Source organism: Vibrio crassostreae (assembly GCF_024347415.1).
Taxonomy (GTDB): Bacteria; Pseudomonadota; Gammaproteobacteria; order Enterobacterales; family Vibrionaceae; genus Vibrio; species Vibrio crassostreae.
In genome coordinates this window covers 2,824,234-2,939,576 of record NZ_AP025476.1, presented here as the reverse complement: position 1 = coordinate 2,939,576, position 115,343 = coordinate 2,824,234, and the positions used below count along the sequence as shown (strand labels likewise).

The 115,343-nt window shown below is 45.1% G+C and carries 89 protein-coding genes and 2 tRNA genes (2 of these 91 only partly in view); 53 read left to right on the top strand and 38 right to left on the bottom strand.

From position 1 onward, the window contains the following. The 7 genes from zapD to nadC form a co-directional block, all read right to left on the bottom strand. Positions 1 to 705 carry the 5' portion of a cell division protein ZapD gene (gene zapD, locus OC193_RS12995; protein ID WP_017063237.1) on the bottom strand. The gene continues 36 nt to the left of window position 1, outside the view, so only the first 705 of its 741 coding nucleotides appear in the window; the start codon lies at positions 703 to 705; its stop codon lies off the left edge, out of view. 26 nt (positions 706 to 731) lie between these two features. Continuing rightward, the gene (coaE, locus tag OC193_RS12990; protein ID WP_019823817.1) at positions 732 to 1,346 is read right to left on the bottom strand and encodes a dephospho-CoA kinase; all 615 of its coding nucleotides are present in this window, start codon (positions 1,344 to 1,346) and stop codon (positions 732 to 734) included. A gap of 2 nt (positions 1,347 to 1,348) precedes the next feature. After that, entirely contained in the window at positions 1,349 to 2,218 is an 870-nt protein-coding gene (locus OC193_RS12985) for a prepilin peptidase (protein WP_048664503.1), read from the bottom strand. Positions 2,219 to 2,284: 66 nt separating this feature from the next. Next, the gene (locus OC193_RS12980; RefSeq protein WP_048664504.1) at positions 2,285 to 3,514 is read right to left on the bottom strand and encodes a type II secretion system F family protein; all 1,230 of its coding nucleotides are present in this window, start codon (positions 3,512 to 3,514) and stop codon (positions 2,285 to 2,287) included. 15 nt (positions 3,515 to 3,529) lie between these two features. Then, a complete protein-coding gene (gene pilB / locus OC193_RS12975; RefSeq protein ID WP_048664505.1) occupies positions 3,530 to 5,215 on the bottom strand; it encodes a type IV-A pilus assembly ATPase PilB in 1,686 nt (561 codons plus the stop codon). A gap of 4 nt (positions 5,216 to 5,219) precedes the next feature. Continuing rightward, positions 5,220 to 5,672, bottom strand: coding sequence for a pilin (locus OC193_RS12970; protein ID WP_048664506.1), 453 nt, complete (start codon positions 5,670 to 5,672; stop codon positions 5,220 to 5,222). A 254-nt stretch (positions 5,673 to 5,926) separates the two neighbouring features. Beyond that, positions 5,927 to 6,817 (bottom strand): carboxylating nicotinate-nucleotide diphosphorylase, encoded by an 891-nt coding sequence (nadC, locus tag OC193_RS12965; RefSeq protein WP_016790034.1) that lies wholly within the window; start codon positions 6,815 to 6,817, stop codon positions 5,927 to 5,929. 83 nt (positions 6,818 to 6,900) lie between these two features. Between nadC and ampD the strand changes: the two genes are divergently transcribed. The 5 genes from ampD to lpdA all read left to right on the top strand — a co-directional run bounded on the left by ampD (position 6,901) and on the right by lpdA (position 15,063). Then, positions 6,901 to 7,500, top strand: coding sequence for a 1,6-anhydro-N-acetylmuramyl-L-alanine amidase AmpD (ampD, locus tag OC193_RS12960; protein ID WP_048664507.1), 600 nt, complete (start codon positions 6,901 to 6,903; stop codon positions 7,498 to 7,500). Between the two features lie 483 nt (positions 7,501 to 7,983). Further along, on the top strand, positions 7,984 to 8,745 hold the full coding sequence (pdhR, locus tag OC193_RS12955; RefSeq protein ID WP_029225519.1) for a pyruvate dehydrogenase complex transcriptional repressor PdhR: 762 nt from the start codon (positions 7,984 to 7,986) through the stop codon (positions 8,743 to 8,745). 62 nt (positions 8,746 to 8,807) lie between these two features. After that, positions 8,808 to 11,471 (top strand): pyruvate dehydrogenase (acetyl-transferring), homodimeric type, encoded by a 2,664-nt coding sequence (aceE, locus tag OC193_RS12950; RefSeq protein ID WP_017063244.1) that lies wholly within the window; start codon positions 8,808 to 8,810, stop codon positions 11,469 to 11,471. Positions 11,472 to 11,497: 26 nt separating this feature from the next. Then, the gene (gene aceF, locus OC193_RS12945; RefSeq protein WP_048659366.1) at positions 11,498 to 13,390 is read left to right on the top strand and encodes a pyruvate dehydrogenase complex dihydrolipoyllysine-residue acetyltransferase; all 1,893 of its coding nucleotides are present in this window, start codon (positions 11,498 to 11,500) and stop codon (positions 13,388 to 13,390) included. A gap of 242 nt (positions 13,391 to 13,632) precedes the next feature. After that, the gene (gene lpdA / locus OC193_RS12940) at positions 13,633 to 15,063 is read left to right on the top strand and encodes a dihydrolipoyl dehydrogenase (RefSeq protein WP_048659365.1); all 1,431 of its coding nucleotides are present in this window, start codon (positions 13,633 to 13,635) and stop codon (positions 15,061 to 15,063) included. 198 nt (positions 15,064 to 15,261) lie between these two features. Here lpdA and OC193_RS12935 read toward each other — a convergent pair whose 3' ends face one another. Continuing rightward, positions 15,262 to 15,867, bottom strand: coding sequence for a LuxR/HapR/OpaR family quorum-sensing transcriptional regulator (locus tag OC193_RS12935; RefSeq protein ID WP_048664508.1), 606 nt, complete (start codon positions 15,865 to 15,867; stop codon positions 15,262 to 15,264). 337 nt (positions 15,868 to 16,204) lie between these two features. Here OC193_RS12935 and hpt point away from each other — a divergent pair, with 337 nt between their 5' ends. Beyond that, on the top strand, positions 16,205 to 16,735 hold the full coding sequence (gene hpt / locus OC193_RS12930; RefSeq protein ID WP_017633235.1) for a hypoxanthine phosphoribosyltransferase: 531 nt from the start codon (positions 16,205 to 16,207) through the stop codon (positions 16,733 to 16,735). Between the two features lie 75 nt (positions 16,736 to 16,810). Here the strand turns inward: hpt and can are convergent, their stop codons facing one another. Continuing rightward, the gene (gene can / locus OC193_RS12925; protein WP_048658190.1) at positions 16,811 to 17,479 is read right to left on the bottom strand and encodes a carbonate dehydratase; all 669 of its coding nucleotides are present in this window, start codon (positions 17,477 to 17,479) and stop codon (positions 16,811 to 16,813) included. A gap of 286 nt (positions 17,480 to 17,765) precedes the next feature. Here can and OC193_RS12920 point away from each other — a divergent pair, with 286 nt between their 5' ends. From OC193_RS12920 to OC193_RS12910, 3 genes are all read left to right on the top strand, one after another. Then, a complete protein-coding gene (locus OC193_RS12920) occupies positions 17,766 to 19,397 on the top strand; it encodes a SulP family inorganic anion transporter (protein WP_184957558.1) in 1,632 nt (543 codons plus the stop codon). Positions 19,398 to 19,713: 316 nt separating this feature from the next. Next, entirely contained in the window at positions 19,714 to 20,631 is a 918-nt protein-coding gene (locus tag OC193_RS12915) for an ABC transporter ATP-binding protein (RefSeq protein ID WP_048664510.1), read from the top strand. A 1-nt stretch (position 20,632) separates the two neighbouring features. Beyond that, on the top strand, positions 20,633 to 21,403 hold the full coding sequence (locus OC193_RS12910) for an ABC transporter permease (protein WP_010435987.1): 771 nt from the start codon (positions 20,633 to 20,635) through the stop codon (positions 21,401 to 21,403). A 119-nt stretch (positions 21,404 to 21,522) separates the two neighbouring features. Here OC193_RS12910 and panC read toward each other — a convergent pair whose 3' ends face one another. The 7 genes from panC to sfsA all read right to left on the bottom strand — a co-directional run bounded on the left by panC (position 21,523) and on the right by sfsA (position 27,589). Continuing rightward, entirely contained in the window at positions 21,523 to 22,413 is an 891-nt protein-coding gene (panC, locus tag OC193_RS12905; protein WP_048658188.1) for a pantoate--beta-alanine ligase, read from the bottom strand. Between the two features lie 8 nt (positions 22,414 to 22,421). After that, a complete protein-coding gene (gene panB, locus OC193_RS12900; protein WP_048664511.1) occupies positions 22,422 to 23,216 on the bottom strand; it encodes a 3-methyl-2-oxobutanoate hydroxymethyltransferase in 795 nt (264 codons plus the stop codon). Between the two features lie 22 nt (positions 23,217 to 23,238). Further along, positions 23,239 to 23,724, bottom strand: a complete 486-nt coding sequence (folK, locus tag OC193_RS12895) for a 2-amino-4-hydroxy-6-hydroxymethyldihydropteridine diphosphokinase (protein ID WP_048664512.1) — start codon at positions 23,722 to 23,724, stop codon at positions 23,239 to 23,241. Then, complete coding sequence (gene pcnB, locus OC193_RS12890; RefSeq protein ID WP_048664513.1) at positions 23,721 to 25,076, bottom strand: polynucleotide adenylyltransferase PcnB; 1,356 nt, start codon at positions 25,074 to 25,076, stop codon at positions 23,721 to 23,723. Before pcnB ends, folK begins: the two co-directional genes overlap by 4 nt. Positions 25,077 to 25,259: 183 nt before the next feature. Next, positions 25,260 to 26,135 carry a tRNA glutamyl-Q(34) synthetase GluQRS gene (gene gluQRS, locus OC193_RS12885; protein ID WP_048658186.1) on the bottom strand — a complete coding sequence of 292 codons (876 nt, stop codon included), beginning with the start codon at positions 26,133 to 26,135 and terminating at the stop codon, positions 25,260 to 25,262. 146 nt (positions 26,136 to 26,281) lie between these two features. Continuing rightward, the gene (gene dksA, locus OC193_RS12880) at positions 26,282 to 26,728 is read right to left on the bottom strand and encodes an RNA polymerase-binding protein DksA (protein ID WP_004738189.1); all 447 of its coding nucleotides are present in this window, start codon (positions 26,726 to 26,728) and stop codon (positions 26,282 to 26,284) included. A 135-nt stretch (positions 26,729 to 26,863) separates the two neighbouring features. After that, a complete protein-coding gene (gene sfsA / locus OC193_RS12875) occupies positions 26,864 to 27,589 on the bottom strand; it encodes a DNA/RNA nuclease SfsA (RefSeq protein WP_048605721.1) in 726 nt (241 codons plus the stop codon). Positions 27,590 to 27,683: 94 nt separating this feature from the next. On the opposite strand from sfsA, the gene hrpB reads away from it, so the two are divergent. The 10 genes from hrpB to OC193_RS12825 all read left to right on the top strand — a co-directional run bounded on the left by hrpB (position 27,684) and on the right by OC193_RS12825 (position 44,444). After that, positions 27,684 to 30,122 carry an ATP-dependent helicase HrpB gene (gene hrpB, locus OC193_RS12870; protein ID WP_048664514.1) on the top strand — a complete coding sequence of 813 codons (2,439 nt, stop codon included), beginning with the start codon at positions 27,684 to 27,686 and terminating at the stop codon, positions 30,120 to 30,122. Beyond that, on the top strand, positions 30,119 to 32,518 hold the full coding sequence (mrcB, locus tag OC193_RS12865; protein ID WP_048664515.1) for a penicillin-binding protein 1B: 2,400 nt from the start codon (positions 30,119 to 30,121) through the stop codon (positions 32,516 to 32,518). The genes hrpB and mrcB overlap by 4 nt, the downstream gene beginning before the upstream one ends. 38 nt (positions 32,519 to 32,556) lie before the next feature. Continuing rightward, positions 32,557 to 34,890, top strand: a complete 2,334-nt coding sequence (locus OC193_RS12860) for a patatin-like phospholipase family protein (RefSeq protein WP_048664516.1) — start codon at positions 32,557 to 32,559, stop codon at positions 34,888 to 34,890. Between the two features lie 272 nt (positions 34,891 to 35,162). Next, a complete protein-coding gene (gene acnB, locus OC193_RS12855; RefSeq protein WP_048664517.1) occupies positions 35,163 to 37,751 on the top strand; it encodes a bifunctional aconitate hydratase 2/2-methylisocitrate dehydratase in 2,589 nt (862 codons plus the stop codon). Positions 37,752 to 38,033: 282 nt separating this feature from the next. Beyond that, positions 38,034 to 38,402, top strand: a complete 369-nt coding sequence (locus OC193_RS12850; RefSeq protein ID WP_019824378.1) for a YacL family protein — start codon at positions 38,034 to 38,036, stop codon at positions 38,400 to 38,402. 239 nt (positions 38,403 to 38,641) lie between these two features. Further along, on the top strand, positions 38,642 to 38,980 hold the full coding sequence (gene glnK, locus OC193_RS12845; protein WP_004738200.1) for a P-II family nitrogen regulator: 339 nt from the start codon (positions 38,642 to 38,644) through the stop codon (positions 38,978 to 38,980). Between the two features lie 27 nt (positions 38,981 to 39,007). Then, the gene (locus OC193_RS12840) at positions 39,008 to 40,237 is read left to right on the top strand and encodes an ammonium transporter (protein ID WP_048658181.1); all 1,230 of its coding nucleotides are present in this window, start codon (positions 39,008 to 39,010) and stop codon (positions 40,235 to 40,237) included. 295 nt (positions 40,238 to 40,532) lie between these two features. Next, positions 40,533 to 41,546: a Fe(3+) ABC transporter substrate-binding protein gene (locus tag OC193_RS12835; protein WP_048658180.1), complete on the top strand. Its 1,014-nt coding sequence runs from the start codon at positions 40,533 to 40,535 to the stop codon at positions 41,544 to 41,546. 244 nt (positions 41,547 to 41,790) lie between these two features. After that, entirely contained in the window at positions 41,791 to 43,416 is a 1,626-nt protein-coding gene (locus OC193_RS12830) for an ABC transporter permease (protein ID WP_048658179.1), read from the top strand. Then, positions 43,416 to 44,444 carry an ABC transporter ATP-binding protein gene (locus tag OC193_RS12825; RefSeq protein ID WP_048664518.1) on the top strand — a complete coding sequence of 343 codons (1,029 nt, stop codon included), beginning with the start codon at positions 43,416 to 43,418 and terminating at the stop codon, positions 44,442 to 44,444. The genes OC193_RS12830 and OC193_RS12825 overlap by 1 nt, the downstream gene beginning before the upstream one ends. A 173-nt stretch (positions 44,445 to 44,617) precedes the next feature. Here the strand turns inward: OC193_RS12825 and OC193_RS12820 are convergent, their stop codons facing one another. The 14 genes from OC193_RS12820 to hemL form a co-directional block, all read right to left on the bottom strand. Continuing rightward, complete coding sequence (locus tag OC193_RS12820; protein ID WP_048664519.1) at positions 44,618 to 46,030, bottom strand: phosphoglucomutase/phosphomannomutase family protein; 1,413 nt, start codon at positions 46,028 to 46,030, stop codon at positions 44,618 to 44,620. Between the two features lie 74 nt (positions 46,031 to 46,104). Then, positions 46,105 to 48,510, bottom strand: coding sequence for a GH36-type glycosyl hydrolase domain-containing protein (locus OC193_RS12815; protein ID WP_048664520.1), 2,406 nt, complete (start codon positions 48,508 to 48,510; stop codon positions 46,105 to 46,107). A 128-nt stretch (positions 48,511 to 48,638) separates the two neighbouring features. Beyond that, positions 48,639 to 50,573 carry a beta-N-acetylhexosaminidase gene (locus OC193_RS12810; RefSeq protein ID WP_048664521.1) on the bottom strand — a complete coding sequence of 645 codons (1,935 nt, stop codon included), beginning with the start codon at positions 50,571 to 50,573 and terminating at the stop codon, positions 48,639 to 48,641. 12 nt (positions 50,574 to 50,585) lie between these two features. After that, positions 50,586 to 51,470, bottom strand: coding sequence for an N-acetylglucosamine kinase (locus OC193_RS12805; protein ID WP_048664522.1), 885 nt, complete (start codon positions 51,468 to 51,470; stop codon positions 50,586 to 50,588). A gap of 2 nt (positions 51,471 to 51,472) precedes the next feature. Next, entirely contained in the window at positions 51,473 to 53,194 is a 1,722-nt protein-coding gene (locus OC193_RS12800; protein WP_048664523.1) for a glycoside hydrolase family 9 protein, read from the bottom strand. Positions 53,195 to 53,292: 98 nt separating this feature from the next. Then, the gene (locus OC193_RS12795; protein ID WP_017063264.1) at positions 53,293 to 54,288 is read right to left on the bottom strand and encodes an ABC transporter ATP-binding protein; all 996 of its coding nucleotides are present in this window, start codon (positions 54,286 to 54,288) and stop codon (positions 53,293 to 53,295) included. An 86-nt stretch (positions 54,289 to 54,374) separates the two neighbouring features. Beyond that, positions 54,375 to 55,358, bottom strand: coding sequence for an ABC transporter ATP-binding protein (locus OC193_RS12790; RefSeq protein ID WP_048664524.1), 984 nt, complete (start codon positions 55,356 to 55,358; stop codon positions 54,375 to 54,377). Between the two features lie 2 nt (positions 55,359 to 55,360). Beyond that, positions 55,361 to 56,386, bottom strand: a complete 1,026-nt coding sequence (locus OC193_RS12785; RefSeq protein WP_017056648.1) for an ABC transporter permease — start codon at positions 56,384 to 56,386, stop codon at positions 55,361 to 55,363. A 2-nt stretch (positions 56,387 to 56,388) separates the two neighbouring features. Continuing rightward, positions 56,389 to 57,375, bottom strand: coding sequence for an ABC transporter permease (locus OC193_RS12780; RefSeq protein WP_017633262.1), 987 nt, complete (start codon positions 57,373 to 57,375; stop codon positions 56,389 to 56,391). A 169-nt stretch (positions 57,376 to 57,544) separates the two neighbouring features. Further along, complete coding sequence (locus tag OC193_RS12775) at positions 57,545 to 59,227, bottom strand: ABC transporter substrate-binding protein (RefSeq protein ID WP_017056650.1); 1,683 nt, start codon at positions 59,225 to 59,227, stop codon at positions 57,545 to 57,547. Between the two features lie 711 nt (positions 59,228 to 59,938). Next, the gene (locus OC193_RS12770; protein ID WP_048664525.1) at positions 59,939 to 63,328 is read right to left on the bottom strand and encodes a response regulator; all 3,390 of its coding nucleotides are present in this window, start codon (positions 63,326 to 63,328) and stop codon (positions 59,939 to 59,941) included. A gap of 216 nt (positions 63,329 to 63,544) precedes the next feature. Then, on the bottom strand, positions 63,545 to 64,567 hold the full coding sequence (rsmC, locus tag OC193_RS12765; protein ID WP_048658170.1) for a 16S rRNA (guanine(1207)-N(2))-methyltransferase RsmC: 1,023 nt from the start codon (positions 64,565 to 64,567) through the stop codon (positions 63,545 to 63,547). A 110-nt stretch (positions 64,568 to 64,677) separates the two neighbouring features. After that, the gene (locus tag OC193_RS12760; RefSeq protein WP_048658169.1) at positions 64,678 to 65,763 is read right to left on the bottom strand and encodes an AI-2E family transporter; all 1,086 of its coding nucleotides are present in this window, start codon (positions 65,761 to 65,763) and stop codon (positions 64,678 to 64,680) included. A 343-nt stretch (positions 65,764 to 66,106) separates the two neighbouring features. Then, positions 66,107 to 67,402 carry a glutamate-1-semialdehyde 2,1-aminomutase gene (hemL, locus tag OC193_RS12755; protein WP_048605689.1) on the bottom strand — a complete coding sequence of 432 codons (1,296 nt, stop codon included), beginning with the start codon at positions 67,400 to 67,402 and terminating at the stop codon, positions 66,107 to 66,109. Between the two features lie 296 nt (positions 67,403 to 67,698). Between hemL and erpA the strand changes: the two genes are divergently transcribed. The 3 genes from erpA to OC193_RS12740 all read left to right on the top strand — a co-directional run bounded on the left by erpA (position 67,699) and on the right by OC193_RS12740 (position 72,640). Further along, on the top strand, positions 67,699 to 68,040 hold the full coding sequence (gene erpA, locus OC193_RS12750) for an iron-sulfur cluster insertion protein ErpA (RefSeq protein WP_004734539.1): 342 nt from the start codon (positions 67,699 to 67,701) through the stop codon (positions 68,038 to 68,040). A 375-nt stretch (positions 68,041 to 68,415) separates the two neighbouring features. Next, positions 68,416 to 69,540 carry an efflux RND transporter periplasmic adaptor subunit gene (locus OC193_RS12745; RefSeq protein ID WP_048664526.1) on the top strand — a complete coding sequence of 375 codons (1,125 nt, stop codon included), beginning with the start codon at positions 68,416 to 68,418 and terminating at the stop codon, positions 69,538 to 69,540. Positions 69,541 to 69,550: 10 nt separating this feature from the next. Further along, positions 69,551 to 72,640 carry an efflux RND transporter permease subunit gene (locus OC193_RS12740; protein WP_048664527.1) on the top strand — a complete coding sequence of 1,030 codons (3,090 nt, stop codon included), beginning with the start codon at positions 69,551 to 69,553 and terminating at the stop codon, positions 72,638 to 72,640. 96 nt (positions 72,641 to 72,736) lie between these two features. On the opposite strand, the gene OC193_RS12735 is transcribed toward OC193_RS12740, so the two are convergent. Beyond that, complete coding sequence (locus tag OC193_RS12735; protein WP_048664528.1) at positions 72,737 to 74,026, bottom strand: peptidoglycan DD-metalloendopeptidase family protein; 1,290 nt, start codon at positions 74,024 to 74,026, stop codon at positions 72,737 to 72,739. Between the two features lie 129 nt (positions 74,027 to 74,155). On the opposite strand from OC193_RS12735, the gene tyrS reads away from it, so the two are divergent. After that, positions 74,156 to 75,343: a tyrosine--tRNA ligase gene (gene tyrS / locus OC193_RS12730; protein WP_048664529.1), complete on the top strand. Its 1,188-nt coding sequence runs from the start codon at positions 74,156 to 74,158 to the stop codon at positions 75,341 to 75,343. Positions 75,344 to 75,711: 368 nt separating this feature from the next. Then, entirely contained in the window at positions 75,712 to 76,557 is an 846-nt protein-coding gene (locus OC193_RS12725; protein ID WP_017068902.1) for a magnesium transporter, read from the top strand. Positions 76,558 to 76,667: 110 nt separating this feature from the next. Here the strand turns inward: OC193_RS12725 and dacB are convergent, their stop codons facing one another. Together dacB and OC193_RS12715 are read right to left on the bottom strand one after the other, a co-directional pair. Beyond that, entirely contained in the window at positions 76,668 to 78,101 is a 1,434-nt protein-coding gene (gene dacB / locus OC193_RS12720) for a serine-type D-Ala-D-Ala carboxypeptidase (RefSeq protein WP_048664530.1), read from the bottom strand. A 112-nt stretch (positions 78,102 to 78,213) separates the two neighbouring features. Further along, positions 78,214 to 79,266 (bottom strand): porin, encoded by a 1,053-nt coding sequence (locus OC193_RS12715; RefSeq protein ID WP_048658162.1) that lies wholly within the window; start codon positions 79,264 to 79,266, stop codon positions 78,214 to 78,216. Positions 79,267 to 79,779: 513 nt separating this feature from the next. On the opposite strand from OC193_RS12715, the gene greA reads away from it, so the two are divergent. Then, positions 79,780 to 80,253: a transcription elongation factor GreA gene (gene greA, locus OC193_RS12710; RefSeq protein ID WP_017059397.1), complete on the top strand. Its 474-nt coding sequence runs from the start codon at positions 79,780 to 79,782 to the stop codon at positions 80,251 to 80,253. 125 nt (positions 80,254 to 80,378) lie between these two features. Here the strand turns inward: greA and yhbY are convergent, their stop codons facing one another. Then, positions 80,379 to 80,675 carry a ribosome assembly RNA-binding protein YhbY gene (yhbY, locus tag OC193_RS12705; RefSeq protein WP_004738252.1) on the bottom strand — a complete coding sequence of 99 codons (297 nt, stop codon included), beginning with the start codon at positions 80,673 to 80,675 and terminating at the stop codon, positions 80,379 to 80,381. A gap of 114 nt (positions 80,676 to 80,789) precedes the next feature. Here yhbY and rlmE point away from each other — a divergent pair, with 114 nt between their 5' ends. The 17 genes from rlmE (at position 80,790) to OC193_RS12620 (ending at position 99,081) form a co-directional block, all read left to right on the top strand. Then, entirely contained in the window at positions 80,790 to 81,419 is a 630-nt protein-coding gene (gene rlmE, locus OC193_RS12700; protein ID WP_048658161.1) for a 23S rRNA (uridine(2552)-2'-O)-methyltransferase RlmE, read from the top strand. 107 nt (positions 81,420 to 81,526) lie between these two features. Further along, complete coding sequence (gene ftsH, locus OC193_RS12695; RefSeq protein ID WP_048658160.1) at positions 81,527 to 83,494, top strand: ATP-dependent zinc metalloprotease FtsH; 1,968 nt, start codon at positions 81,527 to 81,529, stop codon at positions 83,492 to 83,494. 88 nt (positions 83,495 to 83,582) lie between these two features. Further along, entirely contained in the window at positions 83,583 to 84,413 is an 831-nt protein-coding gene (folP, locus tag OC193_RS12690) for a dihydropteroate synthase (protein ID WP_048664531.1), read from the top strand. A 21-nt stretch (positions 84,414 to 84,434) separates the two neighbouring features. Then, positions 84,435 to 85,775 (top strand): phosphoglucosamine mutase, encoded by a 1,341-nt coding sequence (gene glmM, locus OC193_RS12685; RefSeq protein WP_017059393.1) that lies wholly within the window; start codon positions 84,435 to 84,437, stop codon positions 85,773 to 85,775. 292 nt (positions 85,776 to 86,067) lie between these two features. Continuing rightward, on the top strand, positions 86,068 to 86,400 hold the full coding sequence (gene secG / locus OC193_RS12680) for a preprotein translocase subunit SecG (protein ID WP_017059392.1): 333 nt from the start codon (positions 86,068 to 86,070) through the stop codon (positions 86,398 to 86,400). Between the two features lie 16 nt (positions 86,401 to 86,416). After that, a tRNA-Leu gene (locus tag OC193_RS12675) sits at positions 86,417 to 86,501 on the top strand. A gap of 53 nt (positions 86,502 to 86,554) precedes the next feature. Beyond that, a tRNA-Met gene (locus OC193_RS12670) sits at positions 86,555 to 86,631 on the top strand. Between the two features lie 234 nt (positions 86,632 to 86,865). Further along, positions 86,866 to 87,321 carry a ribosome maturation factor RimP gene (gene rimP / locus OC193_RS12665; RefSeq protein ID WP_004738265.1) on the top strand — a complete coding sequence of 152 codons (456 nt, stop codon included), beginning with the start codon at positions 86,866 to 86,868 and terminating at the stop codon, positions 87,319 to 87,321. Positions 87,322 to 87,356: 35 nt separating this feature from the next. After that, positions 87,357 to 88,844: a transcription termination factor NusA gene (gene nusA, locus OC193_RS12660; RefSeq protein ID WP_017059230.1), complete on the top strand. Its 1,488-nt coding sequence runs from the start codon at positions 87,357 to 87,359 to the stop codon at positions 88,842 to 88,844. Positions 88,845 to 88,866: 22 nt separating this feature from the next. Then, complete coding sequence (gene infB / locus OC193_RS12655; RefSeq protein ID WP_048658157.1) at positions 88,867 to 91,557, top strand: translation initiation factor IF-2; 2,691 nt, start codon at positions 88,867 to 88,869, stop codon at positions 91,555 to 91,557. A gap of 134 nt (positions 91,558 to 91,691) precedes the next feature. After that, positions 91,692 to 92,105, top strand: a complete 414-nt coding sequence (rbfA, locus tag OC193_RS12650) for a 30S ribosome-binding factor RbfA (protein ID WP_017065964.1) — start codon at positions 91,692 to 91,694, stop codon at positions 92,103 to 92,105. Continuing rightward, positions 92,105 to 93,058 carry a tRNA pseudouridine(55) synthase TruB gene (gene truB / locus OC193_RS12645; RefSeq protein WP_017059233.1) on the top strand — a complete coding sequence of 318 codons (954 nt, stop codon included), beginning with the start codon at positions 92,105 to 92,107 and terminating at the stop codon, positions 93,056 to 93,058. The genes rbfA and truB overlap by 1 nt, the downstream gene beginning before the upstream one ends. A gap of 218 nt (positions 93,059 to 93,276) precedes the next feature. Next, complete coding sequence (gene rpsO / locus OC193_RS12640; protein ID WP_010436144.1) at positions 93,277 to 93,546, top strand: 30S ribosomal protein S15; 270 nt, start codon at positions 93,277 to 93,279, stop codon at positions 93,544 to 93,546. A gap of 378 nt (positions 93,547 to 93,924) precedes the next feature. Further along, entirely contained in the window at positions 93,925 to 96,045 is a 2,121-nt protein-coding gene (gene pnp / locus OC193_RS12635; protein ID WP_019819855.1) for a polyribonucleotide nucleotidyltransferase, read from the top strand. Between the two features lie 124 nt (positions 96,046 to 96,169). Next, entirely contained in the window at positions 96,170 to 97,093 is a 924-nt protein-coding gene (gene nlpI / locus OC193_RS12630) for a lipoprotein NlpI (protein WP_048658156.1), read from the top strand. A 153-nt stretch (positions 97,094 to 97,246) separates the two neighbouring features. After that, positions 97,247 to 97,654, top strand: a complete 408-nt coding sequence (locus OC193_RS12625; protein WP_009847536.1) for a MarR family winged helix-turn-helix transcriptional regulator — start codon at positions 97,247 to 97,249, stop codon at positions 97,652 to 97,654. A gap of 89 nt (positions 97,655 to 97,743) precedes the next feature. Then, the gene (locus OC193_RS12620) at positions 97,744 to 99,081 is read left to right on the top strand and encodes an MATE family efflux transporter (protein WP_048664532.1); all 1,338 of its coding nucleotides are present in this window, start codon (positions 97,744 to 97,746) and stop codon (positions 99,079 to 99,081) included. Between the two features lie 86 nt (positions 99,082 to 99,167). Here the strand turns inward: OC193_RS12620 and OC193_RS12615 are convergent, their stop codons facing one another. The 3 genes from OC193_RS12615 to OC193_RS12605 all read right to left on the bottom strand — a co-directional run bounded on the left by OC193_RS12615 (position 99,168) and on the right by OC193_RS12605 (position 103,282). Continuing rightward, a complete protein-coding gene (locus OC193_RS12615; protein WP_048664533.1) occupies positions 99,168 to 100,046 on the bottom strand; it encodes a U32 family peptidase in 879 nt (292 codons plus the stop codon). 18 nt (positions 100,047 to 100,064) lie between these two features. After that, positions 100,065 to 101,078 carry a ubiquinone anaerobic biosynthesis protein UbiU gene (gene ubiU, locus OC193_RS12610; protein WP_017068227.1) on the bottom strand — a complete coding sequence of 338 codons (1,014 nt, stop codon included), beginning with the start codon at positions 101,076 to 101,078 and terminating at the stop codon, positions 100,065 to 100,067. Between the two features lie 164 nt (positions 101,079 to 101,242). After that, positions 101,243 to 103,282, bottom strand: coding sequence for a bifunctional diguanylate cyclase/phosphodiesterase (locus OC193_RS12605; RefSeq protein WP_048658152.1), 2,040 nt, complete (start codon positions 103,280 to 103,282; stop codon positions 101,243 to 101,245). Between the two features lie 258 nt (positions 103,283 to 103,540). Between OC193_RS12605 and ubiT the strand changes: the two genes are divergently transcribed. The 11 genes from ubiT (at position 103,541) to deoD (ending at position 114,659) form a co-directional block, all read left to right on the top strand. Beyond that, complete coding sequence (ubiT, locus tag OC193_RS12600) at positions 103,541 to 104,068, top strand: ubiquinone anaerobic biosynthesis accessory factor UbiT (protein ID WP_032545250.1); 528 nt, start codon at positions 103,541 to 103,543, stop codon at positions 104,066 to 104,068. Beyond that, entirely contained in the window at positions 104,052 to 104,555 is a 504-nt protein-coding gene (locus tag OC193_RS12595) for a GNAT family N-acetyltransferase (protein ID WP_017059241.1), read from the top strand. The genes ubiT and OC193_RS12595 overlap by 17 nt, the downstream gene beginning before the upstream one ends. A gap of 159 nt (positions 104,556 to 104,714) precedes the next feature. After that, positions 104,715 to 105,113, top strand: coding sequence for a DNA polymerase III subunit psi (locus OC193_RS12590; protein ID WP_048658151.1), 399 nt, complete (start codon positions 104,715 to 104,717; stop codon positions 105,111 to 105,113). Continuing rightward, positions 105,106 to 105,561: a ribosomal protein S18-alanine N-acetyltransferase gene (gene rimI / locus OC193_RS12585; protein WP_048664534.1), complete on the top strand. Its 456-nt coding sequence runs from the start codon at positions 105,106 to 105,108 to the stop codon at positions 105,559 to 105,561. Before OC193_RS12590 ends, rimI begins: the two co-directional genes overlap by 8 nt. 160 nt (positions 105,562 to 105,721) lie before the next feature. After that, positions 105,722 to 107,302: a peptide chain release factor 3 gene (prfC, locus tag OC193_RS12580; protein ID WP_048658149.1), complete on the top strand. Its 1,581-nt coding sequence runs from the start codon at positions 105,722 to 105,724 to the stop codon at positions 107,300 to 107,302. 240 nt (positions 107,303 to 107,542) lie between these two features. Further along, entirely contained in the window at positions 107,543 to 108,373 is an 831-nt protein-coding gene (locus OC193_RS12575; RefSeq protein ID WP_048658148.1) for a TatD family hydrolase, read from the top strand. A 204-nt stretch (positions 108,374 to 108,577) separates the two neighbouring features. After that, the gene (locus OC193_RS12570; protein ID WP_048658147.1) at positions 108,578 to 109,840 is read left to right on the top strand and encodes a NupC/NupG family nucleoside CNT transporter; all 1,263 of its coding nucleotides are present in this window, start codon (positions 108,578 to 108,580) and stop codon (positions 109,838 to 109,840) included. Between the two features lie 521 nt (positions 109,841 to 110,361). After that, positions 110,362 to 111,138, top strand: a complete 777-nt coding sequence (deoC, locus tag OC193_RS12565; protein ID WP_010436196.1) for a deoxyribose-phosphate aldolase — start codon at positions 110,362 to 110,364, stop codon at positions 111,136 to 111,138. Between the two features lie 110 nt (positions 111,139 to 111,248). Beyond that, entirely contained in the window at positions 111,249 to 112,577 is a 1,329-nt protein-coding gene (deoA, locus tag OC193_RS12560) for a thymidine phosphorylase (RefSeq protein WP_048658146.1), read from the top strand. Between the two features lie 76 nt (positions 112,578 to 112,653). Beyond that, the gene (locus OC193_RS12555; protein WP_048664535.1) at positions 112,654 to 113,874 is read left to right on the top strand and encodes a phosphopentomutase; all 1,221 of its coding nucleotides are present in this window, start codon (positions 112,654 to 112,656) and stop codon (positions 113,872 to 113,874) included. 65 nt (positions 113,875 to 113,939) lie between these two features. Further along, positions 113,940 to 114,659: a purine-nucleoside phosphorylase gene (gene deoD / locus OC193_RS12550; protein WP_004734474.1), complete on the top strand. Its 720-nt coding sequence runs from the start codon at positions 113,940 to 113,942 to the stop codon at positions 114,657 to 114,659. 97 nt (positions 114,660 to 114,756) lie between these two features. Here deoD and OC193_RS12545 read toward each other — a convergent pair whose 3' ends face one another. After that, positions 114,757 to 115,343 carry the 3' portion of a YtjB family periplasmic protein gene (locus OC193_RS12545; RefSeq protein ID WP_076655999.1) on the bottom strand. It continues 25 nt past the right edge of the window, so 587 of the gene's 612 nt are visible here — the last part of the coding sequence; its start codon lies beyond the right edge, outside the window; it ends in the stop codon at positions 114,757 to 114,759.

Here is a 115,343-nt window from a genome sequence, read left to right as displayed (position 1 = left end):
AGTACAGGCTTGCCCAGTTTCAAAGCTCATGAACTTAACAGCAAAACGGTTTTTGTGACCCGAGATCATCGGGTAGGCACCGTATTGCATTGGAATAGAAAGGCGAAGGATATTCGCTTCATCGGCATCGCTCTGGAAGAAGCCAGCACGAGCGATTTGCTCTTTAAAGTGGCCAGTCTCTCTGGTGAGCTTCAACCACAGTGTTAGCGCTTCATACAGAGGTTGTAAGCTATCCATCCAAGCTTTAGCATCTCTCATTCTTTTATCGAGAGGAAGGTGCAGCCAATAATGCAGTGCCGGTAAATCAAAGCAGCATGAGCCACCTGGAAGATTAAAGCGTTGGCGAATCGCACTCAGGAAGCGGTCTTCTTTAAGTGATTGCCCAAAACGCTCTGCCTGCATCAGATCACGATAGATATTACCAATGTCATTGAGCAGCGATGTCAGCATTTCTTGATCGACACCTTCAACATCTAACCAGCTTTTGTAGGTTACACGTTGTTTCTCAATATCTTTTGCGAGTTCGCTCTTGAGTTGGATCTGTTCGAAGATTTCAATCAGATCAAAGATGGAACGGAAAAAGAGTTGATACTGTTGAGCATCGGAAAATGTAGAAGACAAGTGTAGTTGCCTCAAGAGCGATTCGACTCTTAAGTAGATGCGTGTTTTCTCATTTAGAGGATGTTCAAATTTATGGGTGATCATCGAGCAAACCTTCATTCAACATTGTTCTATTCTGACCCATCTACAGCACTGATTGCCAGATACTTTTGATGTAAATCTGTGATTTGAGGCAAAAGTTCTTGGTTTTTAGTATGGTTTTTAATCACGTCATCTGCAACTGCTAAGCGTTGTTCTCTTGAAGCCTGTGATTTTAAAATTGATGCAACTTGTTCCCTAGAAACATTATCACGACTCATCGTTCGTTCTATTTGCACTTCTGCTGGCACATCAACGATTAATACGCGATCGGTCATGCCTTGCATTTGGTTTTCAACCAATAGCGGTGCGACTAATAAACCATACGGGGATGTGATTTTAGACAGGTCACTGTCAATTTTCTCACGGATCATGGGATGAAGAAGATCATTGAGCCATTGCTTCTCTTTTGGATTCGAGAAGATCAGCTCACGTAGCCTACTTCTGTTGAGTGTTCCATCTTCAAGCAAGATAGACTCACCAAAGTGTTCTGTAATCTGTTTTAAACCATCACTGCCCAGTGCGACCACTTCACGTGCCACGATATCAGCATCAACAATATCAATATTAAAATGCTCATTGAACAGGTTAGCGACGGTGGTTTTGCCACTGGCGATACCACCGCTTAATCCGATAATGATTGCCATGGTTAAATTCCTAGTACAGAAGTGAAATACCAACCCATGATGTCGTTACCCCAAATCAAGCTTACCCAACCCGCAATCGCAAGGTAGGGGCCAAATGGAAAGGCTTTATCTATGCCTTGCTGTTTCAAGCGAAGTTGAATCAAACCAAACACAAGTCCAACAAGCGAAGATAAAAGGATGATCATCGGTAGGTGCTGCCAACCAAGCCATGCGCCAAGCGCAGCCAGGAGTTTGAAGTCACCGTAACCCATGCCTTCTTTGCCTGTCAGTAGTTTGAACAACCAATAAACAGACCACAGCGCTAGGTAGCCAGCCATTGCTCCTACAACTGAGTCTTGAAGTGATACAGGGCTGATATTAAACAGTGCGAAAGTGATACCAGACCAAACCAAAGGCAAGGTGATTTGATCAGGCAACAACATAGTATCGAGATCGATAAAGGTCGCGGTAATCAGTGCGAAGGTGAAAAAAATCAAAGTAATGGCGTAGTAACTGAAACCAAAGTGGCTAGCAACCATTGTGCAAAGTATTGCGGTAAGCAGTTCGACCAAAGGGTAGCGAGCACTGATTGGATTCGCACAGCTGTGGCACTTCCCCTTTAAGAACAACCAGCTTAAGACTGGAATATTGTCGACGATTCTTAATTGGGTTTTGCATTTAGGGCAGGTTGAACGAGGAATGCTGAGATTAAACTTTCCTTCTGGTGCTGGAATTTTATATTGAGAGAAATATTCCGAGCACTCTTGTTGCCACTCTCGTTCCATCATTATCGGTAAACGGTGTATGACTACGTTGAGGAAACTGCCGATAAGAAGGCTAAAAATGAAAGCTAATACGGGGAATAGCCAAGGATAGTAGTGAAATACTTCCATAGTGTCCTTTACCACTTAATCAAGGTGAGCAGAGATTGCTGCTCATGGGTGTTTAGTTGCTTTTAACTATCCTAACACACTCATAAGATTAAAGATCGGTAAGTACATCGCAACCACAAGTCCACCAACCACTGTGCCTAAAAACACGATGATCAGTGGCTCTAGAATCTTGCCTAAATTGTCGACGGTGTTGTCTACTTCAAACTCGTAAATCGAGGCTACTTTATTGAGCATATCATCAAGGTTGCCAGACTCTTCGCCAATCATCACCATCTGTAACACCATTTCGGGGAAGGCATTGGTATTGCGCATTGCGATATACATCGGCATGCCAGCAGCCGTTTCTCGGTGAACTTCAATGATCGCCGACTCATAATGCAGGTTGCCTGCGGTTTTGGCTGTGGTTTTTAGGCTCATTAAAATCGGAATGCCAGAACTAAAGCTTGTCGATAAGGTTCGGCTAAATTTCGCAATAGAGGCTTTGGCTAATACGCCACCAAGAACAGGGAAACGTAATCCTAGCCGACTGACAGACAGTTTGATCGAGTGGGAACGCTGACACAGTTGGTACATAATCAGGACAACAAGCCCGATGCCTACAGCCGTATAAAAACTGTAAGCCTGCATCCAATGGGAAAGGTAGAGTACTTGTTGGGTGAACCAAGGCAGGTCGGCGCCAAAGCCGGAAAACATCGACTCAAACTCTGGAATCACCATAGTCAGCATTAAATAAGAAACGGTCAGTGCAACGGTGACCACCATCGCGGGGTAGATCAGTGCTTTGACGACTTTGGACTTTAACTGCTCGCTTTTTTCTCTATAGGTCGCTAAGCGTTCGAACACTTGTGCGAGGTTGCCTGACAGTTCACCTGTGGCGACTAAATCAGTATAGAGGTCATCAAAGTGGCGGCTTGCAGTTCGCATCGCTTTTGATATTGGCGTTCCGGCTTCTACACCTTTGCAGATATGCGATAAAATTGATTTCATTTCAGCTTTTCGGTGATTGTCCGACACTAACTTGATGGCTTGTACGATAGGCACGCCAGTGGCGAGCATAGTAGCAAGCTGCCTAGTCAAAATAGTGATGTCTTTGGCTTTGACTCTATGGGTTAAACGAGTGACGGCTGAAATACTTTTCTTTTTGATTTTCTTGATCTGAATGTGCTGCTCTTTGAGCTTTTCTCGTACTTCCAATTCGGTGAGCGCTAAGGTCTGCCCAGACACTTTCTTGCCGGAACTATTAATGCCTTTCCAGTGATAGCTTTTTAGTTGTGATTGTTTGGACTTGCTACTCATTGGTGCTCCATTGGGTTATAGGTACAGAACACGTTGCAGTTCTTGGTAGCTGGTGGTGCCTTCAATCAGTTTATCCAGACCTGACTCTTGCAATGTTCGCATGCCTTCTCGGCGCGCGAGATCTTCAATCGCCAGCGCATTGGGGTGACTGATAAGACTTGTCTTGAGTTTGTCGGTAAAAGGCATTACTTCGTAGATACCAACGCGACCTGAGTATCCTTGATTACACTCATTACAACCTTGAGTGTTAGCTTTGTAGATGGTTTGGCTGTTAGGAATCGAGTGACGCAGAAATATGTCCGGTGAATCGTCAGTTTCTTTGCAGTGGTCACATAAGCGTCTCGCAAGACGTTGAGCAATGATCAAGCTTAAGGACGAAGCAAGATTAAAGGGTTCAATCCCCATGTGAGCGAGTCGCGTCACGGTTTCAGCTGCAGAGTTTGTGTGCAGTGTCGAAAGCACTAAGTGACCAGTTTGCGATGCTTTGATCGCGATCTCTGCGGTTTCCAAGTCGCGGATCTCACCAACCATTACGACATCGGGATCTTGTCGTAAAAATGATCGCAGCGCCTCAGCAAACCCAAAGCCGATCTTAGGCGTCACTTGTACCTGATTGATACCACATAGGTTAATTTCCACTGGGTCTTCAGCTGTCGAGATATTGCGTTCAGTGGTGTTGAGCACTCGAAGGCCAGTATATAGGGAGACGGTTTTTCCGCTGCCAGTGGGCCCTGTCATTAAGATCATCCCTTGTGGGCGTTTCAGTGCATTGAGGTAGAGGGCTTTTTGATCTTCGCTATAACCTAATTTATCGATATCTAAATTAGCAGCGCTGCTATCAAGCAGTCGAAGTACAATCTTCTCACCCCACAAGGTAGGCAATGTTGAGACGCGCATATCAATCGCGAGCTCATCATTCAGGCGCAGTTTTATTCGTCCATCTTGAGGTAAGCGACGTTCGGCAATATCAAGCTTGGCGAGGATCTTTAAGCGAGCTGATAGACGACGACTTAAGTGAGAGGCAGGTTGCTGTATTTCAACAAGGATGCCATCACAACGAAGGCGTACACGGTAGTGTTCTTCGTAGGGCTCAAAATGGATATCTGATGCACCTTTACGTACTGCATCGACCAATATCTGATTGATAAAACGGCTAACGGGGGAGTCGTCTTGGCTGAGGTCTTCAATCGAAGTCATCTCATCGTCGGAGACTTCAACTAGGTTAGCGAGTTCGTCTTGGGTGATCTCTTTGCGTTTAGAGTCTTGCCCTGAAATAGAACGGCCATACAACTTTCGTATTGCGCCTTCTAATTCAGAATAGTTAGCAACAACGAGTTCTATCTGTAATCCAGTCGCGAATCGGAAATCATCTTCTGCTTGTAAATCGGTTGGGTCGGCAGAGGCGAGAGTAAGTGTCGAGCTAGAGACTGAAATTGGGATCGCGTGATATTTGGTAATCAGTTCACGAAGCCCTAATTGGTCGCACAAGACTTCATAGTCAGTATTGGCGAGTTGCACTGGTGGCAGACCAAAGATGGCTTGAATATTATGTGCGAGACTCTCGCTAGTGAATAAATCAAGAACGAGCAAAGCTTCAGGCGTAGAAACACCTGAAGCATGTATATGTTCCGCAACGGTTTGTTCCTGAGTCAGGCTAAGTAAATCAGCCTGACGGAGAACTGTTGGGAGGTTGGTTAGCATTTGTTTAAGGTCTACAGCTTTTTGGTAACAAATCGCTTGATACTGCTTGAGCACCGGAAGCTACACATGACCATGAACCATCGCTATCTCTGTCTAGTTGAAATTCACTAGCAATTAAAAGAGAGCTAACGTCCGAAGATGAAAACGTAAAATCAATACTGCCAGCAGATGATTGCGCTGGTGCAAAGGCAATTGTTCCTTGAGGAATGTTAGCTGGGACACCTAAAGCTGCTGATTGAGCTGCTGAAGGGAAAGCTCCATACTCGACAGCATAAGCTTCAACATTTGTTTTTACACCTGTCATGGTTGCGAGAGCTGCTGCAACTTCAGCCTTAGCTACATATTTTTGATATTGAGGAATCGCAATGGCTGAAAGTACCCCTATTACCGCCACTACAATCATCAATTCAATCAGCGTAAAACCTTTCTGGTTCGTTCTTTTGTTCTTGTTATTCATGTCTAATTCCATTCTTTAGTTTGTTTCAGCGCAAGCACTGGTTGATTGAGAGAATAGAAGTCGAGATGGGGAAGTGGAATGGTGTTCAGGTGTGGTCGCGAGTGGTTTTGTATTTATTAGTGTGGTGTTTCATATAGTGCGCAAATTTATGCGATCAACTTAAATAACTGCTTGAAATACTGACAATTAAGGCAATAAAAAAGGCACTGTCATTAACAGTGCCTTTAGCGATAACTTATTTATTATTCAGTAAATTACGCTTTGAATCTCATTGATAGATCCATTGCTTTTAGGTGCTTAGTTAATGCACCTACCGAGATGTAATCAACACCCGTTTCAGCAAATTCTGCAATCGTATCTAGCGTCACGTTGCCTGAGTTCTCTAGTGCAGCACGACCCGCGTTAATTTTAACGGCTTCACGCATCATGTCTGTGGTGAAGTTGTCTAGCATGATGATGTCTGCACCCGCGTTGATTGCTTGCTCTAGCTCTTCTAGGCTCTCTGTTTCAACTTCTACAGGCTTACCTGGGTTCAGCTCTTTTGCCGTAGAGATAGCTTTCTCAATACCACCACATGCGATGATGTGGTTTTCTTTGATTAGGTACGCATCGAAAACGCCAATACGGTGATTGAAGCCACCACCACAAGCGACTGCGTATTTTAGTGCGCTGCGCAGGCCAGGAATCGTTTTACGAGTGTCTAATAGGCGGCACTCTGTATGTTTGATTTTGTCTGCGTAGATAGCCGTAGTCGTCGCACAGCCAGATAGCGTTTGAATGAAGTTCATTGCGTTACGCTCACCCGTTAATAGCGCGCGTGCTGGGCCTGTTAGCGTGCAAAGCGTTTGGTTTGGTTCAACTTTGTCGCCATCTTCTACATTCCACTCGATAGTCACTTCACCGCCCAGTTGCTTAAACACTTCATCAGCCCACGCTTTACCACAGAACACACCGTGCTCACGGGTAATGATGGTTGCGCTGTTGATTGCGTCTGCAGGGATTAGACTTGCTGTGATGTCAGCCGCTGGATCTAACGTGCCACCTAGATCTTCTTTGATGGTCTCAGCGACTGCACGAGTGATCTCTAGAGGCAGTTGCTCTTTTAAGTAGTCAAGGCGTTGGTGGCTGTTATGTGTGTTTTTCATCGCAAATCTAATCTTGAAAGGGAGTGGGAATGGAATGATACTCTTGCTTAACTTCAAATTAAAGAGGCTAGCGCGACTGCTCTATGGGCAAGGTCACATCTTATTGTGCTAGCAGAAAAGAAAGTGAGACCAAGATGACGATCAGCTCCAACGGATGGTACGACAACGCTCGGCATGTTCCTTCCCCGTATTTTGATGCTAGACCTAGTGTCGAGGATATCTCTCTGCTGGTGGTCCACAACATTAGTTTGCCTCCGGGGCAATTTGGTGGGCCTTACATCGAACAGTTTTTTACAGGCAAGCTAGACCCGTCGGAACACCCATTTTTTAAGGTGATTCACCAAATGGGCGTATCGGCGCACTGCTTGATTCGTCGTGATGGCGAAGTGGTGCAGTTCGTTTCGTTCTTAGACCGAGCTTGGCATGCCGGCCATTCGAGCTTTGCAGGGCGTGACAGGTGTAATGATTATTCGATTGGTATTGAACTAGAAGGCAGTGACTTTGTGGCGTATAGCGAGCAGCAGTATCAAGCGCTTGCCCAATTAACAGAAACGATTGTATCCACTTTTCCTCAAATCACCACCGAACGCATTACGGGTCATCAATATATAGCGCCTCTGCGTAAAACTGACCCTGGCTTGGTGTTCGATTGGAAGAAGTTTAAAGGAAAGCTAAAAGCTTAAGTCTTATTTTTTGGTTATGACCTTACCGCTTTTGGGCGTTGAATAGTCAACGCCTAGCATAATGACTTGTGAATTTTTGTTGTTGCGATGTAAAGAAAGTGGTGGAGAGAAGAGCATCAATAAATAGAGAGTGTGACGAGCTTATCAAACACTCATTTATTAAAACTTATTAACAGAAATTCGACCCTAAATGTGCGCTTGGTTCGATTTTTAAACAAGTGGCACTAATCTTTCTGAAACAATTCATTTTTATCCTGAAACTTTCTAGCACGAAACCTCCCCAAAAGTATTACCCCTGTAAATGGTAAGACCAATTTGGTTGCTGTTTTAAATTTCATTTGTTAAATCATGGTTAATTCACACTGCGTTCTATGATGCAGGTCAATTTTACACTGGACAGTGGCGTTTTAATTATGTTAATTTCTGCCCAACTTAAAATTGGTATTACCAATTGTCAGCGAAGAAAAAGAAGAACAACAAACTATGGCTTATCAAAGGATTCGTCAGCCAAAACTCTCCGATGTTATCGAGCAAGAGTTAGAAAGGTTGATAGTGGAAGGAACACTGGCTCCAGGGCAGCAGCTGCCGCCTGAGCGTGAACTGGCGAAACAGTTCGATGTGTCTCGTCCTTCAATCCGAGAAGCGATACAACGTTTAGAAGCAAAACGCCTGCTTACTCGCCGTCAAGGTGGAGGTACGTTTGTTAGTGAAAATATCTGGAAAAGCTTTTCAGATCCTTTGCTTAATTTGTTGTCCTCCCATTCTGAAACCCAACTAGACTTGTTGGAATCGCGTCATGCGATGGAAGGGATTTCGGCTTACTTCGCGGCATTGCGTGGCACTGATGAAGACTTTGCTCGAATTCAAGCATGCCAAGAGAAAATTCGTGGTGCGCAAGATAAGGGTGATATTGAAGCCGAATCTGCAGCGGTGATGGCTTTTCTTATTGCTTTAACAGAGGCAGCGCACAATGTGGTGTTATTGCACATAGTTCGTAGCTTGGCTCCGTTACTTGAACAAAACGTCTTAGAAAATTTAAAGCTGTTGCATCGTCGTAAAGACGTTGTGGAGAAAGTGAGTATACATCGAGCTAACATTGTAGATGCGATCGTTTCAGGACAGCCAGAACAGGCACGTGAAATGTCACACTCTCATTTAGCTTACATCGAAGAAACATTGCTGGATTTGACCAAAGAAGAATCGCGTCGCGAACGTTCTTTACGTCGAATTCAACAGGGTAAATAGCCGTAATACTTCGGCTTTTTACGTGTTTAGTAGAATCCAACTAACAAAAAGGATAGATCGCCATGTCTGACATGAAGCATGACGTTGATGCTCTGGAAACTCAAGATTGGTTAGAAGCTCTTGAGTCAGTAGTACGTGAAGAAGGTGTAGAACGTGCACAGTTTTTACTAGAACAAGTTCTAGATAAAGCGCGTTTAGATGGTGTTGATATGGCTACAGGCATCAACACAAACTACATCAACACAATTCCAGCAGCACAAGAGCCAGCTTACCCTGGTGACGTAACTCTTGAGCGTCGTATTCGTTCGATTATTCGCTGGAACGCAATCATGATTGTATTGCGTGCTTCTAAGAAAGACCTAGACCTTGGTGGTCACATGGCTTCTTACCAGTCAGCAGCAGCGTTCTACGAAGTATGTTTCAACCACTTCTTCCGTGCTCCAAACGAGACGGACGGTGGCGATCTAGTTTATTACCAAGGTCACATCTCTCCAGGTATCTACTCTCGTGCATTCGTTGAAGGTCGTCTAACTGAAGAGCAGCTAGATAACTTCCGTCAAGAAGTTGATGGTAAAGGTATTCCTTCTTACCCGCACCCTAAACTGATGCCTGAGTTCTGGCAGTTCCCTACAGTATCTATGGGTCTAGGTCCGATCTCTGCGATCTACCAAGCGCGCTTCCTTAAGTACCTTGACGGCCGTGGTCTTAAAGATACTTCTGCTCAACGTGTATACGCTTTCCTAGGTGACGGTGAGATGGATGAGCCAGAATCACGTGGTGCTATCTCTTTCGCTGCGCGTGAGAAGCTAGACAACCTATGTTTCCTAATCAACTGTAACCTACAGCGTCTAGACGGCCCTGTAATGGGTAACGGTAGCATCATCCAAGAACTTGAAGGCCTATTCAAAGGTGCAGGTTGGAACGTTGTTAAAGTTATCTGGGGTAGCAACTGGGATTCTCTACTAGCTAAAGACACTACTGGTAAGCTTCTTCAACTAATGAACGAAACTATCGATGGTGACTACCAGACATTCAAATCTAAAGATGGCGCATACGTACGTGAGCACTTCTTTGGTAAGTACCCAGAAACAGCTGCACTAGTTGCAGACATGACTGACGACCAAATCTTCGAACTGAAGCGTGGTGGTCACGACTCTTCTAAACTGTTCGCTGCATTCAACAATGCAAAAGAGACAGGTGGCAAGCCAACAGTAATCCTAGCTAAGACAGTTAAAGGTTACGGCATGGGTGAAGCTGCAGAAGGTAAGAACATCGCTCACGGTGTTAAGAAGATGGATATGACTCACGTACAATACCTACGTGACCGTCTAGGCCTACAAGACATCCTTTCTGATGAGAAAGTGTCTGAGCTTCCTTACCTGACTCTTGAAGAAGGTTCTGCTGAGTACGAATACCTGCATGCTCGTCGTAAAGCCCTACAAGGTTACACGCCAGCACGTCTGCCTAAATTTACTCAAGAATTCAAAGTTCCTGAGCTAGACGCATTCGCACCTCTACTAGGTGAACAGAAGCGTGATATCTCTACAACTATGGCTTATGTACGTACGCTAAACATCCTTCTTAAAGATAAGAACATTGGTAAGAACATCGTTCCTATCATCTGTGATGAAGCTCGTACATTCGGTATGGAAGGTCTATTCCGTCAGGTTGGTATCTACAACCCACACGGTCAAGAATACACACCTGAAGATAAAGGCATCGTTTCTTACTACAAAGAAGCAACGTCTGGTCAAGTACTTCAAGAAGGTATCAACGAACTAGGTTCTATGGCTTCATGGGTTGCTGCTGCAACTTCATACAGCACAAACGATCTACCGATGATCCCGTTCTACATCTACTACTCAATGTTCGGTTTCCAACGTATTGGTGACATGGCATGGCTAGCAGGCGACCAACAAGCTCGTGGCTTCCTACTAGGTGCTACTGCAGGTCGTACAACACTGAACGGTGAAGGTCTACAGCACGAAGATGGTCACTCGCACATCCAAGCGAACACTATCCCGAACTGTATCTCTTACGACCCAACGTTTGCTTACGAGCTAGCGGTAATCATGCAAGACGGTATCCGTCGCATGTACGGTCCTGAGCAAGAGAACGTTTACTACTACCTAACAGTAATGAACGAGAACTACGCAATGCCAGCAATGCCAGAAGGCGCTGAAGAAGGCATCCGTAAGGGTATCTACAAGCTTGAATCTCACGCTGGTGCTAAGGGCAAAGTTCAACTAATGAGCTCTGGTACTATCATGAACGAAGCGCGTAAAGCAGCTGAAATTCTAAGCGAAGAGTACGGCGTAGCATCTGACGTATTCTCTGTAACGTCGTTCAACGAACTAACTCGTGACGGCCAAGCGGTAGAGCGTGACAACATGCTTCACCCAGAAGCTGAAGAGAAAGTACCGTACATCACGACTGTTCTTGGTAAGGAACCTGCAATCGCAGTGACTGACTACATGAAGAACTACGCTGAGCAAGTACGTGCGTACATGCCAACTGAGTCTTACAAAGTACTTGGTACAGATGGTTTCGGCCGCTCTGACAGCCGTGCAAACCTACGTCGTCACTTCGAAGTTAACGCTGGCTACATCGTAGTTGCAGCTCTAACTGAACTGGCTAAACGTGGTGACATCGAGAAATCAGTAGTTGTTGAAGCAATTGCTAAGTTCGATATCGACACTGAAAAAACTAACCCGCAATACGCATAAGACTGGCATTAAGGTAGGTAAATACAATGACAATCGAAATTAATGTACCAGACATCGGTGCTGACGAGGTTGAAGTAACTGAGATTCTTGTAAACGTTGGTGACAAGGTTGAAGAAGAGCAGTCACTGATCACTGTTGAAGGCGACAAAGCTTCAATGGAAGTTCCAGCGTCTCAAGCGGGTATCGTTAAAGAAATCAAAGTAGCTGAAGGCGATTCAGTTTCTACTGGTTCTCTTATCATGATCTTCGAAGCGGAAGGTGCTGCTGCAGCACCGGCTGCGCCAGCAGTTGAAGCGGCGGCACCAGTTGCTGCAGCTCCTGCAGCGGCGGCTGAGCTTAAAGAAGTTCACGTACCAGACATCGGCGGTGATGAAGTTGAAGTAACTGAAATCATGGTTGCAATCGGTGATGCAGTAGAAGAAGAGCAATCTCTTCTTACTGTTGAAGGCGACAAGGCTTCTATGGAAGTTCCTGCACCATTCGCTGGTATCGTTAAAGAAATCAAGATCGCTTCTGGTGATTCAGTTTCTACTGGTTCTCTAGTAATGGTATTCGAAGTGGCTGGTTCAGCACCTGCAGCAGCTCCGGCTCCTGCGGCGGCGGCACCAGTTGCAGCGGCTCCAGCAGCATCTGCTGAGAAAGAAGTAAACGTTCCTGATATCGGTGGTGACGAAGTAGAAGTTACTGAAATCATGGTAGCGGTTGGCGATACAGTAGAAGAAGAGCAATCTCTAATTACTGTTGAAGGCGACAAAGCTTCAATGGAAGTTCCTGCACCATTCGCTGGTACAGTAAAAGAAATCAAGATTGTAGCTGGCGACAAAGTGTCAACTGGCTCTCTAATTATGACTTTCGTAGTTGAAGGCGCAGCTCCTGCTCCTGTTGCAGCACCTGCACAAGCAGCAGCTCCAGCGGCGGCACCTGCTCCTAAAGCAGAAGCACCTGCAGCGGCTCCAGCAGCAGCTGGCGACTTCCAAGAGAACGGTGACTACGCGCACGCTTCTCCAGTAGTTCGTCGTCTAGCTCGTGAATTTGGCGTTAACCTTTCTAAGGTTAAAGGTACTGGTCGTAAGAGCCGTATCCTTAAAGAAGACGTTCAGTCTTACGTTAAAGATGCACTTAAGCGTCTTGAGTCTGGTGCAGCTGCAGCTGGCAAAGGCGGCGACGGTTCTGCTCTTGGTCTACTACCATGGCCAAAAGTTGACTTCAGCAAGTTCGGCGAAACTGAAGTTCAGAAGCTTTCTAAGATTAAGAAGATCTCTGGCGCTAACCTGCACCGTAACTGGGTAATGATCCCTCACGTTACACAGTGGGACAACGCAGACATCACTGAGCTAGAAGCATTCCGTAAAGAACAGAACGCAATCGAAGCGAAGAAAGACACTGGCATGAAGATCACTCCACTTGTGTTCATCATGAAAGCTGTCGCTAAAGCGCTAGAAGCATTCCCAGCGTTTAACTCTTCTCTTTCTGAAGATGGCGAAAGCATCATTCTTAAGAAGTACGTAAACGTGGGTATCGCTGTTGATACACCAAACGGTCTAGTTGTTCCTGTCTTCAAAGACGTGAACAAGAAAGGTATTTACGAGCTATCAGAAGAGCTAATGGCTGTTTCTAAGAAAGCACGTTCTGGTAAGCTAACAGCGGCAGACATGCAAGGCGGTTGTTTCACAATCTCTAGCCTTGGTGGTATTGGCGGTACTGCATTTACTCCAATCGTAAATGCTCCAGAAGTAGGTATCCTAGGTGTATCTAAGTCTGAAATTAAGCCAGTTTGGAATGGTAAAGAGTTCCAACCACGTCTACAGCTTCCACTGTCTCTATCATACGACCACCGTGTGATCGATGGTGCTGAAGGTGCACGCTTCATTACTTTCCTAAACAGCGCACTATCTGACATTCGTCGTCTAGTACTGTAATTGAGAAAGTAATTATTAAGGTGACTTTCGGGTCACCTTAATTCTTTATATAAAGACTATTTTTAGAGAACAGTTTCCTGCATTTCTCATAATCTGATAGGGAATTGTTGTCTAGCTCACAGGCTAACTTAAAGCTACTTTCACACTGTTAACATCTCTGTAAAATGTTTCCTGTTTGAAAGCCCAATAATTTTAAGAACATCTACTCAGCCTGTTAGGGATAATGACTACAAGAGGTCACAATGAGCAAAGAAATTAAAGCCCAAGTTGTTGTACTTGGTTCAGGTCCTGCTGGTTACTCAGCGGCATTCCGTTGTGCGGATTTAGGTCTAGAAACAGTACTAGTTGAACGTTACAGCACTCTTGGTGGTGTATGTCTAAACGTTGGTTGTATTCCATCAAAAGCACTTCTTCACGTTTCTAAAGTAATTGAAGAAGCTAAAGCGATGGCAGAGCACGGCGTTGTATTCGGCGAGCCACAAACGGACATCAACAAGATCCGTATTTGGAAAGAAAAAGTAGTTGATCAACTAACTGGCGGTCTTGGCGGTATGGCTAAGATGCGTAACGTTACTGTTGTTAACGGTTTCGGTAAGTTCACTGGTCCTAACAGCATTCTTGTTGAAGGCGAAGGCGAAGCAACAACTGTTAACTTCGACAACGCAATCATTGCTGCGGGTTCTCGCCCAATCAAACTTCCTTTCATCCCACATGAAGACCCACGTATTTGGGATTCTACGGATGCACTAGAACTAAACGAAGTACCTGAAAAACTGCTTATCATGGGCGGCGGTATCATCGGTCTTGAGATGGGTACGGTTTACCACTCTCTAGGTTCTAAAGTTGAAGTTGTAGAGATGTTCGATCAAGTTATCCCTGCTGCGGATAAAGACATCGTTAAAGTCTTCACAAAACGTATTAAGAACAAGTTCAAGCTAATGCTTGAAACTAAAGTAACAGCAGTTGAAGCGAAAGAAGATGGTATCTACGTTTCAATGGAAGGCAAAAAAGCACCAGCTGAAGCTGAGCGCTACGATGCTGTTCTTGTTGCTATCGGTCGTGTTCCAAACGGTGCACTTATCGACGCTGAAAAAGCGGGTATCGAAGTTGATGAGCGTGGTTTCATCAATGTTGATAAGCAAATGCGTACAAACGTTCCTCACATCCATGCGATCGGTGACGTTGTTGGTCAACCAATGCTTGCTCACAAAGGTGTGCATGAAGGTCACGTAGCTGCTGAAGTTATCTCTGGTAAGAAGCACTACTTCGATCCTAAAGTAATCCCATCAATTGCGTACACTGAGCCAGAAGTTGCTTGGGTAGGTAAGACTGAGAAAGAAGCGAAAGCTGAAGGCATCAACTACGAAGTTGCTACTTTCCCTTGGGCTGCTTCTGGTCGTGCAATCGCTTCTGACTGTGCAGACGGTATGACTAAGATGATCTTTGATAAAGAGACTCATCGTGTAATCGGTGGTGCTGTTGTTGGTACTAACGGTGGTGAACTTCTTGGCGAAATCGGCCTAGCAATCGAAATGGGTTGTGATGCAGAAGATATCGCTCTTACTATCCACGCTCACCCAACTCTACACGAGTCTGTTGGTCTAGCTGCGGAAGTATTCGAAGGTTCAATCACTGACCTTCCAAACAAAAAAGCAGTAAAAAAGAAGAAGTAATTCTTTCTTAGCCACTCGCTAATGTTTTTAAAAACCGCTGATTCGTCAGCGGTTTTTTTATGTCTGAAGTAAGGCGCAGGAACGTTTCACTCCGAGATGCGAGTACGCTGCGCTTCGGGATGCGAAGAGCCATTCCATTCTACAAAAAAGGGTTGACCGCTTAGGCCAACCCTTAAATTATTTACTCGAATCTCGAATCTATTTATAAATGCACAGCATGTTTAAGTAGCTATCTGTCAAGCTTGAAAGCTCTTCTGGCGTTTCTACACGTTTCGCTTGAATGAATAGCGAGTAGCAGATGCCGTGGAATAGGTTCGCTAGATGTTTAGGGTCGTGATCGTCGCAAACTTCGCCGCGTTCAATCGCTTTGCTAAACATGTTCTGAACTAACATTTGGTTAGTGCGGTTAGTGGTTACGAATAGAGGCCATACTTCATCACGAGTTGATGCGCTCCATTCGAACCATACGTTCAACCAATGGCTGTCTTGAGCTACTAACGTCACCATTTCAGTCGCAATATTATGTAGGTTTTCTTTTGCGTGAATATCTAAGTCGATATTGTCTGAAAGGAAGTTAGAGAATTGGCGTACAACGTGATTTAGTACTTCATCAACCAGATCTTCACGGGTAGGGAAGTAATTAAATACAGTTGCGACAGACACCTGAGCGATGTCTGCAATATCAGCGTGTCCACCACGACCGATACCGCGGCGAGAGAATACCTCAAGAGCGATTTCCATCAATTGAAGTTTTCTTTTTAAAGGTGAAAGCCTAGTTCTAGGTCTCTTAGATATTGAGTCCATTTTGTTTTCCTTGCCAACGAAATTTTTATATTAATGATTTTATTATTATTTAAGCCAAGATGAGTGTAATGGTGCATATGCGAATGGTCAATCCTTTCAGCTTGTTTTATAGACAGTTACATCAAACTTGATACATAAAGCGTGATCAGCATTGATGTGAAAGGAGACGAGTATTGGATAAGGCACCAGCGCACATTTCGTTGAGAATCTGACAGTAAATTCGAGCCATAAGGTGGTGTGGGTATTTGAGCAGTGCTAGACTTACGCACAAAATTGAGCGACACAACTGACGAAACTGTCAACATTCGTCGCAATCACCAAATAGAATGAGAGCAGTATGAAGCATACAGTTGAAGTCATGATCTCTGAGCAAGAAGTTCAGGATCGAGTGAACGAACTAGGCAAACAGATCACGGAACACTACAAAGGTAGTGAAGATCTAGTTTTAGTTGGCTTATTGCGTGGATCTTTTGTCTTTATGGCAGATCTTGCTCGTGCTATCGATTTAACGCACCAAGTTGATTTCATGACCGCGTCTAGCTACGGCAACGGCATGGAAAGCTCACGTGATGTTCGTATTTTGAAAGACCTTGATGATGATATTCAAGGTAAAGACGTTCTACTCGTAGAAGATATTATCGATACGGGTAACACGCTGACTAAAGTGAAAGAGATTCTAAGCCTACGTGGCCCTAAGTCTATCGAAATTTGCACGCTACTAGACAAGCCTTCTCGCCGTGAAGTGACTGTAGATACAAAGTGGATTGGTTTTGAAATCCCAGATGAGTTCGTTGTTGGTGTTGGTATCGACTACGCACAAAAATATCGTCACCTACCGTACATCGGTAAGGTAGTACCTCAAGAGTAATCATTGCGCTTGTGGTTTAGAAGTCATTAAAAAGCCCGCTTGATGCGGGCTTTTTGTATTTATTACAGAAGGGGGTTAGCTTTGTTGACTAAGAAGAGGCGTCGTTAAGATCTTGTTTAATGCATCTAAGTGACTGTTCTCTAGGGTATCGTTACTTGAGCAACGTACGCCAAGGTCTTGCAGCTTGCCATCGCCAATACCATAAACCACACCGTGGATTTCAACTTCTTGGCCACGCTCCCACGCATTCTGCATAATGGTTGAGTTGCCTAGGTTATAAACCTGTTCTGCGACGTTAATTTCGCACAACTTGTCACCCCATTGCTCACGAGGTAGCCCTTCGATTTGCTTACGGTATTTTAGGTAGTTATCACGGATATGAAGTAACCAGTTGTTGATAAGGCCAAGTTTAGGGTTATCAATCGCCGCATTAACACCGCCACAACCGTAGTGACCGCAGACAATGATGTGTTTAACTTTGAGTACATCGACGGCGTACTGCACAACTGAGAGGCAGTTTAAGTCGGTATGAACCACTTGGTTCGCCACATTTCGGTGAACAAACAGTTCGCCAGAATATAAACCAGTGAGACGCTCGGCCGGAACACGGCTATCTGAGCAGCCAATCCATAGAAAACCAGGGCTTTGACCCTCTTCAAGCGTTGTAAAATACTCAGGTCGTTGAGAGCGAATTTCTTCTGACCATTTAGAGTTGTTTTCAAAAAGCTGTTTAATCTCTGGCATTTTGCGTCTTACATCCCTTAATTAAGAATCTCAACTATACACAATGTTACAAATTCAATCTCGTAAAAACTGTGTCAAATAGTACTCATCTGACGTGTACTCGTCGTTAAAATCATTAACTTAGCGTAGAAGCTATGATCCGGTTATAAGACATGAATAATGTGATTGAATTAACACTTTCTGAACACTTGATACATTTGTTAAAGTGATAAGGTTTGTCATTTCATCATCAGGAAGGTGTGTTTTGTTTGGAAGTCGTTTTACGGATATCAATCTCAAAGGGGATATGTTTGGCGGTGTGACTACAGCCATCATCTCATTGCCTTTAGCGTTGGCATTTGGTGTTGCTTCTGGGGCGGGTGCTGAAGCAGGCCTCTGGGGCGCCATCATGGTCGGCTTGTTTGCCGCTTTGTTTGGCGGTTCAAGCAGTTTGATATCTGAGCCAACCGGCCCGATGACAGTGATCATGACAGCAGTAATGACGAGCATGGTCGCTAAATATCCTGAAACCGGAATGGCAATGACCTTTACCGTCGTGATGATGGCGGGTGCGTTTCAAATATTACTTGGCACGTTAAAGCTCGGAAAATACGTCACTTTGATGCCATATAGCGTGATCTCCGGCTTTATGTCGGGTATTGGCGTTATTCTGATTATCTTACAGCTCTCACCCCTATTAGGACACGCCGCCCCTTCTGGTGGAGTGATGGGCACGCTCTCTGCGCTTCCTGATACGCTAACAAATTTGAAAGTGAGCGAACTGTTTTTGGGTGCACTGACGCTCGGTATTCTCTTTGGCTTCCCAGCTAAGTACCGTAAGTATGTGCCCGCACAACTGGTCGCGTTAGTGGCTGTAACTCTGCTGTCTGTTATCTTCTTCGATACCGACTCTATTCGCCGCATTGGTGAAATCCCTGCAGGCCTACCTTCTCTTGTTATTCCGACTATCAGCGCTGAGCAGTTTACTACCATGGTTATCGATGCCTTAGTGCTTGGTACGTTGGGTTGTATTGATACGCTTTTGACTGCGGTTATTGGTGACTCACTGACTCGTAAAGAGCATGATTCTGATAAAGAGCTTCGAGGGCAGGGCATCGCCAATATGCTTTCAGGCCTGTTCGGCGCACTGCCTGGTGCGGGCGCGACTATGGGCACCGTAACCAATATTCAGGTTGGTGCGCGCTCTCCACTCTCTGGTGTAATTCGTGCCTTAGTATTAGCGTTAGTCGTTTTGGTTGCTGGTGGTTTAACCGAGCCCATTCCTATGGCGGTGTTGGCAGGTATCGCCATGTATGTGGGCTTCAACATTCTTGATTGGAGTTTCATTCAGCGCGCACACAAGGTGAGTTATGCAGGCATGGGCGTTATGTATGGCGTAATGCTACTAACCGTGTTCGTTGACCTGATTATTGCTGTTGGGCTTGGTGTCTTTATCTCGAACATCCTCATCATTGAAAGATTGAGTCGAGAGCACGCGAGGCAAGTTAAGGCGATCAGTGATGGTGATGATGAAGACGATATTCCACTCACTGATAGTGAACGTCAGCTACTCGATAGCGCGAATGGTAAGGTTCTTTTCTTCTATCTTTCAGGGCCGATGATATTCAGTGTTTCTAAGGCGATTTCTCGTCAGCACTCGAGTATCTCTGACTATGAAGCGATGATTCTAGATTTAACGGACGTTCCGATGATCGATGTAACCGTTGGTCTAGCGCTGGAGAATGCCATCAAGGATGCGCTAGATGCGCAATGTGAGGTGTACTTGTTGTGTCCTAACGAGAATACACGTCAGCAGCTTGAGAAATTCCATGTGATTGACTTGGTTCCTGAATCCAATACTTACCGATTCAGATACGAAGCGCTGACAGCTGCAACCAGCTATGTTGAGAGAGATGAGCACCAATTTGAGTCAGTCTAAGCTTCAACGATGAACTTATTTGATTAATCGGTCCTTCATTTAACTCTGACAAAAATGCAGTTAAGCGAATGACTTGGCGGCATTTTTTTGTTTACCAAACATGTTTCTTCTCTTTAGTTCGCGGAGATCTTCCACTGTTTTAAAAAGAAAGCACGAATCGACATTTGTATTCATCGTCAATCAACGATAAACTTGTTCGCAAAATGGCCGAGTAAACAAATCTTGGGTTAGCTTTCAGCTAGTTCGTTTTACGTTTCACTCTCTTCCTCATGCTCGGTCATCAACATCTATCTATAGCAAATGGCAGTCCATCTCTATGTATGCATTAGAAATTGAGCAATTAAGAAAAACTTATGCTGGGGGCTTTGAAGCTCTTAAAGGCATTAGTTTACAAGTAGAAAAAGGCGATTTTTACGCACTACTTGGTCCAAATGGCGCGGGTAAGTCGACCACCATCGGTGTTATCTCTTCACTGGTTAACAAGACTTCAGGCAAGGTTAAGGTGTTCGGCTACGACATTGATACCGATCTAGAACTGGCGAAACAAAACCTAGGCTTAGTGCCTCAAGAGTTTAACTTCAACCCGTTTGAAACTGTTGAGCAGATCGTTTTGCAGCAGGCTGGTTACTACGGTGTGCCAAAAGCACTGGCGAAAGAGCGTGCGAAAAAGTACCTATCTCAACTCGATTTATGGGAAAAACGTAGCGAACGTGCACGTAACTTGTCTGGTGGTATGAAGCGTCGTTTGATGATCGCGCGTGCATTGATGCATGAACCTCATTTGTTGATCCTTGATGAACCAACGGCGGGTGTTGATATTGAACTGCGTCGTTCAATGTGGGAATTCCTAAAAGAGATCAATGAGAAGCAGGGCATTACCATTATCTTGACCACGCACTACCTAGAAGAAGCGGAAATGTTGTGTCGCAACATCGGCATCATTAATCGCGGTGAGTTGATTGAGAACACAACCATGAAAGCGCTGTTGGGCAAATTGAGTGCTGAGACCTTTATTCTGGATCTGGAAGAAGGCACGACAGAACCTAAGCTTGAAGGTGTGAATAGCCAAGTCATGCTCAATGGCTCGCTAGAAATCGAAATCGATAAAAACCTAGGTTTGAATACCATCTTCGCTCAGTTGAGCGAGCAACAGGTGAAAGTCCTCTCTATGCGTAACAAAGCAAACCGTTTAGAAGAGCTATTCGTGAGTATTGTCCGTGAGGGGAGTAAATAATATGTACAGCCTATATTGGACAGCTTTCTGCAGTTTGTTGACCAAAGAGATCAATCGCTTCACGCGTATCTGGGTGCAAACTCTGGTGCCGCCAGCGATTACCATGACGCTTTATTTCATTATTTTCGGTAACCTGATTGGTGCTCGTATTGGTGAAATGAACGGCTTCAGTTATATGGAATACATTGTTCCTGGCCTGATCATGATGTCGGTGATCACTAACTCGTATTCCAACGTTGCTTCTTCATTCTTTAGTGCTAAGTTCCAAAAGAACATTGAAGAGTTGCTTGTAGCTCCGGTTCCTAACTACGTGATTATCGCCGGTTTTGTAATGGGTGGTGTGGTGCGTGGCTTGTTAGTGGGCACTATCGTAACCTTCGTATCCTTGTTCTTTGTCGACTTACAAGTTGACCATTGGGGTGTGATCATTGCGACAGTATTTTTAACGTCGGTAGTGTTCGCTCTGGGTGGCTTGATTAACGCGGTATTCGCACGCACGTTTGATGATATATCTATTATCCCAACCTTCATCTTAACGCCGCTGACGTATCTGGGTGGTGTGTTCTACTCAATTAGCCTGTTGCCTGAGTTTTGGCAGGGTGTGTCGAAGCTGAACCCGATTGTCTACATGGTAAACGCGTTCAGATATGGCTTTCTGGGTGTGTCTGATGTGGGTATCGTGACGTCGTTTGGCGTACTAGGCGTGTTTATCGTGCTGTTGTATGGCATTGCACACTACCTAGTGACAAAGGGTATTGGCTTACGTAGCTAACTCCGACGTCCCTGAATCGAGGCAAAGAAAAGGTCGATATTACATCGACCTTTTTTGTGTTCTGCGTTTGTGCTTTTGCTTTGCGTTAGGAGCTTGTTTACGCAAAGAGAAGAAAGCGATTACTCAGCGGTTTCTTCTTTCACTTCTTCTTTGGTTTCCGTTACCAAGTCGAGAACTTGGTTGTCGATAAGACGAGTCTTACCTAGGAAAGCTGACATAAGAATCACAGCTTGAGTGGATTCTGGAGTGATCGCTTGTAGCGTTTTTGCATCACAAATGAATATCTCATCAGGTTGAAGGTCTGCAGCGCGTAGCTGGTCGGTTGCATCTTCAATTACTGATGCGTAGTCATCGCGACCACCACGAATAGCACTGCTGATCCAGCGCATGGTACGCGCTAGAACTGGTGCTCGTTGGCGTTCGTCAATCGTTAGATTGCTATTGCGAGAGCTCATTGCCAAGCCGTCCATTTCACGAACGGTCGCAACGCCCACAACTTTAATGTCTAACGCTAAGTCAGTGGTCATCTGGCGAATAACAGCAAGCTGCTGGAAGTCTTTTTTGCCGAAGCATGCAAAGTCTGGCTGAACAATGTTAAACAGCTTGGTGACAATCGTCGCTACGCCACGGAAATGACCTGGACGAGATGCACCTTCAAGCATGTGAGATATGCCAGGGACCTCAACAAACGTCTGTTTGTCTAATCCATCTGGATACATCACCTCTGGCGTTGGTGTAAATACCAGCTCAACGCCTTCGCCAGTTAGTTTGCTTAAATCTGCTTCTAACGTGCGAGGGTAGTTGTTTAGGTCGTCGGCGCGGTCAAACTGCATTGGGTTTACAAAGATGCTTACCACAACGATGTCTGCCAGTTCTCGAGCTTTCTTTACTAGAGTTAGGTGGCCTTCATGTAGGTTTCCCATTGTCGGTACAAAAGCAACCGTACGTCCATCACGCTTAAACTGTTTAATCTGCTCACGAAGAGCCGCTATTTCAGCAAAAGTTTGCATACTTACTCCTAAGCGATTGTATGAGCTTCATCAGGGAAGCGCGCGCTCTCTACTTCTTCTTTGTATAGAGCTACTGCCTTACGCATATCACCGGTTTCTGCTAGGAAATTCTTAGAGAACTTCGGCATGTAGTTCGCAGAAATACCGAACATGTCATGCATAACCAAGATCTGACCATCGGTAACATTGCCGGCGCCGATACCGATAACCGGTACGTCACAAGCTTCTGTAATTCGTTTTGCCAATGAAGCTGGCACACATTCAAGTAGAACGATTTGAGCGCCTGCGTTTTGCAGAGCTAGCGCGTCAGCAACCATTTTGTCGGCTTGCTCGCCATCACGACCTTGAATTTTGTAACCACCAAAAATGTTTACAGACTGAGGTGTTAAGCCTAAGTGTGCGCATACTGGTACTGCACGTTCTGTTAGCATCTTTACAGTATCAACCAACCAGCTTCCGCCTTCGATTTTTACCATATTCGCGCCAGCACGCATCAAGGTAGCTGCGCTTTCACAAGCTTGCTCTGGAGTCGCGTAGCTCATGAAAGGCATGTCAGCCATAAGAAGGCAATTAGGGCTACCAGCACGCACTGAGCGAGTATGGTAAGCAATGTCTTCAACGGTGACAGGTAATGTATCGTTATGGCCTTGTAGAACCATACCTAGTGAATCACCGACAAGCAGTACAGGCATCTCTTGGCTTTCGAATAATTGAGCAAAGCTCGCATCATAAGCTGTCGACGTCGCGAATTTACGGCCTTCACGTTTGCATTTGATCAGGTCGTTAATGGTTACTTTTTTCATTGGTTTTCCTTAATGCGTTTGGCTATTGCTGCCAAACATTGAGCCCGTTCTTATCTACTATTTTGAGTAGTTCTGTCAGCTCAGTCCCATCAGGGAGTTGTAAACTTGGTGCGATTTCAGCAAGCGGGTAGAGTACAAACTCTCGTTCTTTCATTCCGTAATGAGGAACGATTAAGCGCTCTGAATCGATCACCTCATTGCCGTATAACACAATGTCGAGATCCAAGGTTCTTGGACCCCAACGCTCGTCTTTACGGACGCGCCCTTGCTCTAGCTCGATTTTTTGAGTGCAATCAAGCAGTTCAATTGGCGTTAATTCGGTTTGGATTGCCACTACCGCGTTGATGTAGTCTGGTTGATTTTGTGGCCCCATAGGAGTGCTACTATATAGCTGTGAGGTCGCAACAAACGTTGATCGCGGTAGGTTTTTTAGCGTTTCGATAGCCAAATTTGCTTGGCTAACTGGGTCGGCAAGGTTGCTGCCGACCGCAATGTAAGCAGTGATCATTCTGATTGCTTACTCTTTTTGTTTCGGTAAGTCTTACGGCGACGATTACCCGACTTTGCTGGTGCTGCTACATCATTCGCCATGGCTTGGCGCATATTGCGACCGGCTGTTTGATAACGCTCCCACCATTTCGCAAGATCTTTAGTTTCGCCACCCTCAATCTCACCACGCATTTCTAGGAAATCGTAGCCTGCTCGGAACTTGTTGAGCTCCATAAGACGAACCGCGCGTTTACCGTTACGACGAGGCAGTCGAAGTTGCAGTTGCCAAACTTCGCGAATGGTTGCGGTGTGACGACGAGGAATCGCAATAGACTTTACTTGCTGATCAAGAATGATGTTACTCGCTTCCATGATCGCGTCGTAGTGCGCCATACCCTGTTCAGCGACAAGTTTGTCTGCCAGCTTGTTCATTGGGTACCAAAGCATCGCTGCGAACATGAATGCTGGGTTTACTCGCTTACCATCTTCGATGCGAAGATCGGTTGAATCGAGAACCAAATCAAGCATCTGCTCTGTGTGAGAGTCGTAATCTTCTGTGAAGTATTCCGCTACAGCTGGGAACATCTGTTGAAAGAGGTTGTACTCGCGCATTAGGTGGTAGGTTTCTAAACCGTGACCTGATTGCAGCAATTTCAGAGACTCTTCGTAAAGACGCGCTGCTGGGATATCTCTTAGAAGGTGCGCTAACTCTTCAATCGGGTCAGCTGTGTCTTCTTCAATATCGAAATCCAGTTTAGCGGCGAAGCGCATTGCACGTAGCATACGTACTGGGTCTTCACGATAACGCGTTTCTGGATCGCCAATCAGGCGGATCAGTTTATCTTCTAAATCTTCTACACCACCCGCGTAATCGTGGATGCTGTAGTCAGCAATGTTGTAGTACATCGCATTGATTGTGAAATCACGACGCTCTGCATCTTCATCAACACTGCCATACACGTTATCGCGCAATAGCATGCCTTCTTTCGATTGTGCAGACACGTTTTTCGATGGTTCTTGGTGGTGGCCACGGAAAGTTGCCACTTCAATGATGTCACGACCAAACATGATATGTGCCAAGCGGAAACGGCGACCGATAAGGCGACAGTTTCTGAAGAGGTGTTTGATTTGCTCTGGCGTTGCGTTGGTCGCAATATCAAAATCTTTTGGCTGAGAGCCTAATAAGATATCGCGTACACCACCACCGACTAGAAATGCGTCAAAACCCGCACCATTCAGGCGATATAGCACTTTTAGTGCGTTGTCGCTGATCTGCTTGCGTGAAATATTGTGCTCTTGACGAGTATAAATATTCAGAGCTAATTCGTGGAATCCGCGTTGTTCGCTTGGGGTATTGTCGTTTGTATTCATTAGTTTAGAACAAAGTAGGTATCGCCAACTTTGTTTTTCTCTTAGTCCAAAGTGGTAGTGCAGAGTTTAATTGCGGCTAATAATAGCTTAGCGCGAGCCATTTGAGAACATCGTCTGCTTAACCACAGTGGTTGGTTATGGCATTTTTATGTGTCGTTTTTGCTATTTGCCGTGAGTTTCGAGCTAATTACAGTGCTCTTTTTGTAAACTATCAGGTAACTGACTGACGTTCCATTGTTGGCAGCCCCACAATAAAATCTCATCCATTGAAGCCTCACAAAGGGCTGTCGGGATATCAAAACCTAAGAATCGCATCGCGTTGAGTAACGTTGGTTTTGGATTGTCGAGATTGATTGCGGTGGCATGGTTCTGTTTTGACAGTTTATTCCCCAAGTCATCGGTTGCCAATGGTAAGTGCAAGTAGCTCACTGTTTTTTGCTTGAGCGTCTTGTACAAACTGATTTGTCGACCTGTTGGTTCTATCAGGTCTGCGCCTCTTACGACTTCCGTTACTCCTTGTTCGATGTCATCAAGGACAACGGCCAAGTTATAGGCAAACAATCCATCTCTGCGTTTAATAATAAAATCTTCTTCAGCTAATGCTTTAGGGATTTGAATCGTGCCGTGGCGCACATCATCAAAGGACTCTACAGGAAAATCCATGCGTAAGCGCACCGCTTGTTCACCTGAATCGATTAAGCCTGCATCTCGACAGTGACCATTGTAAAAGCCACCCAAAGCCTTTATCTGCTTACGAGTACATTGGCAGTAGTAGGCTTGTTTATCAGCGACCCATTGATCAATTTGAGCTTGATACATGTCGTGACGCTGGCTTTGATAAACGACTTCACCATCCCAAAATAGATGGTAAGCCTCAAGCGTCTTAAGAATCAGGTCTGCAGCGCCGGCCATTTCTCTTGGTGGATCTAAGTCTTCCATACGAACCAACCATTTTCCTTGGTTAGATTTTGCTTGGAAGTAACTACCAAGAGCAGCAACAAGTGAGCCAAAATGAAGAGGACCTGACGGTGATGGTGCAAAGCGCCCGATATAATTCATGTGTGAACAACCTAATCTGGATGGTACCGCAGTAGCCGATTCTTAAGACGTTTAACTGTCGTATTATTGTTTCTAACTCGCGCTTTAACGCTGAGTTCACCAACAAAAAAGGGAGCCAAGGCTCCCTTTCTTTACATCTGCAAGAATTAACCTTGCATCTGTTTCTCTTTGATTTCTGCAAGTGTTTTACAGTCAATACAAAGGTCAGCAGTTGGACGAGCTTCAAGGCGACGAATGCCAATCTCGATACCGCAAGAATCACAGAAGCCGAAATCGTCTTCTTCGATCTTGTCTAATGTCTTCTCAATTTTTTTGATAAGACGACGCTCACGGTCACGGTTACGTAACTCTAGGCTGAATTCTTCTTCTTGAGAAGCACGGTCAACTGGGTCTGGGAAATTCGCTGCTTCGTCCTGCATGTGGTGCACAGTACGATCAACTTCTTCCCTGAGCTGGTTGCGCCAAGCTGCTAAAATTTTTGTAAAATGTTCCGTTTGCTCAGGTGACATGTACTCTTCACCTGGCTTTTCTTGGTACGGTTCAACACCTGCGATGGCTAGGATGCCTAGCGCTTTTTTCTTAGATTCTGGCATACAGCATCTCCTATTTACACCTAGTCAACTGCAAAGCAGCTAATTTTAAGGCGGGTATCTATAGCAGAAAGAACGAATGGTGGCAAATACTCTTATTCAAACTTGCAATCAATGTGATTAGTTCAGCATCTTTGCTTAGCTATTGATAAATTCAACAGCTTGTTTTAGTTGTATTTGAGTATTGCTGAGCTCTGCTTTATAGCAAAGCACTTCAACTCCAGCGTCTTGTGCTTGTTTTAGTAATAACGAATATTTGGCGTCTATATGGTGTGCCGCAGACACTTTTTCAATACCTGAATGTAAAACAGTGAATAAAAGTACGGCTCTATTTCCAGATTCGACCATTTCTGTGAGTTCACGCAGATGTTTTTGGCCTCTGGTGGTGACCGCATCAGGGAAAAAGCCTTGCCCTTTAGTTGACGTTTCTTGCTCGTCGAGCAAAGTGACGCTTTTTACTTCGATATAACAAGGCGGCTTTTCGTTATCTTCAAGCAGAATATCAATGCGACTATTCTCACTGCCATATTTCACTTCGGTTCGTAACGCGTTATAGCCTAAGAGTTCAACTATAGTATTATTTTCAATTGCTTCCACTGCCAACTGGTTTGCTCGCGCAGTATTTACACAAATACGATGACCTTTGTCTGTTTCTGAGATCTCCCAGCTGTTTGGGTACTTTCTTTTTGCATTATCGGAGGTTGAGTACCACACCGTATTGCCAGGAGTCGCACATCCTGTCATCGCTCCAGTGTTAGCACAGTGGATAGTACGCTCGCTGCCGTCGGGAAGTTGGATATCAGTGAGAAAGCGTTTATAGCGTTTAATAAGAGTCGCTGGCTCTAATGGGGGATTGAACTGCATATTACTTATTTAGACAGGTAGGTTTTTATGTACAATGTTGCCAACATTACACCACAAGGTTCTCCCATTGCCACAACTGCCCATAGAAGCTGTGATGCCAGATCTGCTCGCTGGCGTAGAAACACACACTCAACTTATTCTAAAGGCCGCTCCCGGTGCGGGTAAGTCAACATTCTTCCCTTTACAACTGGTTAAGATCAATGCCGTTCAAGGCAAAATTATCATGCTTGAACCTAGGCGTTTGGCGGCAAGAAATATTGCGACTTACTTGGCGAGCCAATTGGGAGAGAAGGTCGGGGAGAGCATTGGCTTTAGAGTTCGTGGTGAATCTAAAACCAGCAGTTCAACTCGCTTGGAAATCGTCACTGAAGGGATCATGACAAGAATGATCCAAACCGACCCTGAATTGACTGGGGTTGATATGGTGATCTTCGATGAATTTCATGAGCGCAGCATTCACGCCGATACCGCATTGGCGTTTAGCTTAGAGATCCAAGAGGCATTGCGTGACGATCTAAAGGTGGTTGTGATGTCGGCAACCTTAGATCAACACGCGCTGCAGTCTTTATTGCCTAATGCCAAATACGTAGAATCACAAGGTCGCACCTTTCCGGTCGATTTCCGTTATCAGCCTCTTAGCGCAAATGAATATCTAGCCCCTAAAATGGCTAGCGTGATTCGCTCTCTGATGGAGAAAGAGTCAGGCTCACTTCTAGCTTTTTTACCAGGCGTTTCTGCGATTAAGCAGGTGGAATCTCAACTTGAACAGCTTGCTGGTGATATCGATGTGTGTCCTCTTTATGGGCAACTTAGCTTTCCTCAACAACAGAAAGCGATCGCGTCATCAGAGAAAGGGCGTCGAAAGGTGGTATTGGCCACCAATATCGCGGAAACCTCTTTGACTATCGAAGGTATTCGATTAGTGGTGGATTCCGGGCTTGAAAGAGTTGCTAAGTTTGATTTGAAAACTGGTATCACCAAGCTCGAGCAAGTGAAAATCTCACAATCTTCTGCTGAACAACGAGCGGGTCGTGCAGGACGAATTGAAGAGGGCTTGTGCGTTCGTTTGTACAGCGAAACGCAACTAATGCAGCAACCTGCTGTACCAGAGCCTGAGATTCTTCATTCTGATTTGTCTTCGTTGGTGTCTGAATTGACGCAATGGGGCGCTGCGAGTGCAGACGAGTTGCAATGGTTAGACATTCCGCCCCAAGCTTCAGTGGAGCAAGCCAAGCAACTGCTGCAAAGCCTTGATATATTAGACAGCAATGGTCAATTTACGGCGTTAGGTAAACTGGCTCAACGTTTAGGCCTTGAACCACGTATCGCCAGCATGCTGATAAAAGCGCAACAGAACGGCCAAGCATTGCTGAATGCTGCGATTGTCGCAGCCGCTTTACTTGAAGAGCCTGAACGCAACGTCACAGATATTCAGCATTCGTTGCACCGACTTAAGCAAAGAAAACATTCGAAAAATAACGTGGTGATGCAGCGAGCGAAAAGTCTCGCCAGCAAACTCAATCATCACTTAGATTTGTCACAAGCTGACGAGTCATTGCTACCATTAGTGCTTTGTTTTGCCTTCCCGGACCGGATTGCACAAGTGAGAAGCGCGACCAGCAGTGCTTTCCGTCTTGCTAATGGCCACGGCGCCGAGGTTCGTGACGATGATCCATTGGCGAACAATGACTATATCGTAGTGATTGATTTGATGCGCAGCACAGGGCGAGCCAGTCAGATTTTCTTGGCCACCGCGGTTGATATTGCGCTGCTAGAAGAAGCGTTTCCAAATCTCTTTGTCTGTTCAGATTATGCGGATTGGGATGAAAAGCGTGGCCGTTTAGTTGCCGAGCAGCGAGTGTCTCTGGGCAAACTGATTATCAGCACCAAAGCTTTACCTGAGCCCGATTCGAATCAGGCGAGCCAAGCGCTGCTCAACTATGTCGCTCGATGCGGGCTGGATCGATTACATTGGACACCTTCGGCTAAACAGCTGGTTGAGCGTGTGCGCTGTGCTGGTCTTTGGATGCCTGAACATGATTGGCCAGCGATGGATAACGCGAGTTTGGTCGAACATATTGATGAGTGGCTATCTCCATATTTGAATGGCGTTAAGTCGGCAAAAGGGCTCGCTAGTGTTTCGGTTGAACAGGCATTGTCTGCTTATCTTGGTTGGCCTTTGAATCAAGAGATAGACCAATGGTTACCAACGCACTATGTGATGCCGACAGGCAGCAAGAAGACCATTCGTTATCAATATCAGTCTGAACCCGTGATCTCAGTGCGAATGCAGGAAGTCTTTGGTGAACAAGACTCGCCATTGATCGCGCAAGGGGGTAAAAAAGTCGTGCTTGAGCTACTTTCTCCAGCACAGCGACCACTGCAAATTACTCAAGATTTAGCTGGCTTTTGGGCTGGCGCGTACAAAGAAGTACAAAAAGAGATGAAAGGCCGTTACCCAAAACATCCTTGGCCGGATGACCCTGCTAACCATGTAGCAACCACTAAAACCAAACGACAGTTGAATCGATGATGACCAAAATGTTAACGCCAAAAAAGGCACCACCTAAAAAAGCGCCAACAAAGAAGTCACCCGCGACCAAAGCCAAGCCAAGAAAACCAAGAGCGGCTGCGAAAAAGACCAAACCTAAGGCTAAGAAGTCAGGTCAAAGAGGTTGGTTGAAGATCTTGTGGGGTATTTCTTGGAAAGCGGGCATAGCGCTCGCGGCATTGCTGTTGTTTGTCGGTATTTATCTTGATTCTGTGGTCAAGCAGCGTTTTGAAGGTCAGCTGTTTGATTTGCCAACCGTGGTTTATGCGCGAGTACTAGACCTGTCTCCTGGAACTCCAGTGAGTTTGGTGCAGGTTAAGAATGAGCTCGATGTGCTTAATTATCGTAAGGTGAACGCGCCTCGTCACCCGGGCGAATACTCCTCTTCTTCAACCAAGATTGAAATGATTCGTCGTCCGTTCGAGTTTGTCGATGGACCCGAAGCGGATCGTCATGTGATGCTGCATTTCAACGGTAACGAGTTAACTCGAATTCAGTCGTTAGAGAAGAAAGGCGACATGGGGTATTTGCGTGTTGAGCCGAAAATGCTGGGCATGCTTGAGAAAAGTAACGATGAACAGCGATTGTTCTTAAAACGTAATCAGTTCCCAGAAGTGATGGTTGATGCCTTACTGGCAACCGAAGACAGAAATTTCTATCAACATGACGGTGTGTCGCCACTGGCTATCGCTCGTGCAATGGTCGTTAACGTCAAAGCCGGGCGAACGGTACAAGGTGGTAGTACGCTGACGCAACAGTTGGCAAAAAACCTGTTCTTGTCCAGTGAACGTACATTGTGGCGTAAGGTTCGTGAAGCCTACATTGCGCTTATCTTAGACCATCGTTACAGCAAAGATCGTATTCTAGAGGCTTACTTAAACGAGGTTTACCTTGGGCAAAATGGCGGGCAAGCGATTCATGGTTTCGGTTTGGCGTCTCGCTTGTACTTCGGTCAACCTATTCAAGAGCTCCGTATTGATCAGCTAGCACTGCTTGTCGGTATGGTAAAGGGACCTTCGTATTACAATCCGGTTCGTTATCCTGAGCGTGCTAAGACTCGACGCGATCTGGTGCTTCGCTTGTTGATGCAGCAAGACATATTAACTCCGCGACAATACGAAGAAGCGGCGGGTCGTGATTTGGATATTCAAGACAACCCACGTATTGCTAGCCGTCAGCCCGCTTACTTCCAGCAAGTCAATATTGAGCTTAAGAAGTATGTCGGCGATCGATTTGAAGCGAAAAAAGGCATTCGAGTTTTTACCTCTTTGGATCCGGTTTCCCAAGACAAGTTAGAGAAGTCGATTGCACGTAAGGTGCCTGATTTATCGAAAACCGCAGGTAACAAACTGGAAGCTGCAGCTATTGCCGTGGATAGAAATACCGGTGAAATCCGAGCTATGGTCGGTGGTAAACGTACTGGCTACGATGGTTTTAACCGTGCCTTGAATGCGAGTCGTCCTATTGGTTCTTTGGTTAAGCCTGCAATCTACTTAACCGCCTTAGAACAACCCCAAAAGTACACGTTGGCGACGACCTTGATGGATACACCTCTCAGTCTGAAAGGCAGTAAAGGCAGCGTCTGGAGCCCGAGAAACTTCGATCGTAAGTTCCGTGGAGAGGTGCCCTTGTATGTAGCGCTTTCTAAGTCTTACAACGTACCTACCGTTCGTTTGGGCATGCAGTTAGGCATTGATAGCGTCTCGGATACGATTGAAAAGCTGGGTGTCGATAAAAATGAGATACGCCCAGTGCCGTCGATGTTTTTGGGTTCGTTCTCACTGACTCCGTTCCAAGTAGCGCAGATGTACCAAACCATTACCAACTCTGGTCGTATCGCACCTTTGTCTGCTCTTCGTTCTGTGGTTGATAATGATGGCGAGGTTTTATATCAATCAATCCCTCGCGTATCGCAAAGTGTTGATCAGCAAGCTGCTTGGTTAACAACTTATGCGATGAAGCGTGGTGTATCGGAAGGTACGGGTCGTTTCCTACAAGGTCAGTTTGCTTGGGCAGGGTTAGCCGGTAAAACGGGCACCAGTAATGACAGTCGAGACAGTTGGTTCGTGGGTGTTGATGGCCGTGAAGTCACCACTATCTGGCTAGGGCGCGATGATAATAAGCCAACTAAACTAACGGGCTCAAGTGGTGCGTTACGTGTCTATGCCGATTATCTTAAACATAGAACTCCGGAGCAATTATTACTGCCTTGGCCGAATGGGATTACGACGGCCAGTTTTACTCGAACTTCTGAAGGGGCTTTAGAGTTTGACTGTGATGGTGCGGTGAAACTGCCTGTTTGGGATGAGAATGGAAACATTAAAAAGGGCTGTGAAAGTCAACCAAAACAGTGGCTAAAGAAGCTTTTTCAGTGGTAAAGTCATAACAGAAAAGAATGACAAGGATAGTTTAAAGAATGATTTCTCGTTGGATAGTGAGCGGCTTAGGTATTGTGGGCACTGTAATCAGTTTTCAGCTGTTTGCATCTACCGCGACACAGGTTGATCAATCTCAGCAAGCTGAACAAGCTCATAAAAGGCCAACCGTTGCTGTCGTTCTTGCTGGTGGTGGTGCCAAAGGTGCAGCTCACATTGGTGTACTTAAAGCCTTAGAAGAGATGCAAATCCCGGTGGATTATATTACCGGTACCAGTATGGGCGCCTACGTTGGTGGTCTTTATGCGACAGGGATGAGTGCTGACGAGATTGAAAGTTTTATTTACACGGTGGATTGGAATCGCGGCTATCGCGACCGCGTTAACCGTAGTGATCGCCGTGTGCGTGATAAAGAGTATGAAGATCGTTATCAATTGAACACCGACCTCGGTTTAGGCTGGGGTGAAATCAAAGCGAGAAAAGGTGTGGTTCAAGGTCAGAATATGTTGCGTATCCTGCGTGAGACCACCGGCAATCTATCTTCATTCGACTCTTTCGACAACCTTGCTATCCCATACCGTTCAGTAGCTACTGATATCATTGAACTCGAAGAAGTGGTCATTGACCACGGTCACCTCGTTGATGCCATGATGGCGAGTATGTCAGTACCCGGAGCGCTTCCACCTTATGAAGTCGATGGGCGAATGCTAGTCGATGGTGGCGTCACCAATAACATGCCTGTGGATGTTGCCCGGGCGATGGGGGCAGACATCGTTATTGCTGTTGATATCAGTACAAATTACAAAAGCAAAGAAGATTTCACTAACTTTCTTGCTGCCGCAGACCAACTCTCTAATTACCTAGTTCAACGCAGTACCCAAGAGCAAGCCGCTACATTAACAGACCATGATTTTTTCCTACGCCCTGATGTTGGGGAAATGGAAACCACAGAGTTCGATAAAATGCCGACGGCTTATCATGCTGGGTATGAAGCGACTAGGCAGTACACAGAGCAGCTTTCTAAGTTGTCGCTCTCGAATGCAGACTACCAACACTATATTGATGACAAGCAGAAGGCTCGCAGACAGCTGAAGCACGGTGATAAAACCAAGATCGACAAGGTGGTTATCAATAACAACACCCACTATTCAGACAAGCTGCTTGAAAACCGCTTAAATCTCGATGCTGGTGAGGTTCTGAAAACCAGTGAAATCGAATCTAAAGTGCAAGATCTTTATGCATTAGATAGATTTGAACTCGTGACTTATGAATTTGATACGGTTGATGGTGAAGAGCAACTTCATGTGGATGTAGATGAGAAGTCGTGGGGCCCGAATTACCTCAATTTCCGATTCTTTCTTGAAGACGATTTTTCTACCACAAGCCAATACTCGATCGGTCTTTCGGCTAACTTCACCGATATTAACTCGCACGGTGCGGAGTTAAGAACCAATATCGAGATGGGTACCGACAAGCGAATTGAGGCGGAACTCTTCTCGCCTTTCTTCTCTAGTCAAAAGTTGTTCACTTCAGCTTCGATTGTTTACAGTAAGCAGAACAGAAACCTCCCGGTCGATATTGACGAAATTGAAGAGCCAACACTAGACGTAACGAACGACTACTTTCCAATGACTTATAGCGAGTATGTCGGAGAGTTAGCATTAGGCTATCAACCTACCTTGTGGCAAGAGCTGAAATTCGGCCTTCGCTATACTGATGGGGATGTTGAGGTGGCTTCTTTACCTTCATTGGGCAGTGGTGGCTATAAACGTATTGGTGGCTTTATGGGCTATCGACTGGATACTTTGGATAACTTCAGCTTGCCGACTAAGGGCTTCTTTGTCGATTTGGAGTACCTTGTCTCCCATGATGATTTTGATAATGACAGCTCTGTTGGTGAATCGGATTTAACGTCTGAGAGTGATACGGTTTATGAGTTTTCAGCCAATTTCATGGCTGCACAAAGTATTGAGAAGCATACTTTAGTCGCAAAGCTCGATTACGGCATTGTAGAAAGTAAAAATTCAGTCTTTCCAATTGATCCGAAAGAGCTAGGAGGGTTCCTCAATCTATCCGGTATTCCAAGGAATAGCTTGATCGGTCAAAACTTAGCATACACCAGTTTGATTTATCGCTATAAGTGGTTTGAAAATGACTTCGGTCTCTTTAAATCACCATTCTACGTGGGGGCATCCATTGAACATGGTGGTGTCTGGTCGAACAATGATTTAAGGCTTGATGAAGCACCAATGTACACGGCAGGGTCTGTGTTCGCGGGTGTGGATTCGCCAATTGGACCAATCATATTAGCTTATGGACGAACTGAAGATAACTTCGACTCGGTTTACTTGATTGTAGGAACCTCTTACAAATAATCATGCGCAGAGTCGTCATTTAAGTGCGTAAATAGGCAAAAATAGTGGGACTTTCGTCTTAACTTGCTATGTTGGTCAAAATGATAAGATTTTAATTTAACGTTAAATTTGCTATTCTACCGCCCACAGTTTGGCCTCTATGACGCCGCTCATCAATACAAATTGAATGACAAAAATGGCAATGGAGAGCCAAGTTTCCAAGGATGTTCACTTCTTTATTTTACTAACAATTATGAAGGGAAGAAGTGAACCGCAATGAGAGGAAAAAAGTCGTGCTTGAAGCCTACCGTAAACACGTCGAAGAACGTGCTGCCGAAGGAGTTGTTCCAAAACCACTAGATGCTGAGCAGGTAGCTGGCCTAGTTGAACTTCTGAAGAATCCACCTCAAGGTGAAGAAGAAATCATTCTTGACCTACTAGAAAACCGCATTCCACCGGGTGTAGATGAAGCTGCTTATGTAAAAGCTGGCTTCCTTACGGCTATCACTAAAGGTGAAGTATCATCTCCGCTAGTAAGCAAAGCAAAAGCTGCAGAATTGCTTGGTACTATGCAAGGTGGTTACAACATCGAATCTCTAGTATCTCTACTTGATGATGCTGAGCTTGCTCCTATCGCTGTTAAAGCACTGTCTCACACTCTCCTAATGTTCGATGCATTCTACGACGTAGAAGAGAAAGCGAAAGCTGGCAATGCTGCTGCACAACAAGTACTTCAATCTTGGGCTGATGCTGAATGGTTTACAGCGAAAGATAAAGTAGCAGAAAAAATCACAGTAAAAGTATTCAAAGTCACTGGTGAAACGAACACCGATGACCTATCTCCAGCGCCAGATGCATGGTCACGTCCTGATATCCCAGTACACGCAAAAGCGATGCTGAAAATGGAACGTGAAGGCATTACTCCTGATGAGCAGGGTAGCGTTGGTCCAATCAATCAAATTGAAGAAATGCAAAAAGATGGCATTCCACTGGCTTACGTTGGTGATGTTGTTGGTACAGGTTCTTCACGTAAATCGGCAACAAACTCAGTACTTTGGTTCATGGGTGAAGATATCCCATTCGTACCAAACAAGCGTACTGGCGGTGTTTGTCTTGGTGGTAAAATTGCACCAATCTTCTACAACACAATGGAAGATTCAGGCGCACTACCAATTGAACTGAACGTACAAGACATGAACATGGGCGATATCATTGATATCTACCCGTACGAAGGTGTTGTTCACAAGAACGGTTCTGTGATTTCAAACTTTGAGCTAAGTAAAGTTCTTCTCGATGAAGTGCGTGCTGGTGGCCGTATTCCACTGATCATTGGTCGTGGCCTAACAGGTCGTGCTCGTGACTCTTTAGGTCTAGCTGAAACTGATCTGTTTGCTAAACCAATCGATCCATCTGCATCTGATAAAGGCTACACGCTAGCTCAGAAGATGGTAGGTAAAGCATGTGGTGTTGAAGGTGTGCGTGCTGGTCAGTACTGTGAACCTAAAATGACGACAGTCGGTTCTCAAGATACGACCGGTCCTATGACTCGTGATGAGCTTAAAGATCTGGCGTGTCTTGGTTTCTCAGCAGACCTTGTAATGCAGTCTTTCTGTCACACATCTGCATACCCGAAACCTGTTGATGTAAACACTCACCATACGCTACCTGATTTCATCATGAACCGTGCGGGTGTTTCACTTCGTCCGGGTGATGGCGTTATCCACTCATGGCTAAACCGTATGCTTCTTCCTGATACTGTAGGTACAGGTGGTGACTCGCATACTCGTTTCCCTCTAGGTATTTCATTCCCTGCGGGTTCTGGCTTGGTAGCATTTGCTGCCGCAACAGGCGTTATGCCTCTTGATATGCCTGAATCTATCTTGGTTCGCTTTAAAGGCGAAATGCAACCGGGTATCACGCTACGTGACCTAGTACATGCCATTCCTCTTTATGGTATCAAGCAAGGCCTACTAACCGTAGAGAAAGCAGGTAAGATCAACGAATTCTCTGGTCGTGTACTAGAAATTGAAGGTGTTGAGCACCTATCTGTTGAGCAAGCATTTGAGCTTTCTGATGCATCTGCTGAGCGTTCTGCTGCAGGTTGTACGGTTAAGCTATCTCAAGAGTCGATCGATGAGTACCTGAACTCGAATATCGTTATGCTTAAGTGGATGATCGCGGAAGGTTACGGTGATGTTCGTACGATTGAGCGTCGTATCACTGCAATGGAAGAGTGGTTAGCGAACCCTGAGTTGCTATCTGCTGATTCAGATGCGGAATACGCGCACGTTATCGAGATTGATCTTGCTGACATCGATCAACCAATCCTTTGTGCACCAAACGATCCAGATGATGCTCGTCTTCTTTCTGACGTTCAAGGTACTGAGATTCAAGAAGTGTTTATCGGTTCTTGTATGACGAACATCGGTCACTTCCGTGCTGCTGGTAAGATGCTAGAAGAGTTTAACGGCTCGCTAAATACTCGCCTATGGGTGGCTCCGCCAACCAAGATGGATAAAGATCAGCTGACAGAAGAAGGCTACTACGGCATCTTCGGTCGTGCTGGGGTTCGTATTGAAACTCCGGGTTGTTCACTGTGTATGGGTAACCAAGCTCGTGTTGCTGATGCTGCGACGGTAATGTCTACCTCTACTCGTAACTTCCCGAACCGTTTGGGTACAGGCGCGAATGTTTACCTAGCGTCAGCTGAACTTTCTGCGGTTGGTGCGATTCTAGGTCGTATTCCAACGAAAGAAGAGTACCTAGAGTACGCTGATAAGATCAATGCAACGGCTGCTGATACATACCGTTACCTGAACTTCCATAAAATGGGTCAGTACACGGAAAAAGCGGACACGGTTATTTTCCAAGAACCAGCCTAGTTCCTCGTCATATTTGTAGCGGCAGCGTTGTTGACTGCGTACGTTCACCGGAGCGCCGGCCGCCCTAGTCACATAGAGCTTCTATGCTCATAGGGATGAACGTACTTGTCGCCTAGCTGCCACTCCAACTATTTAGAGGAACCCAAATGATAGAGCGTCTACTTCGGTAGGCGTTTTTTTATGTCTGAATGTTAGAAGACGAGCGACTCGATCTCTTGATGACTTCGCTATATACTCTCGCCTCATTTTTAACCCTATCTGTCATTAGTGCGCGGAGCCTTTATGGAATTTGAATTTACAAGAAACACTTTAATGGGCGAGTACTATGTAAAGTGCAGTATGGGGCACGAGATCGTTGGCCGCTGGTTACAAGAAGAGATCGGCAAAGATAAGCAGAAACTAGATCATGTGATGGCGCTTATTGAGCAATCTCGACAAGACCTGAGCAATGAAGTGACGCTACTTGGCAAAGAGATTAGCCTTGCCATCAATGAAGATGAAGTCACGATTCAAGAAAACGTGTTAGCGCATGAGCAAGAAATGGAAGAGGGCAGTGAGTTCGACTTCTATAACTGTGAAAGCCAAGCAAGCTGTGGAATCGATGATTTTGAACTACTCATCGAACGCTGGATGGATTTTTTAGGTTACTAGTTTCTAACACCTATTTGTTGGTCATTCAGAGCTTTGAAGGCTCCGTTGCCCAAATCTGGAGCAATAAGAGCAATACGCATTAAGATAGTGAAAAGGCCGCACCATATTGGTGCGGCCTTTTTTGTTTTTATAGTCCTATCATGTGTATTTGATTGAAAATCAAACACTTAACTTTTTGGCACGCTACTTGGATTGTTATAAGAGAATTAACGGATTAAGTAAGAATTTAAGGAACGAATATGAAATTAATAAATGCCATTGTTAAGCCATTCAAATTAGACGATGTACGCGAAGCGCTCTCTGATGTGGGTATTGAAGGTATGACGGTCTCTGAAGTGAAGGGCTTTGGTCGTCAGAAAGGACACACAGAATTGTACCGTGGTGCAGAGTACCAAGTCGACTTCCTACCAAAAGTGAAGCTAGAGATTGCTACTCAAGCTGAAAACGTTGACCGAGTTGTTGAAGCAATCAGTCAAGCGGCACACACAGGTAAAATCGGTGACGGTAAGATTTTTGTGTATGACCTAAGCCAAGCCGTACGAATCCGTACTGGTGAAATGGATGCTGAAGCACTTTAAAGAATTACAAGGACTGGAGACTTTAATATGGAACTTACAACAACAGTAACGGAACTACGTTACGCACTAGACACTTTTTTCTTCCTCATTTCAGGTGCGTTGGTAATGTGGATGGCAGCAGGCTTCGCGATGCTTGAAGCTGGCCTAGTTCGTTCAAAGAACACCACAGAAATTTTAACTAAGAACATCTGCTTGTACGCGATTGCTTGTACAGCGTTCTTAGTGGTTGGTTACAACATTATGTATGTCGACAACGGCGAAGGCGGTTGGTTGCCATCATTCGGTACTCTGATTGGTACTCAAGGTGAAGGCGCAGACCACTCTCTAGAATCAGACTTCTTCTTTCAGGTAGTATTCGTTGCAACTGCAATGTCTGTGGTATCTGGTGCAGTTGCTGAGCGTATGAAACTTTGGTCGTTCCTTATCTTCTCGGTAGTACTAACAGCATTCATTTACCCAGTTGAAGGTTACTGGACTTGGGGCGGTGGTTTCCTATCAGAAGCGGGTTTCAGTGACTTTGCAGGTTCGGGTATCGTACATATGGCCGGTGCAGCAGCTGCATTAGCAGGTGTTCTACTACTTGGTGCTCGTAAAGGTAAATACGGTAAGAACGGTGAAATCTACCCGATTCCTGGTTCAAACATGCCGCTTGCAACACTAGGTACATTTATTCTTTGGTTTGGTTGGTTCGGTTTCAACGGCGGTTCTCAATTGATGGTTTCAGATTTCGAGAACGCGACAGCAGTTGGTCAAATCTTCCTTAACACCAACGCAGCAGCGGCAGCTGGCGCAATCGCAGCACTACTAGTATGTAAAACGACTTGGGGTAAAGCAGACCTAACAATGATTCTTAACGGTGCGTTAGCTGGCCTAGTAGCAATCACTGCGGACCCTCTATCACCATCACCTCTATTTGCTGTAGCGATTGGTTCGGTATCTGGTGCATTGGTTGTATTCAGCATCATCGCTCTAGATAAAGCTAAGATTGATGATCCAGTAGGTGCAATCTCTGTACACGGTGTGTGTGGTTTCTTCGGTCTAATGGCTGTGCCACTAAGCAATGCTGACGCAACGTTTGGTGCTCAACTAATGGGTGCAGCAGTAATCTTTGCATGGGTATTCGGTGCTAGCCTAGCGGTATGGGCAGTGCTTAAAGCAACAATCGGTATTCGTGTTAGTGAAGATGAAGAGCTAGAAGGTATGGACATGCACGATTGTGGTGTCGGCGCTTACCCAGAGTTTGTATCAGTAAAATAATCGATAGTATTTGTTTAATCTGAATGGGTTAGGCAGGACAAAGAAAACCCCATAGCCATTGGTTGTGGGGTTTTGTTATTAATGGTCGAGTAGTTTTGATTGATGTAGATAAACCGAGCTAGCCGGCAACGCTTCGCAAGCATAAGTGGTCGCTTTGAAATGAATTGTTACAAAAGTGCGAGACTGATGGCGCAGAGCGAACAATTTTTTTGTCGGACATCATTGTAATTGTGTTACTGATGAATATAATAACACAACTGATATAGATTATCATTTCGATATAAAGGATTTTACCATGAAAAAACTGCTAACACTTTCAGCTCTAGCGTGTAGTGTCATTGCCCCTGCTGCAATGGCTGCGGAAGAAGTGAACGTATACTCTTACCGTCAACCTTTCCTAGTTGAACCAATGTTCAAGGAATTCACAAAAGAGACTGGCATTAAAGTAAACGTTAAGTTTGCTAAAAAAGGTTTAGCAGAAAAGTTAGCTCAAGAAGGCGAATACAGCCCTGCAGACGTAGTGTTAACTGTAGACATCAGTCGTCTATCTGAGCTAACTAAACAAGGTTTAGTTCAGTCTGTTGAAAGCGAAGTTCTTGAAAAGAATATTCCTGCTCAATACCAAGATACAAACAATGAGTGGTTCGCTCTAACAACACGTACACGTAGCGTTTACTCTTCTCGTGACCGTGTTGGTCGTCTAGGTGAGGAGTTTACTTACGAAGATCTAACTAAGCCTGAATTTAAAGGCAAGATCTGTACGCGTAGCGGTAAGCACCCATACAATGTTTCTCTAGTATCTTCAATGATCGCTCACAAAGGTGAAGCTGAAACGAAAGAGTGGCTAGAAGGCGTAAAAGCTAACCTAGCACGCAAGCCTCAAGGTAACGATCGCGCACAAGTTAAAGCGATTAAAGAAGGCCTATGTGATGTTGCTCTTGGTAACAGCTACTACCTAGGCAAGATGGTTAACGATAAAGAGCAAAAAGCTTGGGCTGACGCTGTTTACATTAACTTCCCTAACCAAGAGACAACGGGTACTCACGTGAATATCTCTGGTATGGCAATGGCTAAATACTCTCCAAACGAAGAGAATGCCGTTAAGCTAATGGAATTCCTATCGGGTAACACAGCACAAAGCATGTATGCAGAAGTGAACTATGAATACCCAGTGAAAGCTGATGTTAAACCTTCTGAGCTTGTTGCTTCATGGGGTGAATTCAAAGCAGATACAATTTCTCTAGACCAAATTGCTGACCACCACGCAGCAGCAATTAAACTATTAGACGAAGTTAAGTTCGATCTTTAATTTATTACTGTAGGCTTCGGCCCCAGTAAAATGACAACCTCAAGTCGCCATTTTCGGTCACTTGGGGTTGTTTGTTTTGGAAAATCACTTTTTGATACAAAGCTCGCCGTTGATCCCTTGAGTTATTAGCATCTCACCTTGAAGTCATTACAGTATATGGGTATAAATAACCCCACCATTAAAAGGACATGAGATGTATTTGCAAATTCATTTGTGTTTCATTAAGCCTCTTTGTAGTTAGGCGATGAAAGAAAAGAATTATTTATGGAACACCAGTAGCGGCATTATTGCTGTATTACTGGTTTTACCGATCTTAGCGATTTTTACGACGGCTGTTGGAGAAACAGATGAGCTATTTTCTCATCTGATGTCCACAGTAATGCCCACCTATGCTTACAATACGGTGGTTTTAGTCATGGGAACCTTATTCCTGTCTTTGGTTTTTGGTATTCCGTCTGCTTGGATTATGGCAATGTGCCGTGTTCCGGGAGAGCGGGTTTTGCAATGGGCGCTAGTACTGCCATTAGCAATGCCAGGCTATATTGTTGGGTATATATTCACCGATTGGTTCGACTTTGCTGGGCCTGTTCAAGTTCTACTGCGAGATCTTACTGGGTGGGGACCCGGTGAGTATTGGTTCCCGGATATTAGAACCTTATCTGGTGCTATTATTGTTCTGTCTCTCGTTCTCTATCCTTATGTTTACTTGCTGTGCCGCGCCGCATTTATGGAGCAAAACGTCTCCTTACTGCAATCCGCTCGGTTGCTAAAATGCTCACCTTGGGAAAGCTTTCGTCGTATCTCGTTGCCACTTGTTCGCCCATCAATGGCGGTAGGTCTATCGCTTGTTGCGATGGAAACTATCGGTGATTTTGGTACCGTGAGTTACTTTGCAGTCAACACTTTAACGACAGCGGTTTACGATACCTGGTTAGGTTATTCAAGTTTAACGGCTGCTGCGAAAATATCGGCAATTATGCTGGTTATCGTGATCCTGCTGTTGAGTTCAGAGCGCTACAGTCGTCGTAAACAGAAATTGTTCCAGAATCAATTCAGCAGCCGTGAAGACTTTCGTTACGACCTATCCGGTTGGAAGAAGTGGTTGGCACTGTTTTGGTGCTGGGGATTAGTGTGCGTTGCATTCTTATTCCCTCTGGGTCAGTTGATGATCTATGCCTACAAATACTTTGCACAAAGTTGGACGCCTGAATTCAGAGAGTATGCTGTTAACAGTCTTTATGTGTCAGTAGTCGCGGCGATTATTGGCGTTATCATTGCGATGATTGTGAACTTTAATCAACGTGTCAGCCCGAGTAAGAAAAATCAGGCTTACATGCGTATTGCTTCGATGGGCTATGCTGTTCCAGGCACTGTGTTGGCGATTGGTGTGATGGTGCCTGTGCTGTTTATGGATCACTTAGTCAATGATATTGCCAAAGTGATGGAGTGGGGACGCCCGGGGCTGATTTTCTCTGGTTCCATGTTTGCGCTGATCTTTGCAATGGTGGTGCGTTTTTCTGCAGTGGCGATTGGCAGTATTGAAAGTAGCTTGAGTAAAGTATCTCCTTCATTGGATATGGCTTCTAAAACCATGGGTTGCAATACCAACCAGATGTTACGTCGTGTTCATTTACCTTTGATTAAACGCGGCGCGCTGATCGCCGGTTTACTGGTGTTTATCGAATCAATGAAAGAGCTAAATGCGGCATTGCTGCTGCGTCCTTTCAACTTCGAAACATTAGCGACCTATGTTTATAACTATGCCTCAGATGAGCACCTCGAATTGGCGGCGATGCCTGCTGTATTACTGGTGTTAGTAGGTTTAATTCCTCTGATCATCGTAAACCGTTCTTTGGAGCAGAAACACTAATGAGTTGTGCATTATCAATTAAAGATCTGACTTGTAAGTATGAGTCGCAAACCATCTTGGAAGCGCTCTCGTTAGAAGTTGAGCATGGTGAAATTGTTTGTCTTCTTGGTGCAAGTGGTTGCGGGAAAACCACCTTACTTAAGGCGATTGCTGGCCTGCTTCCATTGAGTAGTGGCGTAATGAGTTTAAACTGCCAAACCATCGATGATGGCGATAATTGGTTGCCACCGGAGCAACGAAATATCGGTATGATTTTCCAAGACTACGCTCTGTTCCCGCACCTGACGGTCAACCAGAATGTTGGCTTTGGACTAAAAGAACTCTCAGAGCAGCAAAAGAAAGAGAAAGTTCAAGAGATGTTAGAGTTGGTTCACTTAGATGAGTATGGTGACCGATACCCGCATCAACTTTCTGGTGGTCAACAGCAGCGTGTTGCGATTGCCCGATCTTTGGCATACAAGCCTGACTTACTGCTGTTAGATGAACCATTCTCGAACATTGACACTCAGGTTCGTCATGAGCTGATTTCTCAAATTCGTAAGATCTTTAAGAAGCAGGGTGTGACCGCTATTTTTGTGACTCACAGTCGCGAAGAGGCATTTGCTTTCGCAGATAAGATGGCTGTAATGAACCATGGTGTGATTGAACAGTATGGTTCGGCATCTGAGTTGTATTTCCACCCTTCGAGTAAGTTCGTTGCTGATTTCTTGGGTGGCGGTAGCTACTTAAAGGCACAGCGTATTTCAGACAATGAGTTTGAAACCAGCCTAGGTCTGATTGAAGCGAAAGCACAAACAGAGATTGAAGTGGGTGCGGATTGCGCGTTGTTGTTAAGACCTCAACATATTGTGGCAAGCCATGATGTCGACAGTAATCTGTCTGTATTGGAGCAGCAATTTATGGGCGATCACTGTCGCTATGTGATTGAAGCCAATGGTCAGAAGTTATTATCGACCTCTTCTGAAGCGCTTGAAGTCGGTATGCCAGTAACGGTGAAAGTAGACACCAAAGGCGTGCTTGCGTTCTGACTCAGTTTAGTCGCTAGCTAAACTCAGTAAATCCTACTCGGCTAAGCAATAGAAGTTCGCCATAAAAAAGCCCAGCACTTTAATCAAAGTACTGGGCAAGAGTTCTTCATCTATAGGCTTTAACAAGGCAGTGATTTGTTAAGTCCCATCCAAAACTGCTGCACTCTATAAGCCTATAGAGAGAGGAAGTCTTTCATTTTTTGAAGAACACGTTCTGCAGTGTCTTTGTCTTCCATTTCTGCGAAGATTCGTAGTAACGGCTCTGTTCCTGAGAAGCGAGCAATCACCCAGCCGCCATTCTTGAAGTACACCTTAGCACCATCTTCATAGCTGACTTTTTCAATTTCGTACTCAAATTCAGGCAGTTGTTTCTCTACGTAGATCTTAGTGTAGAGTGCCTCTTTCTCCGAAGGCTTAAACTTACAATCGCCTTCAGCGGTGTAGGCGTAGCCATACTTAGAGTAGATTTCATCAAGCAGTTCAGACAATTTCTTACCTGTCACACTGATCATCTCAACCAATAGGCTTGATGCGAATACGCCATCTTTACCTTTGATGTGACCACGAATGGTTAAACCACCTGAGCTTTCGCCACCAATCAGTGAGTCATCGGCTTCCATTTGCGAGCTAATATGTTTAAAGCCTACCGGAACCTCAAAGCTCTTCTCGCCGTGATCCGCCGCCACTTTGTCGAGTAGGTGTGTGGTTGCGATGTTGCGTACGACAGAACCTTTCCAGCCTTTGTATTCCAATAAATAGTAGTAAAGCAGCAATAGCACTTCGTTAGGGTGGATGAAGTGACCCTTCTCATCGATGATACCCAAACGGTCAGCATCACCATCAGTACCAATACCAATGTCATAACCTTCAGCGGCTACTAAGTGCTTTAAGCGATACAGCGTTGCGGCATTTGGTGATGGCATTAATCCACCAAAATCTGGGTTTTTGCCATCGTTGATCACGTCGACATCACAACGACCATTGATAAGAACAGTTTGCAGAGCGTTCTTTGCTACACCAAACATAGGGTCAATCAGTACGCGCAGATTCGCTTTCTTGATCGACTCGATATCGATAAAGTTGATGATTGAATCAACAAAGTCGTTCATCGGGTTGATGATCTCGATTTCTTTGTCATTCAACGCTTGTTCGAAATCAACTCGGATAACGTCTTCGTTGGTTAGTGTTGCGATTTGCTGTTCGATCTTCTCTGTGATGATCTCGTCAGCATCACGACCACCTTCAATGAACACCTTGATACCGTTGTAATCCGCAGGGTTGTGAGATGCGGTAATACATGCCGAGTAGGTGCAGCCCATCTCTTTTGCTTGGAACATCACGATAGGTGTCGGAACGAATTTATCAATGAAGCTTACTTTGATGTTGTTCGCTGCAAGTACTTCTGCAAACCAGCATGCCGCTTTATCTGAAAGGAAGCGACGGTCATAGCCGATCACAAATCCGTTCTTTGCAGCATCTTCGTTGTTGATGATGTTAGCGAGCGCTTGCGCTACCAAACGTACGTTTTCTCTAGTGAACTCTTCACCAATGAAAGCGCGCCAGCCACCTGTACCAAATTTAATCATTAGAAAATCCTTTTAGTCTCATTGTCTCAAGCCTGTAAAGACTTGAGACAAGAGCTGTTCGTTAAATTGAGTGGCTAGCCTAGAACAACGACAACATCGTTCACGCTGCCTTCTGCTTGTACTGGGATTGCACCTTCAACTGACTCACCATTGATAGTGATAGAAGCAACGCCTTTGCTTACTGCATTCGGGTTCTGTACAGTGATGTTGTATGTCGCACCACGCCATTGACGAGTCACTTCAAACTCTGGCCAATCTGTTGGGATACAAGGATCAACCGTTAAGCCTTCAAAGCCGGTACGAACACCAAGAATGAAGTTAGTTACCGCAAAGTAAGCCCAACCAGAGGTACCCGTTAACCAAGGGTGGTTTGCGCGGCCGTGGTCTTGGTGGTCTTTACCCATGATGAACTGCACGTACGAGTATGGTTCTGCGTAACGTGTTTCAATCATGTCGTTTTGGTTATACGGGTTAAGTGCGTCGTAGAACTTCATCGCACGGTCACCACGGCCAAGTTTTGCTTCTGCTACCCAAGCCCATGGATTCGGGTGAGAGAATATTGCGCCATTCTCTTTTACGCCTTGGTAAACGCGAGTGACGAAGCCGATATCATCATTTGGTGTCGCGAACGATGGAGAGTTTAGGTGCAAGCCGTATTCAGAGAATAGGTTCTCATCCACTGCGTCCATCGCTTTCTCACCGCGCTCTTGAGAAACGGCACCAGACAGAACTGCGAGCGTGTTTGACTCAAGGTGTACACGGCCTTCAGCTTGTTGTGCAGTACCGATCTTGTCGCCATTTTTAGTCAGGCCACGGATGTACCAACCACCCTCGTCATCCCAAAGGTGAGTTTCACACGCTTCGCGTACGTTCGCTGCCATTTCTGTGTATTTCGCAACATCAGCGTTGTTATTACGGAACTTAGCTAAGTCTAAGAATTCTTGCAGAGCCCAGAAGTGTAGGAATGACACCATTGAAGATTCACCGCCACCTAGGTTCAAACAGTCATTCCAGTCAGCACGTAGACCTTTACAAATACCAGTTTGACCCACGTATTCAGCAGAGAAGTTCAGTGCCGCTTTCATGTGTTCGTAGACAGTCGCTTCACCGCCGTCTGCGTATGGAATTACTTCATCAAAGAAGTCATGTTCACCGGTTTCCATCACGTATTTGATGATGGTCGGAACGATCCACAAGTGATCATCAGAACAAGTATCTTCAATACCGTGGATCTTGTCGTCATCTGACGGTGTTGGAACAACCGTTGGTGATTTTGAAGGCTCAACGTCTGCTTTCTCTGGATCGAACCAGTCTGGATCGAATAGGTGTAGACCGTAGCCCGCTTTTACTTGGCCACGAAGCAGGTCGATAATACGTTTCTTGGTCATTTTTGGGTTGGCATGAGGTACTGAAATCGCATCTTGCGCAGTATCGCGGTAGCCAAGACCAGTACGACCCCCAACTTCAATGAATGATGCAAAGCGTGACCAAACTACACAGGTTTCTGCTTGGTACAGTGTCCAAGTGTTGATCATGGTGTCTAAGCCTTCGTTTGGAGACTTAACTTGGAACTTGTTGCAACGCTCGTCCCAGTGATCTTTGATGCCTTGGAAAGCCGCATCTACGTTTGCTGTGTCTTGGTACTTCTCACGTAGGCGCTCACCGTTGCCTTTGCCGATACCTAGTACGTAAGCAAAGCGAACTTCTTCACCCGGTTGAATCGTAAATTGCTTGTGTAGAGAGCCACAGTGGTTGTAACAGGTTTGAGCGCTGTTAGAACATTTACCATTTTCAACTGCTATTGGGTTTGCTTCGTCACGGTACATGCCAAGGAAGTTGTCACGTTGTCCGTCGTAGCTGTCTGGTGAGAAGGTTGACGCTAGGTAGTAGAAGCCTTCAAAGTCGTTAGTGTTGTAGTACAGGTCGTATTCCAACACACCTTCTTGGTAAGACGTGCCAGCAGAGTACAAAGACATCTGGTGGTTCTGGTTGTCCGATTGGATGTGGCTGAACGAGAACTCAACAAATGAGAATGTGCTGATAGTACGTGGCTTATCTGTGTTGTTCTTTAGGACTACGTCCCAAACTTCTGCATCTTCGCCTTTCGGTACGAATAGCGTTTTGGTCGCTGTAATACCGCTGTATTCACATTTGAACTTCGAGTATGACAGGCCGTGACGAACTTCGTAATTCGCTTCATCTAGACTCTTTGCCACAGGCTGCCAAGAGATAGACCAGTAGTCACCTGTCTCATCATCACGCAGGTAAACATAGTGTCCAGGACGGTCAAAAGTGCCGTTTGGACGGAATTTAGTAACACGGTTGTATTCCGGAGAATTGTAGAACGAGTAACCGCCTGCATTGTGCGAAATTACGGTACAAAACTTTTCAGTACCTAGGTAGTTGGTCCAAGGTGCTGGTACATCAGGGCGAGTGATGACGTATTCGCGATTGTCGTTATCGAAATAGCCGTATTTCATTGTCATTTCCTTTTTAACAAACTGCATCTATGCAGCTAATTTTTTAAATAGTGATGCTGAGTTTTATTAGACTGAGCACCTTAATTTGAGTCAGCTATCACTCGGTATGAGTGTGCTGTGGTTTTGTTTTATTCAGTTTTCCAAGGGTTGCGGTAATCAACATTGAGTCTGTCGAGCAGCGGCAAGTGACCCTTTAGGCGAGACAGGTAATCTAGCCAGTTTCGGTTGTTTTTATGTGTCCAACATCCTTCAGCTAAAGCGCTAATTCTTGGGAATACCATGTAATCCATACGCTTTTGGTTGGTGACTATCTCACACCATAGAGCACACTGAATTCCGCGGATCCGCTTACGAATTGGGTCGGTGTCGGATATCTCAGCAAGCGCTTCGTAGGTATAAGCTTGTTCTAATGGGATAACGGCAGCCCAATCTACGCCCGGCTCTTCCGGTGCATAATCTTGGGTCATGTCGAGATAGGTAAATTGTGCAGGTTGCAGAACCACATCAAAGCCTTGGCGAGCGCAGTTCACCGCGGCCTCTTCGCTGAGCCACGAGTAGATGATGGTCTCTTTGCTCACCTTGTCGCCGTGCTGTGCTTCTTCCCAGCCGACCATGCGCTTGCCGAGTTGCTTAAGTTTGTTCTCGGCATAGCGGAAAAGGTGACCTTGCAAGTCTTTGCTGTCTTGGTACTGGTGCTCTTTCATCAGCGCTTGAGCAGCAGGGCTGTTAGTCCACACGCCCGGTGGTACTTCGTCAGCGCCCATGTGAATCAATTCGCTAGGGAATAGCTCTGCGACTTCTTCAATAACCGCATCTAGGAACTGGTAAGTACCCGGCAAGCCTGGGTTTAGCACGTTGTCGTTGTAGTGCTGGATACTCTTGTATTGAGTAGTGTCAGCTTGCTCTACCAACATATCAGGCAGTGATTTGATCGCGGCGCGACAGTGTCCTGGGATATCGATCTCAGGGATAACAGTGATGCTACGCTGCTCTGCGTATTCAATAACTTCGCGAACCTGTTGCTGCGTGTAGAAGCCGCCGTAGTTTTCCGCAATATGGGTATATTGCGCTTCCAGTGCATGGTCAGGACCACGCCAAGCACCGATTTCAGTGAGTTGAGGTAGGCTCTTTATCTCGATTCTCCAACCTTCATCATCAGTTAGGTGCCAATGAAAAACGTTGAACTTGTAGTGCGCCAATTGGTTGATTAAGCGCTTCACTTGTTTCACTGAATGGAAGTGACGAGCGCAGTCCAACATCATGCCACGGTATTTGAAGCGTGGTTGGTCAGCGATTTTGCAACATGGCACAGAGAAACTTTCGGCATCCTGTTGTTGAACCAATTGAATCAGACTTGCCACTGCGTGTGTAAAACCAGATTGGCTGCCTGATTCAACAATTATCTGCTGTTCAGTAATGCGGAGTTTGTATTCGGCTTCGTCTAAAGTCGGGTTACTGCGGAATAGAATATTGTCGCTTTCTTTTGTTGGAAGCTGATTCGAAATCGACAGTTCAAAGGTAGAAAGTAATTCATGTTGCAGCCAAGAGACGGCTTTATCTGCAAGGTGAGATTGAACCTCAATCTTACATTCGCTGTTTAGGGCGAAGCTACCTTGCTTGAATTCGATCTGGTTTGGCTGAGGAATCAATGCAACCTCAGCAGCATTCACTTCAGGTATCTGATTGCGTTCACGGTATGGTGACGCCAGAACAATGGGTGATATAGCAACAGGCAGTACTGAGGTTTCACCTTGGTGATGCGTTTGGATAAAGGCATCGTTTAGACCGTCAGAATAGAAACGGAATGGGGCGCTTTGAATGCTGAATTCAAGGTAATAATGATTGTTCGCTTTTAACACTGACGAACTTGGTTTGAACGAACAAAAGCTGCCAACTTGAGTTAGCTCGCCCTGCGATAAACTCTCTTGAAGGATGAATCGGTCAAACGCAAAATGCAGTGACCAATCTGTTACGTCAAGATCACTTAAGTTATGTACCGTAAGGCCGAATCGGCAGTTATTTTTTTGTTCAGAAAGAACAGCTAAGTCGATGCGATAGTTCATATAACTTCCCTGCTAAGCCTGTTGATACAAGTTGTGTTGTGGTTTTCCGGCAAACATCAATGCGCCTTCAATAGCGTCAAATTGAGGTTCAACGATCCATTGTTGTACTGGTGGTGATAGCCAGTTGAGAATGCGTTCAGCGATACTGCCCATCAGGCATACCTTGTCCGCACCTTGGCGATGAAGTGCTAGCACAAACATTTCGATATCCGCTGCGGTTTGCTTGAGCATCTCGATAGCTAGCTCATCGCCTTCATTAGCGAGTTGAAAAATCACTGGCGAGAATTGACCGTAGTCTTTTGGAATAGCGCCTTTGGACCATTCGACGATGGCATCAACATCATTACCAAAGTGGTTCATCACGTGTTGAGTCAGCGGTGTCTTGTTGCGAATACCATCTTCCGCAAGCAAAACCTGTTGAATCAAGCGAAGGCCCATAACCGCGCCACCACCTTGGTCGGAAATTGGGAATTCACGACCGCCAACGACGTGCTGATCACCATCTTGTAGGTAGATGCCGCATGAGCCAGTTCCACCAATCATGATCGCGCCGTTTTGACCATTGTGAGCGCCAATACAAGCACCATAAGCGTCAGTGTTGAGCGTCATACTTGCGAAAGGGTGTGGTTGAGCCATGAAGTCGAACCATGCCGACTTTTGCTCAGCGCCAGCCAGTGCAAGGCCGACATGCATATTGGAAAAATGATTGGAGTCGAGTTGCCCTTGTTGCGCCGCTTGAGTAATCGCATCAACAATTGAGCTCATCGCAACATCAACACCCAAAAGGATGTTGGCACTGCCGCTTTTCGCTTCACCAATGAGTGTGCCTTGGTCATCGCGAATACGAGCACGACAAGATGTGCCGCCACCATCAATACCTACGTAGTAAAGAGTCATGATTATTGCTCCTTACGCTGTGCTAGGAAATTGAATTGCGCAGCGGTTGCCAATAGGAACCAAGCGCCGTGAGGGATCCATTGCTCGCCCCAGCGCCAGTTTTGGAGCATGTCATCTTTTTGCGCTGGTGGATTGAACGCAATGTCTTGATCATCTTCAAAGCCAGCGGTGATGCCGTTACAGATACCGCCTTTGGCATTGAAAAAACCAAGCTGGGGTAGGTAGTCAGGGTTGTTATGACCATGACCATCAAGCATGCACATGTGGTATGGATTGAGACCTAAAATCCAATCTAGGCTGTTCTGTGAAAGTTGGATTAAACGCTTTTGCAGTTCGCTGTCTTGAATGTGTGGCTGAACTAAGTACGCCATGGTTGCGATTGAACCAAGACGTGCGTTCTCGCCTTGCCACCAGTAGCCAGTTTCGTTCTTCTGAGCGACGAAGAAAGCATCGCGCTTATCACCATCAACATTTTTAACGTACTGTCGTGGGTAGCCAAATGGGTTGGTGACTTTATCGGTGATGTTGATTTCGAACTGACATGCTTGTTCAACAACTGTGCGAGCTTGTTCTCTCAGCTCTGTATCAGTTTCATTGTTGATGTACTCACATAGAGCAATTACTGGAAGGCCAGATTCAGCTGCATGAAAGTATGGGCGAGAGCCATCAGTATTAGCTGACCAGAAGTACTCAAATGAGTCATCTGACTGTTGGCGAGAGGTTAAACGAGTCGCCCAAGTTCTTGCTTCTGAGAGGTATTGTTCGTCTTGTGTGACTCGGTACAGCTCATTGGCTGCGAGTAGGGCGCAATACTCATCAATGATGTTCTCTTCACCATCGTTTAGGTATTGCAGGTTGTACTCTTTGAGATGCCAGTAACCTTTGGTTGCGGTATCAAGATAGGTTTGGCTAGAGTAGCTACCTGAAACCTCGAGCTCAGAAGCTGCGGCTAATGCTGCAATAGCAACACCTGCACCTTGTCGATAGCCTGCTTGTAAGTCTGTTGATTTATGGCCTTCTTGAGTGGCGTACGCGCAGATGTCGCGTTGGTTGATGTCTTTGCTCCACTTGTCGAATACTGTCATGTAGAAGTATCCAGCCGCGTCTTGCATACGAACCAAGAAATCAGCACCGAATAGCGCTTCTTCTGTTAGGCGAGTCATGGAGAATTTAGGGAAGTCTGGATTATCGCTGGTTAAGCGCACGCTTTTGAGCATGTTCCAAACAACCATAGGAATCTGTTGTGGGTTGAGGTAGTTGCCGTAAGACAAGTGGCTAAAGTACTTGCTCACATCACCAGATGCATCGTACCAACCACCATGAACATCGACGTATCTGTCGGTGCCGAGAATTTGTGCTTGTCGATCTTTCTTGTCAAAAGTGCCGCCACAACGTTGAGACTTAAAGTAATGAAGCACATCAGAAAATGTGTGGTTCATTAATAGGTTGCTGCCAATCTCGAAAACTTCTGAGCGTAGGTTATCAAAGCGCAGGTAGTAGCGACCGGATTCGGTAAATGAACTGAAATCGATTGTGAAGAATTGTCCTTGATGCCAGTTTGCTACGCGGCCTTGTTTTACAACATCAAAGTTGCCCACAGTAATATGGTTGTCGGCACACACCAAAAGTGCAGTCGTACTCGATAAACGAGCCTTTTTAGTTTGTAAGATCGCCTGCTTGGGAGCCGAAGATTCGTAGCCAATATGGTTGGTCAATAACAGCATCAATGTTCTCCAAAGGTCCTAGTTTCTTTTGGCTAGGTACCTGAATTGGTTTGGATATGAATAGTTAGGGTCCGCAGACCCTAACTCAGTCTTAATGTTTAGCTTTCGTGTAGGTAACAACGAACAAAGTGGTTATCCGCTAATTGAGTCACACCTGGCAGTTGCTCTTTACACTTGTCCATTGCGTGAGTACAACGACCTGCAAAAGGGCAACCTGCGGATACTGGAGTCCAAAGTGGAATCTCACCTTTGTTACCTGCCAATTGTTCGTGAATCGATTTCTTAGGATCTGGAACCGCAGAAACCAATAGTTGAGTGTAAGGGTGTTGAGGGTTAGCAATAACGTCATCGGTATCGCCCCATTCCACCATATGGCCTACGTACATCACTGAAAGATCCTCAGCAATATAACGAGCCGTAGCGATGTCGTGAGTGATGTAAAGCAGAGACATTTGCTTCTCAAACTTCATCTCTTCCATCAGGTTCAAAACACCAGCACGAATTGAAACGTCCAGCATTGAAGTTGGCTCATCCGCTAGAACAACCTCAGCACCAACCGCGATGTTACGTGCTAGGTTGACACGTTGACGTTGGCCGCCAGACAGCTGGTGAGGGTACTTCTTCGCTGTCTCTTTTGGTGGGATCAGGCCCACTTGCTCTAAAAGATCGTAAACGCGTTCTTCTAGTTCTCTCTTATTGCCCGGAGTTACCTTCTTGTGGATCAGCAGTGGTCGAGCAATGTGGTGGAAGATATTGTGTGTTGGGTTGAGTGAACCAAACGGGTCTTGCCATACCATCTGCACACCCTCACGGTAGTGCATAAGATCTTTTCTGCTTGAGATCTCTTGGATATCGCGGCCTTTGTATTCAATGGTGCCGCCTGAAGGCGCGTACATCTTTGCGATCATTTTTGCTGTTGTTGATTTACCTGAACCAGATTCACCAACGACCGCTAAGCCACGGCTTTTGTACATCTTGAATGACACGTCGTTAATCGCACGCATCATTGGGGTTTGAATGGTGGTACTGCTTATTGGGAAGTCTTTTACGACATTCTTACCTTCTACCAATAATTGACCGAAATCTTTGCTCATAATTGTCTCCAGAATCCTTGTTCGCTTTGCTTGTTTTTAGGCGGTCGAGCCGCCTGTTTAGTTATTCACGCCGAAAAGCGTGCAAGCTATAGCTTCCTTTGTACTATTGGGTCGCCGTACAGGTGGCAGTTAGACAAATGTCCCGGCTCGATAGAACGCAGCTTGGTTGGTACCTTGGTACAGGTTTCATGTACACGGTCACAACGAGCTTGGAAACGACATCCTTCAGGAATCTCTAATAGGTTCAGAGGGTTACCTGGAATACCTGCTAACTTTGTCTTTGGCCCTGTCAGTGGAGGGAAAGAACTTCCCAGCCCTTTGGTGTAAGGGTGGTAAGGGTTTTCTAGGATATCTTGAGAGTTAGCCACCTCGATTAGCTCACCTGAGTACATGATGCCGATGCGGTCAGAGAACTCGACCATCAATGACAAGTCATGGGTGATGAACAGAATAGAGAAGCCAAACTCTTCTTTCAGTGCATAGATCTTTTGTAGGATTTCGCGTTGCACAACCACATCAAGTGCGGTTGTCGGTTCATCCATAATGATTAGCTTTGGATTCAGTGCTAACGCGATAGCAATAACCAAGCGCTGACGCATGCCGCCAGAGAATTGGTGAGGGTAGTCACTCAATCGGCTCGGGTGAATATCTACAATTTCAAGTAGACCTTCAGCACGTTGTTTAGCTTGCTCACGAGTCATGTTGGTGTGACGCATAATTACGTCACAAAACTGCTCTTCCATCGGTAGTACTGGGTTGAGTGCGTTCATCGCACTCTGGAATACCATCGACATTTCGCTCCAACGGAACGCTTGCATACGGTCATCACTGTATTCAAGGATGTTCTCACCGTTGAAGATAACCTCACCACCACTGATGTAAGCGGGCGGCTTATGAAGACGCATCAGAGAGAAAGCGACCGTTGATTTACCACAGCCAGATTCACCAGCTAGGCCGAATACTTCACCTGGAGCGATGTCGAAGCTTACGTTGTTACACGCACGAACATCGCCAGACTCTGTGATGTAATCCACGCATAAGTTGCGGATAGAAATTAGTGGTTCAGACATGATTATTTATCTCCGCTCCAAAGTGCATTTTGTGGTGGTAGTTCTGGTTCACGTTCTTCTTTGTCTTGTGCTGCTAGTTTCTTCCAACGCTTCATGCCTTTGTGAGAACGCAGTTGCGGGTTAGCAATTTCATCGACAGCGAAGTTAAGTAGAGCAAGACCAGTTACAAGTAGTGTCAGTGCGATACACGGAGCCAACAGTTCCCACCAAGCGCCAATCAGCATTGATGAAGAGGTTTGAACGTTGTAAAGCATGATGCCCCAGCTGATTGTGTTCGGGTCACCAAGACCTAGGAACGAGATCGTTGCTTCCATCATGATTGCGTACATCACCGAACCGATGAAGCTTGCGCCAACGATAGAGATAAGGTTTGGCAGAATCTCTACGAAGATGATGCGGAATGAAGATTCACCCAAAACTTCAGCGGCTTTTACAAACTCTTTTTCACGCAGTGCCAAGGTCTGGGAGCGAACAACACGAGCGCCCCAAGCCCAGGACATAAAGCCGATAACCAAGGTTATGGTGAGTGGCCCTGCCTCACCGATAAAGGCTGCTACTACGAACAGTAATGGGTATTGAGGGATTACCAGCATGATGTTCATTGCGGCTGTTAGAACGTCATCGACACGGCCTCCGAAGTAGCCCGCAGAAACACCAATAACAGTGGCGAGTAAACATACGGTTAGACCCGCACCAAAACCTACAGCAAGAGATACGCGTGCGCCGTATACCACTTGAGACCAAACGTCACGACCCATACGAGTTGTGCCTAGTACGTGGTCTGCCTTTTTAGACATGATCAATGTACGACGGTCGTCTGCTAGGTTTTGAGCAACCCAGCCATCAGGGTTAGTTTGGGCAGACTTCACCACGAAACCAGGGTATTCGTGTGGGTTGCCTGTACGCTTGTCTGGTACATGTTTGGTGATTAATGGAGCTGCAATCGCGCCAAGAATAAAAATACTTAGGATGATGACGCCTGTTAGGGCCATCGGGTTACGCCAAATGAGTTTTAGAAAGTCTTTCATGATTATTTACCACCCTTACGAAGACGAGGGTCAAGAACAACGTAAAGCATGTCTGCAACTAGGTTAAAGAACAGCATGAATAGCGTCATGATAAGCAGCTGACCTTGCAGTACTTGGTAGTCACGAGCGTTAATTGCGTTGAAAAGTACGCTGCCAAGACCTGGATAGTTAAAGATGATTTCGATAATTAACTGACCACCGATTGCCATACCTAGCGACATTGAAAGGGCTGTCACACTTGGTAGCATCGCGTTACGAGCTGCGTAGTTGAATACTACTCGGTTTTCGCTCAGGCCTTTGCCTTTCGCCATGGTGATGTAGTCTTCGGCTAATAGGTTGATCATGTTGTTACGCATGTTTACTAGGAAGCCACCAATTTGAACAACAGAAGCACAGAACAATGGTAAGAAGGCGTGGTAAGCGACATCTTTGATGAATGCCCAGCTTGTCCAATCAGGCATGGTACCTGCGGTGTAGGCATAACCGGTTGGGAACCACTTCAAGCCAATTGCAAAGGTAAATAGTGCAATCATCGCGATAACAACTTGAGGAACAGCTTGTAGAATCAGCATCCCTGGCGTTACGAAGGCATCGTATTTACTGCCGCGTTTCCACGCTGCGAAAATACCTAGGATCGAACCAATCGAGAAAGAAAGAATAACTGCGGTGCCGGCTAAGAAAAGCGACCAACCGAATGCTCCACCCAACAGTGTGTTTACAGAAAGTGGGTAGAATTGAATTGATGTACCAAGTTCCCAGCTAAGAATGTTCTTCATGTACGCTACGTATTGAACCAGTAGGCCACCATCAACGAAGCCTAATAGTTCTTTCATTGCAGCAATACGCTCTGGAGTAACTTGTACAGAAGCGTTCGCAAACATCATGGTAACGGGGTCACCAGGCATTGCTCTTGGAATAATAAAGTTTAACGTCGCAGCAACTAATAGCGCGACAAAATAAAATGACAAACGTCTTAAAAAATAACCCATAACTCACACCTTACTCACCCAGATTGTTTCCCTGTTTCTGGATTCAGGTCGCTCCTAGCGAAATTTGGAACGAAAAATCCCCTGACGACTAGCGCCATACTTTCAATTGAGAGTGTGGGGATTTTTATAAGCGGCGTAAGAGGTTACGCCGCAAGGATTGAACGATTACTTATTTAACTGGTTTTAGGTCCAGTACATGAAGTAGACGCTCTGGAATACCAGCCCAAATGTTTGGACGGCCTTTTGGATTTTCTTCGTTCCACCAACCAGTGAAGCGAGTTGTGTTGTATTGGTACATGTAAGCACCAGACATCACAGGGATTGTCACTTGGTCTGCAGCGATGATTTGCTGAATACCGTGTGCAATGTCTAGCTGTTCGTTCTTATCAGCTGTTTTGTAGAAGCTGTTTAGAAGACCATCTAGCTTGTCGTTTTTGTAGAAGTGCATAGCGAAACGAGGCATACCATCACCAGATTGTAGTGATGAGTTGTAAGCACTATTCCAGTACGTGTATGGATCCGCACCGTGGAAGTAGTTTGTGTATGCTACATCGTATGTACCTTCAAGCATTGCTTGGTTGTAAACAGAGAAGTCAGGTGTACGAGCTTTCGCTTTAATACCGATTTCGTTCAGCTGTTCTACCGCTAGTTGAACTGTGTTGTTGAAGTCAGTCCAGCCGTTTGGCGATTGAATCATTAGTTCAAAAGACTTGCCTGATGGAGTGTCAACAAAACCATCTTTGTTTACATCTTTGAAGCCAGCGTCAGCAAGAAGCTTCTTCGCGCCTTCAGCGTTGTATGTGTTGAAGCCTTTGTACTTATCGTGAGTTTTTTCATCAGACCAAGCTTCAAACGCGTAGCCAAGACCCGATGCGAAATCGTTCACAGTACCGCCGCCGTAGAATGCGATGTCGATGATAGTTTGACGGTCAAGAGCCATAGAGAAAGCACGACGGAAATCAACGTTGCTCAATGCTTCATGCTTCGCAGCATCAGGGTGCTTGAAGTTAACGATGAATGCTTGTGTGCCTGCTGGCGGGTACCAGTAGTGGTGTTTAGGGCTAGCTGCTGCGTATGTACGGTCGATATCAGGAACGAAAGAAGACGTCCAGTCCATTTCACTGTTTACAACTTTACCTAGGAATTGGTCGTTGTTCGCAATTTGTGGAACACGTAGACAGTCAACATCTAGGTTGTCTGCATCCCAGTAGTTCGGGTTTGCACACTGGATGTATAGTTGCGCTGTAAACGTATCGATTTCTGTAAATGGACCAGAACCTACCGGATTCTCATTGGTAAACGTTGATGGATCTTTAACGTCTTTCCAGATGTGCTTAGGTACTACAGGTACTTTAGCAATCTCATAAGGTACGTTTGAGTTTGCTTCTGTTAGGGTGAACTTAACTTGGTTGTCGTTCAGTTTTTCTACAGAAGTTACCCAAGAGTTGATACCAGATTGGTCAAGCTCTGGCTTCTCTTTTACAAGGTTGAAAGAAAAAACAACATCATCAGCAGAGAAAGTTTCTCCGTCAGACCATTTAACACCCTTACGAATGTCGAAAACAACGCTCATCAGATCATCTGACATCTTGAAGTTTTCAGCTAGACGGAACACTGGAGTGTTACCGTGCATTTCGTTAAATACTACTAGCGGCTCATACATGAAGTCAGTTGTAGTATGTAGGTTAGTAGCACCAAGGTACGGGTTAAAGTTACGTACGAATGTAGTGTACTCTTTCGGGTGAACTGTCAGTTCACTGCGTTCTGCAGCTGTTGCTACTGATGCAAAACCTGTTGTAGCAGTTGCAATAATTGCTGTTGCTATTGCTGTTTTTTTTATATTGGCAAGCATAGCTGTTCCTTACTATTTGCTTTCATTTCACTAATGGATTGAATGTTATCTGTCGCTAAATTGTTTAGTAGATACACACTCTGGTTAAAGGCCTACCTCTTCTTCGTTGCTCCAGATTCATCGTTGATTCTGAGAAGTGGTAAGAGTGGCCTGTAGGCCTTTGGCAGGAGTAAGAAAACACCTTATCGATGAATTAATCAAACTCGTTTCCCGTCAAAAACGTTAAAATTAGATAATCCCACGTCATTAACGTCAAAATGGGTTGCTTTGGTGGTTTTTTGTGCGTAATTGTTAAGGTGATGTGACTCGCATTTGGTTTTGTGGTAATTGTTGATTGTAAGTGATCACTAACTTTAAAGGCTTTTTATTATAATGCTTTACCATTCGTTGGTATAATTGTAGATCTCGGTCACTTCCCAGTTTTACGTTAAATTTCCCTAGAAAATTAAATCTGCCGTTCTGTTGTGACTCGCTTCTCAAACTGCAACAAAGAGTCGGAGGAATGTGAAATTCAGCCAAGAATAGGGCTCAAAATAGCGATTGGATTCGTGATTGTTTAAGCTTGAGTAACGTGTCATTTTGCTTGTTTAAAGCAGTGAAAAAAGTGTATTTGGATTGACGATATTGTGCTTTGAGTGAGAAAAGTACGTACAAAAAAGCCCACGCTAGGTGGGCTCGATTACTCAAAGTATTGTGATGTTGGTTCAGGGATTAACTGGTCAGTAGTTTCTGTAGCTTATCTCTTAGCATCTCAATATGCGTCCTTTCTGGCGTCTGTTCTTTACAGTGTTCCAGTATGAATTCGATTGAGCTCAGTACCGTTCGCCAGCGAGGCGTTTTCGGTAGCGTTTCTACGCGTAGATATTTGTCTAGCGTTCGCGTTTGTAGCGTACTGCGGTCTAAGTAGACCCGCCACAAACCACTTTTCTCTGCGAAAGCAAATTTGGTTTCACCAGTCACCGATTCCCAGTAGATGATGGCATTTGTCATCGCATCGACCAGTACTTCACGCATCAACTCTTGTTTGTTTTTCCCTTCTCCGGTTGCCTTATCAGCAAGACGCGTAAACTCACCACCAAGCTCTTTCAATTGTTGCAGTTTGTCCTTATCACCTTCAAAGGCATAACTAGAAAGCGCTTCAACCGCTGTTTCAAGGTTATTGATTCGGTTGGAGTTAACACCACCACCGACATTGAAGATATACATGGTGTCGAGCCCAGAACCCTCTGGCAGCTTAAGGATGTCACTTGGTATGCGCTGACGGGTATCGTCAATATAGATGTCGATATCACCACAATAGTGCGCCTGTTCCACCTTAAGGTATTTAGGTGCAATGATCTCGTCGGCCATAGAGCGCTTAAGTTGTTCCTGTCCGCGTCTGAATAGTTTTGCCGCCGCTTCGTTGGCAAAGCGAATACGTTGGTCATCACGAATACAGATGATGGCTTCAGGTGCCGATTCTAGTTGCTCTAATAAGCGCCCTTGAGTTTCTAACAAGTTAGCTTCAACCATAGCTCTGTGTTTGAGCTCGAGTTGCAGTTGGTCATTTTCAAGGCGTCTCTGTTCAGCTTTACTTGCTGATAGATGCGCTGTAATTCGAGCCGCCAGTTCTTGTTTGTTGAACGGTTTAGACAAGTAGTCATTGGCACCTGCTTCGAAACCTCGAACACGGTCTTCTGCCTGGTTGAGTGCCGTTAGCATGATTATTGGCAATTGAGCATGGTCATATTGCTTTCTCAGAGCTTCACAAACCTGATAGCCGCTCATACCTGGCATCATGATATCGAGCAGAAGCAGCTCTGGCTTCTCTTTTTCAATCAGTTCAATGGTTTCCGGACCGTCACATGCAGTACGTACTCGATAACCTTCTAACTTCAAGAAGCTGTCTAATACTCGCAGGTTAACCGGCTCATCATCGGCGATAACCAGTAACGGGCCATCTGGGTTTTCACTGATAACACTGTTTTCTTGTTGGCTGTTATCTATTAAATCGGGCGCTTGGAAGTGCGAGTAATGACCAGATTCGTTGTAACTGTCCAGCTCATCTTGAGTAGCTAGGGGCAGGGTAAAGCTAAACGTAGTGCCAAGCATTGGTTGGCTACTTACGTACAGTGAACCGCCCATTAGCTCGATCAACTGACGACTGATCGATAATCCAAGCCCTGCACCTTGGCGGTAGTTACTCGCATCTTGGCCTGCTTGAATCAATGGTTCAAAGATGTGCTCAAGGTACTCGGCCGGTATACCTTGGCCTGTATCGACAACTTGTACACGAATGTTGTCATCGATAACGCTGGCAGAGATAACGATCTTACCTTCTGAGGTGTACTTGATGGCATTGCCGACCAAGTTATACATCACTTGCTCAAGTCGTTGAGGATCCGATGAAACCAGCCCTAAATCACTTGGGACTTGGTTAATGATGCGGATTGGCTTGTTACCTAACAGGTGATGAGATAGCTCTAATACCAAGCTGGTGGCAGCAGACAAATCAACAGCTGACTTCTTAATGTCTAAGCTGCCATAGCGCATTTTGTGGTAATCAAGTAGATCATCAACCAAGGTTGCTAATCGCTGACCGCTATTGATGATGATATCCAATTGATACTTCTGGTTAGCAGGGATGGGGCCGTTCGCACCGGATATCAGCGCTTCAGCAATACCCACCATGCCATGTAGTGGTGTTCTCAATTCGTGTGAAGTAGTAGCTAGGAACTCATCTTTGAGTTTGTTCGCCAGTTGCAACTCTTCGTTTTGCTTCTGGATTGTCTTAAGGTTGTCTTCAAGTTCATCGTTTTGGTTTTTGATGAGCTGCATTTTTTCACGAATCGAGCGCTGCATTCTCTCGAAGCTCACCGCGAGTCGGCCTATTTCATCTTTGCGTTCGGTATTGATCATGGTTTCATCGAGATCACCCGCAGATACTTTCTCGGCAGCCCACGTCAGTTTGAGTAGTGGGGATGTGATGAAGTTAGACAGATAGTGCGATGCAACGACTACCAGAATGATCGCCGTTAGCATCACGATCACGAAGATCTTTTCTAACTGATGAATACGAGCAAACGCCTCTTTTTCTGGCAGCTCTACGACAAGAGCCCATGTTGCGTATTTCAGCTCAATTGGTGTATATGCTGCGATGATCGCTTGATCTAGGGTGTTGTCGAAGGTGCCAACCGCTGTTTCGCCAGCCAATGCTTTATCGACAACATCTAAGCTCAAGTTGATAGATTCTTGTGAATGAGCAAGGCTACGCGGCAGGTGATCATCACCTACAAGCAGAGTTTGAATATTCGAACTCTTGTTGAGATCCGCAATCAGCTTAGTAATGCCGTTGATAGGTAATCTAAACATCGCGTAACTGTGTAGGTAGCCCTGTTGAACGATAGGTGCACCTAGCCATGCGGTCTGTTTACCGTTCTCGTCTTTAAAGTCCGACACAATAACAGGCGTGTAATCCTCATTAGACTTACGGTGATCGGTGACATCTTTAGCGAGCCGTTGAAAGGTAACGCCTAGGTTTGAATCTTTGTATTTACCTGTCAGCAAGTTAGTGCCGTAATCGTCATTTTTAAAGACGGAGTAAGCAACGTTACCGTTGATATCAACCAATAGAATATCGTCAAAATCGGAGCGTTTAAGCAACTCTAGGTAAGCGTTATGGTAGCGCTTGTGCAGTAGGCGGTAACGCTCACTGCCAATGAAGCTACTGGATTCAGGAAGAATCGATGTTTTGATTTGATCGCCCGATCCTTGAATGTAGCGTTGCTGCGCATTACTGCGTGCTTCGTCAATATCTAACCCTAGACGTTGGAATGCATTGATCAAACCATAGAATCGGCCGCCACTGGCATTGGCTAGTTCAGAGCGAACAAAGCCCATCACTTGGGATTCTTGAGCTTGTAGGTAGTCGACAATCTGTTGCTGCTTAGTATCACGGACTGAAACAAGGTGTGAGGTGCTTTGTTCCTGAAGGTCCTGACTGTGCGATTGAAGGAAAAAGATCGCGATAAGTGTCACTGGGGTAATACTGAGGACAAGAAATGCCAGCATTAGGGTATTTTGAAGGCGCTTAAACTTCTGCTTACGATAAAATCTAAACATAAATTGGGTACTACTTTCCTTTGATGTACTGCTAAAAGGGGCGAAAACAAGTACAGAGAATAGAATTAATGGTTTCCAATTTAACGAAATTAACGAGTTTTTTTACTTTGACAAGTAAGTGGTATTTAAAGCGTGTGCAAAAGCTCACTTTTATAGAGTTTTGATAAAAATATGAACAGACAGCGCAGATAATGACACTGCGCTGTGCTAGAGATGCTACTTACTTGCGTGGTAGATCGCGAATTTGGTGGTCTTATTTAGAGTCGCGCATTTTCCAAACGCTTGCTCAATAATTGGGATGTATTTTAAGAAACTGTTCGCAACAATAATCATCTCACCAGAGCGCTTCAAATGCTTAGGGGCCTGAGCAAGTAAGGTCTCAGTCGCGCTGTAGCTAGTGTCTAAACCAGAATGGAATGGTGGGTTACTGATGATGAATTGGTAGTCTTGTGCTGTATCAGAATAGACATCTGACGCGAAGACTTTACCTGTTAAACTATTTGCTTTCAGTGTGGCTTGGCTTGATGCTACGGCAAATGCACTGATGTCGCACATTTCTAGCTCAATATCTGGGTTACGAGATGCCATTACTGCGCCTAACACGCCTGCACCACAGCCAAAATCCAGTACCTTGCCTTTTAGTCTTGGCAGGGTATCCAATAGAAGTTGGCTACCAACATCGAACTCTCCGTGACTGAAGACGCCTGGAAGGCTTTTTACCGTGAGAGGTTGCTCATCAATGTTAACCGTGTAGGTCTTAAACCAGTCTTGTAAGTTGAACGCTTGTGGTTGCTCGAAGCACTGACCCCAGTAGAAAGAGCAGCGACGTGCTGAATCGTATTTAACGACTTTGCCGTAAGGCGCAAACATCTTCTCGATGCTTTTCACGCCTGAGCGGTTCTCACCAACCACGACGATTTCGGTATCTTTGCCTAGCTTAGCAAATAACATCGCCAACAGAAATTCCGCTTCCGCTTTGGCTTTCGGCCAGTAGAGCATCACTAAGTCAGCTTTGGTCTCTTCGGTAAACTCAGCACCGTAAAAACGTTGGATGCTGCTATAACCTTCAAGCTGACGGTAGTAGCTGTAATTAGAGGTGAACACAGAGACAGATTCACAATGCTTGGCTAATTCAACAGGGAATAAGTCTTCAGCCTCACCGGCAACTAAAACATGTTTGCCTTCAAAGTAGGCAAGTTGGCGCTCAGCAATCTGGCTTGGGGCAATATAAGCTGACATAGGACACTCTATTGAATCGTTAGCAAAAAATGAGGGCGGATTTTCGCATAATCCGCCCAAAGCTTGAAGTGTTTAATACTCGTTCGGCAAGTAAGTGATTGAAGAACGGTTTAACTCTTGTCTTGCTGGTTTAAAAAGTCCTTAAACTCTTCATCGTAGATGTTGAATAGGACGATAGTAATCGCAAAAATCAGCGGGCCGTAGATAAGACCAATTAGGCCAAACAGTTGAATACCCCCCAGTAGTGAGAAGAAAATCATTAGGGTGTTCATGCCTGCGCTGCCTTGCATTAGAAGCGGACGCAGAAGGTTGTCAATTGATCCAACAATTGCCACGCAGTAAACCGTTAGGAAAATTGCCCACGTAGTATCACCAGTTAGGAACAAGTAGGTCGCCGCTGGGATCCAGATTAGTGCTGTTCCCACAACAGGGATGAATGAGGCAAAGCCCATCATAGTGCCCCAGAATAGGCCTGGGAAACCTGCAATCCACATACCTAAACCGCCGGCAAAACCTTGCGCGATTGCTGTTAAGAATGAGCCCATTACTGCTGATTTCGATACTTGTTCTATCTCTGTTAGAAGCTTGTCTTCTTGGCTACGAGATAGCGGAAGAATATGACGAACCACACTGATGATTTTGTCGTGATCTCTTAATAAGAAGAACAGAACAAACAACATCAAGAAGAAGTCCATCAAGAAATTGGTTGCATCACCTAAGATTTTCGCACTAATGCCAACCAGTTTAGAGCCGAAGCTTGTCGCGAACTCACCCACCTTCTGTGCGATGGCTTGTGGTTCAATATTGTCGAAAGGCAGGTAGTTGTTCACGAATGACAGCGCTTTGACCACCAATGGGTGTGCGAACAGAGTTTGAATGCCGCCGTGTGTTACCCATTGGTAGGTGTTCTGAGAGAACAGGGAACCTTGCTGAACAATTGCTGCGAATACTGCCAATAAAGGGATAACAATAATGAAAGTCAGGATGATACAAGACAGCAAAGAGACGATGTTTTCTTTATTAGGTATCTTTTTTTCAAGCCACTCATGGATTGGGAACATCAATAGTGAAATGATAAAGGCCATCACAATTGAGTTAACGTACGGCTCAATAAGCAAGTAACAAGCATAAGCCGCCGCAAGTAGGGCGATGATGATCACCCAGTGGCTGGAATTGATTTTAATTTTTTCTGACACGGTAATGGTCTCTATATTTGCGTTCTGAGTTTATAATGGCTGCAAAACAGAGAGTTAGCAATGAGGAGTTTTGATTATGGGATGCTGTGATAAAGATAAGAAATGCCAAGACGAACAACAGCAAACAAAAAAAGAGATCCCTTGGTTCAGAATGTTCCTGGGTACGCTGATGTTGTTGGTTTTTCTTTTCTGGGAACGTTAGACGTTTTTCGTCAAGTTTTCGAACAAATTGACGCGTAATCTAAGCGGAAATATTCGAGTTTAATTAAGTCGATGCATTAAAAAGGGCTGCGTTAATGCAGCCCTAAATTCAATCGGTTAGCGACTTATAAAGTGCTTTCGATTATTTGCTTTCAGCAGCAATGATAGCAAGAGAACGGTCAGCGGCTTCTAGTGTCGCATCCAGCTCTTTTGAACCATGAGCAAGAGAAGTAAAGCTTGCTTCGAATGCTGAAGGAGCAAGGTAAACACCGTGATCCAGCATTAGGTGGAAGAAGCGCTTGAAGCGTTCTACATCACACTTAGTTACATCTTCGTAGCACGTCACCGTTTCTTGGTCTGTGAAGAAGAAACCAAACATACCACCAACTTGGTGTACTAGCATTGGGATGCCGTGCTTGTCAGCAAGTTGCTTGAAGCCATTCGCTAGCTGCTTAGTTTTTGAAGCTAGACGCTTTTCGTTGCCTTCTTCACGTAGAAGGTTCAAACATGCGTAGCCAGCAGCCATTGCAACAGGGTTACCTGAAAGCGTACCTGCTTGGTAAACTGGGCCTGTAGGAGCGATGTATTGCATTACTTCTTTACGACCACCAAAAGCACCCACAGGCATACCGCCGCCGATCACTTTACCAAGACACGTTAGGTCTGGCTTGATGTTGTAGTAAGCCTGCGCACAGCCTTCAGCAACGCGGAAACCTGTCATTACTTCATCAAAGATTAGCAATGCACCTTCTTGGTCACAGATTTCACGTAGACCTTCGTGGAAGCCCTCTACTGGTGGGATACAGTTCATGTTGCCCGCAACTGGTTCAACGATGATGCACGAGATCTCGCCTTTGTTTGCTGCGAACAGCTCACGTACTGAATCTAGGTTGTTGAAGGTTGCAGTCAGCGTGTGCTTAGCAAAATCAGCTGGAACGCCTGGTGAGCTTGGCTGACCTAAAGTCAGTGCACCAGAACCGGCTTTTACAAGTAGGCTGTCTGCGTGGCCGTGGTAGCAGCCTTCAAACTTAAGAATTTTGTCACGACCAGTGAAGCCACGAGCAAGACGAATCGCACTCATTGTTGCTTCTGTGCCTGAGCTCACCATACGTAGCTGTTCCATTGATGGAACCATCTCAGATACAAGCTCAGCCATTTTGATTTCAGTTTCGGTTGGAGCACCGAAGCTAAGGCCGCGTTGAGCTGCTTCAATAACCGCATCACGGATAACAACGTGGTTGTGACCAAGGATCATTGGACCCCAAGAGCCAACGTAATCGATATATGCTTTACCATCAGCATCAAAAATAAGTGGGCCATCAGCGCGTTCAACGAAGATTGGAGAACCACCTACGCCATTGAATGCACGAACTGGAGAGTTTACGCCACCAGGAATAGTTTGCTGTGCTTTTTCGTACAGCTCTGCTGATTTGGTCATTGATATATCCTCTTTTGACTGTCGGACCAATTGGCACGCATTGTACCTATCCCTAATCCAACTAGGAATGCTTTCGCCCAGATAATCACCCGAATCTGGTTGTTTTGTGTGGTTACACGTTTTAATTGCCAGATATTGACGAGTTTACAACAGTAAAAGGAAGGATCCGGTGGTGAATACTTGAACGTTTCAGTCAGGTATTAGATAATCACCCGAATATAAGAAAATACTCAACAACTATGGTCTCGAATTAGATTTGTATCATGTTGTTTTTGACACAGGTAAGAGAGGTTGTCGTGAGCGAAGTAAATATCCCATTGTCTTTTTCTGATGCAGCAGCTACCCGCGTACAAACGCTAATCGCTGAAGAAGAAAACCCAGAACTAAAACTACGTGTATACATTACAGGTGGTGGTTGTAGTGGTTTCCAATACGGCTTCACATTTGATGAAAAAGTAAATGATGGCGACACTACGATTGTAAATAGCGGTGTAACGCTGGTTGTTGACCCAATGAGCCTACAATACCTTATGGGCGGCATGGTTGATTACACAGAAGGCCTAGAAGGCGCACGCTTCTTTGTGAACAACCCGAACGCTACAACAACATGTGGTTGTGGCGCATCATTCAGCGTATAGCTTGAAAGATAGCTAGAGTTAAAAGACAGCTTTAGCTGAAAGCTACACCAGAAGGTTGTAAACGCCGAACTTATGTTCGGCGTTTTTGTTTTTATATCCCCAAATTTCTCTTCATAACAAAGCTCGGTTCTGAACAAGGCACTTGTTTTTCACGCAGCTTCAAAATTGATAAGACACATTAAGTCATTGCTTTTAAAACCATTCCAACCCTCTATTTTGACATTTTTAGTACACGGCATATTTTTTAAACTGTCGATAGCGTCCAACTTCGTTTGATTTTGGTCTGTTAAGGTTACCTATGTGTATCAGGAAGTTGCACATGACAGTGTTAAGCCATTTAGCGCGCCTTAATCACATCGGACAAAAGGATTTGTTATGCCCACTCTATCTTCTAACTCACCACTTTTTCAGAAACTGAAACAGCCGTGGCTGGTGTCTCTGATTTTAGTGATGTTGTTGTCTATCTGGCTTGGTTTAGGGGGGGGGCAGGCAGAAGAGTCGCCAGAGAAAAAAGCGACAGAAATCCCGTTAGCCAAAGTTTCCTTTCAAACCTTCACCTCATCACCCACCTTTAAAACCATTGATTTATACGGTCGAACGGCACCCGATAGGCATGCTCGATTAGGCGCGGAAGTCGCGGGAAAGATTGTTCGATTGAACGTTGTGAAAGGCGATGCGGTTAAAGCAGGGCAGGCTATTGCTCAGATTGATAAAGGTGACTTGGAAATACAGTTAGAGCGTGCAACGGCTCTGTATCGTTTAAAGCAGAAAGAGTTCAAAGCAGCGCAATCACTGAAGAAAAGAGGTCTGCAAGGTGAGATCGCCTACACCACAGCAGAGGCTTCGTTAACGGAAGCAAAAGCCATGATGCGCAATGCGGAATTGGCTTTAAAGAATACCGTTATTAGCTCGCCTTTTTCGGGTGTGGTTCAAGATTTGATGGTCGAGTTGGGTGACTTTGTTGGGGTTGGCGATCCGGTTGCGGGCGTGATTGACCTTGATCCTTTGGTTATTGAGGCCGATGTCAGTGAACGTCATATCCAGCATTTGTTAGTTAACCAGTCTGCCTTGGTTCGCTTGCTAGGAAGAGAAGAGGCGGAAGGGCGCTTGCGTTATGTGTCTCGAATTTCTTCGGCCTCAACTAATACTTTTCCAATCGAAATTGAAATCGATAACTCTGAAGGCCTACTGCCTGCAGGTGTCAGCGCTGAAGTGAAGCTCAACCTCGAAACAAGGGATGCTATCAAAGTCACACCTGCGATGTTGGCTTTGGATGAGGCGGGTAACCTTGGGGTCAAAACGTTGGTTTCAGTCGATGACTCACCAGTTGTGAAATTTGTCGGTATTCAACTAGTGAAGGCAGAGCAAGATGGTGTGTGGCTCACAGGTTTAGGTCAACGGGTCGATATCATCACCGTCGGACAAGGGTTTGTGCGTGATGGTGATTTGGTGATTGCGGTTGAGCAAGGTGCTGAACTCTCAAACGTAACAACTGAGTAGGAGATAACTGATGTATTCAATTATTGATGCAGCCTTGTCTCGTGCTCGAACAATGCTCTCTCTTTTGGCGCTCATCTTGGTTGCAGGTGTCATTACCTATATCACGATACCCAAAGAGTCGAGCCCTGACATTACCATCCCGATTATCTACGTTTCAGTCGGGCACCAAGGGATCTCGCCAACCGATGCCGAACGTTTATTGGTTAGGCCTATCGAGCAAGAATTAAGGTCGATTGAGGGCGTAAAAGAGATGACGGCAACCGCAGCGGAAGGCCACGCCTCTGTGGTGTTGGAGTTTAACGTTGGAGTCGATCTAACAAAGGCAATGGCGGATGTGCGTGATGCCGTTGATCTCGCCAAACCAAAGCTACCAGAAGACAGTGATGAACCGACCGTAAATGAAGTCACACTCGCTTCTGAGCAGCCAGTACTTTCTGTTGTGCTGTTCGGGACTGTACCGGAACGTACTATCGTACAAATTGCCCGAGAAGTGGGAGATAAACTCGAAAGCTATCGCCAGATATTAGAGGTCGATATTGCGGGTGATAGGGAGGATATCGTTGAAATCATCGTTGACCCGCTATTGATGGAGAGTTACAGCCTAGATCAAGCGGATATCTACAACCTGATCGCTTTGAACAACCGAGTGGTTGCCGCGGGTTTTGTTGATACGGGCTATGGTCGTTTTTCGGTCAAAGTCCCTTCGGTGTTTAATTCCTTAAAGGATGTGCTTGAGCTACCTATCAAAGTGGATGGTAAGCAAGTGGTGACATTTGGTGATGTGGCTACTGTTCGTCGAGCGTTTCGAGATCCAGAGAGTTTTGCGCGTTTAGATGGTAAATCTGCGGTGGTGTTGGATATCAAAAAGCGTGCAGGCGAGAACATCATCGAAACGGTTGAGTTAGTCAAAGCTGTAATGGCCGGGGCTCAGCAGCAAGCAGAATGGCCAAATAACCTGTTGGTCAAATACACCTGGGATGAATCGAAAGATGTGAAGATCATGCTAAATGATCTGCAAAACAATATTCTATCCGCCATCATCCTGGTGGTGATCGTAATCATCGCGATTCTTGGCGTGCGTACTGCTTTGTTAGTCGGCATTTCAATTCCGGGTTCATTCTTGACCGGACTATTGGTTCTGTCTGTATTTGGCTTAACCGTTAACATAGTGGTGCTGTTCTCTTTGATTATGGCGGTCGGGATGTTGGTTGACGGTGCGATTGTGGTAACTGAATTTGCCGATAGGCGGATGCAAGAAGGGGAAGGGCGTAAAGCAGCCTATCGAGATGCGGCTAAGCGAATGGCATGGCCAATAACCGCATCAACGGCTACAACCTTGGCGGCGTTTGCTCCACTCCTGTTTTGGCCTGATGTAACAGGCGAATTCATGAAGTTCCTTCCATTAACTCTGATCGCTACGTTAACTGCCTCATTGATTATGGCGCTGTTGTTTGTGCCCGTGTTAGGTGGTTTGATTGGCAAACCGCAATACGTCTCGTCTCAGAGCCAAGCTCGAATGGTGGCTTTGCATAATGGGGATTTCTCACAGGCGACAGGCTTAACCAAGGCGTATTACCACACACTTTCTATTGCGATTAAGCATCCCTTTAAGATTTTTTGTAGTGCGATACTGCTCGCGGTTGCGGTTGGTTTCACGTATTCAAAAGCGGGGCTCGGTGCTGAGTTCTTCCCTGAAGTTGATCCGCCATTCTTTAATGTCAAAGTTCGCTCTCATGGCGATCTTTCTATTCAAGAAAAAGATGACATCATGCGCGATATTGAACAGATGATGCTGAATCATGATGAGTTCGATACCGTTTATACGCGAACCGGTGGTGACGACCAGATTGGTTTGATTTCGATAACGCCCGTCGATTGGCAATACCGCCGCAGTGTTAAAGCGATCATTGATGAATTAAAGGTGCAAACCGATCAATACGCTGGTGTCGAGATTGAATACAAGTTCCCTGATGCAGGACCTCCGGTTGAAAATGACTTAGTGATTGAGCTATCTGCCAAAACGCCAGAGCAGCTCAATCAGGCGGCTAAGATCGTAAGAGGTTGGGCGGATGGTAATCAAGCACTGACTAATATCAGTGATACTGCAAGCAAAGACGGTATTGATTGGAAGGTGGATATTCGCCGCGACGATGCCGCGCGTTTTGCAGCAGACGCGACCTTGGTTGGCAATACCGTTCAATTTGTCACTAACGGATTAAAGATTGGTGATTACCTGCCTGATGACTCATCAGAAGAGGTCGATATCTTGGTGCGTTACCCGAATGATAAAAGGGATATCGGACGCTTTGACCAGCTGAGAGTGAAAACGCCAGCTGGCTTGGTGCCGATCACCAACTTTGCTCAGATTGTTCCCGACCATAAGCAAGATACGATTAAACGTCTCGATGGTAAGCGAGTCGTCAACATCATGGCAGATATGGAAGAAGGGTATAACCTTGCTTTAGAACTACCAAAGATCGAGCAAGCGCTAGGTGAATTAGGGCTTCCGGATAGCGTTGACTTTCGTATTCGTGGTCAAAACGAAGAACAAGAGAACTCGTCAGCCTTTTTACAAAGCGCGTTCTTGGTGGCACTAGCGGTGATGGCTTTGATTCTGATTACTCAGTTCAATAGTTTCTATCAGGCGTTCTTGATTCTAAGTGCAGTGTTGTTCTCAACGGTTGGTGTGTTCGTTGGTTTACTTATCTTCCAGCGCCCGTTTGGCATCGTGATGTCCGGTATTGGGGTGATTGCGCTGGCTGGTATAGTGGTGAATAACAACATCGTGCTGATCGATACTTATAACCAATTGATTAAAAGAGGCTTGGATAAGCGAGATGCGATTCTGAGAACCGGTGTTCAGCGTTTAAGGCCAGTAATGCTCACGACGGTCACCACCATTTTAGGTTTGATGCCGATGGTGCTAGAAATGAATATCGACTTGATTAATCAAAAGATAGAATTTGGTGCGCCGAGCACGCAATGGTGGTCGCAACTCGCTACGGCAATTGCGGGAGGTTTGGCATTCGCGACAGTATTGACCTTGGTCCTGACCCCTTGTCTATTAATGTTAGGTCGAGATAAGAAGCCGGAAAAATAGTAGATACAGTGGTTCGATGAACATAAAAAAGAGCGCCTTGATGGGCGCTCTTTTAGTTGGTTTATATGGCTATCAATCTAATTGGTCGCTAGTAGCCTAATTAGTCGCTAGCAACTGGCCGTATCGCTCTAGATTATTCAGTCGAATATCTGAGTTCGCAATAAATGTTGCTTTTGCTTTACCCGTTAAAGACTTAGATTGAGGCAACTTCACGGTACGCGCATTCTTATGTACGCCATTAACCAAGAATTCATAGTGTAAGTGCGGGCCAGTAACTCGGCCTGTACCACCCAAAGTACCAATGGTTTGGCCTTGTTTTACGCGCTGACCAGTTTTCACCATACGTCGCTTCATGTGTAGGTACTTGGTGATATAAGTGTTGCTGTGGCGAATGAACACGTAGTTACCATTGAATTGGTTGTACCCAGACTTCTGCACGATACCGTCACCGGCTGCCCAGATAGGTGTGCCAACAGGAGCTGCGTAGTCAGTGCCGCGGTGAGCGCGAACCTTACCGGTTACTGGGTGTCTTCTGGTAGGATTAAAGTTCGATGTTACGCGACGAAAATCAATTGGTGAGCGCAAGAACGCTTTCTTCATCGCACGACCATTTTCGTCGTAGTAGTTACCAGTTTTATCGTCCAATACCGCGGTAAATGAATCACCTTGGTTTTTGAACACTGCCGCCATGATCTTGCCGCGACCAATCACTTCGCCTTCAACCACTTTCTCTTGATACAAGATTTTGAAGCTGTCGTTTTTACGAATATCTAGCGCAAAATCGATATCCCAACCAAAGATACCTGCCAGTTCCATAATTTGGTTTGCGGTTAAACCTGCGCTTACACCAGCGTTCCAGAAATTAGAGGTGATATTAGCTTCGGCATAGTTGTATTGGTATGCCACTTCTTTTTTGTCGAAGCTAGAGGAGAAAGAATCGCCAGACTTAGTGATCTTGAAGCTTTCAAACGCACTAAGTTGTCGTTTTAACTGAATAAGGTCGTTGTTTTCATCGAAGCCGAATTGCAAGACATCACCAGGCCTTAGATTAGACAACTGCTTCTTAATATCATTATTGGTATTGAGTAGCGTGATCAGCAGGCGGTATGAAAGGCCAATACGCTCGAATAAAACAGAGGTACTTTCGCCTGAACGAACGGTGTATTTTTCCCAATTGAGTACTGCCGTCGGTGGAGCGTCACTTGAGCTAATAAGCGCAGAGGCATTGATTGTCAGTGGGTAATGTTTTCCCACAACTAAAGCACCCGAATCGTCACGCAAACTGTTGACGTCGGGGAGTAAGAAAATCGCGACGAAAATTATGGCACTAAAAAATGCGATAAAAGCCCGGTGCAAAATAGGAAGGCGTGCAAAAATAGACAACATGTTCCGGTTCGTTCTGTAAATATTATGAAAATCGACGACGGAATAGTGTAACTGGTTTCAAAATACATCGCTATTCAAGTAAGATGTCTAATTAATGTATTTTTGCCAAATCTGTGGGAGTGAACAAGAATGGCGAGTATTGAAGCTGCACTAGCCGAGATCAAACGTGGCGTAGAAGAACTGATTCCAGAAGACGAACTGATTGCAAAACTAAAAGAAGGTCGTCCTTTACGCATTAAGCTGGGTGCCGATCCAACCGCTCCAGATATCCACCTAGGCCATACGGTTATCTTTAACAAGCTTCGTGCTTTCCAAGAGCTTGGTCATGAAGTGACATTCCTTATCGGTGATTTCACTGCAATGGTTGGTGACCCATCAGGTAAGAACTCAACGCGTCCACCACTAAGCCGTGAAGACGTACTGAAGAATGCTGAAACTTACAAAGAGCAAGTATTCAAGATTCTAGATCCTGAGAAAACGCAAATTCGTTTCAACTCTGAATGGCTATCTGAGCTTGGTGCTGAAGGCATGATTCGTCTTGCTTCTAACCAAACTGTTGCTCGTATGCTTGAGCGTGATGACTTCAAAAAGCGTTACGCTGGTGGTCAACCGATCGCAATCCACGAATTCATGTACCCACTTCTACAAGGTCACGACTCTGTTGCACTAGAGAGCGACGTTGAGCTTGGCGGTACTGACCAGAAGTTTAACCTTCTAATGGGTCGTGAACTGCAAAAAGCAGCAGGTCAAAAACCACAAGCGGTACTGATGATGCCACTACTTGTTGGTCTAGACGGCGTTAAGAAGATGTCTAAGTCTGCGCACAACTACATCGGTATCAGCGAAGCACCAAGCGAGATGTTTGGTAAGATCATGTCTATCTCTGACGATCTAATGTGGAGCTACTACGAGCTACTGTCTTTCCGTCCTCTTGAAGAAGTTGCGGAACTGAAAGCTGGCGTTGATGCAGGTAAGAACCCGCGTGACGTTAAAGTACTTCTTGCTAAAGAGATCATCGCGCGTTTCCATAGCGAAGCAGATGCTGATGCAGCAGAGCAAGAGTTCGTTAACCGTTTTGCTAAGAACCAAGTTCCTGATGAAATGCCAGAATTCGAATTCGAAGCTGGCCTGCCAATTGCGAACGTTCTAAAAGAAGCAGGTCTTGTAAACTCGACTTCTGATGCGATGCGTATGATCAAGCAAGGCGCGGCTAAGCTTGAAGGCGAGAAGATTGAAGACAGCAAATTCGTACCTGAAGCAGGTACTGCCGTTTACCAAGTAGGTAAGCGTAAGTTTGCTCGTATTACTATTAAGTAATAATGCACATCAATGATTGAGCCAAAGGCATCCACGGATGCCTTTTTTATTGACCGAAAGTTGACGAAACTTTGAAACGCCTATTGCTACACTATGCGCGCTGTCAAATTGACAGTAATTCTGGAGATTTTTATGAACAATACCGACCATCCTCCTAGTTTGAATGGAGAAGAATAACCTGTCTCGGTATTGATCTATTGTCCTGCCGTTCAGGTAGGGTATCTTTGTTTTTCCCCCTCATTCTTTTCCACACACTAGATTCTAACAAGTAGACACACCAGTAGCTTTCAGCTCTTGGTGCGCATAAATCTATAAATCTATGCTATTTGTTTTGATGGTCGTTACCTTTGCCAATCGGGAGATTCGCCATGACGGTAATGAACAACACTTTTTTATCTATTGAAGCTCTGTACTCAGAGCAAGACATCCAAGCTGTGTCGAATGCATTTCAACAGTACGGACGTGAACAACAAATTAACCTTTTGAACCGAATGCCGCTCGAAGATGCGGTGTTAGTGCTGGGGCAATGCTCTCTTAGTACGATTCAGACTTTACTTAGTGAGCTAGAAGAGCAGGGCTTTGAGAAGCGCTCTCGACATCTAGCTCACCAACTAGGGCTGATTTACTCAGAGGTAGAACCTCAGCAGGGCTATCTTTCTACTGGCGTCATGAGCCACGTTAGACAGCGTATCGGTTGGATTATTGCGTTAGCACTATTGGGCATCGTCTCAGGGCTTATCATCGCTCAATATGAAGACATTCTCAGTCAGTTGGTACTTTTGGCTATCTACATGCCGGTAATTGCTGCAGCTGGTGGTAATACCGGGACACAAGCTGCGACTTTGGTTATCAGAGCCTTAGCCACAGGTGAGTTAAAAAAACGCCAATGGGCTAACGTTCTGTGGAAAGAGTTTAGAGTCGCTATTTGTTTGGCTTTAGCTATTGCTGTGGTGATGATTGGACGTATTCTGCTATTTAGCGAAAACCAATCGACAGGTGGCTATGACATCAACATGATTGCGTTAGCGATTGCGGTAGCGCTGTTTATTCAGGTGACCATATCAACTGTGCTCGGCGGAGGGTTACCGATCGTTGCTAGGCTATTTAAGCTGGATCCAGCGGTGTTAGTGAGTCCAGTGCTTGCATCTATAGTAGATATCTCAGGAATGTGGATCTACTTCACTGTAGTGAACTCATTCCTAGGAATTGCTTAAAAGCTGATAAAAATAGCTAAATACATCTGAGAAATAAAAATGGCGCTGAAGATTGAAGGTCTTCAGCGCCATTTTTGTTATTAAAGTAGAAGTTTACACAGAGCTAAGCATTACTTAGATTTGCTTTGTGTTTTACTGAACTCGACCACATCTTTGTAGAAAGCACGCTCAAACTGGGTGATAGGTGCTTCCACTGGTTTGTCTGGATCTTGTTCTTCAGGGAAGTAATCACGAACAAACTGCACAAACAGAGAGCTTGGTTTTCCCGCCTTATCTAATCCGTATCCCGCCATGTTGTAACTTCCGTATAGAGAACCACTTTTGGCGATAATGTTGCCTTGAATCGGTGCTTTTCTCATGCTTTGACGGTATTTGAGCGTTCCATCAGTGCCTGATATAGGCATAGTCTCAATTAGGTTGAGCTGTTGATCGTTTTCCCAGATATAACGAAGCACTTGAGCCATGGTCTGTGACCTCATTCGGTTATTTCTAGATAACCCTGAACCATCGACGAGCTGCGCTTTACTGAGGTCAATATTAGCCTTGGTCAGCAATATCTGCTTTATCGCTTCAGTACCGTTATTGAAACTGCCTGGTTGAACATAAAATGTGGCTCCTAGCGTTTTAGTTAGATTATCTGCGATAAGGTTATCTGACTTCTTGAGCATGATATCGAGCAGTTCAGGAAGCTTTTCTGAGTGATGGCTAGCCACTAACGTCGTCTTGTTTGTGCTTTCCTTAGTTCCAATGATCACATCCCCCTTTACTTGTATTTTCAGCTCTTTAAGTAGTGAACTCACCACTTGAGAGGTGTAAAGCTCAGGATTTTGAATAGCGAACTTTAGTGGTAATGGCTTCTTACGTTCCACTAAGCAACCAGATAGCGTGTACGAGTTGTTTGGTGTGGTGATGAGCTCTAAGTCGCACTGTGTGGCTTTTTGTCCTGAGCGCGTCACAGTGGCTGCATTGGTTGTCACGTCGATTGGGTAATGGGTTGGAATATAGACGCGAGTGCTGCCGTTATCTTTTGTATAAATAGAGGCTTGTGCGCAGTTACTGTCTAAGGTCATTGCACTAGAAGGCGCGCTGTAACAAACGCCTAGAATGTCCCAAGGCCAACCAACGGCTCGCTGATAGCCGGTATAAGCTGTGTTATCCAGATATAAATTGCCCTTGATGGTTCTGGATTGAGACTTAGCGTATTGAGCTAAAAGGCTTTTAAGCTGTTCTCGTTGCAAGGTTGGGTCGCCACTAAATGAAATGATAGAGTCATTCCCAGAACGAGCAATGCTGGTCGTGTAGTGAAAGTCATCCCCTAACTCCAACTTAGCCGCCAACGCTGTCACCAGCTTTAAAGTACTAGCGGGGGGATAGAAGCCATCACTGTTGGAATTCATTTTGTTTGAATCGCCTTTCAGGGATTCCAAAATTACACTGGTGCTACTGCCATCAGGCAGTTTATTTAGAGGGGGGTAAGCGAAAGCGTTAACTGAGAAAGCGCTAATAGAAAAACTACATAGCAGTAGTGTGGATAGAAGGCGCATAGAAGATTGTCTTGGATGGCTGATGTTTTCAGTATACAGATATAAAAAACGCCCGCTAGAGAGCGGGCGTTTTGATTCTCAATCAACTAATTAATCAATTAGGTAATCAGAATTAGAAGTCGTAACGTAGACCTAGAGCTAGCTCGTCTTCAGCTTGTGCTTTAGTTGCACCGAAGTTAGCTGGAATGCCTGCTGTACCGAACTTGTCACCTTCAGAGATTAGGTTGAAGTTGTACGAGATGTACGTACGGAAGTTAGGCTTGAAGTAGTAAGTCGCATCGATAGCAACGTTGTCAGCAGATGTGTCGCCGTTTGTTTCTGCGTTGTTGTACGTTAGCGTGAATGCAGTTTTTTCTAGTGTGTATGCTGTTGCGAATTCGTAACCAGTGTAATCACCGTTATCTTTCGCTAGCTCACCGTCTGTGAATGTACCAGCAAAGTATAGAGCGTCAGTGCGGTAAGAAGCCGCTAGCATGTACTCGTTTTGCTCGTCTTGATCAGCGTAACCAGCACCTAGCTTGAAGCCAGAGTCACCGATAGCGTAGATACCAGATAGAGAGTAACCATCTGCATCATTATCATCGTAAGAAATTACAGTGTCGCCAACTTTGTTTTCTGTGCGGTCAGCAAAACGGTAGCTTGCTTTAACGCTTAGGTCTTGGAATTGACCTTTGTAAGAAACCATGTTGTCTGAACGATCTGCTACAGCAATTTTCATCGCCGCAGAGTTACCGTGGTAAGACATGATATCGGTAAAGTCTGTGATTACACCTAGTGCACCGTCGTTTTTACCGTAAGTCACTTCACCGAATGCACCGCCGATACCAGCGTACGTGTAACGGTTAGTAATGTCACCGTCGTTGTTATCAGTAGAACCGCCGTTTTCAGCAGTTGTGAATTCGCCTTCGTAGAAACCAACACCGTATAGGCCGTCTTGGATTTCAACTTTACCTAGGAAGTTAAGACGTACACGTGTTTTATCTTCAGCTTTGCCGTCTTTTAGAGATAGACGAGCTTCAGCACGACCACCGATCTCTAGAGAAGTGCCGTTTGAGCTGTATACAGAAGTACCGTCAATACCACCAGCTTGTTTACCGTCCGCTGCCACTGCGTTAGTAGCAAGAGCTGCAGCAGATACAGCAAGCGCAATCATAGTCTTGTTCATGTTATTATTTCCTAATTACTGTCCATAGAAGTTTTATCAAGGATTTGAACCCTTTTGTGTATTGCCTGTATTAATCAGGCTTCATAACCATGATTAGAACAGAAGTCTGAAAAATGCCAGTGCAATCCATGGGTTACTTTTTACCTCTAAAGTTCCATAGTCAGTTAGTAAAATGATATAAAACTAAAAAATGAACACTGTTTTATTATATCTCTTGTTATTTAAGTTTATGTTTTAAATTGATTTTTACAAAAGTGTGATCTGTGTTTATTTTGTTTGTTTTTTGTTTTTTTAGGTATTTGTTTCTGGGCTTATTGATGGGGAGGTTATTATTCATTTTTGTGATGTCTGTAATTTAGACCTAGATAAAGCTTTTATAACGCAAAGTGGAATAAAGGTGATTTAGCCATAAAGTTTGTTTACACTAAGCCAAATCGTTTTGTTTCTATCACCTAATAACTATGTTGGGTGTATTTATGTTGGCCAAAGGAAGCTTTGGCATAGAGGTAAAAAATGGAAAAGGTTCCAATGACAGTACGTGGCGCTCAGCAGCTACGTGACGAATTAGATCGCCTACTTAAGCTACGCCCTGTTATCTCAGCAGCTATTGGTGAAGCACGTGAACTAGGTGACCTGAAAGAGAATGCTGAATACCACGCCGCTCGTGAAGAGCAGGGTATTTGTGAAGCTCAGATCCGTGATATTGAATATAAGCTATCACTGGCTCAGATCATCGATGTAACGCAAATGGATAATACGGGCAAGATTATCTTCGGTACGACAGTGACACTGATCGATGTGGATACCGATGATGAGTTCCGCTACCAAATCGTTTCAGAAGACGAAGCAGACATCAAAACGGGTCGCATTTCTGTGAAATCGCCAATTGCTCGTGGTCTTATCGGTAAAATGGAAGGCGACGAAGTCATGATCTCTACCCCTGGTGGTGACAAAGACTTCGAAATCGACAAAGTAGAATATATCTAATTGAATTTTCTTTGTTTCTGATAAGTAAAAAGGTCGCTAAATGCGACCTTTTTCGTTTCTCACGCTACACTAAAAGATAAGCGCAGTGGCTTCCTATTAGTGAAGTTAGCTTATATTAAGCTCGCTTATTTACGTGGAATCTCGATTTTACGTGCTTCTGACTGACGGAACAGTACTAGAACTTTACCGATAGTCTGTACTTTCTCAGCTTTAGTTTCACGTACAATTGCATCGATAATCAGTTGCTTAGTCTCACGGTCTTCTGATGCAACTTTAATCTTGATCAGTTCGTGGTGGTCTAGAGCTAATTCGATTTCCGCTAGAACAGCTTCAGTAAGTCCATTTGCGCCCATTAGCACAACAGGTTTTAAACTGTGAGCTAGGCCCTTTAGATGCTGCTTTTGTTTGGTACTTAGGTTCATTACGCGGCCAATTTTCTTTACTATTAGGGTTGAAAAAACCTATTTTAACGCCATCTAAAGCTGAAGACTATAATTTATTCAGCAATTAGTACTTTCCTCCAATTTAGGTATCCAATGAGCAAACAGAAACACTCGGCCAGTTCAGGCCGTTGGTTGAAGGAACACTTCGACGACAAGTACGCAAATGAAGCAAGAAAGAAAGGCTATCGTTCACGTGCTTATTTCAAAATGGAAGAGATTCAAACGAAAGATAAATTGCTGTCTCCTGGGATGACCATTGTGGATTTGGGTGCAGCACCTGGCGGTTGGTCTCAATATGCTGCTAAGATTGTTGGAGACAACGGACAAATCATTGCGTGTGACTTGTTACCAATGGACCCGATTGCTGGTGTTAGCTTTTTACAAGGCGATTTCCGCGAAGACGCTGTACTAGATGCCTTGTTGGAGCGTATACAACCAAACATGGTTGATGTCGTGATGTCAGATATGGCACCTAATATAGCAGGCAACAATTCTGTGGATCAGCCAAGAGCTATGTATTTAGTTGAATTAGCTTTGGATATGTGTCGACAAGTTCTAGCTACCAATGGTAGTTTTGTTGTAAAAGTATTCCAAGGCGAAGGGTTTGACCAATACGTTAAGGACGTCCGCGAGATGTTTAAAACAGTAAAAGTTAGAAAACCCGACTCTTCTCGAGCTCGATCTCGTGAAGTGTTTATCGTAGCCACTGGTTACAAAGGTTAACGATTCTCTTCCAATAGTGAGAGTTAACAACATGGCTACAGGTTACAAACTGTAGTACCCTACCTTTAATTACAATTAGTTATCGAGAGGCTTACACCTTGAGTGACATGGCAAAAAATTTAATTCTGTGGCTTGTTATCGCGGTAGTGTTGATGTCGGTATTCCAGAGCTTTGGCCCTGGGGAAAGTAACGGCAGAGCAGTAGATTACACCACGTTTGTACAGGAAGTTGGCCAAGGCCAGATTCAAGACGCACAGTTCAATAACAGCGAAATCACTTTCACACGTCGTGGTGGTGGCTCTAAGTATGTAACTTACATGCCTGTTTATGATCAAAAGCTACTTGATGACTTAATTAATCAAAACGTAAAAGTTCAGGGTACACCACCTGAAGAACAGAGCCTGCTTGGCACTATCTTCATCTCATGGTTCCCTATGATCTTACTGATTGGTGTATGGATTTTCTTCATGCGTCAAATGCAAGGCGGCGGCGGCGGTAAAGGCGCGATGTCTTTCGGTAAGAGTAAAGCTCGAATGATGAGCGAAGAACAAATCAAAACGATGTTTGCTGATGTTGCTGGTTGTGACGAAGCAAAAGAAGACGTGAAAGAGCTTGTGGATTACCTTCGTGACCCAAGCCGCTTCCAAAAGCTAGGTGGTAAGATCCCAACAGGTATCTTGTTGGTTGGTCCTCCTGGTACGGGTAAAACATTGCTTGCAAAAGCGATTGCCGGTGAAGCGAAAGTACCGTTCTTTACTATCTCTGGTTCTGACTTCGTTGAAATGTTTGTTGGTGTTGGTGCATCTCGTGTGCGTGACATGTTCGAACAAGCGAAGAAAGCGGCACCTTGTATCATCTTTATCGATGAAATCGATGCTGTAGGTCGTCAACGTGGCGCTGGTGTTGGTGGTGGTCACGATGAACGTGAACAAACACTGAACCAAATGCTGGTTGAGATGGATGGTTTCGAAGGTAACGAAGGTATTATCGTTATCGCTGCGACTAACCGTCCAGACGTACTAGACCCTGCATTACTTCGTCCTGGTCGTTTTGACCGTCAAGTTGTGGTTGGTCTGCCAGATGTACGTGGTCGTGAACAGATTCTTAAAGTACACATGCGTAAAGTGCCACTATCGGGTGATGTTGAACCATCTCTGATTGCTCGTGGTACTCCAGGTTTCTCTGGTGCAGATCTTGCGAACCTTGTGAACGAAGCGGCGCTGTTTGCTGCTCGTGGTAACAAGCGTAATGTATCTATGGTTGAGTTCGAACTAGCTAAAGACAAAATCATGATGGGTGCAGAGCGCCGTTCAATGGTGATGTCTGAAGAAGTGAAAGAGTCAACGGCTTACCACGAAGCGGGTCACGCAATTGTTGGTCGCTTGGTGCCTGAACACGATCCAGTGTACAAGGTTTCAATCATTCCACGTGGTCGTGCGCTTGGTGTAACTATGTACCTACCTGAGCAAGACCGCGTAAGCATGTCTCGCCAACATCTAGAATCAATGATCTCTAGTTTGTACGGTGGTCGTCTTGCTGAAGAACTTATCTACGGTAAAGACAAAGTTTCGACTGGTGCGTCTAACGATATCGAACGTGCAACTGATATTGCTCGTAAGATGGTAACGCAGTGGGGCTTCTCAGAAAAACTGGGTCCTCTTCTATATGCTGAAGAAGAAGGCGAAGTTTTCCTAGGTCGCGGTATGAGCCAAGCGAAACATGTTTCTGACGATACGACTAAGCTGATCGATGAAGAAATTCGTATTCTAATCGACCGCAACTATGCTCGTGCGAAGCAAATTCTTGAAGAGAACATGGATATCATGCACTCGATGAAAGACGCGCTAATGAAGTTTGAAACGATTGATGCAGGTCAGATTGATGACTTGATGGAACGTAAAGACGACATTCGGGAGCCAGCTGGTTGGGGTGATCAGGCGAAAGCAGAACCTGCAAAGGAAGAAGCTAAACCTGAAGCGAAATCAGAAGAAGCAGCAGCCGAACCAAAAGCTGAAGAGTCGCAAGTTGAAGAAGTTAAGTCTGAATCAGATGATGCTCAAAACAAAGATTCTTAATCACTAGGCTTTAAATTAAAACCCTGAGTACGCTCAGGGTTTTTCTGTTTATAGCCCAAGATGTTTTTACCTTTAAGACCCACCTTCCATGATATTAAAAGCACATAATAAAACGCTCGTTTTAGACCGCCCACATGTGATGGGTATCCTCAATGTTACGCCTGACTCTTTCTCTGATGGCGGGAAATTCAATTCATTAGATAATGCTTTACTGCAAGCAGAGCGAATGATTCAAGCAGGTGTTAGCATTATTGACATTGGTGGTGAGTCAACTCGCCCGGGAGCACCTGACGTATCTTTAGAAGAAGAGCTCGCTCGCGTTATACCTGCCATTAAAGCAATTCGCGCCAAGTTCGATGTGTGGATCTCTATTGATACCAGTAAAGCTGAAGTGATGCGCCAAGCCGTTGAAGCAGGGGCTGATTTGATCAATGATGTGCGCGCATTGCAAGAGCCCGGAGCTCTAGAGGCAGCCGCCGATGCTAATGTGCCAGTTTGCCTGATGCACATGAAAGGTCAGCCAAGAACCATGCAAGCCAACCCAAATTACGATGATGTCCTAACGGATGTTGAAGCGTTCTTAAAAGAAAGGGTAGAAGCGTGTGAGGCTGTTGGCATATCAAAAGATCAGCTGATTTTGGATCCTGGTTTTGGTTTTGGTAAAACCATTGAGCATAATTACCACCTATTAGCGCACCTTGAAAAATTTCACAGGCTTGGGTTGCCAGTCTTAGCGGGGGTGTCGAGAAAGTCGATGATCTTTAAGCTACTAGACAAAGCTCCAGCAGATTGCATGGTTGCTAGCGTCACTTGCGCTACCATCGCTGCAATCAAAGGTGCACAAATTATTCGCGTTCACGATGTTGAAGATACATTGGAAGCGATGAAGATAATCGAAGTGATGAATAACAATCACTAATCATAATTAAGGAAAATCAATATGTCTGATAAGAGACGTTACTTCGGCACAGATGGTGTACGTGGCAAAGTTGGCCAATACCCGATTACACCTGATTTTGTTCTGAAGCTTGGCTGGGCTGCGGGTCGTGTTCTTGCGAAACAGGGCACTAAGAAAGTCATCATTGGTAAAGACACCCGTATCTCTGGCTACATGCTGGAGTCTGCTCTAGAAGCTGGTCTCGCTGCTGCGGGTCTTCAGGCTACTTTTACTGGCCCAATGCCAACACCAGCCGTGGCTTACCTAACACAAACGTTCCGCGCTGAAGCTGGTATTGTTATCTCAGCATCACACAACCCTTACTACGATAACGGTATTAAGTTCTTCTCTTCTGAGGGAACAAAGCTACCGGACGATATCGAGTTGGCGATTGAAGCTGAACTGGACAAAGACATTGAATGCGTTGATTCTTCGGAGCTAGGCAAAGCAGTACGTTTGAACGATGCCGCTGGCCGTTACATCGAGTTCTGTAAAAGTACGTTCCCACATAAAATGACATTGGCTGGCATGAAGATCGTTATCGATTGTGCCCATGGTGCCACTTACCACATTGCGCCTGCTGTATTTAAAGAGCTGGGTGCTGAGGTTGTGGCTATTGGTGTTGAGCCAAATGGTACTAACATCAACCACGAAGTAGGCGCGACGGATGTACGTGCTCTGCAAGCTAAAGTGCTTGAAGAAAAAGCGGCATTAGGTCTGGGCTTTGATGGTGACGGCGACCGTATCATCATGGTTGACGAGCTAGGCAACAAAGTTGATGGTGACCAAATCGCTTACATCATTGCACGCGATGCACTGCGTCGTGGTGAGTTGAAAGGTGGTGTTGTTGGTACACTAATGACCAACCTGGGTATGGAAAATGGCCTTAAGCAGTTAGGTATTCCGTTTGTTCGTGCTGCAGTTGGTGACCGTTACGTAATGGAGCAACTTCTTGCTAAAGGCTGGAAGATTGGAGCAGAGAACTCGGGTCACGTTATCCTATTAGATAAAGTAACGACGGGTGATGCTATCGTTGCTGCGCTGCAAGTATTGGCTTCAGTTGTTGATAGCGAAATGACTCTGAATGAGCTGTCTCAGGGCATGACGTTGTACCCGCAAGTTCTAGAAAACGTTCGTTTCAGTGGAGACTCAAACCCACTAGAAGCAGAAGCAGTAAAAGCAGCTGTTGTTGAAGTTGAAGCTGAACTTGGCGAGAAAGGTCGTGTGCTATTACGTAAGTCTGGTACAGAGCCACTATTGCGTGTGATGGTTGAAGGCGAAGATGCTGAGCTTGTTCAAGCATCCGCGCTTAAGATTGCCGATGCAGTAAAAGCAAACTGCTAATTTAACCTTTTACTAAACAGGCGCAATGAATAGCGCCTGTGATTAGAAGTGATTGACTTATATAACGGTCAAGATATAACGGTCAAAAGAGACGTAAATGAGTTTTGTGTCGCTTTTGACCTTTTTTTGACCATTTACTTGGTAAAGGCTTATTTTTTAGCAAATTCTCCTTGTCAGCCATCGTCGCATTCGCTAGTATTGCTCGGCCTTCAGTTAGGAGGTCGCTAGCCTTGTTCTTAAAAATAGTTTTTTGAACGGCGCTGGCTCAACAATTAGGAACATAGGTGGAAAAATGTTTACAGTTCTACTTGTGATTTACCTGTTGGCAGCGCTTGGTGTAATTGGCCTAGTGTTGATTCAACAAGGTAAAGGCGCAGATATGGGAGCCTCTTTCGGTGCTGGCGCTTCAAACACTGTGTTTGGTGCTGGTGGCTCAGGAAATTTCCTTACCCGAATGACTGCAATTTTTGCAACTACATTTTTTATCCTTAGCTTAGTGCTTGGTAATATGTCTACACATAAAACTGAGTCACAATGGATTGACCCGACTCAAGGTCAGGTAATTCAACAAGCTGATGATGCAGTGAGTGAAGTTCCGGCGCAAGGCGACGAAATTCCACAATAATCTGTAAAGATTTGATGCCGAGATGGTGAAATTGGTAGACACGCTAGCATGAGGTGCTAGTGCCTTAGGGTGTGAGGGTTCGAGTCCCTCTCTCGGCACCATGTTTACAAACTTGTAAAACATCTTGTTGGGCGTATAATGCTCGCAAGTCGGACGCGGGATGGAGCAGTTTGGTAGCTCGTCGGGCTCATAACCCGAAGGTCGTCGGTTCAAATCCGGCTCCCGCAACCAATTTCAATGCTATTATATAGCTTGTATTGGTAGCAAGTTTGCACAGTGTGAACCTCACTGTGAGTTAAGTGTGATATCGAATGTGATGGCACTTAACATATAAGGGTCCAGCAACAAAAACCCCGGCTTATACGGGGTTTTTTGTTATCTAAGCATTTATAAATGCGCTTAGATAATGTTTGCTTGGAATTTAAATTGGGCTTTGAGCCCTTTTTTTGTTTCTGGAGTGGTTAAATGACTGGTTTAGAAAGACAACTTACTGAAATGCTTGACGCTCCAGTAGCAGCATCAGGTTATGAGTTAGTTGGATTAGAATTTATTCGTGCTGGTGAGCACTCAACGCTACGTATTTACATCGATTCACCAAACGGTATCAATGTAGATGATTGCGCTGAAGTTAGTCACCAAGTAAGTGCCGTAATGGACGTTGAAGATCCAATTTCAGTGGCTTATAACCTTGAAGTGTCTTCACCAGGTTTAGAGAGACCACTGTTCAAAGCAGAGCATTACCAACAATTTATTGGTCACGAGGTAAGCATCGTTTTGAAAATGGCTGTCGGCAACCGTCGTAAATGGAAAGGTGATATCCAATCTATCGAAGGCGAGACAGTGAAAGTATTGGTTGAAGGACAAGAAGAAGAATTCGTCCTGAGCAATATTGCGAAAGCTAACCTGATCCCTAAATTTTAGTTCTCCTAGAGAGAAGAGCTTAAGAGGCTAGATTAATGAACAAAGAAATTTTGGCGGTAGTAGAAGCTGTTTCTAATGAGAAAGCAGTTCCTCGTGAGCGTATTTTTGAAGCGCTTGAAATCGCGCTTGCAACGGCAACAAAAAAGAAAAGCGAACTAGAAATTGAAGTTCGTGTTGAAATCGACCGTAAAACGGGTGATTTCGAAACTTTCCGTCGTTGGGAAGCTGTTGAGGAAGTTGAATTCCCAACAAAAGAAATCTCTATTGAAGCTGCAAAGTACGATGACCCAGAGATCGAACTTGGCGGTTTCATTGAAGATGACATCGAATCAGTAACGTTTGACCGTATTACCACTCAAACGGCTAAGCAAGTTATCGTACAGAAAGTACGTGAAGCTGAACGCGCTCAAATCGTTGAACAGTTTATTGATAACGAAGGTGAGCTAGTAACTGGTGCTGTTAAGAAAGTTAACCGTGACACTATTATCCTAGACCTAGGTAACAACGCTGAAGCGGTAATCCTTCGTGATGACCAACTTCCTCGTGAAAACTTCCGTCCAGGTGACCGTGTTCGTGGTCTTCTTTACGCAGTTAAACCAGAAGCTCGCGGTTTCCAGCTTTTCGTTACTCGTTCGAAGCCAGAAATGCTAGCTGAACTATTCCGTGTTGAAGTGCCTGAGATTGGTGAAGAGCTAATTGAACTTAAAGGTGCTGCACGTGACGCGGGTTCTCGTGCTAAAATCGCTGTGAAAACAAACGACAAACGTATTGACCCAGTTGGTGCGTGTGTTGGTATGCGTGGCGCACGTGTACAAGCTGTTTCTAACGATCTTGGCGGTGAGCGTATTGATATCGTTCTTTGGGATGATAACCCGGCTCAATTCGTAATCAACGCAATGGCTCCTGCTGATGTTGCTTCAATCATCGTTGATGAAGACGCACACTCTATGGATATCGCTGTTGAAGCGGATAACCTAGCACAAGCTATCGGTCGTAGCGGTCAAAACGTACGTCTAGCTTCTCAACTTACTGGTTGGGAACTGAACGTAATGACTGTTGCTGACCTTGAGAAGAAGCACCAAGAAGAAGCAGTTGCTTCTATTGAAAACTTCATGAAGCACCTAGACATTGAAGAAGACTTTGCTCAAATGCTTGTTGAAGAAGGCTTCTCTACGCTTGAAGAAGTAGCATACGTTCCTGTGAACGAGCTTCTTGAAGTAGATGGTCTAGATGAAGGTATCGTTGAAGAACTACGTAACCGCGCGAAAGACGCACTGACTACTCTAGCGCTAGCGAAAGAAGAAACTTTCGATGGTGTTGAGCCTGCTGAAGACTTACTTGCACTTGAAGGTCTTGAGCGTGAAATGGCTTACAAGCTAGCAGCAAAAGGCGTTGCGACATTGGAAGACCTAGCTGACCAAGGCGTTGATGAACTAGAAGGCATCGAAGACCTAACTGCAGAGCGTGCAGGCGAGCTAATTATGGCTGCGCGTAACATCTGTTGGTTCGGCGACGAAGAATAATTCAGCAAGGAGAGAAAGCGGTATGACACAATTAACAGTTAAAGCACTGAGTGAAGAGATTGGTACGCCAGTTGACCGCTTAATTGAACAACTTGCTGATGCAGGCATGAAGAAATCAGGGTCGGATCAAGTGACTGATTCAGAGAAGCAAACATTGCTAACGCACCTTAAAAAGGAGCACGGCGATACTTCTGGTGAAACAGAACCGACTCGTTTAACTCTTCAACGCAAGACCCGCAGCACGCTAAGTGTTGCCGCTGGAGGCGGTAAGAGTAAGGATGTTCAAGTAGAGGTACGTAAAAAACGTACTTACGTGAAGCGCAGCACTATTGAAGATGAAGCGAAACGTGAAGCTGAGGAAGCGGCTAATCGTGAAGCGGAAGAGAAAGCACAACGCGATGCTGAAGAGCAAGCGAAACGTGATGCTGCAGAGAAAGCACAGCGCGAAGCCGAAGAAAAAGTAACACGTGAAGCGGATGCAAAACGTGAAGCTGAAGAGAAGGCTCAACGCGCACAAGCTGAAAAGGCTAAAAAAGACATGAATTCAAAAAATGCAGACGCTAACGCACAAGCGAAAAAAGAAGCGGATGAACTTAAAGCTCGTCAAGAGCTAGAAGCAACTCGTAAAGCAGAAGCTGAAGCAGCTAAGCTTGTTGAAGAAGCTCGTAAGTTAGCAGAAGAGAACCAAGAACGTTGGTCTGAAGAAGAGAAGAAGAAGAAAGAGCAAGAGAAATCTGCGGATTACCATGTGACTACTTCTACTTACGCTCGTGAAGCTGAAGATGCGGCAGATAAGAAAGATGAGAAAGCACCTCGTCGTCGCAAGAAGAAAGCTGCTCCTGCTAACCAACCTGCAAACAACCGTGGTGGTCGTAACCAACGTGGTCGTGGCGCTAAAGGTAAGCTTGCTAAACCAACTTCAATGCAGCAAGGCTTCGATAAGTCAGCGACTGTTGCTAAATCTGACGTTGCTATCGGCGAAACTATCGTTGTTTCTGAACTGGCGAGCAAAATGTCAGTTAAAGCAACTGAAGTTATCAAAGTAATGATGAAGATGGGCGCTATGGCGACTATCAACCAAGTGATCGACCAAGAAACAGCACAACTTGTTGCTGAAGAAATGGGTCACAAGGTAATCCTGCGTAAAGAAAACGAACTTGAAGAAGCAGTACTAGCTGACCGTGATAGCGATGCTATCGCTGAAGGTCGTGCTCCTGTTGTTACTATCATGGGTCACGTTGACCACGGTAAAACTTCAACACTTGATTACATTCGTAAAGCACACGTTGCTTCTGGCGAAGCTGGCGGTATCACGCAGCACATTGGTGCTTACCACGTAGATACTGACAACGGCATGATCACTTTCCTTGATACTCCTGGACACGCGGCGTTTACCGCTATGCGTGCTCGTGGTGCTCAAGCGACAGATATCGTTGTACTTGTAGTTGCAGCAGACGATGGCGTAATGCCACAAACAATCGAAGCAATCCAGCACGCGAAAGCGGCAGGCGTTCCTCTGATTGTTGCTGTGAACAAGATCGATAAAGAAGGTGCAAACCCAGACAACGTTAAGAATGAGCTAGCTCAATACGACGTTATCCCTGAAGAGTGGGGCGGTGAGAACATCTTCGTTCACATCTCTGCAAAACAGGGTACAAACATCGATGGTCTTCTAGAAGCAATCCTTCTTCAGTCTGAAGTTCTTGAGCTTACAGCGGTTAAAGAAGGCATGGCGTCTGGTGTTGTTGTTGAATCTCGTCTTGATAAAGGTCGCGGTCCAGTTGCAACAGTACTAGTACAGTCTGGTACTCTAAACAAAGGCGACATCGTTCTTTGTGGTCAAGAGTACGGCCGTGTTCGTGCAATGCGCGATGAGAACGGCAGAGACATCGAAACTGCAGGTCCATCTATCCCTGTAGAAATTCTAGGTCTTTCTGGCGTACCTGCGTCAGGTGACGAAGCGACTGTTGTACGTGATGAGCGTAAAGCACGTGAAGTTGCTAACTACCGTCAAGGTAAATTCCGTGATGTTAAACTAGCTCGCCAACAAAAAGCGAAACTAGAGAACATGTTCGCGAACATGACGGCGGGTGAAGTTGCTGAACTTAACGTTGTACTTAAAGCTGACGTTCAAGGTTCTGTAGAAGCGATTGCTGACTCTCTACTGAAACTATCAACTGACGAAGTTAAAGTGAACATCGTAGGTTCTGGTGTTGGTGGTATTACTGAAACTGATGCAACTCTTGCTGCAGCTTCTAACGCTATCATCCTTGGTTTCAACGTTCGTGCTGACGCAACTGCGCGTAACACGGTTCAGAACGAAAACTTAGATCTACGTTACTACTCAATCATTTACCAACTGATTGACGAAGTTAAACAGGCGATGGGCGGTATGCTTGCTCCTGAATTCCGTCAAGAGATCATTGGTCTTGCACAAGTTCGTGACGTATTTAAGTCGCCTAAACTTGGTGCAATCGCTGGTTGTATCGTTACTGAAGGTACGATTAAGCGTAGCAACCCAATCCGTGTACTTCGTGAAAACGTTGTTATCTACGAAGGTGAACTAGAGTCACTTCGTCGCTTTAAAGATGACGTTCAAGAAGTTAAGAACGGTTACGAATGTGGTGTCGGCGTTAAGAACTACAACGACGTTCGCGTTGGTGACCAGATCGAAGTATTCGAAATCGTTGAGGTTAAACGTACTCTAGACTAATCAGTCTGTACGACTCGACATATTGACTAAGGTTACTAACATTACTAATAAAGGTAATAAGTAATCGGTTGTTGAATACACCATGGGGGGCTGGTAATTACCAAGCCCCCCATCTTTCTAAGTGAGAAAAGAAAATGTCAAAAGAATTTAGCCGCACACAACGTGTGTCTCAGCAGCTTCAAAAAGAACTTGCTCTTATCCTCCAACGTGAAGTTCGTGACTCACGTATTGGTATGGTAACTATCTCAGATGTAGAAGTGTCTCGTGACCTTGCTTACGCAAAAGTGTTCGTTACTTTCCTATGTGTTGGTGAGCAAACACCTGAATCATGTCTTAAAGCTCTTAAAGAGCATGAAGTGCCAGTTCGTATGGCTCTTGGTAAACGTATTCGCCACCGCCTAACGCCTGAAGTTCGTTTTACTTACGACAACACACTAGTTGAAGGCATGCGTATGTCTAACCTAGTAAGTGAAGTTCTGAACGACGACAAGCGTAAGCAAGAAGAAGCTGGCCGCACTGACGAAACTCAGTCGAAGGGCGAAGAGTAATGGCTCGCCGTCGTAAAGGTCGCCCTATCAACGGGGTAATTCTATTAGATAAGCCGACTGGCATTTCGTCTAATGATGCACTGCAAAAAGTAAAGCGTATTTACTTTGCAGAGAAGGCGGGGCACACCGGTGCTCTGGATCCTCTTGCGACTGGCATGCTGCCAATTTGTCTTGGTGAAGCAACGAAGTTTTCTCAGTTTCTTCTAGATTCTGATAAGCGCTACGTTGTTATTGCTAAGCTTGGTGAGCGTACCAATACCTCAGACTCTGATGGTGAAGTGGTAGAGACGCGTGATGTTAACGTGACTCAAGAACAGCTTGAGCGTTGTATTGCGAGCTTCAAGGGTGAAACCGATCAGATACCATCAATGTTTTCGGCATTGAAGTATCAAGGTAAGCCTTTGTACGAATACGCGCGTGCAGGTATCGAGGTTCCTCGTGAGTCTCGTAAAATCACTGTGTACTCTATTGAACTGCTTCGCTTTGAAGGTGATGAAGTTGAAATGGAAGTGCATTGTTCGAAAGGCACATACATCCGTACAATTACCGACGATCTTGGTGAAATGCTTGGTTGTGGTGCTCACGTGACAATGCTTCGTCGTACAGGTGTAGCAAAGTACCCATACGAGCGTATGGTGACTTTGGAGCAGTTAAACGAGATCCTAGAGCAAGCACAGGCGCAAGAAATTGCACCGAAAGAGCTGCTTGATCCTCTGCTGATGCCAATGGACACTGCCGTTGAAGATTTACCAGAAGTAAACCTGAACGCGGAACTGACTGACCTAGTTCAGCACGGTATGCCAGTTCAGGTTGCTGGTGCGCCAACTGAAGGCACGGTTCGTATGACAAGTGGCGAAGAGAAGCTGTTTGTCGGCGTTGCTCAGATTGCTGAAGATGGCCGAGTTGCACCGAAGCGTTTGGTTGTTTTCAGAGATGAAGAGCCACAAGCGTAACGCTTAAATCGAGTTAGATCTTAGCGGTTCGTCTTGAAATTCGAGCAAATGAGACAGAAAGCGAACACCTAATTTAGGTGGTTCGCTTTTTTCGTTTTTAATGGGTTCGATTGTTATTGCACCAACTGACAAACTTCCCTATAATCCTCGGCTCGCGTAGCGGCTGAATCAGAGATTGGCTGCTACAAATATAAACTTACTCTTATCAGGAGAGAATTATGTCTCTGAATGCAGAAACTAAAGCAGCAATCGTTGCAGAATACGCACAATCTGAAGGCGACACAGGTTCACCAGAAGTACAAGTAGCACTACTTACTGCTTCTATCAACCACCTACAAGGTCACTTCAAAGCGCACAAACACGATCACCACAGCCGTCGTGGTCTACTACGTATGGTTTCTAGCCGTCGTAAGCTTCTTGATTACTTGAAAGGCAAAAACCTTGCTCGTTACCAAGACCTAATCAAGCGTCTAGGCCTACGTCGCTAATAGCGATGTCTGCAAAGACAGTTTGAAGAAAAGGAGCATTTATGCTCCTTTTTTTGTGCCTGTAAGAAAATGCTAGGCCGGATGCTCAGAATATCATCTGGCTTTTTCTGATAGGAAATATATCTCCTAATAAAAATAGTTTATACTACGCCCGCCTATAGCGTTTTCAGCGTTTGGCAATCAACCTCTCAAGAGATTACAGTCACAGATGTCGGCCAATAGGTCGCGACTATTCAAAGGCGGATTTGGTCTTAATTCGGCGTATGAACTCATACAAAGAGTCACCATCCTAAGTCCCTTTTCACTAGTCGCGATTGGTAATATCTTGAGTCATTATTCACTTAATCTAAAGTTTGACTTTAGAGCTAAGGATATACAATGTTTGAAAAACCAGTTGTAAAATCGTTCCAGTACGGTAACCACACCGTTACTCTAGAAACGGGCGTAATTGCACGTCAAGCTACCGCTGCTGTAATGGCGACTATGGATGATACATCAGTATTCGTTTCTGTTGTTGCTAAGAAAGAAGCTGTTGCAGGTCAAGACTTCTTCCCTCTAACAGTTAACTACCAAGAGCGTACATACGCTGCGGGTAAAATCCCTGGTGGTTTCTTCAAGCGTGAAGGTCGTCCATCTGAAGGCGAAACACTAACAGCTCGTCTGATTGACCGTCCAATTCGTCCACTTTTCCCAAGTGCGTTTAAAAACGAAGTTCAAGTTATCGCTACGGTTGTTTCTATCAACCCTGACGTAAACCCAGACATGATCACTATGATCGCAACGTCTGCTGCACTTGCTATCTCTGGTGCTCCATTCAATGGTCCTATCGGTGCTGCACGTGTTGGTCACATCGACGGCGAACTTGTTCTTAACCCATCAAATACTGAGCTTGAAAACTCTAAACTAGACCTAGTTGTGTCTGGTACAGAAGGCGCAGTACTTATGGTTGAATCTGAAGCAGATAACCTATCTGAAGAAGAAATGCTTTCAGCTGTTGTTTACGGTCACGACCAACAACAAGTTGTAATCAAAGCAATCAACGAGTTTGCTGCTGAAGTTGCAACTCCATCTTGGAACTGGGAAGCACCAGCAGTTAACACAGAGCTTAAAGCTCAAGTTGCTGAACTTGCTGAAACACGTCTATCTGACGCGTACCAGATCACTGAAAAAATGGCTCGTTACGAGCAAGTTGGCGCAATCAAGAACGACGTTGTTGAAGCTCTAATCGCACAAGACGAAAACCTAGATGAGCGCGAAATCCGCGGCATGCTTGGTTCTCTAGAGAAAAACGTAGTACGTAGCCGCATCATCGCTGGCAACCCACGTATCGATGGCCGTGAAAAAGACATGGTTCGTGCGCTAGACGTACGTACTGGTGTTCTTCCACGTACACACGGTTCTTCTCTATTCACTCGTGGTGAAACTCAAGCACTTGTTACTGCAACGCTTGGCACACAACGTGATGCTCAAATCATCGATAGCCTAATGGGTGAGAAGAAAGACAACTTCCTTCTACACTACAACTTCCCTCCATACTGTGTAGGTGAAACTGGTTTCGTTGGTTCTCCTAAGCGTCGTGAAATTGGTCACGGTAAGCTTGCTAAACGTGGTATCCAAGCAGTAATGCCTTCTGTTGAAGAATTCCCATACACAGTTCGTGTTGTATCGGAAATCACAGAATCTAACGGTTCTTCTTCAATGGCTTCTGTATGTGGTACATCTCTAGCGCTTATGGATGCTGGTGTTCCAATCAAAGCTTCTGTTGCGGGTATCGCAATGGGTCTTGTTAAAGAAGGCGACGATTTCGTTGTTCTTTCTGACATCCTTGGCGACGAAGATCACCTAGGTGACATGGACTTTAAAGTAGCAGGTACTAACGCTGGTATCACTGCACTTCAAATGGACATCAAGATCGAAGGTATCACTAAAGAGATCATGCAAATTGCACTTAACCAAGCGCAAGGTGCACGTAAGCACATCCTTTCTGTAATGGATGAAGCTATCTCTGGTGCTCGTGAAGATATCTCTGAATTCGCTCCACGTATCCACACAATGAAAATCAGCTCTGATAAGATCAAAGATGTTATCGGTAAAGGCGGCGCAGTTATCCGTGCTCTTTGTGAAGAAACTGGTACTACAATCGAAATCGAAGACGATGGCACAATCAAGATTGCTGCTACTGAAGGCGCAGCTGCTAAAGAAGCTATCCGTCGTATCGAAGAGATCACAGCTGAAGTTGAAGTTGGCCGCATTTACCAAGGTAAAGTTGCTCGTCTAGCTGACTTCGGTGCATTCGTTACTATCCTTCCAGGTAAAGATGGTCTAGTACACATCTCTCAAATCGCTGACAAGCGCGTTGAGAAAGTGTCTGACTACCTAACTGAAGGTCAAGAAGTTCCTGTTAAGGTTCTTGAAATTGACCGTCAAGGCCGTGTACGTCTAAGCATGAAAGAAGCAGTTGAAACGCCAGCTGAAGGCGAAGCACCTGCTGCTGAGTAATTCTCAGTGTGTCGATGGTGATATCGCTTTTTAGTGATTTCTAACCTATCGTCAACAAAGCATGTTATAAAGGGGAGCATATCGCTCCCCTTTTTTATTGCGGTCATAACAGGAGTAATTATTTGTGAAATGGTTTCAAACCGCGAGTATGTGTTTACTGCTTGTACTAACAGGTTGTGCGACAACATCAGATAACGCCTCACGTTGGGTTTATCCACCGATGGCTGTGCCACTGCAACCAAGCGTTCAGCAAGAAGTTCAAATTGCACGTCTTAGTCAGTTATTACAGCGCCCAGATTTGAACGATGAAGTTCGAGCTAAGATGCTGTTTGAACGTGGTAACTACTACGATAGTGTTGGCCTGCGTGATCTCGCGCGTCTCGACTTCAACCAATCTCTTTCATTGAACCCAGCTCAACCTGATATCTTCAATCTTTTGGGTGTTTACTTTACGCAGGTAGGGGAGTTTGATGCGGCTTATGAATCTTTTGATTCTACGTTAGAGCTTGATCCTGCAAACTCTTACGCAGAAAGAAACCGTTCTATCGCGCTTTATTATGGCGAACGTTACGACTTAGCCAATGAAGAGATGATGAAGCACTACGCCGATGATCCTAGCGATCCGTTTCGCGCTCTTTGGTTGTATATTATTCAGCATGAGCTAACGCCAGAGCAAGCTAAGCTTGATTTACAAAAACGTTACGAGAGTCGCGATGAGCAGTGGGGCTGGGTGCTAGTTGCCATCATGCTTGATGACATTACAGAAGAGCAGGCTTTTAAGGCGATCTTAACCGGTACTCGTGACAACACGTTACTAGCGCAGCGTCTAACAGAGACGTACTTCTACCTTGCTAAGCGTTACCATATGAATGGTGACTACGCGAATGCGATCTCTTTGTACAAGTTGTCAGTCTCTTTCAACGTGTATGAATATGTAGAGCACCGTTACTCTTTCTTAGAGCTAAGCCGTATCTTCACCACGCTTAAAGCCGAGCACTTAGCACAAGTTAAGTTAGCTGAGGCTGAAGAAGAAGCCAGCGCTAAGTAAGCAATACATTTTGACTCCGAGAAGCCGCTGCCTGTCAGCGGTTTTTTTATGCTCCTTTTTTATGATCTTCATCTCGTTTTGATTGCTTTTTATTTAAACAACACTAAAATAGTTAGCCTTGCTAACTAAATGCTATTCTTTGATTGGGTGAGTATGCTAAACCAGAATTTAGAAAAGATTGAGCGCTTCGCTTCAAAGATATGGCGAACTCAGGTAAATGAAGACCCTATTTGCCAATTGAGCTTCAATGAGTATGACTATTTGAAGGTCATTCAATCTTCTCCTGAACCGATCCGATTGACTGATCTTGCGATTGAGATGCAGGTGACCAAGCCTTCAGCAACCACTATGGTTCAGAGACTAGAGAGAAAGGGGCTTGTTGAGCGTAAAGCTTCGCTCGAAGATGCGAGGTCTAAGTTGGTTGTACTGACCAGCAAAGCTGAAGTCGGCTTAGAAGAAGAAAGTAAGATCTATCAGGTCATGGCACAAATACTGGAAAGTCGTTTGTCTGAGCAAGAATCTCAGCAGCTAAACCTATTATTAAATAAAGCTTTGAAGTAAATAATTTAGATATTTAGTTAGCCTTATTAACTAATTTTTCGAGTCATATCTTGTTGATATGCGACTCACAAATGAAAGTAGAGTAAGAAATGAGTAACTCAATTAGTCGTCAGTTTTGGCGATACACAATCCCTACCGTGGCAGCCATGTTGGTTAATGGCCTGTACCAAGTGGTGGATGGCATTTTCATTGGCCGCTATGTGGGGGCTGATGGACTTGCAGGTATCAATGTTGCGTGGCCTGTGATTGGTTCGATTCTCGGTATTGGTATGTTGGTGGGCGTGGGTACCGGTGCACTGGTCTCGATTCGCCAAGGTGAAAAAGATACTCAAGGCGCTAAGCAGATCTTAGCAACGGGCTTAACCTTGTTGTTAGCGATAACGCCTATTGTCTCCGCATTGCTGTTTTTGTTTGCTGATAACTTCTTGCTTTGGCAGGGCGCTGAAGGGCGAGTGTATGAACTTGGCTTGCAGTACTTACACATTCTGATTGGTGCTAGTGTCTTCACGCTAGGTTCGATCGCGATGCCGTTTCTACTGCGTAACGATGACAGCCCTAATTTAGCGACGATATTGATGATCGTTGGTGCTGTGATTAATATCGTACTCGATTACCTGTTTATCGCTCTGTATGGTTGGGAGTTGATGGGCGCGGCACTAGCAACAGCTATCGCACAATTTGTGGTAACGGGCTTAGGTCTGGCTTACTTCTTTTCACGTCGAGCAAATTTACGCTTACGTTGGAATGAGTTACGACTGAAGCTATCGGTTATCCCACAGATCTTCGCCATTGGTACATCAAGCTTCTTTATGTACGCTTATGGTTCGATGATGGTGGCGCTGCACAATGCGTTGTTCTCCCAATATGGCGACCAGTTGATGATTGGTGCTTACGCGATTTTGGGCTACATCGTGACGGTTTATTATCTCACGGCTGAAGGTATCGCCAATGGCATGCAACCTTTGGTGAGCTACAACCATGGTGCGCGTAACCAAGCGAACATTCGTAAGTTACTTAAGATTGCGATGCTGAGTTCGGTATTGATTGGTGTGGCGTTCGTGCTGCTTCTGAACGCATTCCCACGTGAGTTTGTATCAGTCTTTAACTCGGACGAACCTCAGTTAGTTGAGTACACAGTATTAGGTATTCGACTACACATGTTTGCATTGGCGCTTGATGGTTTCTTAGTGGTAGCGGGCGCTTATTACCAAGCGGTAAACAAGGGCAGCAAGGCGATGTTTGTAACGATAGGCAATATGCTGATCCAGTTACCTTTCTTGTACATTATGCCTAAGTTGTACGGTGTGCCGGGGATCTGGATTGCATATCCACTGTCTAATATCGCGTTGAGCGCGGTGGTAATGGTGATGCTCTACAAAGACGTAAAGAAGCTCGACGCCTCGCCGATGGAAACCGCAATGGCATAGGTCGATTTTCTTGAGACGAACTAAAAAGGTCTAGCATGTGCTAGACCTTTTTCGTTTTGAAAATCGCTTCGTTTTGAAAATAGTATTTAGATGTTTTTGACGTCTAAACCGGCAAGCTGATGCCAGTAACCATTACATTGGCAGCTTTCAATCTTCATCGGGTTTTGACCGCGTTCATTCGCTCTGAAGTTATTAATTTCAGAGAAGGTATCAACGCCGAGTGGGCTTAAGCGAACCACATCAACCAGGTCGTGCATGTTGGGTAAATCATTGACTAGGTTGTAGCAGTAGCCCGATTGGGTCTGGATACCATTAAGGTTGAATACTGATTGGCCTTCTTGGCTTTCTACTTGTAGCCCTGTTGGGTACTTGATACAGCAGGTTTCGCAATCGTCTTTAGCTTTGTTTTCCGCGCGAGCGGTAAAGCAGCGTGCTGAGTAAGCAAGCGGTAGGTAGCCGTGGCTAAATACTTCTACTTCGAACTTATTACGAATATTGATCTCTTCGCACTGGGTCATTACGTTACTTAACCATTCGCGAGAAAGCTCAACCGGCATACACCAACGCGTCATACCTTGTTTCAAGAACAAGTTCAGCGTGCGTGCGTTGTAGGTGTTCACCGCAGGACCAACCACGAAAGGGACTTTGCTTTCGCTGGCCAGTTGAATTGCAGACACGTCGTTTGCTTCAATCGCGAAGTCACCGTTATCGATGTACTTCTTCATGATGTTAACTTCACTTGGCGCTTCGAGCAACGCCATGGTCGACAGTACCACTTGCTTACCTGAAGCAGACAGCTCTTTAGCGATGTCCATCCAGTGTTTTGCTTTCATCTCACGACGCTTTGAACACACGGCTTCACCGAGATATATGATATCAGCAGAGCTTGATTTCGCTTGCTCATAGAAGCTTTCAACGTCTTGTTTTGGCCAAAAATAAAGTAGAGGGCCTAATGCGTATTTCATTGAGTTCTCCATTTGGCTCTATTGCCATTTACGATGATAAGCGCCAAGCGTGGTTTGTGTACCTTCCGATACATTCGCCAGTGTCGCATTCCAAGCTTGTTCTACTTGGTATTGTTCAGGATTTGCTAAGTAGCGGTCGATGGCTGCGCGCCACGTACGAGTTACTTGTTCTACATAAGCTGGGCTACGTTGACGACCTTCAATCTTCACTGAAGCAACATTGGCTGCGAAAAGCTCTGGCAGCATTGATAGCGTGTTTAGGCTGGTTGGTTCTTCAAGTGCGTGATAGCGCTTACGTTCACCGTCGATCTCTGCTTCAAAGCGGCCTTTACACAGCGTTGGGTAACCTGCGTTTTCACCTGCTTCATACTTATCGATAAGGATTTCGTTCAATCGAGATTCGAGGCCTGTTTCTGTTTCTTGCCAGCGAACGTATTTCGCCGGAGAACAAGCACCAACGGTATTGGGTGATTCGCCTGTCATGTATGAAGAGAGGTAGCAACGGCCTTCTGCCATGATACACAAGCTACCAAAAGCGAATACTTCAAGGTCAACGTCAGAAGTGATATTACGAGAAAGCTGTTTGACCTGATGAATCGATAATACACGCGGCAGTACCACACGCTTAACGTTGAAGTTTTTATGGTAGAAGTCGATAGCAGCGGCATTGGTCGCTGATGCTTGTACCGATAGATGCAGTTCTAGATCTGGATATTTGTTTGCTGCGTACTCAAGCACCGCGATGTCTGCGATGATCAGTGCATCGACACCTAGCGCAGCAGCGTTGTCTACGGCATTGGTCCAACGGTCGAAGCCATTTGGGTGAGCAAACGTGTTTAGGGCAACATGAATTTTCTTGTTGTGGTCATGCACATACTGCACAGCACGATCGAGCTTTTTACCCGCAAAGTTTAGGCCTGCAAAGTGTCGGGCATTGGTATCGTCTTTGAATCCGATATAGACAGCATCCGCACCACAATCAATAGCGGTTTTCAAAGCAGGTAAGTTACCCGCTGGGCATAAGAGTTCCATTTGCTCACTACCAGTAGAATTGAGTTGAAGCGAGCATTTTATGAAGAATTGTGAATGACGGAATTGATGTAAGGCAGGTTTAGATGGATAAATCTGCTTTTACTCCGTTTGAGGTACTGACGAGTGACCGTTTTACATGTTGGCTTGGTTTAAATATGAGGTACTTAATTCTTATGGCGGCGGTTTTGGGCAAACAACTCTTCGACATCTTGTTTTGGTTGCGGACGGTAGAAGTGGAAGCCTTGAATCGAACTACAGTTGAGATTAGACAGCAGAGTCGCTTGCTCACTAGTTTCGACACCTTCAGCAACCACAGTTAAATCGAGAGACTTACCCAGGTTGATGATGTTTTCAATTACGGTGATTTGCTTTGGTAGGGTATCGATATCGGAGATGAAAGCACGGTCTATCTTTAGCTCATCAATTGGGAAGCGAGCAAGGTAAGACAGTGAAGAGTAACCAGTACCAAAATCATCTATGGAGAGAGCAAAGCCAAGTTTCTTGATGGCGTTAAGCATTTGAAGTGTGTGTTCACTATCACTCATCACCGCGCTTTCCGTTAGCTCAAATGTAATCGCACTTGGGTCTAGTTCTGTCGAACGCAGCAGTTTTTCCATGTAATCAATCAGTTTCGGGTTCCCAAACTGTTCAGGAGAAAGGTTGATTGCCACACGGCCAGGTAGGATCCCCTGCATCTTCCAGCGTTTAACTGTTGCGAATACTTCACGCATCACCACACGACCAAGCTGCTCGATAAGACCTGCACGTTCTGCAACTGGGATGAAAGCAGCAGGGCTGATGTAGCCTTCGACAGGGTGTTTCCAACGAACTAGAGCTTCTGCTCCGTTGATGGTGAAATCACGGGCATTTACTTTTGGTTGGTACCAAACCTCGAGTCCATTTTGTTGCAGCGCTTTCTGAAGCTCAATCTCCAGCCACAGTCGCATACGCGCTTCTTTGTTCATCTGTTCGTTGAACTTGATCAAGCGGTTGCGACCACGATCTTTCGCTTCATACATTGCTGTGTCTGCATTTTGCAACAAGATACGAGCATCAGTACCATCTTGAGGGAAGTTCACGCTACCAATCGAGCAGGCCAAGCGTTTACTGAAGTGGTGAAGATCGAAGGGTTGATTGATCAGGGAGATGATCTTTTCAGCGAGCATTTCAGGTGTTCGCTGATGTTCAGGTTCTGGCAGGATAATACCAAACTCATCCCCGCCTAAATGCCCAATCACAGCCTTACGGGGCAGTAAGCGTTTAAGGCGTGAAGCGACCTCTTTAATCACCTTGTCACCGATGTGATGACCAAGTGAATCATTGATATTCTTAAAGTTATCAATGTCTAAGTAGAGCATCACCACTGGTGTATCGTTGTGAATGAACTGCTCAAGACGCTTTGTAAACCCAACTCGGTTATAGAGCTTAGTCAGTGCGTCGATGTAGGCATCTTCACTGTTTGCCGGTGTATATTGTTTTGCGGTTTCTTGTGCGTCTTGGATAAGCACCAACTGAGTATTACTTCCAAGAACAGTGGTGGAGTCGATGTTGAGCTGAACCTTACGTTCAAAGCCGCATCGGGCACCCGTTAAGCAAACCAAACCAGACTCAGAAATAATAGAAGTGAGGTTATTATTGAAAACTGTTTTGGTTTGTTCATCGATAAATAGGCGTCCCAATTCTTCGCCAATTAACTCTGTGGTTGAGTTAAAGCCAAGCAAGCGAGCTGCTGCTGGGTTGGATGACAAGATGTAGTCACTTTCAACGAGCAGTAATCCGTCTGGGAGTAGTTGAGATAGCTTGTGGAATTTAGCTTCGGATTCTTCTAAAGAACGGACAAGTACTTGGTTTTCTGATGTGTCGAAGGCGTGAAAGACGATGTAGTCGGTTTTGTTGCCATTGGTAAGCGGAGATAGGCTGAAATGAAGGCTGGTATCGAGGTCAGTTTCGTTAAGGGTGACTTCGGCCTCAATCGTTTCGCCACTGAATGCACGCTCATAGTAAGGCTTAAGATGTTGGTAGAATTGTTCTCCCAATGTTTGGCGGTCATTCATACCTGCAAGCTCTGTTTGACTCAAACCAGCAATATCGCAGTAACGCTCATTCACCATAAAATAGTTATGTTGAGCATCAAGTACTGCAAAAAAGAACGGACTATTTGCAGTTAGCTGGGTAAACCAATGTTGTAGTTGCTGGGGAGGCATCAAAGTACTACCAATTCTCCAAGAGCTTGAATATTCACTATCGATAAATATTTATTACTTTTTGTGTGGCTATCGATATTTACCTGTGAGTGCAGCGATCTGCTGTAATTCTCATTACCTGAGTTACTATAACTGTGATTTTCAGGATATTAAAGGTCGAGCATCAAACAGAAGTTAATTTGATACATAACAGTAACTGAGATCTTAACATCATCTATGATGCATTCCATATTATTGACAAAGTTACGGATAAGTCACGTGATAAACAAGATTCGCACTCAACTAGTTCAAAATGCCGCATCAATTTTGCGATCTCCAGTCCAGTTATTGCCTAAAACAGTACAAAAAAGAGCCTTGTTGGAGGCGCTTAAGAATGTCTTTAAGGAAGCTTTAGAGGACGGTGACTTTGAGTTCTTAGAAGATAAGTGGCTTAAAGTCTCAATAAAAGATATGGGGTTAAGTTGGTGTATTAGTTACAAAAATGAGCAACTAGTTGTAGCTGATAAAGAGGTGGCTGAAGATGTAAGCTTTAGCGGGAATCTTAATGACCTTGTGTTGATTGCGGGGCGTAAAGAAGATCCAGATACGCTTTTCTTCCAACGTAGACTGTCTATTGAAGGCGATACCGAGCTTGGTTTAGAAGTCAAAAACTTGATGGATAGCGTAGATTTGGACTTATTGCCGACTCCTATGAAAACTTTGTTAAATCAATTAGCTGATTTTGTGCAGAAGGGAGTACAATCCCCAGATACACAAAGTGAGGTAATGAATGCTTATTCGAACTGAAGCACCGGCAGATATACTTGTCATTGATCGTTTATTGAAATCTGTTTTTGAAACAGATGCAGAAGCTAATTTGGTTATGAGCTTGCGTGAGAATAGCCATTTAACGCTATCGCTGGTGGCTTGTTCTGACGAAGGCGAGGTGGTTGGTCACCTGATGTTTAGCCCTATCACGCTTAAAGGTGACGATCACAATTGGCAGGGGCTTGCACCGCTTGCTGTGAAAGAAGAGTTCCGCAACCAGGGCATTGCTAAATCACTGGTTGAAGATGCTTTCTCTACTTTGGTTGATTTTGGTTACCCAGCCTGTGTTGTACTTGGTGATCCTGCCTATTACGGCCGCTTTGGTTTCAAGGCCGCGAGTGAGTTTGGTTTGAGCTGCACTTGGGATGTGCCTGAGGGGGCCTTTCAAGCTATCGAGTTAGTTGAAGGTGCGCTTGCAGGGCATTCTGGTGAGATTGCTTACAGTCCTGAGTTCAATGACTTATAAGCCCATTTTCCACGCAATATGATACAAACTGATTTAGTCTAAATAAAGGAGCTTGATGCTCCTTTATTTTTTGTTAGTATCAGCCCAACTCTGATGAGCTCGTTTTTAACTTCGCTCTAATAAGTCGCCCACTATAAACCTAAGGTTACACCGCTAGATATGTCACAAACACACGCACAATACCTGCAAGAGATGGGCATTAGCCAATGGGAGCTTAGCCACCCAGAGCGTTTAGCGGGTTATGAATCTGAATTGATGCCACTCTCAAATGACTGCAAGCTACTGTTGGTTTCGCCTGAAAAGCCTCAGGAAGATCTCGCCGTGATGTTTGAACGAGTACTCAAAAGTATCAAGCTCGACTTATCTCAGGCATTACACATTCAGCCTCAGCACCTATCTTCTGTGGATTTAGGGGCGGTTGAGTGGGTGTGGTTTGCTGGGTGTGAGCCGGCTCAAGAGCTGAAGGCTAAAACATTACAATCGCCATTACTGTCTGACATTAACGGTAATAACCAACATCGCCGCGACTTATGGCAACAAATTTGTGCTTATGACTAATCAATTTTTACCGACTTCACAACAACACCTAGACGCCATTTGGCAGATTGAGCAGGCCGCACATTCTCATCCATGGTCTGAAACCATGATTCGAGATCTTGAGAGTCGAGGCGCTTGTCATCATGTTCTTGAAGTCGATGGGCAAGTGGTCGGGTACTTCTTCGCGCAAAACATTGTTGGTGAGGTCACGTTACTTAATATAGCGGTAGACCCAAGCCAGCAAGGCAAAGGGTATGGTAAAGCGTTAACTGAACATTTCCTTGATATGTGCGAGCAAGCTGACGCGGAAAGCGCTTGGCTAGAGGTTCGCGAAAGTAATGTGAATGCGTTTAATCTTTACGAAAAAGCGGGCTTTAATGAAGTCGATCGTCGTCGTAACTATTACCCAACCAAGCAAGGCAACGAAGATGCGATCATTATGAGCTATCTTTTTATGTCTTTTAGCTAGTCATATCGAGTCTTTTCGTTATGCAGATAATTAGCCACAAAATAGGGTGTAAACTGACCCTTTAGAAAGTGACACGCTTTCTGTATAATCCGCACACAGAATTCAAGGGCAAGTATTATCTACTTGCCCTTTTTACGCTTTAGATCAGCAAAGGGCGACTATGTCTTTCCAACAAGAAGTGAGCAAACGTAGAACGTTTGCGATTATCTCTCACCCGGATGCGGGTAAAACCACGATTACTGAAAAAGTTCTTTTATTCGGAAACGCGATTCAAAAAGCGGGTACCGTAAAAGGCCGTGGCTCTAACCAGCACGCTAAATCTGACTGGATGGAGATGGAAAAAGAACGTGGTATCTCGGTAACTACGTCGGTAATGCAATTCCCATACAATGATTGCCTAGTAAACCTACTAGATACTCCAGGACACGAAGATTTCTCGGAAGATACGTACCGTACGCTAACAGCGGTTGACTCTTGTTTGATGGTTATCGATGCTGCGAAAGGTGTCGAGGATCGTACTCGTAAACTAATGGAAGTAACACGTCTACGTGATACGCCAATCGTAACGTTTATGAACAAACTTGACCGTGACGTTCGTGATCCAATGGAAGTGCTTGATGAAGTTGAGAGCGAGCTAGGTATGGCTTGTGCTCCTATCTCATGGCCAATTGGTTGTGGTAAAGAGTTTAAAGGTGTTTACCACATTCACCGTGATGAAACGATCTTGTATGAATCAGGCCATGGCCATGAGATCCAAGAAGTTCGCATCATCAAAGGTCTAGATAACCCAGAGCTAGATGAAGCGGTAGGCTCTGATCTTGCGGAAAGCGTACGTGAAGAGCTAGAGCTTGTTATCGGTGCTTGCCCTGAGTTTGACCACGAACTGTTCCTTGCTGGTGAACTAACGCCGGTTTACTTCGGTACCGCATTAGGTAACTTCGGTGTTGACCACATGCTTGATGGTCTAACGAAATGGGCACCTGCTCCTCAAACGCGTCAAGCGAACGAGCGTGATGTTGAAGCGACAGAAGAGAAGTTCTCTGGTTTCGTCTTTAAGATCCAAGCAAACATGGACCCTAAACACCGCGACCGTATCGCATTCATGCGTATCGTATCAGGTACTTACAACCAAGGTATGAAGATGAACCATGTTCGTACTGGCAAGAACGTAAGTATCTCTGATGCGGTAACCTTCATGGCGGGTGACCGTGCACGTGCTGAAAAAGCATACGCGGGCGATATTATCGGTCTGCATAACCACGGCACAATCCAGATTGGTGATACCTTCACTCAAGGTGAGAGCCTTAAGTTCGCTGGTATTCCTAACTTCGCGCCTGAGCTATTCCGTCGTATTCGCCTACGTGATCCACTGAAGCAGAAGCAGCTTCTAAAAGGCTTAGTTCAGCTTTCAGAAGAGGGCGCAGTACAAGTATTCCGTCCTATGCAGAACAACGACCTGATCGTTGGTGCAGTTGGTGTACTTCAGTTCGACGTGGTTGTAGCGCGCTTGAAAGCGGAATACAACGTAGAAGCTATCTACGAAGGTGTTAACGTTGCAACAGCTCGTTGGGTTGAATGTGATGACGCTAAGAAACTAGAAGAATTCAAACGTAAGAACCAATCTAACCTTGCGCTAGATGGCGGTGACAACCTGTCTTACATCGCACCAACTATGGTGAACTTGAATCTAGCTTCTGAACGTTTCCCTGAAGTTCAATTCCGAGCTACGCGCGAGCACTAATTACTCCGCGCTCTATTCGAGTTAAACAAAAACGTCTATTGTTCTGCAATAGGCGTTTTTTAATGCGTTTTATTTAAGGTTCAAAAGCTGAGGTTAAAGGCAAGTATGTTGGGTTGGATAAAAACTTGGATTAAGAAATACGATAAGTGGTGTGAAGAGCTTGGCTTAACGCCTGAAAATAAGCGTAGCTGTGTACCTTATCGTCCTGACCTCAAGGCCAGAAAGCAGAGAATGGAAAATATGACACAGCAAATAAGTGACTTTCCGCTGTTTGATACTCATTGCCATGCGGATTTTGAGGCGTTTGAGCAACATATTGTAATTGATCAGGGAGCTACACTTGATCAAAGTATTGATCGCTACCTTGAAGAAGCGAAACAAGCCCAAGTTGAGAAAATACTCATCCCTTCTATAGGCCAAAATAACTGGCGTAAGCTTGAAAAAATTGCGCAATCCTACCCGAATGTTTATTACGCGCTAGGCTTCCATCCTTACTTTTTAGAGCAAGCGGGTGAGGTGCAATTTGAAGAACTTCGCCAATTACTCTCTTCAAAAAACAGCCAATGTGTCGCGATAGGTGAGTGCGGACTCGACTTCTTTGTGGGCGTCGAAAGGGAAAAACAAGAGCGTTTTTTTGTCCAGCAAATGGAGCTAGCTAAGACCTTTGAGTTGCCTTTAATCATCCATGAACGGAAGTCTTACAACCGACTGATCGAGTTAATAAAGCAGCATAATTTTACTTTTGGTGGGGTGATTCACGGTTTTTCAGGGAGTGAACAGCAAGCTTTAGCGTGGATCAAGCTCGGTTTCTATATTGGCGTCGGTGGAACGATAACTTACCCAAGAGCGCAAAAAACACGCACAACTATCGCAAAATTGCCCCTTGAATGCTTGGTATTGGAAACGGATGCTCCGGACATGCCCATGTCTGGAAATCAAGGAAATGTTAATCATTCCAAATATTTAGTTACGATCTTAAATGAACTTTTTTTGCTTAGAAAAGAGCCAAAGCAATCGATTGCAACGCAAGTTTGGCAAAATAGCCATCGCGCATTCGGTATATGTGAATAAAATCGAAGGTTTTTGTTTATCGTTTGCGTAAATTGCACTGGGCTTGTGATTTGGCTCACATTTGCGTGTGAATGGTACATGAATCTTGTACGAAAGTGTGAGGACGGCATTACTTTATTAGTGGTCGCATGAGTATAATTGCCTCCGCTTTATAGCCCCATTTTGTAACACGCCAATAAATAACTAATAAGGAAGTCATAAACTATGAGCCTGTTTATGAGCCTAGTCGGAATGGTTGCACTGATCGCAATCGCAGTACTACTATCTGACAACCGCAAAGCTATTAATCTAAGAACAGTGGGTGGCGCTTTCGCTATCCAATTCGCACTTGGTGCATTCGTACTTTACATCCCTTGGGGTCGTGATCTACTTGCAGGTTTCTCTGCTGGTGTAGCAAACGTGATCGACTACGGTAAAGACGGTACTGGTTTCCTATTCGGCAGCCTAGTTAACTTCTCAGTTGACGGTATCGGTTTCATCTTTGCTTTCCAAGTACTACCAACTCTGATTTTCTTCTCTGCACTTATCTCTGTACTTTACTACATTGGTGTAATGCAAATTGTAATCAAAGTTCTTGGTGGTGGTCTTCAGAAAGCTCTAGGTACTTCTCGCGCCGAGTCTATGTCTGCAGCAGCAAACATTTTCGTTGGTCAAACAGAAGCACCTCTAGTTGTTCGTCCTTTTGTTCCTAAAATGACTAACTCTGAACTATTCGCAGTAATGTGTGGTGGTTTGGCTTCTGTAGCTGGTGGTGTACTAGCAGGTTACGCATCTATGGGTGTACCTCTTGAGTACCTAGTTGCAGCGTCATTCATGGCAGCACCGGGTGGTCTACTATTCGCTAAAATCATCAAGCCTGAAACTGATGAAGTTGATGAGAACCTAGGTTCTGATATCGACGGCGGCGACGACAAGCCTGCAAACGTTATCGACGCAGCAGCAGGTGGCGCATCAGTTGGTCTACAACTAGCACTTAACGTTGGTGCAATGCTACTAGCATTCATCGGCCTAATTGCTCTAATCAACGGTATCCTAGGTGGCATCGGTGGTTGGTTTGGTATGGAAAACCTAACTCTAGAACTTCTTCTAGGTTGGATCTTCGCACCGCTAGCATTCATCATTGGTGTTCCATGGGAAGAAGCAACTATCGCTGGTTCTTTCATTGGTCAGAAGACAGTTGTTAACGAATTTGTTGCATACCTAAACTTCGTACCATACGTAGGTGAAAATGCTCAAGTTGTTGCAGCAACTGGTCAAGTGATGTCTGAGAAGACTCAAGCTATCATCGCATTTGCACTATGTGGTTTCGCAAACCTTTCTTCAATTGCGATTCTTCTTGGTGGTCTAGGTGGTATTGCACCAGCTCGTCGTCACGACATCGCTCGTATGGGTGTTAAAGCGGTTATTGCTGGTACTCTATCTAACCTGATGGCAGCAACAATTGCTGGCTTCTTCCTATCTTTCTAATAAAGTAGATTTAGATATATAGACGCCATAATAATATCGCCCCGTAGCAAGAAATTGCTGCGGGGCTTTTTTGTTTTTAGGCCTAGTGATTTTTAGTATGAGCACGAGCGATGCTGGGATTCAATAATGGGTCTAGAATGTTTTTTTGAGATACAAACCGTTTGCGTTCTAAGGAGCACTACAATTTATTGATGGATACCTATAATGTATAAGCTTAAGGGATAGGATGTCTCTTTTGGCAAGAAAGTGACCGCTTGGATTCATCCAAAGGTTATTCTTCTGGGATTAAGCCAAACTTAGCGATACGCTATAGATGTTAGACACAACATGACTGATTTGTTGTGCCATAGACCAAACTGGTACTGTGCGGTGACAAGGATTGCAATTGGTAGCGAAAGTTATCAAGTCTTCAAGGAACCAAGTCCGTTCATTTGTGACTACTGAGCATTACTAAAATATCCATCTATACTGGATGGATGGCGAAGTAGTTAACTATTTGAATATATTGATCGGAGATAGAAATGAGCGATTTAAAAGCAGCAGCTCTACGTGCACTTAAACTTATGGACCTAACTACGCTAAATGATGACGACACTACTGAGAAAGTAGTGGCGCTTTGTCATGACGCGAAGACTGCAGTAGGCAACACAGCTGCAATCTGTATTTACCCTCGCTTTATCCCAGCAGCTAAGAAAGCGTTGCGTGAGCAAGGTACTCCAGAAGTACGCATTGCGACTGTAACTAACTTCCCTCATGGTAATGACGACATCGAAATTGCTGTTGCAGAAACAAAAGCAGCGGTAGCGTACGGCGCAGACGAAGTTGACGTAGTATTCCCATACCGTGCTCTTATTGCTGGCAACGAAGAAGTTGGCTTTGAGCTAGTTAAACAGTGTAAAGCAGCTTGTGGTGACATCACGCTTAAAGTGATCATCGAAACAGGTGAACTGAAAGAAGAAGCTCTGATCAAGAAAGCTTCTCAAATCTGTATCGAAGCAGGTGCAGACTTCATCAAAACTTCAACAGGTAAAGTGCCAGTAAACGCGACTCCAGAATACGCGCGCATGATGCTTGAAGTTATCCGTGACATGGGCGTTGCTAAAACAGTTGGTTTCAAACCTGCTGGTGGCGTACGTACTGCTGAAGATGCAGCACTATACCTAGCAATGGCTGATGAGCTTCTAGGCGCTGAGTGGGCAGACAACATGCACTACCGTTTTGGTGCTTCAAGCCTACTAACTAACCTTCTTAATACATTAGAAGTAACAGACCAAACTGCTGATCCAGCAGCATACTAATTTACCCATTCGGGTATAAAAAATTAAGTCTGTTTGATGGAGTGACGTTAAGTCACTCCATATTACCTCTTTCCCTACAAACCATACTCACTAGAGTTTGGGAGGCACTAATGTATCTACCTCAAGAAATTATTCGCAGAAAACGTGATAACGAAGTACTGACCACAGAAGAAATTAACTTCTTCATTCAAGGCGTAGCTAAGAACACGGTTTCTGAAGGCCAAATTGCAGCATTTGCAATGGCTATCTTTTTTAATGAAATGACAATGCCAGAACGTATCGCACTAACTTGTGCAATGCGTGATTCAGGTATGGTGATTGACTGGAGCCACATGAACTTTGATGGCCCAATCGTTGATAAACACTCTACTGGTGGTGTTGGTGACGTAACTTCTCTGATGCTTGGCCCTATGGTGGCAGCATGTGGTGGTTTCGTTCCAATGATCTCTGGTCGTGGTTTAGGCCACACTGGCGGTACGCTAGACAAGCTAGAATCTATCCCGGGTTACAACATTACACCAACCAACGAAGTGTTCGGTGAAGTAACGAAAGATGCTGGTGTGGCTATCATCGGTCAAACAGGCGATCTAGCGCCTGCTGACAAGCGTGTTTACGCGACTCGTGATATCACAGCAACCGTAGATAACATCTCGCTAATTACGGCTTCAATCCTATCTAAGAAACTGGCTGCTGGCCTTGATTCTCTAGTGATGGATGTAAAAGTAGGTTCAGGCGCATTCATGCCGACTTACGAAGCGTCAGAAGAGCTAGCGAAATCTATCGTTGCAGTAGCAAATGGTGCAGGTACTAAAACAACAGCAATCCTAACGGACATGAACCAAGTTCTAGCTTCTTCAGCGGGTAACGCAGTAGAGGTTCGTGAAGCGGTTCAATTCTTAACGGGTGAATACCGTAACCCACGTTTGCTAGAAATTACGATGGCATCGTGTGCTGAAATGCTGGTGTTGGGTAACCTTGCAAAAGATTCAGACGAAGCGCGCGAAAAACTGATGACAGTACTGGATAACGGTAAAGCAGCAGAGTGCTTCGGTAAGATGGTAGCGGGCCTTGGCGGTCCAGCTGATTTCGTAACGAACTACGATAACTACCTAGAAAAAGCAGAAATTATTAAACCAGTGTACGCGCTAGAAAGCGGTGTGGTATCAGCAATGGATACTCGTGCAATTGGTATGGCTGTGGTTGGTATGGGCGGCGGTCGTCGCGTAGCAACTGACAGCATTGATTACGCAGTCGGTTTTGATCACTTCATTCGTCTTGGTGAAGTAGCAAGTGAAGATAAACCATTAGCAATGATTCATGCTCGCAACGAACAACAGTGGCAAGAAGCTGCAACAGCATTACAAAATGCAATCACTGTGGGCGGAGAATATACAGCAACGCCAGACGTTTACCGTCAGATTCGTTCTGAAGACGTGTAAATAACAGGTATCGGCATACCTCGTGTATGCCGATAAACAGAGTTCTGGTGCAAAGAGCAATAAGTTGGTGAAGAAAATGAAAAGAGCATTTATTTTAGTTTTAGATTCATTCGGTATCGGTGAAACAGCGGATGCAGATAAATTCGGTGATGTAGGTTCTGACACTATGGGTCACATCGCAGATCATTGTGACCAAGGTCTTGCCGACAATGCAGATCGTAAAGGTCCTCTGACGCTACCAAACCTGTCTAAGCTAGGCTTAGCAATGGCTCATAAAGAGTCTACAGGTCGTTTTGCTCCTGGTATGGATGCAGACGCTGAAATCATCGGCGCTTACGGTCACGCTGCTGAACTGTCTTCTGGTAAAGATACGCCATCAGGTCACTGGGAAATCGCTGGTGTACCAGTATTGTTTGACTGGGGCTATTTCACCGACAAAGAGAACAGCTTTCCAAAAGAGCTGACTGACCGCATCCTTGAGCGTGCAGGTTTGTCTGGTTTCTTGGGTAACTGCCACTCATCAGGCACTGAAATCCTAGATAACTTAGGTGAAGAACACATGAAGACTGGCCTGCCAATCTTCTACACTTCTGCGGACTCTGTTTTCCAGATCGCTTGTCACGAAGAGACATTCGGCCTACAAAACCTATTAGACCTTTGTCAGATTGCTCGTGAAGAGCTAGAAGACTACAACATTGGTCGTGTTATTGCTCGTCCGTTCATTGGCCCAGGTAAAGGTCAATTCGAACGTACTGGTAACCGTCGTGACCTTTCTGTTGAGCCTCCTGCAGCAACTATCCTGCAGAAACTTGCTGATGAGAAGGGCGGTAACATTCACTCAATCGGTAAGATCTCTGATATCTACGCGGGTTGTGGCATCACTCAGAAAACCAAAGCAACAGGTATCCCTGCGCTATTTGAAGCAACCAAAGAAGCGATCAATGAAGCAGGCGACAACACTATCGTGTTCACTAACTTCGTTGATTTCGACTCAGCTTACGGCCACCGCCGTGATGTTGCTGGTTATGCAGCGGCACTTGAGTACTTCGATGGTCGCATCAATGAAATCATCGATATGATGAAAGAAGACGATGTACTTATCCTAACGGCAGATCACGGTTGTGATCCGACATGGCCAGGTACTGACCATACTCGTGAACACATCCCTGTGATTGTTTACGGTCAGAAGGTTCCAGCCGGTTCTTTAGGCCGTCGCGATACGTTCGCTGATATCGGTCAAAGCTTAGCGTCTTACTTTGGTACATCGCCAATGGGACACGGTACAAGCTTTCTATAATAGTTAACGAAGAGAGAGGGAAACCTCTCTCTTCTTTTTTTGTTTTGAGATTAAGGATATTTTCAATGGCTACTCCACATATTAATGCTGAAATGGGTGATTTCGCTGACGTAGTTTTAATGCCAGGCGACCCGCTACGTGCTAAATACATCGCTGAAACCTTCTTAGAAGAAGTGGTTCAAGTGTGCGACGTTCGCAACATGTTTGGTTACACCGGTACTTACAAAGGTCGTAAGGTTTCGGTAATGGGACATGGTATGGGCATTCCATCTTGTTCTATTTACGCGACTGAGCTGATCAAAGATTTTGGTGTGAAAAAGATCATTCGTGTTGGTAGTTGTGGTGCAGTGAGCGAAGATATCAAAGTGCGTGATGTGGTTATTGGCATGGGCGCATGTACTGACTCAAAAGTGAACCGTATTCGCTTTAAAGGTCACGACTTCGCAGCTATCGCAGATTACAAAATGGTGCGTGCGGCAGAAGATGCAGCCAAAGCACGTGGTGTTGATGTAAAAGTTGGCAACCTGTTCTCGGCTGAGTTGTTCTACACGCCAGATCCAGAGATGTTCGAAGTGATGGACAAATACGGCATTGTTGGCGTAGAGATGGAAGCTGCTGGCATCTATGGTGTATGTGCTGAATACGGCGCTAAAGCGCTAACGATTTGTACTGTTTCTGACCACATCAAGACTGGTGAGCAAACTACATCAGATGAACGTCAAACGACTTTCAACGACATGATGGTTATCGCACTAGACTCTGTGTTGCTTGGTGACCAAGAATAATCTTGATTTGTCTTAGCTTGATAAGTGAACAGATAACAAAAAGCCCCGTTGCTGCCTGAGCGTCGGGGCTTTTTATTGGATAAGTTAAACGCGATGTTTATGAGCTTACATTCTTCAACAATAAGTTCTCACCAGACTTGGTTGGCCTTCTGCGAATCAGCATAATGAACAACACGCCACTCACAAACCCCATCAACACCATACCGATCATGTAGCGATCACTTTTTCGATAATGGTGATCAGAAATTGCCGTCATCTTACCTGTTTCAAAAGTCACTCGAATAAAGCCGATGATCGTTTTCTCCGGTGAATAAATAGGTTCAACTAATTGTTGTCTGCCGATACTTGCTGTTGAAAGTGGCGTATCTAAGCCAAGAACCTCGCGAACCGAGAGCGCTTTTTCACTCGAAGCCAGTCGGATACCCTCTGCATCATAGATGGTGGTATCGAACACCAGTCGGTCTTGAGACAGCTGATTAGTAAGATCAAGTAATCGCTCTTGGTCTTGTTGCGTGATCATCTTGCTGGCCGAAAGTGATGCCTGAGAGATAAGCAGCTTGGTAAGGGTTTCCAACTGTTTCGCTTGGATCTTCTCGTTACCTTTACTGATCACGACCGTATTTTTAATCGTTACAACGAACATGGTAGCCAACAAAATAAGGGCTAGCATTCGTAAAGCGTTAC

Coding starts and splice junctions, on each gene's coding strand:
- coaE (WP_019823817.1), bottom strand. CDS start 1,346: ATGGCAATCATTATCGGATTAAGCGGTGGTATCGCCAGTGGCAAAACC.
- OC193_RS12985 (WP_048664503.1), bottom strand. CDS start 2,218: ATGGAAGTATTTCACTACTATCCTTGGCTATTCCCCGTATTAGCTTTC.
- OC193_RS12980 (WP_048664504.1), bottom strand. CDS start 3,514: ATGAGTAGCAAGTCCAAACAATCACAACTAAAAAGCTATCACTGGAAA.
- pilB (WP_048664505.1), bottom strand. CDS start 5,215: ATGCTAACCAACCTCCCAACAGTTCTCCGTCAGGCTGATTTACTTAGC.
- OC193_RS12970 (WP_048664506.1), bottom strand. CDS start 5,672: ATGAATAACAAGAACAAAAGAACGAACCAGAAAGGTTTTACGCTGATT.
- nadC (WP_016790034.1), bottom strand. CDS start 6,817: ATGAAAAACACACATAACAGCCACCAACGCCTTGACTACTTAAAAGAG.
- ampD (WP_048664507.1), top strand. CDS start 6,901: ATGGGCAAGGTCACATCTTATTGTGCTAGCAGAAAAGAAAGTGAGACC.
- pdhR (WP_029225519.1), top strand. CDS start 7,984: ATGGCTTATCAAAGGATTCGTCAGCCAAAACTCTCCGATGTTATCGAG.
- aceE (WP_017063244.1), top strand. CDS start 8,808: ATGTCTGACATGAAGCATGACGTTGATGCTCTGGAAACTCAAGATTGG.
- aceF (WP_048659366.1), top strand. CDS start 11,498: ATGACAATCGAAATTAATGTACCAGACATCGGTGCTGACGAGGTTGAA.
- lpdA (WP_048659365.1), top strand. CDS start 13,633: ATGAGCAAAGAAATTAAAGCCCAAGTTGTTGTACTTGGTTCAGGTCCT.
- OC193_RS12935 (WP_048664508.1), bottom strand. CDS start 15,867: ATGGACTCAATATCTAAGAGACCTAGAACTAGGCTTTCACCTTTAAAA.
- hpt (WP_017633235.1), top strand. CDS start 16,205: ATGAAGCATACAGTTGAAGTCATGATCTCTGAGCAAGAAGTTCAGGAT.
- can (WP_048658190.1), bottom strand. CDS start 17,479: ATGCCAGAGATTAAACAGCTTTTTGAAAACAACTCTAAATGGTCAGAA.
- OC193_RS12920 (WP_184957558.1), top strand. CDS start 17,766: ATGTTTGGCGGTGTGACTACAGCCATCATCTCATTGCCTTTAGCGTTG.
- OC193_RS12915 (WP_048664510.1), top strand. CDS start 19,714: ATGTATGCATTAGAAATTGAGCAATTAAGAAAAACTTATGCTGGGGGC.
- OC193_RS12910 (WP_010435987.1), top strand. CDS start 20,633: ATGTACAGCCTATATTGGACAGCTTTCTGCAGTTTGTTGACCAAAGAG.
- panC (WP_048658188.1), bottom strand. CDS start 22,413: ATGCAAACTTTTGCTGAAATAGCGGCTCTTCGTGAGCAGATTAAACAG.
- panB (WP_048664511.1), bottom strand. CDS start 23,216: ATGAAAAAAGTAACCATTAACGACCTGATCAAATGCAAACGTGAAGGC.
- folK (WP_048664512.1), bottom strand. CDS start 23,724: ATGATCACTGCTTACATTGCGGTCGGCAGCAACCTTGCCGACCCAGTT.
- pcnB (WP_048664513.1), bottom strand. CDS start 25,076: ATGAATACAAACGACAATACCCCAAGCGAACAACGCGGATTCCACGAA.
- gluQRS (WP_048658186.1), bottom strand. CDS start 26,135: ATGAATTATATCGGGCGCTTTGCACCATCACCGTCAGGTCCTCTTCAT.
- dksA (WP_004738189.1), bottom strand. CDS start 26,728: ATGCCAGAATCTAAGAAAAAAGCGCTAGGCATCCTAGCCATCGCAGGT.
- sfsA (WP_048605721.1), bottom strand. CDS start 27,589: ATGCAGTTCAATCCCCCATTAGAGCCAGCGACTCTTATTAAACGCTAT.
- hrpB (WP_048664514.1), top strand. CDS start 27,684: ATGCCAGATCTGCTCGCTGGCGTAGAAACACACACTCAACTTATTCTA.
- mrcB (WP_048664515.1), top strand. CDS start 30,119: ATGATGACCAAAATGTTAACGCCAAAAAAGGCACCACCTAAAAAAGCG.
- OC193_RS12860 (WP_048664516.1), top strand. CDS start 32,557: ATGATTTCTCGTTGGATAGTGAGCGGCTTAGGTATTGTGGGCACTGTA.
- OC193_RS12850 (WP_019824378.1), top strand. CDS start 38,034: ATGGAATTTGAATTTACAAGAAACACTTTAATGGGCGAGTACTATGTA.
- glnK (WP_004738200.1), top strand. CDS start 38,642: ATGAAATTAATAAATGCCATTGTTAAGCCATTCAAATTAGACGATGTA.
- OC193_RS12840 (WP_048658181.1), top strand. CDS start 39,008: ATGGAACTTACAACAACAGTAACGGAACTACGTTACGCACTAGACACT.
- OC193_RS12835 (WP_048658180.1), top strand. CDS start 40,533: ATGAAAAAACTGCTAACACTTTCAGCTCTAGCGTGTAGTGTCATTGCC.
- OC193_RS12830 (WP_048658179.1), top strand. CDS start 41,791: ATGAAAGAAAAGAATTATTTATGGAACACCAGTAGCGGCATTATTGCT.
- OC193_RS12825 (WP_048664518.1), top strand. CDS start 43,416: ATGAGTTGTGCATTATCAATTAAAGATCTGACTTGTAAGTATGAGTCG.
- OC193_RS12820 (WP_048664519.1), bottom strand. CDS start 46,030: ATGATTAAATTTGGTACAGGTGGCTGGCGCGCTTTCATTGGTGAAGAG.
- OC193_RS12815 (WP_048664520.1), bottom strand. CDS start 48,510: ATGAAATACGGCTATTTCGATAACGACAATCGCGAATACGTCATCACT.
- OC193_RS12810 (WP_048664521.1), bottom strand. CDS start 50,573: ATGAACTATCGCATCGACTTAGCTGTTCTTTCTGAACAAAAAAATAAC.
- OC193_RS12805 (WP_048664522.1), bottom strand. CDS start 51,470: ATGACTCTTTACTACGTAGGTATTGATGGTGGCGGCACATCTTGTCGT.
- OC193_RS12800 (WP_048664523.1), bottom strand. CDS start 53,194: ATGCTGTTATTGACCAACCATATTGGCTACGAATCTTCGGCTCCCAAG.
- OC193_RS12795 (WP_017063264.1), bottom strand. CDS start 54,288: ATGAGCAAAGATTTCGGTCAATTATTGGTAGAAGGTAAGAATGTCGTA.
- OC193_RS12790 (WP_048664524.1), bottom strand. CDS start 55,358: ATGTCTGAACCACTAATTTCTATCCGCAACTTATGCGTGGATTACATC.
- OC193_RS12785 (WP_017056648.1), bottom strand. CDS start 56,386: ATGAAAGACTTTCTAAAACTCATTTGGCGTAACCCGATGGCCCTAACA.
- OC193_RS12780 (WP_017633262.1), bottom strand. CDS start 57,375: ATGGGTTATTTTTTAAGACGTTTGTCATTTTATTTTGTCGCGCTATTA.
- OC193_RS12775 (WP_017056650.1), bottom strand. CDS start 59,227: ATGCTTGCCAATATAAAAAAAACAGCAATAGCAACAGCAATTATTGCA.
- OC193_RS12770 (WP_048664525.1), bottom strand. CDS start 63,328: ATGTTTAGATTTTATCGTAAGCAGAAGTTTAAGCGCCTTCAAAATACC.
- rsmC (WP_048658170.1), bottom strand. CDS start 64,567: ATGTCAGCTTATATTGCCCCAAGCCAGATTGCTGAGCGCCAACTTGCC.
- hemL (WP_048605689.1), bottom strand. CDS start 67,402: ATGACCAAATCAGCAGAGCTGTACGAAAAAGCACAGCAAACTATTCCT.
- OC193_RS12745 (WP_048664526.1), top strand. CDS start 68,416: ATGCCCACTCTATCTTCTAACTCACCACTTTTTCAGAAACTGAAACAG.
- OC193_RS12740 (WP_048664527.1), top strand. CDS start 69,551: ATGTATTCAATTATTGATGCAGCCTTGTCTCGTGCTCGAACAATGCTC.
- OC193_RS12735 (WP_048664528.1), bottom strand. CDS start 74,026: ATGTTGTCTATTTTTGCACGCCTTCCTATTTTGCACCGGGCTTTTATC.
- tyrS (WP_048664529.1), top strand. CDS start 74,156: ATGGCGAGTATTGAAGCTGCACTAGCCGAGATCAAACGTGGCGTAGAA.
- OC193_RS12725 (WP_017068902.1), top strand. CDS start 75,712: ATGACGGTAATGAACAACACTTTTTTATCTATTGAAGCTCTGTACTCA.
- dacB (WP_048664530.1), bottom strand. CDS start 78,101: ATGCGCCTTCTATCCACACTACTGCTATGTAGTTTTTCTATTAGCGCT.
- OC193_RS12715 (WP_048658162.1), bottom strand. CDS start 79,266: ATGAACAAGACTATGATTGCGCTTGCTGTATCTGCTGCAGCTCTTGCT.
- greA (WP_017059397.1), top strand. CDS start 79,780: ATGGAAAAGGTTCCAATGACAGTACGTGGCGCTCAGCAGCTACGTGAC.
- yhbY (WP_004738252.1), bottom strand. CDS start 80,675: ATGAACCTAAGTACCAAACAAAAGCAGCATCTAAAGGGCCTAGCTCAC.
- rlmE (WP_048658161.1), top strand. CDS start 80,790: ATGAGCAAACAGAAACACTCGGCCAGTTCAGGCCGTTGGTTGAAGGAA.
- ftsH (WP_048658160.1), top strand. CDS start 81,527: ATGGCAAAAAATTTAATTCTGTGGCTTGTTATCGCGGTAGTGTTGATG.
- folP (WP_048664531.1), top strand. CDS start 83,583: ATGATATTAAAAGCACATAATAAAACGCTCGTTTTAGACCGCCCACAT.
- glmM (WP_017059393.1), top strand. CDS start 84,435: ATGTCTGATAAGAGACGTTACTTCGGCACAGATGGTGTACGTGGCAAA.
- secG (WP_017059392.1), top strand. CDS start 86,068: ATGTTTACAGTTCTACTTGTGATTTACCTGTTGGCAGCGCTTGGTGTA.
- rimP (WP_004738265.1), top strand. CDS start 86,866: ATGACTGGTTTAGAAAGACAACTTACTGAAATGCTTGACGCTCCAGTA.
- nusA (WP_017059230.1), top strand. CDS start 87,357: ATGAACAAAGAAATTTTGGCGGTAGTAGAAGCTGTTTCTAATGAGAAA.
- infB (WP_048658157.1), top strand. CDS start 88,867: ATGACACAATTAACAGTTAAAGCACTGAGTGAAGAGATTGGTACGCCA.
- rbfA (WP_017065964.1), top strand. CDS start 91,692: ATGTCAAAAGAATTTAGCCGCACACAACGTGTGTCTCAGCAGCTTCAA.
- truB (WP_017059233.1), top strand. CDS start 92,105: ATGGCTCGCCGTCGTAAAGGTCGCCCTATCAACGGGGTAATTCTATTA.
- rpsO (WP_010436144.1), top strand. CDS start 93,277: ATGTCTCTGAATGCAGAAACTAAAGCAGCAATCGTTGCAGAATACGCA.
- pnp (WP_019819855.1), top strand. CDS start 93,925: ATGTTTGAAAAACCAGTTGTAAAATCGTTCCAGTACGGTAACCACACC.
- OC193_RS12625 (WP_009847536.1), top strand. CDS start 97,247: ATGCTAAACCAGAATTTAGAAAAGATTGAGCGCTTCGCTTCAAAGATA.
- OC193_RS12620 (WP_048664532.1), top strand. CDS start 97,744: ATGAGTAACTCAATTAGTCGTCAGTTTTGGCGATACACAATCCCTACC.
- OC193_RS12615 (WP_048664533.1), bottom strand. CDS start 100,046: ATGAAATACGCATTAGGCCCTCTACTTTATTTTTGGCCAAAACAAGAC.
- ubiU (WP_017068227.1), bottom strand. CDS start 101,078: ATGGAACTCTTATGCCCAGCGGGTAACTTACCTGCTTTGAAAACCGCT.
- OC193_RS12605 (WP_048658152.1), bottom strand. CDS start 103,282: ATGCCTCCCCAGCAACTACAACATTGGTTTACCCAGCTAACTGCAAAT.
- OC193_RS12595 (WP_017059241.1), top strand. CDS start 104,052: ATGCTTATTCGAACTGAAGCACCGGCAGATATACTTGTCATTGATCGT.
- OC193_RS12590 (WP_048658151.1), top strand. CDS start 104,715: ATGTCACAAACACACGCACAATACCTGCAAGAGATGGGCATTAGCCAA.
- rimI (WP_048664534.1), top strand. CDS start 105,106: ATGACTAATCAATTTTTACCGACTTCACAACAACACCTAGACGCCATT.
- prfC (WP_048658149.1), top strand. CDS start 105,722: ATGTCTTTCCAACAAGAAGTGAGCAAACGTAGAACGTTTGCGATTATC.
- OC193_RS12575 (WP_048658148.1), top strand. CDS start 107,543: ATGACACAGCAAATAAGTGACTTTCCGCTGTTTGATACTCATTGCCAT.
- OC193_RS12570 (WP_048658147.1), top strand. CDS start 108,578: ATGAGCCTGTTTATGAGCCTAGTCGGAATGGTTGCACTGATCGCAATC.
- deoC (WP_010436196.1), top strand. CDS start 110,362: ATGAGCGATTTAAAAGCAGCAGCTCTACGTGCACTTAAACTTATGGAC.
- deoA (WP_048658146.1), top strand. CDS start 111,249: ATGTATCTACCTCAAGAAATTATTCGCAGAAAACGTGATAACGAAGTA.
- OC193_RS12555 (WP_048664535.1), top strand. CDS start 112,654: ATGAAAAGAGCATTTATTTTAGTTTTAGATTCATTCGGTATCGGTGAA.
- deoD (WP_004734474.1), top strand. CDS start 113,940: ATGGCTACTCCACATATTAATGCTGAAATGGGTGATTTCGCTGACGTA.